Source organism: Brevundimonas sp. 374 (assembly GCF_900102995.1).
GTDB lineage: Bacteria > Pseudomonadota > Alphaproteobacteria > Caulobacterales > Caulobacteraceae > Brevundimonas > Brevundimonas vesicularis_C.
The window spans coordinates 1-115,343 of sequence record NZ_FNKT01000002.1 but is presented as its reverse complement, the minus strand read 5'-3'; the positions used below and the strand labels follow the sequence as shown (position 1 = coordinate 115,343).

The following is a 115,343-nucleotide window of genomic DNA, read 5'->3' as shown; positions in this document are numbered from 1 at the left end:
CAGAACGAGGAGGGGTCCATCGAGCGCGGCATAGGCCTCACGCATCTTCAAGCCGCCTAATGCGACGATCACGACGGCGGCGCCGAAGAAGGCGACGGCGACTGGAACCAGGCCAAGGCCGACGAGCGTCATGGCGCACGCAAGAACAACAGCCGGCATGAAGCGCCTGCGCACGCTCCCGAGTTGAACCTGACGCTCCGCCAGGGGGAGTAAATCCAGCGCCCTCAGCGCGACCGGCAGCGCCTGTTCGGCGCCTTGAAGCAGGATGATATCGCCGGGGGCCAGTTTCGCCGTCCGCAGATGCTGGGTCAGTTGAAAGCCGCTTCGCGACACGCCCAACAGATTGATCCCGTGCTGGCCGTATAGATCCGAGCTTCGAACAGACTGCCCTTGCAGCGGGGAGTTTCGGCCAATCACCGCCTCCACGATCGCAATCTCCTCGGATGCGGTCGCCATGGGAACCGGGCGATCATCGCGGATGAGATTCATCTGAGCCCGACTGACGAAGCCCTCCAGCGCCTGCTGCTCGCCCTCGATCAGCAGCGCGTCGCCCGCCTTGACGACGACATTGCCTCTGGGATTCAGCCGCCGTTTCCCCGACCGGATCAACGCCATGATCTTGACCTCGCCGTCGCCGAGGGCGCCGAGAGCGGACACGGTCATAGATCCCGGAGCCCAGCCTTCAGGCGCCCTGACTTCCGTGGCATAGGCGTTGGCGGCCAGGGCCGCGCTCATGGATGTGGCGCCCTGTCGATCGCGGGGCAACAGGCGATAGCCGAACGCCAAAAACGCCAGGGCGATCAGGGTGAGCGCCAGGCCCACGGGTGCGTAGTCGAACATGGCGAAGGGTTCGCCGACGATGCTCTGACGCACTTCGGCGACGATGATGTTCGGGGCGGTCCCGACCAGGGTGACCATGCCGCCCGCCATGGCGCCGAAAGCCATCGGCATCAGGAGCCGTGAGGGAGACGACTTCGTCTGGCGCGCCACCTGAAGCGCGACCGGCATCATGATCGCCAGTGCGCCGACATTCTTCGTCGCCATGGAAAGCAAGGTCACAGCGCTGGTCAGAACCGGGACTTGGGAGCGCTCAGTCTTTAGCAGCGGCATCACCCGCCGCATCGCGAGCTCGATGACCCCCGACCGGGCGAAGGCCGCCGAAACGATCAGCGCGCAGGCGATGATGACGGTGACATCGTTCTTGAAACCGTCAAACGCAGCCTCGGCGGGGATGATGCCGATCGCCAATCCTGCAACCAACGCGACGACCGCGACCAGGTCGTAACGAAACCGACCCCAGATGAAGGCGCCGATTGTCAGCCCGACAAGGCCAAAGGCCAGTCCCTGTTGAAACGTCACTCGCCTAGCGCCCTTGCCTGATCAGCACGCAGCGTAGGCTCAATGTTGATAAGCAGCCAACCCTCTGGAGTATCCAACGACAGAAGGACATCCGCTGTCAGTACGGACCTCATCCTGGCGGCAGGGCATGACGACCCAGCCGCCCCAGGATGGACGATGAAGTTTGAGGTCAAGCAGTAGATCAGGGTGAAAAATGCAGACCTGAGCAATTCTTCGGATCAGCTTCGCCGGCCCAGCCAGTGATCAAAACCAATCGGCCCGGCGCCGAACCTGATGATGTAGAGCAGCACCGTCGCCCAGAGCAGGTGGGTCGGCCAACCGAGGGGATAGACGAAAACCTCGATCACTACAGTCATGCCCAGAAGCGCGAGCGCGGCGAAGCGGGCGCCGAGGCCGAGCACCAGAAGGATCGGGAACAGATGTTCCGAATAGGTCGCCAGGTGGGCGGCGATATCGCTGGGGATCAGAGGCAGTCGGTATTCTTCGGCGAACAGAGCATAGGTGCTGTCGGTGACGGTCAGCAGGCCCTCCACCTTTGTCCGGCCGGAGAGGAAAAAGACCGCCGCGATCGATACACGCGCGATCAGGCTGAGCACCGGCAGGGGGATCGCAGCCTGGGCCAGGCGTGGGAGGACGGCCAAGGAGGGGCGCGGCGACGATACGGCGGTCAGTTCGGTCATTGTGGCGCTCCGGTTTCGATACGGGTGAAGGCGCCGCTCAGAAGCAGATCTCTGAACAGCTCGGACAGATTGGCTGCGGGATCGGCGGCGAGGGCGGCGAGGGCCGCCGCTCCGACAGTGCGGCCGTGACGACAGGCGTCAAGGAAGGCGAACTGGGGCCGGTCCAGCCGATGGGTCTGGACCTCCATTTCCGGACGCACGATCAACAGGCCCTCAGGGGACTGGTCCCACAGCATGTCGTCCGGAGGCGTAGCCAGGCGATTGGCCAGCCAGATCGATGGCGCGGTCCAGTCGAACCAAAAGACTTGCGCAGACGGATGCAGGACCGCGTAGCCGGCGTTGAGAGCAGCGTGCGACAGGGCGGCGAGCGTCCCAGGGGGCAGGGTCGGTGCGTCAGCGGCGCGGTGCGCGCGGCTCCATGCGCGATCAAGACGCGCGACAGGCGGAAGAAATTGAAGTTCAAACGCGGGCGGAAACGTCGCCAGCCACTCCGGGAAGCCCTCGCCATAGGCACCGAGAACCGGGGAGGAGGGAGGCGCGCTGTCGGCGTAGATCAGGGCCGCGTCGCGAAACCAGTCCGGACCGACCAACCGCTCGACAGTCGGATAGAGACCCGCCAGGGCGTCGGCCCGCCCCTTGGCCACCGTGTTTCGATAAACCGCCAGTCCGGGCGCATTGGGATCCGCCAGCCACGGTGCGAGCACGGAGCCGTGCCCCTGCAAGGCCAGGGAGAAGCTCGCATGAAATGACAGCATCTGATCGTCAGGCGGCGCACTGGACATGGCAGGCCTCCATTATGGCGACGGCTTGATCGCGTTCGGCGATCAACTCGGCGAAGTCGGGGATGTTGTCGTCGCGCTCGATCAGCGTGGGACGCGGCCCGATCCGCCTGAGTGTCTCGGCATAGAGGGACCAGACGGCGTCGCTGACCGGCGCGTCGTGGGTATCGATCAACAGCGCCTCTGCGTGGGCGGGATCGGGCGCAAAGCCGGCCAGATGGATCTCGCCGATAAGATCGGCCGGAACGGCCGCCAGATAGTCCGACGGGTCTGCGCCCAGATTGTTGGCGCTGATGTGCACATTGTTCAGATCGAGCAGCAGGCCACAGCCTGTCGCGGCGGCCAGTTCGACCAGGAAGTCAACCTCCCCCATCTCGTGGCCTTTCAGGTCAAGGTAGAGGGACGGATTCTCGATCAGCAGGCGTCGGTCCAGTGCGTCCTGCGCGCGCCCGACGTTGTCGCTGACCCGCTTCAACATCTGTCGGGTGCGCGGAAACGGGAGCAGATCAGGATGATAGACGCCGCCGCCCCGCGACCAGGCCAGATGCTCGGACATCAGAAACGGCTCGAACCGGTCAGCGAGCGTCTTGAGCCGCGCCAGATGCTCCGGGTCCGGCGCCTCGTCTCCGCCGAGCGACAAGCCGACACCGTGCAGCGACAGAGGCTTTTCTCGACGGATGGCCTCCAGCCATTTCAAGCGAGGGCCACCATCGACCATATAGTTCTCAGGATGGACCTCAAACCACAGACCGGCCGCCGCAGACGCCAGAGCCTCGTCGTAATGGCGGGCCTTGAGGCCCAGTCCCACAGTGGGGACAGGCGTCGTGGCGGTCGATCCATGGTTCATCAGTCCAGTTCCGATCAGCGCGAGACGGGCGTCAGCGAGCCGTTGCCGCGCGGGGTGCGGATGCTGGTGCAGGTGCCGGCGGGCGTGTGCTTCCAGGCGTTGCCCTGATAGTCGCGCACCGAGGTGCCGGCGCAGGTCGTGCCGGGGCCGGCGGCGCAGTCGTTCTTGCCGGCCAGAGCGATGCCGTAGCATTTTTCCATGGCGGCCGGTTTGGCCTCGGCGTTCCTGGTCGATTGGGCGTGCGCCATGCCGGCGCCGGCGGTCAGGGCGACAAGGGTTGCGGCGGCGATCTTGGTGCGGGTCATGCAAGAGGTCCTTCTCAAAAGGCACGGCCGTTCGTGGCCGCTGAATCCGCCTTTCGCCGACGACCCGCCGCGCGTTACATTTTCGAGCCAACTATTTTTCGTGCATCATTTTGCGAAGCGCCATGTAACCGTCGTGGTCTCCGCAGCGTAGGTCGCAGTCGCACGTGCTTGACCGGGAATCACAACTCAAAGCCTTGATGCTCAAAGGCCTGGACGGTGACGTGCAGGCTTGGCGCGTGCTGCTGTCGGACCTGGCCGCGCACCTGCGGCCCTTTTTCAAACGCCGTCTTTTCAACGGAGAAAGCGACGCGGAGGACCTCGTGCAAGAGACCTTGATCGCCATTCACGCCAAGCGCGCCACATGGGATCGCAACCAGTCGTTCACGGCCTGGGCCTTCACGATCGCTCGCCACAAGCTGATCGACCACCTGCGCCGCCAAGGCCGACGCCTCACCGAGCCGCTGGATGACGCAAGCGTGCTGCTGGCCGAGCACACGGTCGAGGACGGGGTCATGCGACGCGATTTGACCCGCGCCTTGTCGATCCTGCCGGCGCGACAGCGCGCCCTGATCCATGATGTGAAAGTCACCGGGCTGAGCGTGGCCGAGGCGGCCGAGCGTCACGGCTATTCCGTCGCCGCCGCCAAGGTCAGCATCCATCGCAGCTTCAAGGCTCTGACCGCGCGCTTCGCGGCTGGAGCAGCAGGGTCCAACGATGAAGACTGACGACCTGATCACCAGCCTGGCGCTGGACTTGCCGCCCACGTCTCAAAGCGACGTGGACCGTCGTGTCCTGCTGTTCATGCTGCCGGCGGCGGGCGTCGCCCTTTCCGGTGTTGTGTGGTGGCTGGGACTGAGGCCGGATTTGATGTCGGCCGTCGCCGGACCGACCTTTTGGGCCAAGGCGGCCTATACGGCCGCCCTGTGCGGCGCCGGCTTCTGGCTCCTGGATCGACTGGGGCGGCCGGGGGCTTCGACGCGCCGTCCCACAATCCTGCTAGCAGCCATTTTGGCCGTCGCTGCGGGATGGGCTGTTATGGAGTTGCTGGGCGCTGCGCCTGACGCGCGGATGGACATGGTCATGGGTCGATCCGCCAGGGTCTGTCCGACCAACATCCTGTCGCTCGGCGCTCTGGCGGCGCCGTTCATCTTCTTCGCTGCGAGACGATTCGCCCCTGTGAAACCCGCTTTCGCCGGCGCCGCCGCCGGTCTTCTGACCGCAGGACTGGCCGCGACCGTCTACGGCCTGCATTGCCCCGAGCACACGGCCGCCTTTGTGGCGGTCTGGTACACCTTGGGCGTCGGCCTCGTCGCGGTTTTGGGCGCTGCTCTGGGTCGTTTCACCTTCCGCTGGTGAGTGTGTTTTCCGCGATACTGCGGTGACGCGGTCTTGAGCCGTTTTCGGGTGGTCCCGACAATTTGGTAGGCCCGGAGGGACTCGAACCCCCAACCAGACCGTTATGAGCGGTCGGCTCTAACCATTGAGCTACAGGCCCCCAAGGCGCGCCTCGGCGGTAAGGGTTTCGCCTAGCAGGCGCGGGCGCGGCTTGCCAAGCGGGGGCGGGCAAGAAGGCGATCTTTCGGCGATTTCACGAAGATGAACGGAAACTGCCACGGCGCACGGGCGTTGGTTCAGGCGAGAACGGCCAAGGTCGTTGCAACGGATCGGCGAACGCGCCGGTCCCGGATCGCTCACGGAGAAGACTGCATGACCCGCACCCTGGCCGCCGCCCCCCTGAAGACCCTGTCGTTGAAGACCGTCGCCCTGGGCGGCGCCGTCGCCGCCGCCGCCTTCCTGGCCGCCGCTACGCCGCGCGCCATGGCTCAGACGGCCGAACCCATGGGAGCCATGCACATGATGCAACCCGCGCCGTCGCTGAACCTGTCGGCCTATGGCGAGGTCAAGGCCGCGCCGGACATGGCCACCATCACGTTCGGCGTTCAGACCGAGGCCGTCACGGCTCAGCAAGCCATGCGCGATAACGCTGCGCAAATGACGCGCGTCGTCGCCGCCCTGCGTCGCGCGGGCATTGCTGAACGCGATATCCAGACCTCCGGTCTGAACCTGTCGGCGCAATACGACTATGTCCAGAACGAACCACCCAAGCTGCGCGGCTATCAGGCGGTCAACCGCGTGACGGTGGTCATCAATGACCTAGGCAAGGTCGGCACGACGGCCGACGCCGTGGTCGCCGCCGGCGTCAACCAGATCGACGGCATCAGCTTCGGCCTGAAGGATCCGACCGCCGCCGAAAACCAGGCGCGCCAGCTGGCCGTGCGCAACCTGCAGGCCAAGGCCCAGCTGTACGCCCAGTCGCTGAACGTCCAGCTGTCGGGCATCCGCAATCTGACTGAGGGCGGCGGCTATACGCCCCAGCCGCCGATGCCGATGTTCGCCGCCCGCGCCGTGTCGATGGATCGGGCCGAAAGCACCCCGGTTTCCGCCGGCGAACTGACCGTGCGGATCGACATCACGGGCGTCTACGACATCGCCCGCTGATCGCATCGACCGGATGAAGAAAAGGCCCGCCGTCGCCGGCGGGCCTTTTTGCATTCTAAGAGGGGAAACGCCTCAGCCGGCGGTCTTGATCGCGTTCGCGTCGTCCAGCAGGACCACGTTCGGGTTCCACTGGCGCGCCTCTTCCTGGGGCAGCTGGCCATAGGTGACCACGATCACCTTGTCGTTCTTCTGCACCAGACGGGCGGCGGCGCCGTTGACGCCGATGACCTTGGAGCCGCGCGGCGCCTCGATCGCATAGGTAGTGAAGCGCGCGCCGTTTGTGATGTTCAGCACATCGACCTGCTCATGCGGATAGATGCCGGCGGCGTCCAGCAGGTCCATGTCGATGGCGATCGATCCCTCATAATCGAGATCGGCCTGGGTCACCGTGGCGCGGTGCAGCTTGGACTTCATCAGGGTGACCAGCATCGTGCGGTCTCCAGCAAGAAAAACGCGGGGCGCAGGCCCTCGCTCACAGGCGGCTCATATAGGGATTTCCGGCCCGCGCATCAATCCGCACGCTGCGCCGCAGCAATCGGGTGCGTCTGCGAACGCCAGGTTCACCGACGGATTGCACGCACGTCATTTGACGACGGCCCGCGTCCCCCTATGCTGGCGACGCCATTTCCGGCCTGCGAGCGCGCGTTTTCCCTCCGATGAAGCAATTCTTCCTGACGGTCCTTGGTGTCTTCACCGGGCTGATCCTGTTCGTCGTCGTCATCCCCGTGGTGCTGCTGACGGTCGCCGTCGCCTCGTCGTCCAAGCCGACGACGCCGGCGACCACCGTGCTGGAGCTGGACCTGCGCGGCGGCGTCAGCGACCAGCCGTCGTCCAATCCGTTCGCGGCCTTCGGCAGTTCCGGCCTGGCCCTGACGGACGTGGTCGACGGCCTTCATCAGGCCCAGAGCGACAGCAGCGTCAAGGCTCTGCTGATCCGCCTGCCGGAAAGCGGCATGACGCCCGCCACCGCCGACGAACTGCGCCAGGCCATCCACCGCTTCCGCAACGCAGGCAAGCCGGTCATCGCCCACAGCCAGGGCTTCGCCCCGTCGGGCGCGGTGATGTCCACCTATATGGTCGGGGCGTCGGCGTCAGAGTTGTGGATGCAGAACACCGCCGGCTTCCAGGCCACGGGCTTCTCGGCCGACAGCCTGTTCCTGGGCCGCGCCTTCCAGAAGTACGGCGTCAAACCCGAGTTCGAACAGCGCTACGAATACAAGAACGCCGTCAACGAATACACCCAGAGCGACTATACCGGCCCGCACCGCGAGGCGATGACGGCCTGGATGACGTCGATCTACGACACCGCCCTGGCCAACGCGGCCAAGGACCGCAAGACGACGGCCCCGGCGCTGAAAACGGTGATCGAGGCCGGCCCCTATTCGGCCGAACAGGCGCTCAGCAACCGGCTGATCGACAAGGTGGGCCAGGTCGAAGAGGCCGAGATCGCCATCAAGACCCGCGCCGGCAAGGGCGCCGAGATCGTCGAGTTCGGCAAATACGCCAGCCAGAAGGGCGAGCGCACGGGGTCGGGCAAGAACGCCATCGCCATCGTCGGCGGGGAGGGGGCCATCGTCACCGGGCGCGGCAGCGGCGCCAGCTTCGGCGGCGGCTCGTCCATCCATTCCGACGACACGGCCGAGGCCATCTACGACGCGATCGAGGACAAGAGCGTCAAGGCGATCGTCTTCCGCGTCTCATCGCCGGGCGGTTCGCCTGAAGCGTCCGAGCAGATCCTGGCCGCCGTGCGCGCGGCGCGGGCGGCGGGCAAGCCGGTGGTGGTGTCCATGGGCGCCTATGCCGCCTCGGGCGGTTACTGGATCAGTTCCGAGGCCGACTGGATCGTGGCCCAGCCGACGACCCTGACCGGCTCGATCGGCGTGTTCGGCGGCAAGTTCGTGCTGGCCGATGCGCTGGGCCGGTTCGGCGTCGACATGCGTGAGCTGACGGTGGGCGGGGAATACGCCGACGCCTTCTCGCCGACGCAGGAGTTCACGCCCCAGCAGCGCGCGGCCTTTGCCGGTTCGATGGACCGGATATACGACGACTTCATCACCCGTGTGGCGACGGGCCGCAAACTGTCGCCGGACCGGGTGCGCGAAATCGCCAAGGGGCGCGTCTGGACCGGCGCCCAGGCCCTGCCGCTGGGCCTCGTCGACCAGCTGGGCGGCGTGACCGAGGCGGTGAACAAGGCCCGCCAACTGGCCAAGATTCCCGACAACGAGCCCGTCCGCTTCAAGCATTTCCCCAAGCAGCAGTCGCCGTTCGAGGCCCTGTCCGAAATGTTCGGCGTCCAGACCGAGGCCGCCAAGGCCCTGGTCATGCTGGGCGGCGTCATGGCCGATCCCCAGGCCCAGGCCGTGATGCGCCGGATCGACAGCGACCGGATGCGCAGCCAGGGCGCGGTGGTTCTGGCCGACCAGCCGATCTTCTGACGGGCGCGGCGCACGCGACCGTGCGTCGCGGTCCATTGACCGCAGGCCCCGATGGACCGACATTGCGTATCAGGCGTTCCCCGGATCGCCTGAAAGGATGATCCATGTTCCAGCCTGAACGTCTCGCCGCCATCGGCCATGCCGCCCGCCGCCGTCCCAACGGCCTGGTGGCGTCCGTCATGTGGGTCGCCGGAATGATCGCCGCCGTCTGCGCCATGGCGGTCGGCGCTGTCCTTGCCGTCTTCACCGCCGCGGCTGTGGCGGTCATCGCCCTGTTCGCTGGCGTTCTGGTCTTTCTGGTTGGTCTGGTCATGCGCACCCGCCGCAACATCGCGCCGCGTCGCCGCAACAGCGATCCCGACCTGATCGAGGCCCACAAGGTGGACGGCGCCTGGGTCGCCTATGGCTGGGAGCGCAACGGCCGCTGAGCCGACGCCGCCCATGACGTCCTACATCGACGCGCCTTCGCCCAACTTCGACGCGCGCCGTGCGCCGCCGGACATGCTTGTGCTGCACTACACCGGCATGCAGACCGGCGAGGCCGCTCTAGCTCGTCTGCGCGACCCCGAGGCCAAGGTCTCTGCCCATTATCTGGTCGAGGAAGACGGCCGCGTCTTCCAACTGGTGCCCGAGGAGCGCCGCGCCTGGCACGCCGGTCGCGGCGTCTGGCAGGGCGAGGACGACTGCAACGCCGCCTCCATCGGCATCGAGATCGTCAATCCGGGCCATGAGTTCGGCTACCGCGCCTTCCCCGAAGCGCAGATCGCGGCCGTCATCGCCCTGATCTCCGACATTCGCAGTCGCTGGACCATCGCAGACAACCGCATCATCGCCCATTCCGACCTGGCGCCGGATCGCAAGGAAGATCCGGGCGAGCTCTTCCCCTGGAAGCGTCTGGCCGAGGCCGGGCACGGCCTGTGGTTCGAACCGGCGGCCGACCGGGTGCAAGCCTTGGGCGGCCTGTTGCAGAAGGGCGATCAGGGCATCGGCCCTATGGTGCTCAGCGCCGGGCTGCATCGGTTGGGCTACGGCCTGAAAGCCGGCGGCGACTACGACGCCGCCGTGGAAACCGCCGTCCGCGCCTTCCAGCGTCATTGGCGCCCGGCCCGCGTCGACGGCGTCGCCGACGGCGAAACCCGCGCCCGCCTGGTCGGCCTGCTCCAGCTGGCCAGCGCCGAGAGTGTCACGGGCGTATTGAATTGACGTTCGCGCCGCTAACGCGCATCTAGCGCGCGCCAGACGGCTGGGCGGTCGCGGCGGACTTCGCGTCCGTCGAGGAAAGTCCGGGCTCCACGGTGAAAAGGCGGCGGATAACTTCCGCCCGGGGTGACCCGAGGGATAGCGCCACAGAAAGCAAACCTCCGGCCTTGCGAGGCCGGTAAGGGTGAAAGGGTGGGGTAAGAGCCCACCGCGGACCTGGCAACAGGGACGGCATGGCAAGCCCCGCCTGGAGCAAGACCAAATAGGGACATCGCGCGGGCTCGCTCGCGGGGCTCACCGCCTCAGATGTCCGGGTAGGTCGCGAGAACCGATCAGCAATGGTCGGTCCAGAGGAATGATCGTCGCCGATCCGGGCCTCGGCTTCGGAGCGGAACAAAACCCGGCTTACAGGCCGTCTGGCATTTTTCCTGGCCTACCGCGCTTCGCGCTGCTTGAGGCCGGCTTTTTTCTTGGGCCTATCGGCCTTTGGCCTTTGGCCTTTGGCCTACTAAGGCCCGTAGGGTTGGGCGTTGGCGCCCTCCCTAAGCGCGTCGCCTAATCCGAGTTCGGATTATCCCCGCATTTCAGCGTTCTGGCGGCGGCCCCGCGCTTTTGCAGGCGTTAACCTATTGTCTGGCAATGGAAGGTTAGAACGCCTCACAGCCTGTGAATACTTCGTTTGTTCCGTGTATGTTCCAGCTGTTCGAGCGTGCTTAAGTCGTCACACGTCAGAACATGGTTAAATCTTGGTCTCGATCCCATTGAGGCCCATTTCATCCCATGCTATCCCAGCTTCATGATTTGGGGCTGAGAGGCGGGCGCGGCGGGCGTTCGTCAGGGCATCTAGGGACGGGCCGAAGGGCTCGATTGGACAGGGCGTGTTTCTCTCGACCTATGAGAAGCAGCTGGACGGCAAGCGCCGTCTCCTCATCCCCAACGATTTCCGCACGACCGAAAACGGCGCCGCCGGCGGCGTCTTCATTTTCCCTTCGATCGAGGCCGACTGCCTGGAGGCGGGCGGCGACCGCCTGTTCGCCGTCTATGCCGAAATGATCGAAGCCCTGCCGTTCGGCTCCGAGGAGCGTTCGGCACTGGAGTGGCAGGTGATGGGCGAGCAGGTGCGTCTCGCCTACGACTCCGGCGGTCGGATCACCTTGCCTGAGGCGCTGTGCGCTGAGGCGGGTCTGGGCGACACCGTCGTCATCGTCGGCCTGAACGACCGTTTCCAGATCTGGTCGCGCGAGAAATGGGCGGCGCGCCGCGCCGAGCAGCGCGCTCTGGCCAAGGCCGGCATGGCCCAGATCGGCGCCCTGAAGCTGGCGGCCCAGATGAAGCTGGCGGGAGGCGGATCGTGACTGACGCTTCCCCCAATTCTCCCCACGCCCCCGTCCTGCTGGCCGAGGTGATTGAGGCCTTGGCGCCCGCGCCCGGCGATGTCGTGATCGACGCCACCTTCGGCGCCGGCGGCTATACCCGCGCCATCCTGAAAACGGGCGCCCAGGTCGTCGCCCTGGATCGCGACCCGACGGTCCAGCCGCATGCCGACGCCGTCGCTGACGACTTCCCTGGCCAGTTCCAGCTGATCCGCACGCCCTTCTCGGGTCTGGCTCAGGCGTTCGCCGACAGCGGCAAGGCGAAGCTGGACGGCGCCGTCTTCGACATCGGCGTCTCGTCGATGCAGCTGGATCAGGCCGAGCGCGGCTTCTCCTTCATGCGCGACGGTCCGCTGGACATGCGCATGTCCGATGAAGGCGCGACCGCCGCCGACATCGTCAATACCTGGGACCACGGTCCCTTGGCTCACATCTTCAAACTGTATGGCGAAGAGCGCCAGTCGGGCCGCGTCGCCACCGCCATCCTGCGTCGCCGCGCCGAACAGCCGTTCACCCGCACCCTGGATTTGGCCGAGGTGGTCGAAAAGGCTCTGGGCGGCCGTCGCGGCGCGCCCATCCACCCGGCGACGCGCGTCTTCCAGGCCCTGCGCATCGCGGTCAATGACGAACTGGGCGAACTGGAGCGCGGTCTGGAGGCGGCCGAGGCGACGCTCGCCCCCGGTGGCCGCCTCGCCGTCGTCACCTTCCATTCGCTGGAAGACCGCATCGTCAAGGCCTTCCTGACCGAGCGCACCGGCAACAGCCCCGCCGGTTCGCGTCATGCGCCGATGGCCGTCGATCCGCGCAAGCCCAGCTTCACGCTGCAGTTCAAAGGCGCGCGCGAGGCAGGCGACGAAGAGCGTTCCACCAACCCCCGCGCCCGCTCGGCCAAGCTACGCGCCGCCGTGCGCACCGACGCCCCGGCCTGGGGTCGGATCGATGGGAGAGCGGCGGCATGACCACGGCGCCCTTCTTCACCTATTCCCGCACCGCCCTTCAGCGCCTGTTCGACTGGAAGGTGCGCGGCGTGCGCTGGGTCGAGATCATCGGCGTGGCCCTGGTCGCGATCATGATCGTGTCGGTCTATGCCGCCAAGGCCGCCGCGGCGCGTGAAAGCAGCCGCATCGCCCAAATCGAACAGGACATCCGCGAGAACGGACAGCGCGTCCGCCTGCTGCGGGCCGAGGTCGCCCGACTGGAGCAGCCCGCGCGTCTGGAAAGCCTGTCTCGCCAGATCGGCATGGCTCCCGTCGCCGTCGCCCGTCAGGCCAAGGAAGGTCAGCTGACGGCCCTGAAGCCCGTCCCCGCTCAACCCGCCGCGCCCGCTCCCGCAGCCGCGCCGGCGCCCGCCGCCGTCGCCGATGACGCACCCGTCCCAACGCCTTCGCCCGAGCCGGCGCAATGAGCGTTCAGGATCATCGCTATCATCGCCCCGCGCCGGGCGCCGACTTCCAGGAACGGCTGCAAGGCCGCCTGTCGCCCTTCTGGCGCTGGCTGACCGAACTGGTCTGGCGGCTGGAGCACGGCTTCGAGCGCGCCCGCGCCGACGCCCGCCCGGAAGAGGACACGCGCGTCCGCATCTTCCTGATCCTGATCGTCTTCTCCTGCGTCTTCGGCGGCCTGGCCATCGGCGCGTCCTACAAGGCCCTGTTCGCCCCGGCCAACGGCCTGGGACGCGGCGTCAATCCGAACGCCCTGGTGCGCGGCGACCTGACGGACCGCAATGGCGAGCTGCTGGCCACCAACATCGTCCACTACGGCCTCTACATCGACCCGGCCGAGATCTGGGATCGCGACCTGGCCTATCGCCAGATCCGCCGCGCCCTGCCGCGCATCTCGGCTGAGCGTCTGAAGAAGGTGCTGGGCGGCGACCGTCGTCTGATCGCCCTGACCGGCCTGACGCCCCAGGAAAAGGCCGCCGTCCACGATCTGGCGCTGGGCGGCGTCACCTTCGAGCCCGAGGACCGTCGCGCCTATCCGTTGGGAACCTCGGCCGTCCATCTGATCGGCGACGCCGACACGGGCGGGCAGGGCGTCTCGGGCGCCGAGCTCGCCTTCAACGACGAGATCCGCGCGGCGGGTCAGCGCGGCGAGGCCTTCCCCCTGTCCATCGACCTGCGCGTGCAGGGCGTGCTGGAAAACGAACTCGCCGCCGCCGCGATCAAGAATCAGGCCAAGGGCGCCGTCGGCATCGTCACCGACGTCCAGACCGGCGAGGTGCTGGGCATGGCGTCCTGGCCGACCTTCAACTCGGCCGACCGCGGCGCGGCGCCCGACGGCGCGACGCTGAACCGCGCCGTCTCGGGCCACTACGAGATGGGCTCGGTGTTCAAGACCTTCACCGTCGCCGCCGGGCTCGACACCGGCCGGGCCGACATGAACACCCTCTTCGACGCCTCCCAGGCCTTCCAGATCGGCGATCGCAAGATCAAGGACTTCCACGCCCAGAACCGGGTGATGACGCTGGAAGAGGTCTATCTGCACTCCTCCAACATCGGCACGTCGCAACTGGCGGTGCAGATGGGCCCCAACACCATGCGCGACTATTTCCGCCGCCTGGGCCTGCTGGACGCCGCAAAGATTGAGCTGAAGGAATCGGCCAAGCCCGTCGTGCCGCGTCGCTGGGACAACTCGACCCTGGCGTCGCTGTCCTTCGGCTACGGCATCATGATCACCCCGGCCCAGATGGTTCAGGCCATGGGCGCCCTGACCAACGGCGGTCGGATGATCCCGCTGTCGCTGCGCAAGGGCGGCGCCCGCAACGTCCAGCCGCAACAGGTCGTCACCGAAGAGACCTCGCGCGCCATTCTCGACCTGCTGCGTCGCAACGTCGTCAAGGGTTCGGGCGGTTTCGCCGACGCGCCGGGCCTGCGGGTCGGCGGCAAGACGGGCTCGGCCAACAAACTGGTCGGGGGTCGCTACGACCCCAGCCACGCCCTGGGCTCCTTCGCGGCGGTCTTCCCCGTCGATGGCCCGCTGAACGGCAAACGCTACGCCATCCTGATCGTGATGGACGAGCCGGGGACCTATCCCAAGACCGGCGCCTATGTCGCTGCGCCGGCCGTGCACAATATCGCCGACCGCATCGCCGGCTTCCTGGGCGTCGAACGCCGCGACGACCGCTGGCGCACGGCCTCGGGCGAGAAGATTCCGCAATATCAGGACGTGGCGGGGGACGGGCTTTGAGCGCGCTTCACCTGTCCGACCTGCTGCGCCGCGACGTGTCCTCTGACCCCGTCATCACCGGCGTCACCGCCGACAGCCGCAAGGTCTCGCCCGGCGCCCTGTTCGTCGCCCTGCCGGGCACGGCCGCCGACGGCCGCGCCTTCATCCCCCAGGCCCTGGCGCAAGGGGCCGCTGCGGTTCTGGCGCCGACTGACACGCCGGATGGTGCGGCGCCCGTTCTGGTCACCTCGGGCGATGTGCGCCGGGCCTACGCCATCGCCGCGCGCGGCTTCTACGGCGCCCAGCCCAAGACCTGCGTCGCCGTCACCGGCACCAACGGCAAGACTTCGGTCGCCACCTTCTGCCGCCAGATCTGGGCCGGCGTCGGCCACAAGTCCGCCAGCATGGGCACGCTGGGCGTCATCGGCCAGAAGGGCGTTAAGACCTACGCCCTGACCGGCCCCGGCCTGACCAGCCCCGACGCCGCCGAGGCTGCGCGCCTGATGGCCGAACTGGCCGCCAAGGACGTGACCCACGTCGCGCTGGAGGCCTCCTCCCACGGCATCGACCAACGCCGCCTGGACGGGGTCGCCCTGAAGGCCGCCGCCTTCACCAACCTGACCCAGGACCACCTCGACTATCACGGCACCATGGCGGACTACCGCTCCGCCAAGATGCGCCTGTTCGAGACCCTGCTGCCGCGCGGCCGAACCGCCGTGCTGAACGCCGATTCCGACGCCTATTCGGTCTTCGCCTCGGCCTCGATCATGGCGGGCCTGGGCGTCATGGGCGTGGGCGAGCGCGGTCGCGACCTGACCCTGATCGGCCGTCGCGCGACGCCTGAGGGCCAGCGACTGAGCATCGACGTGCGCGGCGACATCCGCGAAATCCTGCTGCCCCTGGCCGGCGCGTTTCAGGCGTCCAACGCCCTGGTGGCGGCCGGTCTGTGCATCGCCGCCGGCGATCCCGCCGACGCCGTTATCGGCGCGCTGGAAGGCCTGACCGGGGCGCAAGGCCGCCTGCAGCGCATCGACAGCGGCCTAGAAGGCCGGGGCGAGGTCTATGTCGACTACGCCCACACGCCCGACGGGCTTGAGACGGTTCTGAACGCGCTGCGTCCCCACGCGACCGGTCGACTGATCGTCGTCTTCGGCGCCGGCGGCGACCGCGACCGTGGCAAGCGCCCCCTGATGGGCGAGATCGCCGGGCGTCTGGCCGACATCGCCATCATCACCGACGACAATCCGCGGTCCGAAGACGCCGCGGCCATCCGCGCCCAGGTCCGCGCCGGCTGCCCGGACGGGATCGAGATCGGCGACCGCCGCGCCGCCATCGAGGCCGCCGTCGAAATGATGCGTGACGGGGATGTGGTGGTCATCGCCGGAAAAGGGCATGAACAGGGTCAGATCGTCGCGGGCGTGACCCACCCCTTCGACGACGCCACTGTCGCGTCCGAGGCCCTGTCTCTCTATGCCTGAAAACTCCGCTCGTCCGCTCTGGTCGGCCGCCGAAGTCGCCGCCGCCACGGGGGGCGTGCTGCAGGGCGACGATCGCCCGATTACGGGCCTGACCTACAACAGCCGCGAGATCGTCCCCGGCGATCTGTTCCTGGCGCTGAAGGGCGAACGCGACGGGCATCAGTTCGCCAGCGGCGCCTTCGCATCGGGCGCTGCGGCCGCCCTGGTCGAACACCCGGTTGAAGGCGGCCCGTGCGTCGTCGTGCCCGACACCTTGCGCGGCCTCGAAGCCCTGGGCGTCGCCGCCCGCGAGCGCGCGCCCCATGTGAAGCGCGGCGCCGTCACCGGCAGCGTCGGCAAGACCAGCGTCACCCAGGCGATCAAGGCGGGCCTTGATCTGGCGGGTTCAGCGCATGGCTCGATCAAGAGCTACAACAACCACATCGGCGTGCCCCTGACGCTGGCCCGGATGCCGGCCGAGACCCAGCGCGCCGTGTTCGAGATCGGCATGAATGCGCCCGGCGAGATCGCGCCGCTGTCGCGCTTCGTCGCCCCCCACGCCGCCTGCGTCACCACGGTCGGTCCGGTCCATATCGAGGCCTTCGCGGACGGCGAGGCCGGGGTCGCGCGTGAAAAGGCGACTATCTTCCAGGGTCTGGTCCCGGGCGGTGCGGCGGTGGCGAACGGCGACGTCGCCTTCTCGGCCGTCCTGTGCGACGCGGCCAAGGCGGTCGGCGCGCGTCTGCTGACGTTCGGATCCGACGCCGGCCATGACGCCCGCCTGCTGGACTTCCGGCCTGACGCCGAGGGCGCGGCGGTCGCCGCCGAACTGTTCGGGCGACGCATTGACTATCGCCTGGCCCAGTCCGGCGCCCATTGGGGCCTGAACAGCCTGTGCGTTCTGCTTATGCTCGACGCCCTGGACGTGACGCTGGACACGGGTCTCGAAGCCCTCGCCGGGTTCCAGCCTCTGGCCGGACGCGGCCAGACCCGCACGGTCACGATGCCGCACGGCGCCTTCACCCTGATTGACGAGAGCTACAACGCCAATCCGCTGTCCATGGCCGCCGGGTTCAAGACCCTGGGCGCACGCTCGACCTCGGGCCGCCGCGTGGTGGTGCTGACCGACATGCTGGAGTTGGGCGAGCAGAGCCGCGACCTGCATGAAGGTCTCGCCGGCCCCATCGACGCCGCCGGTCTCGACCTTGTCCACGCCGCCGGTCCCGAAATGCGCTGGCTCTACGACGCGCTGCCGGTCTCGCGACGCGGCGTCTGGCGCGCGACGGCGGCGGAACTGGCGGCCGAGGCGGCCCGGCTGGTCGCGCCCGGCGACATCGTCATGGTCAAGGGTTCGAACGGCTCCAAGGCCTCGCTGGTGGCCCAAGCCTTGGCGAACCTGGCGCTCGCCGACCTCCAAGGCCGCGACACGCCGCCCGCGACGCGATAGAGGACCAAAATGTTCTATCTGCTCTATCTCTACTACGCCGACGTGGCGCACCAGTATCCGCTGCTGAACCTGGTTCAGTACCAGACGGTGCGCGTGGCCCTCGCCATGGCCACCGCCATGATCGTCGCCGTCGCCATGGGCAGCCGCTTCATCAACTGGATCCGCGCCAAACAGGGCCGGGGCCAGCCGATCCGCGACGACGGCCCGGTGTCCCACCTGTCCAAGGTCGGCACCCCGACCATGGGCGGTCTGATGATCCTGGCCGGCATCGGCGTGGCGGTGCTGCTCTGGGGCGACCTGACCAACCCCTACATCTGGATCGTCAGCTTCGTGACGGCGGCCTTCGGCGTGCTGGGCTTCATCGACGACTACGCCAAGGTGACCAAACAGACCTCGGCCGGCCTGACGTCGAAACAGAAGCTCCTGGCCCAGACCGTCGTCGCCGTCGTCGCCGGCGTCCTGACCGTGCTGTGGATGACCGTCTCGCCGACCTCGCCGGGGCTCGAGACCTCAATCGCCTTCCCCTTCTTCAAGGCCGTCCTGCTGAACATCGGCTGGTTCTATGTGGCGTTTGCGGCCTTCACCATCGTCGGCTTCTCCAATGCGGTGAATCTGACGGACGGTCTGGACGGACTGGCGACCGTGCCGGTGATGATGGCGGCGGGCGCGTTCGGCGTGATCAGCTACCTCGCCGGCAACTTCGTCTTCGCTCAGTATCTTCAGGTCCACCACGTGCCTGGCGCGGGCGAACTGGCCATCTTCTGCGCGGCCATGATCGGCGGCGGCGCGGGCTTCCTGTGGTACAACGCCCCCCCGGCCAAGATCTTCATGGGCGACACCGGTTCGCTGGCTCTGGGCGGCGCGCTGGGCGCCATCGCCGTCACCACCAAGCACGAACTGGTCCTGGGCATCGTCGGCGGCCTGTTTGTCATGGAGGCCGCCTCGGTCATGATCCAGGTCGGCTATTACAAGCTGACGAAGAAGCGCATCTTCCTGATGGCGCCGGTCCACCACCATTTCGAGAAGATGGGCTGGCCGGAATCCACGGTCGTCATCCGCTTCTGGATCATCGCCGGCGCCCTGGCCCTCCTGGGCCTGTCCACGCTGAAGCTGCGCTGATCCGATGGTCCCCGTTCCCGGCTTTGAAGGCAGGCGGGTCGCGGTCTTCGGCCTGGGACGGTCGGGGATTACGGCCGCGCGCGCCCTCCAGGCCGGGGGCGCGATCCCAATCCTGTGGGACGACGGCGAGGCCGGCCGGGCGCAGGCGAAAGACGAGGGCTTCACGGTCGAGGATCTGGCCGCCGCCGACTGGTCCGACTTCGCCGCCCTGGTCCTGTCGCCCGGCGCGCCGCTGACCCATCCCAGGCCGCACTGGAGCGTGGAACTGGCCCGCGCCGACGGCGTGCCCGTCCTCGGCGACATCGAACTGTTCGCCCGCGCCCTGGCCTCGTATTCGTCGTCATCCTCCGGCTTGACCGGGGGACCGCGCGTCGTCGCCATCACCGGCACCAACGGCAAGTCCACCACCACCGCCCTGATCGGTTGGGTGCTGAAGTCGGCGGGCCTGACGGTCCACGTCGGCGGCAATATCGGCGTCGGCGTTCTGGCCCTGCCCGAACCGACGCCCGACGCCGTCTATGTGATCGAGGTCTCCAGCTACCAGCTGGACCTGACCAAGACCTTCGCCCCCGATGTCGCCATCCTGACCAACATCTCGCCCGATCATCTGGATCGGCATGGCGGGATGGACGGCTATGTCGCGGCCAAGCGCCGAATATTCGCAGGGCAGGGCGCAGACGGCGTGGCTCTGGTGGGCGTGGACGACAGCTGGGGGCAGAGGATCGCATCTGAACTCTCCCAACGTGTGATCGCTATCTCGTCCAATCCTTCTCCCCCGAGGGGAGAAGGCTACGTGGCGGTGCCCGGTGCGATTCTCGAAAGCGACCAAGTCATCGCCGATCTCTCCACCGCCCGCTCGCTCCCCGGCCGCCACAACGCCCAGAACGCCGCCTTCGCCTATGCGACCGCCCGCGCGCTCGGCGTCTCGCACGACGCCGCCGTCGCCGGCCTGCTGTCCTTCCCCGGCCTGGCGCACCGTATGGAGGCGGTCGGCCGCCTCGGCTCCGTCCGCTTCATCAACGATTCCAAGGCCACCAACGCCGACGCCGCGCGCCAGGCCCTGGCCTCCTACCGTTCCGTCTTCTGGATCGCTGGCGGCGTGCCCAAGGCTGGCGGCATCGCGGACCTGGCCGACCTCTTCCCCCGCATCGCCAAGGCCTATCTGATCGGCGACGCGGCCTCGGCCTTTGCCGAAACACTTGCTGACACGCCCCACGTCATCGCCCACACCCTCGACGCCGCCGTGGCCGCCGCCGCCGCCGATGCAGCCTCGGCCGGCGGCGACCAGATCGTCCTCCTGTCCCCCGCCTGCGCCAGCTTCGATCAGTTCAAGGACTTCGAGGCGCGCGGCGAGGCCTTCCGCGCCGCCGTTCTGGCTCTGGGCGCCGTCCCGGAAACCGCGTCATGAGCGCTCCCTACACCCCCGCCTTTTCCCGCAACGATCAGAGCCATGTGGCCCAGTGGTTCTGGACCGTGGATCGCGGCCTGCTGGGCGCGGCGCTCGCGCTGATGGCCCTGGGCGTCGCGCTTAGCTTCGCCTCCAGCCCCGCCGCCATCCTGGCCGATGAATCGATCACCGACCCCTTCCACTATTCCTGGCGGATGATGGTCTTCTCGGGCGTGGGGCTCAGCATCATGCTGACAACCTCGCTGATGTCGCCGCGCGGCGTGCGGCGCATCGCGGTCCTGGCCCTGTTCGGCGCCATCGTCGTGATGATGGCTCTGCCCTTCATCGGCGACACGGTGAAGGGGGCCGCCCGCTGGGTGAACTTCGGCCCCTTCAGCCTGCAACCGTCCGAGTTCGCCAAGCCCGGCCTGATCGTCTTCGCCGCCTGGATGTTCGCCGAGGCGCAGAAGGGGCAGGGGGTGCCCGGCGTGACCATCGCGTTCGGTTTCTACGCCCTGACCGTCTCGCTGCTGCTGATCCAGCCCGACATCGGCCAGACTCTTCTGATCACCACCACCTTCATGGCCGTCTTCTTCATGGCCGGCGTGCCGTTCAAATGGATGGCGGTTCTGGCCAGCCTGGGCATGGCGGGGCTGGTGTCGCTGTATTTCGTCTTCGGACACATGCGCGACCGCCTCAGCCGCTTCTTCTCGCCCGAGACGACCGACACCCACCAGATCGACAGCGCGTCCGAGGCCATCCGCGCCGGCGGCCTGCTTGGACGCGGCATCGGTGAGGGCGTGATGAAGCGCCGCGTGCCCGACCTGCACACCGACTTCATCTATTCCGTCGGCGCCGAGGAGTTCGGCCTGATCCTCAGCCTGATCATGATCAGCCTCTACGCCTTCATCGTCATACGCGGCATGCGCCGGGCCATGAAGCTGACCGATCCGTTCGAGCAGACGGCGGCGGCGGGCCTGTTCATGCTGATCGGGCTTCAGGCCTGCATCAACGTCGCGGTGAACCTGAACTTGATCCCGACCAAGGGCATGACCCTGCCCTTCATCAGCTATGGCGGTTCCTCCATGCTGGCGATGGGCCTGACCATGGGCTTTGCCCTGGCTCTCACCCGCCGCCGCCCCGGCGCCTACGAACCCGGCGCCAGCCTGACCCTGGGCCGGCGGTTGCTTTGACGTCGTCATCCTCCGGCGCGAAGCGACCGGGGGACCCAGCGGCGCGCGCGAGCGCGAAGCTGTCGCGGACTCAGCGTGTCGAAGATGTAGTGGCGGACCCATCGCCTCCGGCGCCGCTGGGTCCCCCGATCTCGCTCCGCTCGTCAGAGGATGACGAAAGAAGATTAGCCAGCATTTTCCCGACTAGACGTCCCCGCAATATCAAACACCTAGAGTCGACCAGCGACCGTCTCCTGCCCACGCCGCAAAACCGTGCGATCCTGTCGCCGCCCCATCCCTCGCCGCACTATTCATCGCCGACATTAGACAGATTAGACGAATTAGACGGTGTTTTTGCCTGCCCACCGTCTGAACTTCAGACTATTCAGACCCTCTTTTTCGGAGCCTCGCCCATGACCAAGCTCTGCGTCGTCGCCGCCGGCGGCACCGGCGGCCATATGTTCCCGGCCGAGGCCCTGGCGCGCGAGATGGCGGCGCGCGGCTGGCGCGTGGTCCTGGCGACCGATCACCGGGGCGAACACTACGCCCACGCCTTTCCGGCCGAGGAACGGCTGGCGCTTGACGCCGCCACCGGCTCCGGCCCGCTGGGCCTAATCAAGGCGGGCGTCGCCATCTTCAAGGGCGTGGTCCAGGCGCGAACGGCCTTCGACCGGCTGGGCGCCGACATCGTCGTCGGCTTCGGCGGCTATCCGTCCGCCCCGGCCTTGGTCGCCGCCGTCACGTCCCAGCGACCGACGGTGATCCACGAACAGAACGCGGTCCTTGGCCGCACCAACCGCATCCTGGCCCCCTATGTCGGTCAGGTCGCCTCGTCCTTCCCGACACTCGAACGCGCGCCGGCCAAGGTCCAGGGCCGCTCGCACGTCGTCGGCTCGCCGGTGCGATCCGAGATCCGCGCCCTGTTCGACCGCCCCTATGTGGCCCCCGCCGCCGACGGTCCGATCCATCTGCTGGTCACCGGCGGCAGCCAGGGCGCCCGCATCCTGTCCGAGACCACGCCCCGCGCGCTGGCCGCCCTGCCGGAAGCCCTGCGCCGCCGCCTGAAGGTGCAGCAGCAGTCCCGCCCCGAGACGCTGGAGGCCGCGCGCCAGATCTATCTGGAAGCCGGGATCGAGGCCGAGGTCGCCCCCTTCTTCCGCGACATGGCTGACCGTCTGTCCAGGGCCCATCTGGTCGTCGGCCGTTCCGGCGCCTCGACCTGCGCCGAACTGGCGGTCGCGGCCCTGCCGTCCGTCCTGATCCCGCTGAAGATCGCCACCGACGACCACCAGCGCCTGAACGCCAAGGCCCTGACCGACGCGGGCGCGGCCGAGGTCATTCTGGAAGATGACCTGACCGTCGATCGCTTGGCCTCGACCCTGAACGGCGTCCTGTCCGACCCGGCGCGCCTGTCGGCCATGTCCGCCGCCGCCCGCAGCGTCGCCATCCCTGACGCCGCCCAACGCCTGGCCGACCTCGTCGAGGCGACGGCGGGACGTGCATAATGTCTCCTCCCCACGTGTGGGGAGGGGGACCGCGTAGCGGTGGAGGGGTTCTTCGCGCCGAAGGAACCCCTCCGTCACGGCGCGAAGGGTGCGCCGCGCCACCTCCCCATCGCTTCGCGACAGGGGGGAGACATCAACCCTCTCGGCCCTGACGCGTTAGGAAGCTCATGCCTCCCGAAATCATCGCCGTCACCCGCCAGATCCGCGCCCTGTGGCACCGGTTCGACTGGCTGCCCGAATGGGCGGTCATCGGCCTGGTCCTGCTGGTCTTCGTCGGCGGCGGCTGGCTGACGCACAAGATCGTCTTCGCCATCCTGCGTCGCGTCGTTCGGAACAAGGATCTCTTCTGGCGCGGCGTGGTCGAACGCGCCCGGGTCAAGCTGCGCGTCCTGATCATCATCATCGGCATCGGCATCGGCGTGACCGTCTCGCCGATGGATCCCGGCCCGTCCGAGGATATCCGCAGCGCCCTGCTGTTCCTCTTCATCCTGACCCTCGGCTGGATGGCCTCGGGCGTGCTCGACATGTGGTCGGTCATGCACCTCAAGCGGTACAATATCGCCGTCGAGGACAATCTGCTGGCCAGGAAGCACCTGACCCAGACCCGCATCCTGCAGCGGGTCGCCAAAGTCGTGCTTTTCATCGTCACCGTGGGCCTTGCCCTGATGACCATCGCCGGTTTCCGTCAGTGGGGCGTCAGCCTGCTGGCCTCGGCCGGCGTCGTCGGCATCATCGCCGGTCTGGCGCTTCAGCCGATCCTGACGAACATGGTCGCCGGCATCCAAATCGCCCTGACCCAGCCCATCCGCCTGGACGACGCCGTCATCGTCGAGAACGAGTGGGGCAATGTCGAGGAGATCACCTCGACCTATGTGGTGGTCAAGCTGTGGGACTGGCGCCGGATGGTGCTGCCCCTGTCCTACTTCATCACCAAGCCTTTCCAGAACTGGACGCGCGAGAACGCCCGTCTGATCGGCGTCGCTTTCTTCTACGTCGACTACGAAGCGCCCATCGACCGGCTGCGCACCGCCTTCGAGGGCATCGTCAAGGCGTCCAAACACTGGGACGGCGACGTGCAGGTGATGCAGGTCACCGACATCACCGAACGCGTGCTTCAGGTGCGCTGCCTGGCCAGCGCCCGCTCGGCCCCGGTCGCCTTCGACCTGCGCTGCGAGATCCGCGAGAAGCTGATGGCCTTCATGCGCGACGAGTGCCGCGAGGCCCTGCCGCGCGACCGCATCGAATGGCCGCAAGGGTCGGACAAGCCCGCCGAGGGGGCGGTCAGTCCGCCAGCGCCCTTTGTCCCTGGCTGATGGCCTGCTCCAGTGTCAGCGCCTGGGCCGGCCGTTCGGCCCCGCAGGCGATGGCCAGCAGCTCGGCTGCATCCCCGCCCGGCGCGGCGTCATAGGCGGGGGCGGCGTCCGGGGTCACCGGCCCTTCCGTCCCGTCCGCCTTCAAAGAGGAGAAGTCCAACCGATCCGCCGTCCTCGCCCGACAGTCGAACGCCCACCGCGACCAGCCCCCGACATAGATCACGTCTCCGACCTTGAACCCGGCCTCGGTCACCTGCAGCTCCCGCATCCGCGCCACGTCGCCGTCGCGTTCGATCGAGGCCGCGTCGGCATAGATGGCGAACCGTCCCACGCCGGTCGGGACCAGCTGAGGATCGGCGAGCGCGAGCAGCAGGGCGATCATCCGACCAGGGTCTCCGCCTGTTTCAGGTCCACGCTGACTAGCTGGCTCATGCCGCGTTCGGGCATGGTGACGCCGTACAGCCGGTCCATCCGGCTCATGGTGACGGGGTTGTGGGTGATGACGATGAAGCGGGTGTCGGTGCGGCTGCGCATCTCGTGCAGCATCCGGCAGAAGCGGTCGACGTTGGCGTCGTCCAGCGGCGCGTCCACCTCGTCCAGCACGCAGACCGGCGCGGGGTTGGCCAGGAAGACGCCGAAGATCAGGGCCGCCGCCGTCAGCGCCTGCTCGCCGCCGCTCATCAGGCTCATGACCGACAACCGTTTGCCGGGCGGGCAGGCATAGATCTCCAGCCCCGCCTCCAGCGGGTCGTCGCTCTCGACCAGTTTCAGCTCGGCTTGGCCCCCGCCGAACAGGGCTTCGAACAGAGCCTTGAAGTTGGCGTTGATCACGTCGAACGCCGCCACCAGCCGCTCACGGCCCTCGGCGTTCAGCTCGTCGATGCCGTCGCGCAGCTTGGCGATCGCCTGGGTCAGGTCGATACGTTCCGACTTCATGCTGTTCAGCCGCTCGCCGTATTCGACCGCCTCGTCCTCGGCGCGCAGGTTGACGGCGCCCAGAGCTTCGCGTTCGCGCTCCAGCCCATAGAGCAGGCTCTCGGCGCCGGCGGCGTCTGGCGGGCGGGCGATGGCGTCGTCCGTCAGCTTTTGACCCAGCTCCTGCGGCGACATCTGCGCCGTCTCGCGCAGGGTGGTCTCGGCCTCGGCCAGCTTCTCGGCGGCGGCCTCGGCGCGAGCGGACAGGCCGGCGCGGGCCTCGCGGGCCTGCGACGCGGCGGTCTCGGCGGCGCGCGATGCGCGGTCGGCCTCGGTCGCCTCGGTCTCGGCGACGGCCATGGCGTCCGACGCCGCCTGTTTCCTCTGTTCGGCGGCGACCAGCGTGTCCAGCAGCTTGCCACGCTGTTCGGCGAACCCCTGGGGCGCGACCTCGGCCTGTTTCAACAGGGCGGCCGTCCGGCCGGCGTCCTTGGCCAAGGCGGCGACGCGGCCGGCGCTGTCCCTGGACCGCGTGACCCAGCCTTCGCGCGCGCGGGTCAGGCTGCCCAGCCGCTGCTCGCGGCCCTGACGATCGCGGGCCTCGGCGTCGCGGTCCGAGCGGGCGGTCTGGGCGGTGGTGCGGGCGGCGTCAGCCGTGGCGCGGGCGGCGGTCAGCTCGTCACGCAAGCCGGCGATCGTCTCCGACGGGGCGTCGGTGGTCTGGGCGGCGTCCAGAGCGGCTTGCGCCTCGGCTGCGTCGGCCGCCAGCCGGGTCACGGTGTCGTCCAGCGCCTGGGCGCGGGCCTCGCGGCGGGCCTGCTCGCGGGCCAGGGTTTCCACGCGGTCGCGGGCGGTGGTCACGGCCTTGTCGGCGGCGAAGGGCTTCAGGCGTGCGGCCTTGACCGCCTCTTCCGCGGCGCGAAAGGCTTCCGTCGCCGATTTCTGGGCCGCCTGCGCCTGATCCAGCGCTGGTCTGCCCTTGTCGATCTCGGCTTCAAGCTCGGCCAGGCGCGTGCGCTGTGCCAGCCGCACGGCGGCCGGACGCGGCGCCTCGGCGCGGCTGACGAACCCGTCCCAGCGATAAAGGTCGCCCTCGACCGTCACGAGGCGCGCGCCGGGAGGCAGAAGTCCCGCCAGCCGGGCCGCGTCGGCCTTGGGCGCGACACCGCAAAGAGCGAGGCGCGCGGTCAGCTGTTCCGGCGCCTGAACATGGTCGGACAGGGGCGTGATCCCGGCGGGCCAGGACGGGGAGGGCGCGTTTGCCCCGGCCCAATAGGCGGCGGCGCGGGCGTCGAGCGCCGCGTCCAGATCGTCGCCCAAGGCGGCGGCCAGGGCGGCCTCGAACCCCTTGTCGGCCCGCACCTTGTCCAGGGCGGGGGGATGGTCGCGCTTGCCGGTGACCAGCAGTTGGGCCAGGCCGCGCGCCTCGGTCTGAAGCCGGCCCAGCCGGTCCTCTGCCGTGCGGGCTGCGGTGCGGGCCTCCTGTTCGGCGCGGGCCAGGTCGCCGCGCAGCGCCTCGGCGGCCTCGACGGCGTCGCGCGCAGCGCTAAGGTCGGCCTGCGCCGTTTCCAGCGCCTGGCGGGCAGTTTCCAGCTCGGGCGTTTCCAGCGGCCCCAGAGCTTCGCGTTCGCGTCGGGCCTGATCGTGCTGGGCGGTGACGCGGGCCAGTCGGGCCTCGGCGTCGCGCTTGCGGGCCGTCTCGGCGTTGGCGCGGGCCTCGACGGCGGCCAGCATGCCCGCCAGCCGTTCGACCTCGCCGTCGGCGGCCTTGCGGGCGTCCTCGGCGGCGGTCAGAGCCTTGTCCAGTTCGGGGCCGCGTTCGGGAGCGGCGGCGATCTCGGCCTTCAGCCGGCTCAGTTCGTTGTCGAGCCGATCCAGTTCGCGCTGGGCGTCGGCGGCCATGCCGTCTTCGCGAGCAGCGTCGGCGGCGATGCGGACGGCCTCGGCCTTGAGGCGATCCACTTCCGCGCGGGCCGCCTGTTCAGCCATGTCTAGTCGATCGCGCTCCAGGCTGGCGCGGTGCAGCAGCGCGGAGGCGACGGCGTCCTCCTCCCGCGCGGGCTTCAGAGCGTCCTGAGCGGACAGGGCGGCCGTCTGGGCGGCGGCGGCGGCGGTCGTGGTGTCCGCCACCGTCCGGTCGGCGTCGCGCAGTTCGGCGGCGGCGGCCTCTGCGGCCAGGCGCGCGTCGTTCCAACGCACATACAGCAGGGCGGCCTGCAGGGCGCGGATCTCCGCTGAGATCTTCTTGTATTTCTCGGCTTGGCGGGCTTCGCGCTTCAGCCGGTTCAGCGCCGTCTCCAGCTCGCGGCCGATGTCGTCCAGCCGGTCCAGGTTGGTCTCGGCGGCTTTGAGGCGCAGCTCGGCCTCGTGCCGACGGGTATGCAGACCGGCGACACCGCCCGCTTCTTCCAGAATGCGCCGGCGGTTCTGCGGCTTGGCGGCGATCAGCTCGCTGATCTGTCCCTGACGCACCAGGGCGGGGGAGTTGGCGCCGGTCGAGGCGTCGGCGAACAGCAGCTGCACATCGCGGGCGCGCACCTCCTTGCCGTTGATGCGGTAGGTCGAACCCTGGCCCCGGTCGATCCGACGCGACACCTCCAGCACGGGGCTGTCGGTGAAGGGCTGGGGCGCGCGGCGCTGCGCGTTGTCGATGGTCAGGCTGACTTCGGCGTGGCTGCGCGGAGGACGCCCGGCGGCCCCGGCGAAGATGACGTCGTCCATGCCCTGACCGCGCATGGCCTTGGCCGAGTTGGCCCCCATGACCCAGCGCAGGCTTTCAAGGACGTTGGACTTGCCGCAGCCGTTGGGGCCGACGACGCCGGTCAGGCCGGACTCGATGTGCACCTCCGCCGGATCGACGAACGACTTGAAGCCGACGAGCCGGAGGCGCTGGAACTGCATCGTCCCGACGAACTACCGAATCAGCGGATCGATGGCGGCCGACAGGGCCTCCAGCGAATGCTCCATCACCATCGTCCCGTTGACGAAGAAGGTGGGCGTGCCGGTGACGCCGGCGGCGCGCGCGCCTTCGATCTGGGCGTCGAGGGCCGCGCGGATGGTCGGGCCGTTCAGGCAGGCCTCGATCTGCTCGCGAGTCTTGCCGCTGGCGGCGATGCCGGCGGCGAACCAGGGCTGGGCGCCGGTGGTCTGCAGGTTGGCCTGATCGCGCATGAAGACGGCCGCCACGTCGAAATAGCGTTCGGGTGCGGCGCACATGGCGACCGCAGCCGCGGCGGCGGCGACATTGGCGGGCGCGGTCGGCAGGTTGCGGTGAACCAGCCGGACCTTGCCGGTGTCGATGTATTTGGCCTTGAAGGCCGGCAGCACGGTGTTGTGGAAGTCCGCACAGTGCGAGCAGGTGAAGGACGCGTATTCAATCACCGTGACCGGCGCATTCGCCCGACCCAGGATATGATCCTGGGCCGTGACGGGCGGGGGCGCATCGGCGGCGAGCGCCGGCGTCGCCAAACCGCCGGTCAGGGCGGCGAAGGCGAAACCGGCGGCGATGAAGGCGCGTCGCATCATCTGATTTGGCCTCGGTTACTTGGCCAGGGCCGCGTCGATGGCTGTGGACAGGTCGGCCAGGCTGGCGCCTTCGCCGCCGGGGGAGATGACCTGGGTTTCGTTGACGTAGAAGGCCGGGGTGCCGGTCACGCCTTGGGCGCGGGCGGCCTGAACGCGCTTCTCCATGGCGGCGACGGCGTCCTTGTCGGTGACGCAATCGTTGAACTGCTGCTCGGACAGGCCAGCGGCCTGGGCGGTGCGCAGCAGCCAGTCGCGCGGCGAGGATGTCAGCATCTCCTGCTGCGTCGCCATCAGCTGGTGAACCACGTCGAAATACTTGTCCGGGCCGGCGCAGCGCGCGACCAGGAAGCCGGCGGTGGCGGCGTCGACCGGCGGGGTCGGCAGTTCGCGGAAGACGTAGCGGACCTTGTTGGTGTCGACGTATTTGGCCTTGAACGCCGGCCAGGTGTTCTTCTGCCACAGGGCGCAGTGGGGGCAGGTGACCGAGGCGTATTCGACCACCGTGACCTTGGCGCCTTCGGGCGCGCCCAGACCCATGTCGCCCTCGGCCGCACCTTTGGCGCCGCCGCCGCAGGCCGCCAGAGCCATGGTCGCCAGTGCGGCGCCGGTGATGGCCGCACGACGGCTCATGCGGGCGAAGCGGGATTCAGTGTCGGCCATGAAGGTTCCTCGGATCGGATCGTTGGCGATGATCACGCGATTCCCCGGGAATGGCGCAACCCTGAACTAGTCTGGAACAGGTGCGGCGAAGTTTTGTCAACAGCGCCTTATCCGCGCGCCCAGGCCCGATCGATCGCCGGTGCGGGGATGAAACTTTGCGGCCTGTCCTGGCGGGGCGGCGGATCGCTTATGCCCTGCTGAATGAAGCGCATCGCCGACAGCAGGCCGGACCGTGAGAAGGGCTTTGGGATCACGCCGTGCGCGCCCAGAAAGTCCTCGGGGATCATCTTGGGGTTTGCCGTCAGAAAGACGACGGCTGTGGACGGCCAGCGATCCTTGATCAGGCGACACACGTCCAGACCGCTGGAGTTGTCCGCCAGCTGGATGTCGACAAAGGCGATGTCGGGCGGCGCGTCGAGCGACAGCGACTCGACCTCACTCAGGGACATGGCTTCTCCGACCAGCCGGTGGCCTTCGTCCTCAAGCATCGCCTCGAGGTCCATCACAAGCAGGGCCTCGTCCTCGACGACCAGGATGTCGAAGTGAGGCCCGGCGCCGCGCACCTAGCCGCTCACGGGGAAGTCGACGACCGCGCGCGTTCCGGGGTCGGCTGGCAGCCACAGCGTCTTGCCGCCGATCTGCTTTGAAAGACGACCGATCAAAGTCTTGCCCAATCCCTGATGCGCAGCGCCGGGAATGCCGGGGCCGTCGTCCTGAACAACGACCCGGCCGCCTTGTTCCGTTCTTTTGGCCGAGACGATCAATCGGCCGCCGCGATCCTCGGGGAAGCCGTGCTTGATCGCATTGGTCAGCAGTTCGTTGATGATCAGCCCGATCGACGAGGCATGGGTCGAGGGAATGAACATGGGCTCCACATCGACGGACACCTCGATATCGGTGCGTCCTGTCGAGCCAATCACATCGGCGACCAGGGTGTTGGTAAAGGCGCCGACGTCGAACTGGGTGACGTCTTCGGACTGATAGAGTTTGCGGTGAACGGTCGCTAAGGCGTCCACCCGCTCCAGCATGGAGTCGAGGGTGGCGGTCAGGGCCGGATCGGACAGCGAGCGCGATTGCAGCCGCAGCAACGAGCCGATCATGGTCAGGTTGTTCTTGACCCTGTGATCGACCTCGTGAAGCAGCAGGGTCTTGGCGGCGAGCGCCTCTTGCAGATCGGCGGTGCGGGCGGCGACTTCGCGTTCGACCAAAGCCTTTTGCTTTTCGACGTAGACCTGAGCCTCAATCCGCTCGGTCACATTCAGCTGCGAGGCGAAGAAATACTCGATCTCCCCCCGGGCGTTGCGCACCGGGCTGATGAACAGGGCGTTCCAGAAGGTGCTGCCGTCCTTGCGATAGTTCAGCAGATCGATGTGGATGTCGGCGCCGGCCTCAAGCGCTTCGCGGATCTTGGCGACGGCGGCCTTGTCGGATTTCGGCCCCTGAAGGAACCGACAGTTCTGGCCGATGATCTCGTCGCGCTCGTAGCCGGTCAGATCCTGGAAGGCCTTGTTGGCGAAGACGATCGGATTGTCGTCGCGACGCGGGTCGGTGATGACCATCGGCATGCGCGTGCCGCGTATGGCGGCGGCGAACGGATCTCCACGCCCGATTTCGTGTTCGACGACATCGGTAAGTCGCCAGTCGTCTTGCTGCTTCATCGGGACTCGGAATACAGGCGCGCGACCGGAAGCGCCGTGCGGATATTTGTCGCTTTACAACCTCTTCCTACAGCACCGGGGGGCGACTGCCAACCAAGGCGCGGCGCTCAGTCGGACTTGATGTCGGAGCGCGACAGGGCGACGCGGCCCAGCCGGGCCAGGGCGGCGCGCAGATCGTCGGGGGCTGAAGCGATCGATGCGGCCAGATCGGCCTCGGCCTCGGCGGGCAGGGGCGGCGGCGTGGCGCTGCGTTTGGGACGGGCGGCGGCTTCCTTCAAAGGGGCGACCGGACCCTGGGCGATGCGCAGTCTATCCACGGTCCCGGCGCCCAGGAACAGGTTGACGCGGGCCAGGATGTCCTCGGACTGGTGCTGGATCAGCAGGGCGGCGGCGCCGGCGACGCGCAACTCCAACACGCCGGGCTGACCGCCCTTGCCCTTGGTCAGTTTCTGAGGTCGGGTCACGCGCGCCAGGCGATCGCCGACGATCTCACGCCAACGGGGTTCCAACGCGCCTGCGCCGCGTCCGAACTGCTCGTCCAGCTTCTTGATCAGGGGCGTCAGCGCCTTGCCTGCGCGCGGCGCCGGTCGGGGGACCGGACGGGTGCGGCGACGAGACAGGATCTCGCGGACCTCGGCGTCTGTGGGCAGCGTGCGGCGCATGGGTCTATATAGCCCGACCGATGCCTGACGTCTCTCCCGACATAGACCTGATCCGCTCACGGCTGCTGGCCTGGTACGACGCGCATGCGCGCAGCCTGCCATGGCGTGCCGCCGTCGGCGCGCCGCGGACCGAGCCGTACCGCGTCTGGCTGTCAGAGGTCATGCTGCAGCAGACGACCGTGCCGCATGCGACGCCGTATTTCCACGCCTTCACGACGCGCTGGCCGACGGTCTCGGACTTGGCGGCGGCCGAGGATGCGGAGGTGATGGGGGCCTGGGCCGGGTTGGGCTACTATGCGCGTGCCCGCAATCTGCTGGCCTGTGCGCGGGCGGTGGCGGGCGAGCATGGCGGTGTGTTTCCGGACACCGAGGCGGCGCTGCTCGCCCTGCCGGGCGTGGGCGCCTATACCGCCGCAGCCGTCGCCTCCATCGCCTTCGACCGGGCGGCTAATGTCGTGGACGGCAATGTCGAGCGGGTCATGGCGCGTCTGTTCGCGGTCGAAACGCCGGTCCCCGCCGCCCGGCCCGAGCTGAGGCGGCTGGCGGGCCTGTTCGTCACGGACGAGCGGCCGGGCGATTGGGCGCAGGCGCTGATGGATCTTGGCGCGACGGTTTGCCGGCCCAAGTCACCGTCGTGCGGGACCTGTCCCGTGGCCAGCGAATGCCTGGGTCTGGCCACGGGCGACCCGGCCCGGTTTCCGATGAAGACGAAGAAGGCGGACCGACCGCATCGGCGGGGCGCGGCCTATGTTCTGATCGACGAACTGGGGCGGGTCGCAGTCGAGACGCGACCCGAAAAAGGGCTGCTGGGCGGAATGCTGGGCCTGCCGACCAGCGACTGGACGACGGGCGAGCCTGCTGCCGCAGCGCCTATCGCGGCCGACTGGCGCGAGGCGGGGGCGGTGGAGCACGTCTTCACCCACTTCAGCCTGACGCTGACGGTGATGACCGCGCGCGGCCAGGCGGACGGCCCCTATCGCTGGATGTCGCTCGAGGCGGCGCGCGCGGCCCTGCCGACGGTCTTCGCCAAGGCGCTGGATCGGGCGAGCGGGCCTGATCTGTTCGGCTGACCCCTATCGCAACGTGCGGATCGAAACCTTGCCCTGCTTGTGATGCGGGATGACCACGGCGCGACCGTCGGCGTGCTGGATATTCAGATCGACAACGGCGCCGCCGACTTCCAGACCTGTGATCTTCAGACGATCCAGACCGGCGGGCAGGACGGGATCAGAGAGATCGACCGTCTCGGTCCAGGCGTCGATCGACAGGCCCAGGGTCGCCTGAAGCATCAGGAAGACCGATCCCGCCGCCCAGGCCTGAGGCAGGCAGGCGACCGGATAGGCGATGGGCGGTTCGCCCGGCTCACGCGGGAAGCCGCAGAACAGTTCGGGCAGCCGCAGGTGGAAGTGGGCGGCCGCAGCGTAGATCTCGGCCAGGATTTCCGCGACCGCATCGCGCTCGCCGTAAGCCGCCATGCCGGCGGCGGCCATGGCGGTGTCGTGCGGCCAGACCGAGCCGTTATGATAACTCATCGGATTGAAACGGGCCTGTCCGACCTCCAGCGTGCGGATGCCCCAGCCGGTGCGGAACTCGGCGGTCAGCAGGCGCTTGGTGACACGCCGCGCGCGTTCCAGCGACGGCAGGCCGGTAAACAGCAGGTGCCCGGCGTTGGAGGCGATGGCGCGACATTGCTGCCCGTCGCCGTCGAGGGCCACGGCGTAGAAGCCCTCGTCCTCCATCCAGAACTTTTCCTCGACCAGAGAGCGGACCTGTTCGGCGCGCATACGCCATTCGGTCGTGCGGTCGTCGTGCAGACGCTCACCTAGATCACCCAGCGCTTTCCAGGCGGCGAAGGCGTAGCCCTGGACCTCCAGAAGCGCGATCGGACCTTTGGGAAAGCGACCATCGGCGTGGAAGATGGAATCCTCGGAATCCTTCCAGCCCTGGTTGGACAGGCCGGTGTCGGCACCGCGCTGGTAGTCGATCAGGCCGTCATTGTTGCTGTCGCCATAGTCGCGCATCCAGTCGGCGGCCGCGATCAGATTGGGCCAGAGCTTGCGGATCAGATCCAGATCGCCGGTGCGGTTGGCGTAGGCTCCGGCCAGGGCCACGAACAGACAGGTGGTGTCGACCCCGCCGTAATAGAGGCCGAACGGCACCTCATGCAGGGCGCTCATCTCGCCGCCGCGCGTCTCGTGCATGATCTTGCCAGGCTGGCTGTCCCGGTAGAGCGAGGTCTCGGTCGCCTGACGCGAGGCCAGATAGGTCAGCACGCCCTTGGCCAGCGACGGGTCCAGCCACAGCATTTGCCAGGCCGAGATGATGCCGTCGCGGCCGAACGGCGTCGAGAACCACGGCGTGCCGGCATAGGGATAGGGGCCGGTCGGCAGGTCGGTCGTCAACAGCGCCATGTCGGCGCGCGACTGGTCCAGCCAGTCGTTGAAGCGCGGGCTGCGCGGGCCGCGCACCGAGGCGCCGCGCCGGCGTTTGGCGCGCATGGCCAGGCGGGCCTGGATGGCGTTCTGGCGCCAGCGATCGGCGTCCGGCGTCTCGCAGGCGTCCACGCCGCACTCGATGAACAGGTCCAGCGAGCGGCCCTTGGGCAGGCTGAACATGAACTCGGCGCGTTGATGCGTCAGGCGCGCGGGCGGTTCGGAAAAGGCGATGCAGCTGGATCGGTCCACGTCGTCCAGACCGGTGTAGCGGAAGGTGACGCGGCGACCGTCGGTGGTCGGCGTGTGGATCGTCCCGCGCTTGGCTCGAGGCGTGCCGCGCACCTGGAAGATATCGAAGAAGTCCGCACCGAAATCGAATGCCAGCGGCAGCAGGATGTCCTCCACCCCATGGTTGACCATGCGGATACGCTCGAACATCCGCCGGTTCCAAAGGAAACGCCGGCGCTCGATATGCAGCACGCCAGCCGGAGCCGACCGGCCGCCCATCGGGGGCAGGGGACGGTTGGTGGTGTGGCAGGAGAAGAAGACGTTGTCCTGGCTGACGCCGGACGACAGGCGCGACGGCTTCAGCAGGCCGACGGTCATGGCCCAGCGCGACAGGACGCGGGTGTCGCCCGCGAACAGGCCGTCGGCGCCGCCCTTCATGTCGCCCCATCCGTCGGCGACCAGGAAGGTATCGCCTTCCTTCAGCGCCATCAGCTGTTCGAGACCCGTGGCCTCGACCGATTCACCGGCGGTCAGTTGAGTGGAATAGGCGTCGTCCATGCGGTCTCTTCCCCGTCGTTGTGAGGCCTTGGCCGAACGTGTCGCACCCGAATGCGGCGCTCAGGGGCCGCTTGCAGACTTTAATGGGCAAGTCGCCGACGGGTTCAGGCGAACCTGTGCTTTTTCATCACTCAGCGACCCGAGAGACTTACTTGATCAGCCGTACGACGCCGATGGACCGCGCGATCTCACGAAAGGCGGCCTCTAGGGCTGCGCTGTCCTCGGCCAGGAAGGCGTGGTCGGAATCGGTCGCGCAGATCCTGAGCAGATTGCGTCCGTTTTGCGTCGGAACGTTCAGGCCTACTGTGAAAACCTCGATCTTGTTGGACTTGGCGTAGGTGCAGATCGAACCGAAATCGGCATCCGTCGCCGCCAGCTCATTGGCTTTGACCGTGGCGACGTGGGCGCCGTCCGACGAGCGGTAGCGCAGGGTGTTCACACCGTCGGTCATAAGCACCAGTATTTTGCGCGGCGTGCGGTTGGGGGGATCGTAGGCCCCGGCTTCCTGGAACGGCGCGGTGGGCGACAGCAGATTGATGCCCCAGATCAGGCCGGATGGAATGTGCGTCTCGGGCTTGTAGCCGCCGACATTGATGACGAGGTTCTTGATTGCGTTCAGGACGCTGGACTTGCTCTTGGACAAGGGACTGACCGCATTCAGGCAGCTCTGGCCCGTCGTCAAGAAACCCTTATAGGGCGTGGCCGGCGACTGGTCGTTCAGCCGCGTCGCGCCGACGTTGCGGGAATAGACGCAGCCGAACCACTTGTAGCTGACGTTGCAAGCATATGGCGGGACCGTGACCGTCTTGACCACCTGATCCTTATAGCAGGTGCCGGTCTCGCTGACGCCGTCGCGCACGGTGGTGCACGGGTAGGGGGTGCCGCCGCTGTAGGTCGTCTTGGTCGTGCAGGTGCGCTCCTGAACATAGTCGTCGGGCACGGAAATCCACGGGGCCTTGCGATTGGCAATCCCGACGTTGACGTAGTCCGCATAAGGCACGACGCCGATCGAGACCTCGTCGCTTTCGGTCGCCATCAACTCGTTGACCAGCAGACTGGCCGAGGTCTTCAGCGCATCGATCCGCTTGATCGACCGGCTGTCCTTTTCGCTCATGGACCAGGTGTTATCGAGCACCAGGACGGTCTCGATCTTTTGCGCCACGCCGCGCGTCGCCTCGGACAGGGCGTTGATGTCGAACTGTTTGACGCCGGCCAGACCCGCGAAGATGGGCTTGACCCCGCCCTTGAAAGTCACCCTGACGATTTTGCCATCGACGTATTGAGTGCTGGTCTTCCAGCCATCGATCAGTTGGCCAGTCTTAAGATTGGCCTCTAGATAGGGACCGCTGACCGCTTCCAGTTCCTTGACGGTCTGGGCTCGGGACGCCGCAGCCCCCAATGCTGCTGCATCAAGCGCCTCCTGCACCTGGTTCCTGACCGAGACATAGCGATTGATGTCGATGGCCAGGCCGACCATCAGTGTCAGGCCCATGGCGGACAGGGCGAAGAAGGTCGCGATGTTGCCCGCGGTATTCCGGCGCAGATGCGCCAGCCGCCGCTTCATCGCTCTCCATTGCATAGTCGTCGCCCCGATTTGGGACGACAGTAATGGATAAGCTTAACTTTTGGGTGAACGCCGTTACTAACTTAAGATTGCAACGATGTTCCGACTGAGTTGGTTTCAGGCGATGGCGGCGAAGCTGCGGTCTTCACGCGGACGCAGCGGGGTGACCACATCGTCCAGCGCAGTCTCCGCAAACGGACGGCGCGCCAGCAGGTCGCCGTAAACGTCCAGATAGCGCCGCGCCATGGCGGTGGCGGAGAAGCGCAGGTCAAAGCGCGCGCGCACGGCCTCGCGGTCCAGCAGATGGACGCGTCCGGCCGCAGCGATCGCCTGCTCCATCGTGTCGACCAGGAAGCCTGTGGCGCCGTCTTCGATGACCTCGGGCGTCGAGCCGCAGCGGAAGGCGATCACCGGGGTGCCGCAGGCCATGGCCTCTATCATCACCAGACCGAACGGCTCCGGCCAGTCGATGGGGAAGAGCAGGGCTTCGGCACCGCCGAGGAAGGCGGACTTCTGATGGTCGCCGATCTCGCCGATGAACTCGATCAGCGGATTGCCCTCAACCAATGGGCGGATCGTTTCTTCCCAATAGCGTTTGTCGGCGGCGTCCACCTTGGCGGCCATCTTCAGACGCTTGCCCAGTTTGGTGGCGATCTCGATGGCACGGTCGGGGCGTTTCTCGGGCGAGATGCGACCCAGGAAGGCTAGATAGCCCTCGGATTTCGGGGAGAAGATGTACTGTTCGCCCGGCATGCCGTGATGGACGGTGGCTTTCCAGTTGGCGAAATGCAGCGGCTTACGCTGATCGTCGGAGATGGAGACCAGGCCGAATTCGCTCCAGCGCGCGTAGACGCCGGGCAGGTCCTTCATATCCAGACGGCCGTGCAGAGTCGTCAGGGTCTTGTCCGCATATTTCTGGAACAGCGGGAAGTGGACCATGTCGGTGTGGAAGTGGATGACGTCAAACTCGTCGGCGCGGTCCAGAACTTCGCCCAGCATCGACAGGTGGGCGGCGAGATCGGACTTCAACGGCGCCGGATCCAGGCGGATGGCCTGATCGCGTACGGGCACTAGCCGCGCCTTGGTCTGGGCGTCAGCGCTGGCGAACAGCGTCACGTCGTGGCCCAGATCGACCAGGGCGTCGGTCAGATGCGCCACCACACGTTCCGTGCCGCCGTACAGCTTGGGAGGCACGGCCTCATACAGCGGGGTGATCTGCGCGATTTTCATGGTGATGTGCTCCGACACCGCATCTTGGCGGGCCGTTGGCATCAATGGTCTCGCAACTGCGAAGTTCCGCCGCAGCTGACTAATTTTTGCATAGGTTTCGCGGGGTTACAGCGACGCTGACCTGTAATGAGTGTGCGAAATCGTACGTTTCAGCGACGCATTGTCGGCTAAGTGATTGATGTGGCTTACGCGACGCGCGGTCGCAGCGGGCTTACATCGCGGCGCGAACTTCCGAGCGGAGGGCGTCGATGGATTTCAGCCCCTGGTCGGTCTTGAACCGCCAGTAGGTCCAGCCGTTGCAGGCCGGTGCGTTTTCCAGCAGCGCGCCCAGCTTGTGGATCGAGCCGCTGAGCGAGCCGTGAACCAGCGAACCGTCCGCACGAACACGCGCCTCGCGCTCACCCTTTGGGCAGTACAGGCGGTCGCCGGGTTGCAGCAGGCCGGCCTCGACCAGAGCGCCGAACGGCACCTTCGGCTCGGCGCGCTTGGAGCCTGTGACCATCAGGTCTTCGGGGCGGGCAGGGATGACCGAGGCGATGCGGGTTTCGGCGACCTCTGCATAGGTCTCGTCACGCTCGATGCCGATGTAGTGGCGGCCGAGGCGTTTTGCTGCCGCGCCGGTGGTGCCGGTGCCGAAGAAGGGATCCAGGATGACGTCGCCGGGCCGTGTCGCCGACAGCAGGACGCGGTGCAGCAGGGCTTCGGGCTTCTGGGTTGGATGAGCCTTCTTGCCGTCGGCGTCCTTGATCCGCTCCTCGCCTGTGCACAGGGCGAAGGTCCAGTCGGAGCGCATCTGTGTGTCTTCGTTGAAGGCCTTCAGCGCATCATAGTTGAAGGTGTAGCGCTTCTGATCCCGCGACTTGGCGGCCCAGATCAGGGTTTCATGGGCGTTGGTGAACCGGGTGCCCTTGAAGTTCGGCATCGGGTTGGACTTGCGCCAGATGATGTCGTTCAAAACCCAGAAGCCCAGGTCCTGGATCGCGGACCCCAGGCGGAAAACGTTGTGATAGCTGCCGATCACCCAGATCGAGCCCTCGGGCTTCAGGACCCGGCGGCATTCCGCCAGCCAGGCACGGGTGAAGGCGTCATAGTCGGCGAAGCTGGCGAACTTGTCCCAGTCGTCATCGACCGCATCGACCTTGGAATTGTCGGGACGCAGCAGGTCGCCGCCCAGCTGCAGATTATACGGCGGATCGGCGAAGACCATGTCCACCGAGGCGTCGGGCAGGCTCTTCAGCACCTCGATGCAGTCGCCACGATAAATGACGTCCTTGGCGAGGACAGGGGTCTTCAGATCGGACATGGAAACGCGGCCCCGCAACAGTGAGACCACTATGGTGAATCCTTGTGGTTAAGTTGGATTAAACGGCAGGGTCAGCCGGACGATTTTGCGATCCGACCGCGCCATCCACAGCCTTCTTGGGTCAGCGTGTTCCGGATTTGTTCCGTATGTGCTCTAACTGTCTGCGGCGGTCGGCGGCGTGATGGAGGATCAGATGAACGACGGAATCCTGGCCCATATGATGGCCGAACTGGATGCGGAGCTGGCGCGGGCGGAGCCGTCCTTGCCCGCCCATCCCGAACATACGCGCCAGACGGAGATCATGCGCGCCCTGGCCTTGGGGCTGGGCAATTTCGAGCGGATGCGGGCGCACGACGTGCATCTGCTCGCCGCCAGCCTGTCGCCGCGATCGGCCTGATCCGGCGTCAGGGCTTGCGCTTGAAGGTGTCGCCGATCTCAGCGGCGTCCGGGCCGTCTGGTCCCGCGCTTTGGCGCTCGGCCTGACCGACCGCCTTTGTGGCCTTCTCAGAGGTCAGGGCGTCCGGTTTGCCGGCCGGGTCGGCGCCGTTCTCTTCACGACCCTTGGTCTGTTCGCGGTCCATGGTGCTCTCCGTAGCTGGGACAGTAGCGCGATGGAGAGCGGCGCGTTCCGTCAGCCAGCCGTATTCACCTTCGCCACCACCGACATGCCCGGCGCCAGACGCTCGGCGGCGGGCTGGTTCGGGTCGATGCGGATGCGGACCGGGATGCGCTGGGCCACCTTGGTGAAGTTGCCGGTGGCGTTGTCGGGACGGATGACGCTGAACTCCGATCCGGCGGCGGGGGCGATGCGTTCGACATGGCCGCGCAGGGTCTGGCCGCCCAGGGCGTCGACGGTGATCTCGACCGGCTGGCCGACGCGGATGTTCTTCATCTGCGTCTCCTTCATATTGGCCGTGACCCAGACCACGTCCGGCACCAGACCCATCAGCTGGGTTCCCGCCGTCACATACTGGCCCTGACGCACGCCGATCTCGCCCAGGCGACCGGCGCGGGGCGCCACAATGCGGGTGTTGGCCAGATCGATCTGAGCCAGGCGCACGGCGGCCTGGGCGTTCTCGACGGCGGCGGCCAGGCTGTCGCGGCCGACGACGGCGGAGGTGACGCCGGTCTGGGCGATGCCTTCGGCGGCGCGGGCCTGGGCGACCTGGGCCTGGGCGCTGCGCAGGGCGGCTTCGGCGACGTCCACATTGGCCTGGGCGACCCAGCCGCCGGCCTTCAGGGTGCGGGCGCGGTTGGCGTCGGCCTGGGCCCGCGTCAGCGTCGCTTCGGCGGCGGCGATGGAGGCGCGCTGCTGGGCCACCGATCCGCGCGCCGACGCCTGGGTCTGGGTCGAGTTGGACAGGGCCGCCTGGGCCGAATGCAGGCTGGCCTCGGCCTGCTCCAGCCGCTGGCGATAGATGCGGTCGTCCACCTGGGCTAGCAACTGTCCCTGCTCGACGGTCTGGAAGTCCTGGACCGGCACCTGGACGACATAGCCGTTCACCTGCGGGCTGATGATCGTCACCTGGCCGCGCACATATGCGTTGTCCGTGCGCTGTATCGCGCCCCGGAAGGGCGGCAACTGCCAGGCGTACAGCACCATCAGGACGCCCAGCAGGGCGACACCGGCGGCGATGACGGTCCACATGACGTTCTTCTTCGGCGCAGGCGCAGGTGGAGCAGCGGCGGGCGCTTGCGGGGCGGCGGGGGCGGATGAGGCGGGGGCGGGCGGGGCGGCGTCGGTCATTGTGGGTCTCGGTTCAGTCGGCGGCGGCGACGGCGGCGCTCTGAACCGCAGCGTCTGCATTGTTGTTGTTCTTGGCGTCGCGGCGCGCCTTCCAGCGCGGCCGCAGGTGGGTGACGGTCACCCAGGCGGAGCCCAGGGCCGCGATCACGGCGATGACCAGAAAGACGTCGTTGTAGGCCAGCACATTGGCCTGCTGCGTCACCTGTCGGCCCAGCAGAACGGCGCCTTCGGCGTTCGCCAGCGCGGGATCCGTTATCGTCGAGGCATAGGCGCCCGACAGCTGGCGCAGCCGCAAGGCGACCTGCGGGTCCAGCGCCGAAATCCCGGCCGCCAGCTGGTTGGAATGGTATTTCTCGCGGAGGATCTGAAGCGTCCCGGTCAGCGCCGAACCCGCCAGACCGCCGACGTTCTGAAGCACGCTGAACATGACGATGAAGCTGATCAGGTTCTGCTTGCCCTGGGTCAGCACCTTGACGATGCCGATCATCAGCGCCGGGCCGATGAACATGGCCGAGGCGAAGGCGATCAGGGCCTGGCTGAAATACAGCTGCGCTGGGCGCGTCAGGACCGTCGAATGGCTGTCGATCCAGGCGCCGACCGCGATCAGCGCCAGGGCGATGGCGATCGGCTTGTTCAGCTTTTCCATATTCAGGGTGAAGGCGCTGACCAGGGTGCCTGCGATCATCGAAAGCAGGATGACGACGAACAGGCCGTGAAGCTGATCCGGTCCCAGGCCGACGACGGTCAGGAAGCCCACCGCGCCGGATGTCTGTTCCGACAGCACGATGCGGATCAGCAGGATCGCCCCGAACAGGCGCAGCAGGTCCGGCCCGGTCAGCCAGCGGGTGTTGATCAGCGGGTTCTTGCGATTGTGCTCGACCAGGAAGGCGGCGGTCAGCAGGATGACGGACCCGATCAGGGCCCAGCCGATCCAGGCGGCTTGCGTCCACCAGACGATGCGCCCCAGACCCAGGGCCGCGCACAGCAGGGCCACGCCTGGCGCAAACAGGGCGAAGGTCAGGAAGTCCAGCCGGTCGAATACGCGTAGCCGCTCGGACGGCGGCAGCTTGACCACCTGCACCGCGCCCCAGGCGACCAGGCACAGGCCTAGCTCGAACATGTAGAAGGCGCGCCAGTCGCCCAGCTGGAGCAGGCCGGGCATGACCAGGCGCGAAATCGGCACGGCGAAACTGGCCAGGCCGATGCCGATGATCAGACCTTTGAGCCTATGCGCCGCCGGGAAGGCCTGGATGATATAAAGAAAGCCCAGGCTGCTCAGCCCCGCGCCCGCCATGCCGGCGATGGCCCGGACCAGCAGGGTCGATTGATAGTTGTCGACGAACAGGTGGGCCGCGCAGACCAGCACGAAGGCGCCCAGGAAGATCTGGGTGAACAGGCGCAGGCCGTACTGCATCCGGAACTTGACCAGGATCAGATTCATGCAGGCGTTGGTCATGACGAAGACGACCGGCAGCCAGGCGGCCTCGGTGATCGTGATCCCCAGCGAGCCTTGCAGGTTCTGGATGTTGGCGGTGACGGCGGCGTTGCCGAGCGATCCGACCATGGCGACCAGCAGGCCGGTCAGGGCGTACTGGATTCGCATCGGCCAGGAGTGATCGGGCGTGGCGGGCGAGCCGGGCATCATCGGCCGCTCGTGCGGCTTCAGCGTCTCGACATACTGTTCCCAGGGCAGGTGCCAGTTGTTGCGGGCCATCAGCGCGGCTCCCTGCGCGGTCTCAGCCCGTCGAGCACAAGCGCGCGGGTGCGCAACGACACGGCCTGGCGCTCGGCTTCGTCCGCGCCCTGAAAACCGGCGCCCAGCAGGGTGGCGATCAGACGGATGTCCATCGGCCGCAGATCCTCCCTCACCAGGCCGGCGGCCTGGGCCCGCTCCAGCGGTGCGGCCCCCGCCTCCATCAAGCTCTGCCGCAAGGGGGTAAGCGCATCTGGCGACCGCACGTTCCGCACGACGCCGGCCAGTCCCGCATTGCGCACCATGTCCTCGGCCAGCTGGTCCAGAAACCAGAAGAAGGCCTGCGGATCATCGCCCTGATCGGCGGTGCGCCGACCCAGGTCCGCGACGTCGGCCTCCAGCACCGCCAGAGCCAGTTCCGTGCGGTCTGAGAAGTGCCGATAAAGGGTGCCGCGCCCCACCCTAGCCCGCTCAGCGATCAGATCCAGGGGCGCATCCAGCCCCTGGTCGGCGAAGACCGCGCGCGCGGCCTCCAGCACCGCCGCCCGGTTCAGAGCGGCGTCCTTGCGGACAGGTTTTTCAGCAGGGCGCGTCATGGTGAGGCGCGTAAATGGACACGACTGTCCGTTTTACAAGGGGCGGCTAGAGCGTTTTTTCCAGCACCACGAAATCCAGCTCGGGCCGGGGCGGATCGACGGGGAAGGAGCGGGTTTCGCCGGTCGGGGCGTAACCGCGTCGTTCGTACCAGGCGATTAGTTCGGCCCGTCGGTGGATGACGGTCATCTCCATGCGACGGGCGCCGAAACGCGCGACCGCTTCGCTTTCGGCGGCCGCGAGCAGACGACGGCCGAGGCTGGACGCCTGCAAGGTCGGCTCGACCGTCAGCATGCCGAGATAGGCCAGGTCGTCGCCGGCGCGGGCGACCTGGACGCAGCCGATCAGCGTGCCGTCGCGATGGGCCAGCAGGATGACCCGGTCGGGATCGCCGATCAGCGACGCCAGTTCCGCCGCGCTGGTGCGATCATCGAACAGCATGTCCGCCTCGTGCGTCCAGCCGGCCTTGGCGGTGTCGCCGCGATAGGCCCGCTCGATCAGCGGATGCAGAGCAGCGACGTCGTCGGGCGTCGCCACGCGGACGGCGATCTCCGTCACCGGCTGACGCCCAGCTCCGCCAGCAGATGATCCATCCCATAGACGTCGCGCAGGGCCACGGTGACGGCCTGGGTGGTGACGATCACGCTGCGGTTGGTGTTGCGGTCGTAGCCATAGGCGTTGCGCTGGGTCAGGACGGTCGAATCGAAGTTGGCCCCGATGATCTCGCCTCGGGCGTTGACTGCTGGCGAGCCGGACGAACCGCCGATGGTGTCGGTCGAGACGGCCATGTCCATCACCGCGTTCGGATCGATCCGGTCCTTGGCGGCCATCAGCTTGGGCGCGACCTTAAACGGCTCGGCGCCGGTGGCGCGGTCCCACAGCCCGGCGAAGGTGGTGAAGGCAGAAAATCGCTGGCCCGGCACGTCTGAGCCTTCGACCTTGCCATAGGTCAGACGCAGGGTGCCGGTGGCGTCGGGATAGACGGCGTCGCCGTAGGCGGCGAAGCGGGCGGCCGCCAGCTGTTCCGACGCGCGGTCGGTCGGCGCCTTGACCTTATTCTCCCATTCCGTGCGGACGGCGCGGGCGTCCGCGTCTATCGACAGCACATACTGGATCATCGGATCGTCCGACGCCTGAACCGCCGCCAGACCGCCGGTCCACAGGGCGCGACGCACGGCCGGATCGGCCAGTCTGGTCCCGGCGACGAGGCGGGCCGACAGACCCTCAGGGCTTTCCTTGCCCAGCAGGGTGCGGACATGGGGGCTGTCGACCGTCAGCCATTCGCGCGTCTTGGACAGCCACCATTCCAGCCGGATTTGCTCCAGCTCGGGATAGGTCGGCCGCTCGGCGAACAGGGCGGATTCGACGCCCGGCAGGCGGCTGTCAGCGAACTCGGCCAGACGCTGGTCCGACGGCTTGGCCCGCTCCTGCGCGCCGCGCATGATGGCCTTGGCCCACTGGAACAGCTGCGATCCGCCGGCAACGGAGGTGGTGCCCAGACCCGTGCCGCCTTCCAGCAGGGCGGTCGGCGCATAGAGTTCGCGCGCAATGGGCTGGACCGCTTCCAGCGCACCCCACGGATCGGGACCATTGCCGTTGGCGGCGGCGTAGCGTTGCATGAAGTCGACCTCGGCCGCCGCCTTGGCCTGGATGAACTGGGCGTCGGTCAGGGCGCGCATCCGGCCCAGGCCGCGCTTGTAGGTGTTCTCCACGCCCACGATCGGGTCCATGGCGATGAAGGCCTGGTCCTCGCCCTCTTCAGAATAGCGGATCAGACGGCCGCGCAGCTCCGAGGCGATCAGCTGATCCAGCGGCAGGACCACGTCGCGGATCGTGGCCAGCTGGTCCATCGTGAGAAGGCGCTGGGTCGCGCCGGGATTGCCGGTGATGAAGACGGCCTCGCCCTCGGTCGGCTTGTCGGCGTTCCAGGCGAAGTGGATCGGCGTCTCGACCGGCTTGCCGTCTTCGTACAGGCGGATGAAGGCGGCATCGATGGCGAAGCGGGGGAAGGAGAAGTTGTCCAGGTCGCCGCCGAAGGTCGCGGCGCGGTCTTCCGGCGCCCAGGCCAGGCGCACATCGCTGTATTTGCGGTATTTGTAGAGTTTGAACTGACCGCCCCGGTACAGGCTGACGACCTGGCAGCGGATCTTGGAATCGTTTCCGCAGGCTTCGGTCTCGATCCGCCCGGCCTCGGCCTCGCGCGCCTGGGTGAAGGCCTGGCCCTCAAGCCCTTCGCCGGCCTTGTGCATCCGCTCGGTGACGTCGGAGATGTCGGTCAGGATCTCGGCCGTGGCGCCGGGGCATTTGCGTTCTTCCTCGCGTGTCTTGGGCGTAAAGCCCGTCTCGCCGTACTGCTGCTGCGGCGTGGACAGGTTGGCCACGCAGGTGGCGACGCAGTGGTTGTTGGTCATGACCAGGCCCTGGCCCGACACCACGCCCGCCGAACAGCCGCCGAACTTCACCGACGACAGCCGCACCCGATCCAGGAAGGCCTGATCGATATTCGTGCCCAGCGTCTGGTTGGCGCGGGCGATGGGGAAATTGTCGTAAGTCCACATGCCTTCCTCGGCGCTGGCCGAGGTGGCGGCGGCGAACGCGAGAACGGCGGCGGAGGCGAGGAGAAGAGGGCGCATGTGCGGTGTCCTTTAAGTCTCCTCCCCGCATTGCGGGGAGGTGGCGCGGCGCTTCTTCAGCGTCGTGACGGAGGGGCTCTTGCTTTACAGGCGATCGTGCGGTGGTGAAGAGCCCCTCCACCGCTTCGCGGTCCGCCTCCCCGCGCGGCGGGGAGGAGACTTCTTCGTTGTCTTCTAGCGACGCACGCCCAGTTCGCGCAGCAGGCGCGGCTGGTTGTAGACGTTGCGCAGGGCCTCGGTGATGGCGGCGGTCGAGACCGTCACCGTGCGGTTCAGCTCGGGGTCGTAACCGAAGCTGCCGCCCAGCGAGTGGATGTTGCCGTCGAAGGCGGCGCCGATGACTTCGCCCTTGGCGTTGATCACGGGCGAGCCCGAGTTGCCGCCGATGATGTCGTTGGTCGAGACGAAGTCATAGACGGTCGACTTGTTGACCTTGCCCTCGGCCGCCAGCCAGTCCTCGGCCGCGTTGAAGGGTTCGGCGCCGGTGTTGCGCTCATAAAGGCCGCCGATCTGGGTGAAGGGTTCGACCGTCACGCCGCGATAGGTCCAGCCCTTCACCTGGCCATAGGACAGGCGCAGGCTGAAGGTCGCGTCGGGGTAAAGGTTGGTCCCGTAAACCGCGAACCGGGCCTGGGCGATCTTTTCGCCGGCGCGGCTGGTCGGACCGGACACGGCCGATTCCCACTGGGTGCGGACGGCTTGAGCCGCATCGTCATTGGCCAGGACGAACTGGATCAGCGGGTCGCCCGAGGCGGCCAGTTGTTCCGGCGTCATGGCCAGGGCCTGGGCGCGGAAGGCGGGATCGGCCAGGCGCGTGCCGTCGACCAGACGCTCCGCGATCTGCTCGGGGCTTTCCTTGCCCAGCAGCGCCTTCACGTTCGCGTTGTCGACCGTCAGATATTCGCGGGTCTTGGACAGCCAGAAATCGAGATAGATCTTCTCCAGGTCGTTCGAGATCGGCGTCTCGGTCGCCAGGCGACGGCCCAGCGAGGCGATGTCGGCGTCCGAATAGCCGGCGCGGCGTTCAGCGACGGGCTTGGCGCGTTCCTTGGAGGCGCGGACGATGGCCTTGGCGTAGCTGTACAGCGACGAGCGCTGACCGGCCGCCGATTCCAGCTGGCGATAGGGCAGATACAGGTCGCGCTGGGCGGTCGAGGCGCGCTCCAGATCGGCCCACGGATCGCCGATGCGTTGAGCCAGGGCCGGGTCGGCGGCGACGCGCTGGCGCAGCTCCTGCTCTTCACGGCGCTTGGTGGCCATGAAGGCCGGATCGGTCAGGGCGCCCTGCTGGCCGTAGTTGACCTTGAAACCGTTCTCAAGGCCGAAGATCGGATCGACCGAGACGCGCTTGGCCTCTTCGCCGGTGGTCGAATATTCCAGCAGGCGACCGCGCAGTTCCGAGGTCTGGATCAGGCTGATGGGCAGTTGCTGGTCACGCAGGGTTTCCAGCTGGGCCACGGTCAGCAGGCGCTGGGTCGAGCCGGGGTTGCCGGCGACGAAGGTGACATCGCCTTCCTTGGGCGCATTGGCGTTCCAGGTCAGGTGGTTGGGCGTCGCGACCGGCTTGCCGTCCTCGTAGATGCGCAGGAAGCCGGCATCCAGGGCGTAGCGCGGGAAGTTGAAGTTGTCCGGGTCGCCGCCGAAGAAGGCCGCCTGGAACTCGGGCGCGAAGACCAGGCGCACGTCGTCATACTTGCGGAACTTGTAGAGCTTGTACTGGCCGCCGCGGTAGAAGCTGATGACCTGGCAGGTCAGCTTCTGATCGTCGCCGCAGGTCTCCTTCTGGATCTTGTCGATCTCGGCGGCGCGGGCTTGAACGAAGGCGGCGCCCTCAAGACCGGCGCCGGCGCCGGTCACGCGGTCGGTGACGTCGACGATGTCGGTCAGGATCTCGGCCGTTTGGCCGGGGCACTTCTTCTCTTCCTCGCGGGTGGCGGGCATCCAGCCGTTCTTGACGTAGTCGTTCTGGGCCGTGGACAGGTCTTGAACGCACGACACGACGCAGTGGTGGTTGGTCAGCACCAGGCCTTCGTTCGACACCAGCGAGGCCGAGCAGCCCTGCAGGCGGACGGCGGCGTTGCGCACGCGGTCAAGCCACGCCTGATCGATGTTGGTGTCGTACTTCTCGTTCACCGTGGCGATGGGGAAGTTGTCGAAGGTCCACATGCCTTCGTCGGCGCGCGCGGAGGTCGCGGGCGCGGACAGGACGGCGGTGGCGGCGCCGAGCGCGGCCAGCGAGGCGGTGAGACGAAGCGAGGGCAAGGACATGAAGGCGTGGTTCCCAGAGCGTGGGACGGCCTGTCCCATCTGTTATGTTGTAACTAGCGCCGACGAAGGGTGGGCGCCAAGAGGCTGTAACGCCCTTAATCCCCTGATTTCGAACCCGCAATGACAAGGGTTCACAAGCCTTACCCCGATTTAACTTGGCGGTGAGGGGGCGCACGGTCAGATAGGCGCAAGTACCGGGGGTTTATCGACGACAATGTCGCTTGCGCTATCAACACTGCTGTTCGAGTGGCGTCGCTATATGGCGGCGGTCATGGCCCTGGCCCTGTCGGGGCTTCTGGTCCTGGCGATGACCGGCGTCTTCATCGGCATCGGCAAGGGATTCACCGCGACGATCGAACGGTCGAACGCCGACATCTTCATCATGCAGCCCGGCGCCAAGAGCCTGATCGGCGGACCGTCGGGCGTGCCGCGCCGGTTCATTCCGCTGGCCTACAATCACCCCGAGGTAGTCGAGGTCATGCCGCTGGACGGCGCCGGCGGGACCTTCCAGAACATCAAGAACGTCGATCCGACCAAGAGCCAGGCGGACAATGCGTCGCAGGGCGCGCCGCGTCAGAAGTTCGTCCAGGCCAGCATCATCGACACCCGTCCTGGCTCGGTGACCATCCCGACCGACTATTCTCAGGAACTGGTCGATGCGTTGCGCCAACCCTACACCGTGGCGGTCGATGAGACGGCCCTGACGACCCTGGGCGTGAAGCTGGGCGACAAGGCTCTGTACAACGGCCAGACCGTCACCGTCGTCGGCGTGACGCGCGGCTATCCCAACATGATGCAGCCGGGCGTGGTCATGTCGCGCGACACCCTGCGGATGCTGGGCCAGGCCGACACGGGTCCGCGCGTCGGTCCGTTGATGGTCAAGCTGCGTGATCCGGCCCGCGCGCCCATCGTGGTGGCCCAGCTGAACGCCATGGGCGCCGGTCAGTGGAAGGCGTGGACCAAGCAGCAACTGGCCGACGCCAACGCCGGCGCCATGTTCGAGGAAGGCATCCTGGTCATCATCATCGGCGGCTGCGTCGTGCTGGGGATCATCATCGGCGTGGCCATCACCTGGCAGACCCTGCGCGGCGCCATCATGGCCAACATCAAGGAGTTCGCCTCTCTGCGGGCCCTGGGCGTCAGCATGGGGTCGTTGCGTCGGATCGTGGTCGAGCTGAGCTTCTGGGTCGGCGTCGTAGGCGTCATCGCGGCCATTGTCCTGACCTGGCTGGTGTCGCTGCTGGCGATGATGGGGGCGGTGATCATCGCCCTGCCGTTGTCGCTACTGATCATCGTCGGCATCGGCCTGATCGCCATCGCCATGGTGTCCGGCCTGCTGTCGCTGGGCATCCTCAAGAACAGCCAACCGGCGGACCTGCTGCGATGAACGTTCATACAAAGGTTCACGGCAAGCACGGCGACTTCGCCATCGAGGCCAAAAGCCTGGTCAAGCGGTTCAAGTCCGGCAAGGCCTGGGTGGATGTGCTGAAAGGCGTCGATTTCGATGCGCGGCATGGCGACCTGACCATGGTCATGGGCCCCTCCGGCTCGGGCAAGTCCACCCTGATCGCAGCCCTGTCGGGTCTGCTGAAGCCCGAAGAGGGCCGGGTGGACGCGTTGGACGTCGACGATCTGTGGAAGCTGTCCTCGGGCCGCATCGACAAGTTCCGCCTGGATAACTGCGGCTTCATCTTCCAGGGCTTCAACCTGTTTCCCGCGCTGACGGCGCTTCAGCAGGTCGAGACGGTGCTGAAGTTTCAGGGGCTGACTGCGGGCCAGGCCAAGAAGCGAGCCACCATCGCCCTTGAAGAGGTGGGCCTTGGCCACCGTCTGCACCAGCGGCCGGCGGCTTTGTCGGGCGGTGAAAAGCAGCGCGTCGCCATCGCCCGCGCCCTGGCCAAGGACCCGAAGATCCTGTTCGCCGACGAACCGACCTCGGCCCTGGATGGCGAAAACGGCCAAGTGGTCATCAAGCTGCTGCGCCGCGCCGCCACCGAACACGGCGCCGCCGTCATCTGCGTGACCCACGATCCACGCCTGGAGGCCTGGGCCGACCGGGTCATCCACATCGAGGACGGCAAGATCCTGGACGACCAGCGCCGCATCCCCGATCCGAACGCCATCCTGGCGTCCCACTAACTGACACGACGATTTCCCTTAGGACGACACGCCAATGCCCGGCTTTCTGAAGAAAAAACGCACCTGGATCGGCCTGCTGCTGGTGATCGTGCTGGCGGTCGGCTTCATGCTGTTCCAGTCCGCCGCCAAGACCAAGAAGGCCGAGCAGGAGAAGGCGGCGGCGACCAAGGTCGACAGCCCCTATGCGGCTATCGCCAACGGCAAGGTCGACGTCGAGGGCGGCATCATCCAGATCGCGGCCCGTCGCGGCGGCATCGTGCGTGACGTTCTGGTTCAGGAAGGCGATCGCGTCGTCGCCGGTCAGATCCTGGCCCGTCAGGAAGACGACGAGGCGCGTCTGGCGGTGCAGGCTGCGGCCGCCGCCGTCAGCCAGGCCGAAAGCCAACTGGCCCAGATCCGCGTGGACATCCGCACCGCCCAGCGCGAGCAGGAGCGCCTGCAACGCTTGGTCGCCACCAACTTCGTCGCCGCCCAGCGCATGGACCAGGCCCAGGACGCCATCGCCACCGCCCAGGCGCGTCTGGGGTCGCAGGTCGCCGCCGTCCAGACCGCGCGCGCCCAGCTGGATCAGGCCCGCTACAATCAGGAACTGACGGTCATCCGCGCGCCGACCAACGGCCGGATCGTGCGCCGCTACGCCAACCCCGGCGCCGGCGCCTCGACCTTGAACGTCTCCAACATGTTCGATCTGGAACCCGACGCGCCGCGCATCGTCCGCGCCGAGGTGGTCGAGAGCGACCTGCCGAACCTGACCGACGGCCAGGCCGTCGAGATCAGCCCCGAGGGCGACGCCAGCAAGGTCTATATCGGCGCGGTCATGCGTCGGGCCGCCGTGTTCGGCGCGCGCAAACTGGCTTCTGACGACCCCTCGCAGCGCAGCGACGAGCGGGTGGTGGAAGTGGTCGCCTCGGCCGGCGATGCGCCCCTGCTGATCGGACAGCGGGTGCTGGTCAAGTTCATGAAGCCGGGCGAGACCGCCGGGGCCAAACGCGCGGTCGCCGCCGGCGTCGGGCCCAGCGAGGCGATGAAGACGAAATAAGACGTCGGATCAGCGGCCGGTGAAATCGCCGGGCCGCTTTTCCAGCACGGCGGCGACGCCTTCCTGATGGTCCTCGGTTAGGTGGGCCAGCGCCTGCATCGCCGCCGACATCTCCAGCATCTGGTCGAAGGTCGTGTCGCGGCCCTGGCGCAGCAGGGTCTTGGCCATACGCAGGGCCTGGGGCGGCTGGGCCGCAACCTGGGCGGCCGCAGCCAGGGCTTCGTCCATCAGGCTGTCGTGCGCGACCACGCGATTGACCAGCCCCCATTCGGCCGCCGTCGCGGCGTCGATGGAGCGGGCCGTGAACAGCAGTTCAGCGGCGCGGGCGTAGCCGATGTTGCGTGGCAGCAGCCAGGAGCCGCCGTCGCCGGGAATGATGCCCAGCTTCAGAAAGGGCACGCCGAAGCTGGCGCGCTCAGACGCGATGCGGATGTCCCCGAGCCCCGCGATGTCGCAGCCCAGGCCCATCGCCGGCCCGTTGACGGCGGCGATCAGCGGAACCTCGAGCCCATACAGGGACCGCACGATCCGGTGGACGACGCGGCGATAGCGTTCGCGGATGGCGGCGCCTGAGCCCTCGAACAGGTCGCGCCCGTCCCGCATCGCCGTCAGATCGCCGCCGGCCGAGAACGCCCGCCCGGCGCCGGTCAGGACCACGCAGCGGATCGAGGGATCAGCATTGACCCGCTCGCACGCCGCCGCGACCTCGTCGCCGTCGCCCAGATCGGGCAGGGCGTTCAGCCGCGCCTCGCGATCCAGCATCCAGATCAGGATCGCGCCCCGCTTCTCTTCGGTGATCAGGCCCATGCATCGTCTCCGTCTTCGCGCCCGTCATCGACCGCGAACGCCGCGTCAGGCAAGCCCGGAATTGCAAAAGCCCCGGCGAGACCGGGGCTTCTTCAGGCTGAGGGCCGAGCGGGCTGTCAGCGTTTCTTGATCGTATAGGGTACGAAGTTGGACGGATGGCTGACCACCCGGCCCGAGTTCGACGGCATATGCCGACTGTTGACCAGCATCCCGCCCCAAAGGGCGAAGGACATCATGGCGTGTTGGAGGTTACGCTCCTTATCGTTCATCTTGGCGTCTCCTTTCGCAGAACGATGAAAAGAGACGCGTCGTACCAATGGGATTCCACCGTCAGTCGTTTCGCGTCATCAGCCGATATAAGACAGTTTCGTGAATTTGCAACTTTATTCGTCAGGAGTCGGAGTGATTTTCGCCGCTGTGTCACAATGAGCGCGACGACCCCGAGCCGGCCCGGACCGCCCAAGGCCATCGCTACGCCGTGCGTCATGGTGTGCGCGGTCGATGGCGAGAGCGGCCTTTGCCTCGGCTGTTTTCGCACCCTGAAGGAAATCGCCGGCTGGCGGGCGCTGAGCGACGCCGAGCGCGCGGCGATCATGGCCGACCTGCCGTCGCGCCGTAGTCAGGTCGATCCGGCCAAGCTGGGCTAGCGCGGTTCGCGGCTTAAGCTTTCGTCAGCCACGTCGTTTCACCCCATCAAAACGCCGCGCCTTTAAGACAGAGGCATGGTTCGCATCGATACCCAGTCTGTCGTGGTCCTCGGCTTCGCGCTCATGGCGTCGTTCGGCACGGCGCTGACGATCCGCCATCTGGAAGGCGACGGCATGGCCCAGGCGGCGACGCCCGCGGTCGAGACGGCGGTGGGCGCCTCCGGAACCGACGCCCAGGTGGTCAAGGGCGCGGACGGCCACTACTGGGCCGAGGCCAATATCGACGGCAAGGCGGTGCGGGTGTTGGTGGATACGGGCGCCAGCGTGGTCGCTCTGACGCGCGCCGACGCCCTGAGGCTGGGCGTCGAACCCGAACCCGAAGCCTTCACAGGCAAGGTTCAGACCGCATCAGGCGTCGTGCGCGCCGCGCCGGTTCAGCTGAAGACGATCTCGGTCGCGGGCGCGCGTGTGGACCGGGTCGAGGCCCTGGTGGTGGAGCAGGGGCTGGAATACTCCCTGCTGGGCATGAGCTATCTCGGCCGGCTTTCCGCCTTTTCCGCCACGCCGGCCGGGCTGACGCTGCGACCTTAAAGATCGCGCATCTGACGACGGGCTTCGCTGAAATACTGCCAGCCGGTCCACAGGGTGATGATGGCGGCGAACCAGATCAGGAAGATGGCGAAGGATTCGAACGCCGGCTGCCAGGCCAGCGGCGATCCGTCGTCGTTCTGCAGGCCCAGGGCGCCCCACAGCAAGGTCAGCTGAAGCGCAGCGAGCGCCACCATTTGCACCGTGGTCTTCCACTTGGCGGCCAGAGTGACCGGCAGTTCGATGCGGCCGGCCATCGTCTCGCGCAGGGCGGAGACGGCGAACTCGCGGAACAGGATCAGGCCGCAGGGCAGGGCGATGCCGGGCAGGGATCCCGAGGCCAGGACGCCCAGGATGGCCCCGGTCACCAACACCTTGTCGGCGATGGGATCCAGAATGGCGCCCCAGCGCGTGGTCGCGTTCCAGCGGCGAGCGAGGTAGCCGTCGACCCAGTCGGTCGAGGCGGCGATGACGAAGATCCAGAAGGCCCAAACGCTGAACCGCCCTTGGGTCTCCGGCGACAGCCAGGCCTCTAGCGCGCCCGGCGCCGCCCCGGCCATCATGGCAAACATCACCACCCCGGCCGCCAGGCGCAGTCCGGTCAGGATGTTGGGGATGGGGTTGGCGCGGTGGGCGGAGGTCATCGTCATGTCCGTTGCAACGCGCGGGGTGTGGCACGGTTCGCCGCTCAATCCAACGGTTCGAACCGGGGCTTGTCGGTCAGGGCCGTCAGCGCGCCCTCGGCGATGCCGAAGTGCAGGCCGCTGAGCTGAAGTTCGCCCTTGGCTTCGCGCTCGGCGATCCAGGGGAAGGTGCGCAGGTTCCGGATCGACAGCCGCACGATGGCTTCTTCGGCCGCGCGCTCCAGTTGGTCGGGGGCGACGGTCTCGGCGACGTGCTGGACGACGGGCGCGCCTTGGGCGATCCAAGGGGCGACGAAGTCGGCGACGATTTCAGGGGCGCCGTTGATCATGGCGTTGACCCCGCCGCAGTGGGCGTGGCCCATGACCACGATCCGCTTGACGCCCAGCACCTTGACCCCAAACTCCAGCGCCGCCGACACGCCGTGCAGCTTGCCGTCCGGCTCATAGGGCGGGACCAGATTGGCGACGTTACGCACGACGAACAGTTCGCCCGGCTTGGCGTCGAAGATCAGGGCCGGATCGGCGCGACTGTCGGAACAGGCCACGATCAGGGTGTGCGGCTTCTGGCCCTTGGTCGCCAGGGTCTCGTATTCGGCGCGGGCCGTCGGCCAGTGCTCGGCGCGGAAGCGGCGATAGCCTGCGGTCAGTTCGTCTTCGATGTCGCTCATGGTCGGTGTCTTAGCTCCGGCTCAGCTTTTACGGAAGAAGGCGTGGATGCGTACGGCTAGGGGCTGGTTGATGCCGTCGACCTTGACCAAATCGGCCAGGGAGGCGCGGCTGACGCCCTTGGCCGAGCCGAAGGCGTGCAGCAGGGCCTTCTTGCGGCCGGGGCCGACGCCTTCGATCTCGTCCAGCGGGTTCTTCTTGATGTCCATCGAGCGGCGCTTGGCGTGGGCGCCGTTGGCGAAGCGGTGGGCCTCGTCGCGCAGCCGCTGCAGGTAGTAGAGGGCCGGCGACTTCAGCGGCAGCATGAAGGGCGCCTTGCCGGGCATGAAGAACTTCTCCATGCCCGCGTCGCGATCGGGCCCCTTGGCCACGCCGACGACGGTGATGTCATCCAGCCCGCCCAGGTCGGCCATGACCGCCAGCACCTCGGCCAACTGTCCCGCACCGCCGTCGATCAGCAGCAGGTCGGGGCGGACGACGTCTTCGCCCTCTTCCTCATCCTTGACTAGGCGGGCGAAGCGGCGGCGCATCACCTCGCGCATCATGCCGTAGTCGTCGCCGGGCGTCAGATCCTCGCCCCGGATGTTGAACTTGCGATACTGGGATTTCTGGAAGCCTTCGGGGCCGGCGACGACCATGCCGCCGACCGCGTTCGTCCCTTGAATGTGGGCGTTGTCATAGATCTCGATACGCTCGGGCCGGCTCTCCAGTCCGAAGGCCTCACACACCTCGTCAAGGATCTTGCCCTGCGCCGAGCTTTCGGCCAGGCGGCGGCCCAGAGCCTCGCGCGCATTGGTCAGGGCGTGGTCGACCAGCGCCAGCTTCTCGCCGCGCATCGGGCGGACGATCTCGACCTTGCGATCCGCCTTCATCGAAAAGGCCTCTTCCAGCAGCTCCAGCTCGTGCGGGCGCACGTTGGACAGGATCAGGCGCGGGATCGGCTTGTCCTCGTAGAACTGGCCCAGGAAGGCGGCCAAAATCTCAGGATCGGTGTCGGTCTTGTCCACGCGCGGGAAATAGGCGCGGCCGCCCCAGTTCTGGCCGGCGCGATAGAAGAAGACCTGGACGCAGGCCTGGCCGCCGTCGGAATGCAGGGCGAAGACGTCGCCTTCGGCCACGCTATCGGCGCTGACCGAGTTCTCCATGGCAATGGCCGACAGGGCGCGGATGCGGTCGCGGACGCGGGCGGCCTGTTCGAAGTCCATCTCGTCCGACGCCGCCTGCATCTCCTTGGACAGGCGGCCGATGACGGCGCGGGACTTGCCGCGCAGGAACTGTTCGGCCTCGGTGACCAGTTCGCCGTAGTCCTCGAGGCTGATCAGGCCGGTGCAGGGGGCCGAGCAACGCTTGATCTGGTGCAGCATGCAGGGGCGGGTGCGGGTCTCATAGACGCTGTCGGAACAGGAGCGCAGCAGGAAGGCCTTCTGCAGGGTGTTCAGCGTGCGATTGACTGCCCAGGTCGAGGCGAAGGGACCGAAATAGTCGCCGGGCGTGGTGTGGGCCCCGCGATGCTTCCTGACTTGGGGCGCGCGGTGGTCGCGGCGGATCATCAGTTCGGCGAAGGACTTGTCGTCGCGCAGCACCACGTTGAAGCGGGGCTTCAGCTTCTTGATGAAGTTGGATTCCAGCAGCAGGGCTTCGGTCTCGGTGGCGGTGACCACCAACTGCATCGACCGGGTCTGCGACACCATCAGGCCGATGCGCTGGGTGTGAAAACGCCCCTGCGCATACTGGATGATGCGCTTCTTCAGCGACTTGGCCTTGCCGACGTACAGGCACGAGCCGTCCTCGCCGTACATGCGATAGACGCCCGGCTTGTCCGGCGCCCGGCGCGCCTCGTCGGCGATCAGGGCGGCGGCTTTCAGTTGGGAATCAGGCGTCTCCTCGGTCATCGCGCCCGATATAGGGTCAAGAGCGCCGGACCAGAAGGACGCCGGCCAGAACAAGCCCTACCCCGGCGATGCGGCCGATGTTCAGCGGCTGGCGCGGCACCCCCAGCGCCCCGAAATGATCCAGCGCCAGGCTGAGCAACAGCTGGCCGCCGACCATCAGGGTGATGGTCATGGCCACGCCCAGGCGCGGCACGCCCCAGGCGGCGGCGACCACGAAACAGGCGCCGTAGGCCCCGCCCAGCCAAGCGTACCAGGGCAGGGCGCGCGTCGCGGCCATGTCCGGCCGGGTGTGCAGGATCGCCGCCAATATCCCCAGGACCGTCGTGCCGACCGCGAAGGAGATGAAGGCGGCGTTGACCGGCGAGGCCACGGAGGTCGCCAGCTTGGCGTTGGTCGGGGCCTGAAGCGCGGTGGCGCCGCCGGCCAGGATGACGACGAGGATGGCGAGCAGGGACGGGTTCATGGCCCTTGGCTAGCATGGCGCTCGCCGATTGTTACCCCCGGATGAAGCGGGCGGCGCGTTCCCCTTCCGGATCGCCGGCGACCCCGAAGTCGCGCTTGATGGTCATGTGGCTGTCGTCCGGCGCGGCGATGACCTCGGCGCGTCCCCCGACCTGGATCAGGGCCTCAGCCAGGCCGCGGCTCTGGGCTGTCGAATCCTGGCGGCGGGCGACGTGGAAGATGAGGAAGGGCGGATAGGCCACGCCGGCGCGGATAAGCAGAGTAGGCGACAAGGCGGCGGCCTGATCCCCGAACGCCTGATCGTAGGTCCGGCCTAGCCACTGATCGACCGGGCCGGTCCCGCGCGCGGCTGTGGCGTCATAGCCGGCCCCGTCCAGCAGGATCACCCCCGCCAGATCCGAGGGCTTCGCCCCAACTGCGTCGAGGTATTCGGGATCGATTCCGACCAGCGCGGCCAGATGGGCCCCGGCCGAATGGCCCAGCAGATAGACCGGCCGTCCGGGCAGGCGGCGCTTCAGATCAGCGACAGCGGCAGCAACATCCAGAGCCGACTCGCGCGCGCTGACGGCGGGAGCCAGCCGATAGCTGGTCGAGGCCAGAGTAAAGCCGTGGCGCTGAGCATAATCAGGCAGGGCGGCGACATTGGTCCGTTCGCCCCGTGACCAGCCGCCGCCGTGGACGAACATCAGGATCGGTCCCGCCCCTCTGTCCGCATAGAGATCATAGGCCTGAAGCGGGTCGGGACCGAAGGTGAAGGTATGGGCGGGCGCGACAACCGGGCCGGTGGGCGCCTGTCGACGATCGCTGCGGGTCTGGGCGAGGGCGTGAGCGGGGAGGGTGGCGCTGACGGCCAGGCCGATAAGGGCCAGGCGACGCGAGAGAGGCATGGTGCGATCCTTCCGAACAGGCTTGACCGTTCTGCAACGGAGCGAGGGGCGATTTCCGTCTCACCAGTCCGGCTCGGGCGGGGCGCCGTCGAAGATCTCGGCCAGACGCGCGCGACAGCCCCGATTCACGTCGTCCGGGAGGGCGGGGGGCGAGAACCAGCCGATCTCGGCGATCTCGCCGTGGCTGGTGCGCTGGCCGACATCGAAGGCGTCGATGCGGAAGACGGCGACGTGATCGCCGGGAAAGAACCGCTCGTTGGAATGGATCGAGATCAGGCGCGGCGCCCCGCGCGCGACCAGACCGGCCTCTTCGCGCAGTTCGCGCACCACGGCGGCGTGCGTCGTCTCGCCCCGATCCACCCCGCCGCCCGGCAGCCACCAGCCCTTGAGATAGGTGTGCCGCACCATCAGCACCCGCCCCTGCGCATCCACCGCCACCGCCCGCACGCCCAGCGTCTTGCCCCGCGTCAGCCGCGACCAGGCGAAAAACAGTGGGCGGGTGAAAGGTTCGACGTGGATGCGCCAGGTCATGGGTGAGCCAACTCTAAGGAAACTTGGCGTGTTTGAGCACTAGCGTATCCATTTAGGGGCGCAAACTGCAGTGGAAAATCGATCTGTTATAACGTCGCAATCCAAAGTATGGCTTATACGTGGCAATATTGGCACGGCGTGACGCTGTTTTATGACGGTCGTGTAATAATCGTGGCGAATGCGGCGCGTCTGCTTAGGCTCCCTTTCACCACACCCGCCCTGGGTGTGCGCCGGGGGCCATCGGCATGGGGATGTCGATCGGTCGTCGGGCTCTTTTCAAGGAGGGGTTCGTTTTGAATAGTCGCAGTATCCGTCAACGCCTTTTGGCCAGCACCGTCGTAGGCGGCGCCTTGCTGGCCGCGATTCCCGTCATGTCGCTGGTCGCCCTTCCAAGCGTGGCGCACGCGCAGTCTCAGACGGGCGCGCTTCGCATTTCCATCCAGGCGGGTGGTCAGCCCGTGGCTGGCGCAACGGTGACCGTTAATTCTTCCGTCAGTTTGGTGACGCGAAGCGGAGTGACGGACTCTGCCGGTTTCGTGCGCCTTTCGGGCCTGGATCCTGCAATCAACTACTCCGTCAATGTCGTCGCGCCGGGCTATGATGCCTTCACTGCGAACAACGTCGCCGTTGTCAGCGGTCAAGAGCGCTCTCTCGGTTATGTCCTTAAAGGGGGCGACGTCTCGACCCTGGGCGATATCGTCGTGACCGGCACGTCGCTGGCCTCGGTGGACGTCACCTCTGCGACGGTTGGAACGACGTTGACCCTCGGCGTGGTCGAGTCGCTGCCGACGGGGCGCAGCTATCAAAGCTATCTGCAACTGGTTCCCGGCGTTAAGCCCTCAAGCGGCGGCAACCCGTCCTCGCGCTCCGGCATCAACTATTCGGACATCGGCGGTGCGACCGGCACTTCGACCGATAACGTCTACTATCTGGACGGCGTCGACGTGACCGACCCGTCGACCGGGACGTTCGGAACCAACTTCAACTCGGAAATCATTCAGGAACAACAGGTCATCGTCAGCGGCGTGCCCGCCGAATATGCTGGTGGGTCCGGTCTGATCTCGCGCGTCGTCACCAAGTCCGGCGGCAACGAGTTCCACGGTTCGCTAAACTACTACTTCCAGAACGATGGATTGGTGGCCAAGGACGAGCATACCACTTCGGGCGGTTTCTCTACCTATGACACAGCCGCGACCCTGGGCGGGCCGATCATCCGCGATCGTCTGTGGTTCTATGGTTCGTACCAGAAGAAGCACCGTGAAGATGAGGTTCTGGACGTCAACAGCGGCAATGTGCTGCGCACCGTCACCAATGACGGCGAATACACCTTCGGCAAGCTGACCTGGCAGATCACGGACGACGACCGTCTGACGGCCAGCTATTTCGATGATCCGACCAGCATCAGCGGCTCCAACTCGTCCGCCACCCTGAATAACCGGGATCGGGCACAGGAGCAGGGCGGCAAGAACTATAAGGTAGAATACGGCCGGACGTGGGGCGACCTACAACTGGGCGCCTACTGGTTCCGTCACGAAGGCGAGGTTACGACGACAGCAGCGGACCAGTCCGTCGCCGACACGGTCACCTTCCGGAACGCGGCCGGATCGACCTTGGCTCAGCGCCAGCTTGGCGGCGTGGGGCAGAACGTGGAGACGCATCGCAACCGCGACGAGTTCGGCCTGAACTTCGAATACTATCTCGACACCGCTTTTGGCAGCCACACCTTCAAAGGCGGCTATATCAACACCGAGAACGTGTATGAGGAAGACAGTACCGTCCCAGGCGGCGTGACCTATCAGTCGCTGGCCCCGATCTATTCTGGCACGACCTATCTCGATTACACGACAGCCAGCGGCGCGAACGCATGGACTGGTCGTGCGATCGTGCAGGCCGACAATGCGCGAGTTCTGGCCGCGATCCAAGGTAACGCCACGGCGCGTGCGGCGGTCGACACCAACCTGGACGGCACTGTCTCTCAGGCTGAGTTGAACGCCTATCGCTTCACCAACACGGCCGGCGCGCCCTACGGCAACGTCAACGTGTATCGCGCCCTGCGCACGATCAGCGCGCCTTACGAGGTCAAGAGCGAAGGCCAGAGCCTGTATCTGCAGGACACCTGGACTCTCAACCAACTGACCGTCAACGCTGGCGTGCGGGCCGAGAAGTGGGAGCATTTCGCCTCTGACGGCTCCAAGACGGCGACCTTCGATTGGGAATATGCGCCGCGTTTGAGCGTCGTCTATGACGTGCTCGGAGACGGTCGTTCGAAGGTGTTCGGTTTCGCGGGCCGCTATTACGACCCCATCCGCAACAACATGTCGGACTTCGCGGGCGCCCTGACCGGTCCGGTCGATGAAGAGCAAATCAACATCAACGGGACCTGGGTCACCTTCCGGACCCGCGGCGGCGCAACCACGCCGGACGCCTTGTTCTCGCCAGCGACCAAGACGCCTTACACCGATGAGTTCATGCTGGGCGCATCGACCACCTTGGGCTCGAGCGTTGGCCTGACCGCGACGGTCACGCGTCGTGAGACGCGCGACATTCTGGAAGACTTCGATCTGACGCTGTATTCCGACCCGACGCTGACGGCCGCCACGGCGCCCTTCGGTTACGCCTATCCGGGATCGTTCTACTATCTGCCGTATTCGTACTTCGGCTACGCATCCAAGCCGAACTCGAACTACGTCATCGGCACGCTGCCGGGCGGAGAGCGCAACTACACCGGCTTCGAAGTCACGGTCACCAAGTTCAAGACCGACAACTGGCAGGGGCAGGCGTCCTACACGTACAACAAGGCCGAAGGGAACTCGAACTCCGACTCCAACGCCGACTTCCAGGGCGACTGGATCGCGCTCGACCCCCGCGCGCCCAATATGTACGGACCGCAACCCGGCAACATCGAACACCAGTTCAAGGCGTATGCCTCGTACGACTTTAACTTCGGTCTTCAGGTGTCGGGCGTCTTCAACTGGAACAGCGGCGCGCTCTATACGCCGGCGCAGTTGATCAGCGGTCGCTATCTGCCGCTGATGGACAACGGCTCGACGTCGGGCGGTGTGCAGGACACCTTCGTGCTGCCGAACAACGTCGGTTCGGCGACGGGTCCGTCGTATTACACCTTCGATATGCGCTTCCGCTATCAGCGGCCGCTGCCGATCGGAAACGCCGAACTGTTCCTGGACATCTTCAATATCCTGGACAACCAGGCCGCCACCGCCGAGCAGAAGCTGGTCGCGGGCAGCGGTCAGTACGCCTTCGGTGAAGCCAATGCGTGGGTTCAACCGCGTCGTGCCTATCTGGGTGTTCGCTACACCTTCTGATGAAAATCAGGCTGGGCGTCGCGGCTTGCCGTCTGCGCCCGGCTTGTCTTCAAACCTCAGCTGCGGCGGCCGGAAAACTTCCGGCCGCCGTTTCTTTTGCGTTGCGCAGGGGGACGAAGACCGGGACCATCTGTCGTTCGGCTTGAACCCCGCCCCGTCCCGCTCTAAGCCAGGACCGACAACAGGAGCATTCCATGCTGGCTCTCGGCATCATCTTCGGCTTCATCGCCGTTCTGGCGGCGTTCAACGTGTTCGAGTTCGGTCGGGTTGACTGAGGCGGCTGCTCGCTCTGAGCGGGGCGTCGCCCTGGTCACGGGCGCGGCACGGCGGATCGGGCGGGCCATCTGTCTGAAGCTGGCCCAGGCCGGTTTCGACGTGGCGATCCATCATCATGCGTCGGGCGACGACGCCCGGACCCTGGCCGAAGAGATCGCCGGCTTGGGTCGGCGCGCGTGCCTGTTGCAAGCGGACCTGACGGACGAGGCCAGGGTGCGGGCGCTGATCCCCGCGGCGGTCGAGGCGCTGGGGCCGGTCAGCGTGCTGGTGAACAACGCCTCGGTGTTCGAGGACGACCGGATCGGCGGGCTGACGCGCGACAGCTGGGACCTGCATCTCGACACCAATCTGAGGGCGCCGATCGTGCTGGCCGAGGCGTTCGCGGCGCAAGCGGTCGAGGGGGCCGTCGTCAATCTGCTGGACCAGAAGGTGCTGAAGCCGGATCCGCGCTTCTTCTCCTACAGCCTGTCGCGCAACGGCCTGTGGTGGGCGACCCAGACCCTGGCCCAGGCGCTGGCGCCGGGCATCCGGGTCAACGGGGTGGGGCCGGGGCCGACCCTGCCGTCCATCCATCAGACTCCCGAAGAGTTCGCCGCCGAGGCGCGCGCCACCTTGCTGGAAACGCCCGGCAGCCCCGAAGCGGTGGCCGAGGCGGTGCTGTGGCTGATTGACGCCCGGATGGTCACGGGCCAGATGATCGCCGTCGACGGGGGCCAGCATCTGGCCTGGCGCACGCCCGACATCCAGGAGTAGCGCGTGGTTTCCTCTCCTCTGGCGACGCCGGCTCCGGCGGACGACCCGCTGCGTTTCGGGCCGCTGCGTTTCGAGCGGCTGAGCGTGTTCGTGCGCGGGCTGGAGGTCGAGGCCGGGATCGGGGTCTATGACCACGAGCAGGGGCGGCTGCAGCGGCTGGTGATCGATGTGACGCTGGAGCTGGAGCCGCGTCCGATCGAACGGCTGGGCGACACCATCAACTATGAGACCGTGGCCGACGCCGCGCGCGCCATCGCCGCCGAGGGGCATGTGGGGCTGGTGGAGACCTTCGCCGAACGGCTGGCGCGGGCGTGCCTGGAGGACAAGCGCGTGCAGCGGGCCACGGTGCGGATCGAAAAGCCGGGCGCCTTGGCGGCGGTGGCGGCGCCGGGCTGCGAGATCGTGCTGGGGCGGTAAGGGCGGTTGCTTCGCGCCGCGCCGACCGCCATTGTCGTCGGCAGATTCCAGCCGGGCGTCCGGCGTGACAGAAGCGTTGTTCATGGCCGAACCCGGCGATCCGAAAGACCCAGCAGCGCCCCGCGATCACGACCACGATCATGACGCCGAGGTCGGCTTCGTCTCGCCCGCGTCGCTGGCGGGCCGTGCGCGCGAGCGCCAGCCGGAGCCGTTTACCGCCGAGGAGCGCGAACCAGACCTGTTCGACCCGCCCGAGCCGGGGCCTTTCGACCGATCTGGTCCGACGACCCGGCCGACGGCGCCGTTTCCGCCCCGGTCCGAGCCGACGCCCGTTGATGCCGAGCCGGCGCCGGCCGTGCGCGCGGTCCGCCAGCGTCTGACGGCCGAGGCTGCGCCGCGCCGTGAAGGACCGGTCGTGCCGATGCGACTTTATGCGGTCTATGTGCTGATCCTGCTGGCCGTGCCGACGCTGGGCGTGTCGTGCCTGGTGGCGCTGCTGGCGGTGATGCGGCGCGACGGGGCGACGGATCCGCTGGAGCACAGCCACGCCGTCTATCAGCAGCGCACCATTCTGGGAGCCGTCGGGGCGGCGGTCGTCGGGGCCCTTTTGATCGTGGTCAATATCGGCGTGCTGGTGCTGTTCGCCCTGGCGATCTGGGTCCTGGCGCGCGGCGCGTTCGGGGTGCTGAAACTGAAGAGCGGGCAGGCCGTTCCCCACCCCCGCAGCCTGTTGTTCTGAAGGACCGCCGATGACGAACGAACCCAATTTCATCGCCGGGCAGCCGTCCGAGGGCAAGGTCGGGGCGCTGATCGCCTGGGCCCTGTTCATCCTGTCGATCCCCAGCGCAAACCTGCTGGTGCTGGTCGGGCTGGTCGTCGCCTATGTCACGCGAGGCACGGCGACGGGCGTGGCGCGCCAGCATATCGAGGCGCAAATCCGGCTGTTCTGGTCCGTGTTCTGGTGGACCATCGCGGCTTGGGTCGGGGTGTTCGTCAGCGCCCTGGCGTCGGTCGTGCTGATCGGCATTCCGTTCCTGCTGCTGTTCCTGCTGGTCTGGTTCCTGCTGAGCGTCTGGTTCACGGTCAAGAGCGTGATCGGCCTCCTGAACCTGTTGAACGACAAGCCGATCTAAGGGCCGATCTGAAGCTCGCGGAACGTCCCGGCGGCCTTGGCGGTTGATCCGCCAAAGGAGAACCCGATGGGACAGTTCAAGGACGTCGAAGGCGACAACCGGTTCGAACAGGCGTTCGACGACGACAAGGGCGCGGGTCTGGTCTGGGCCGACTATGCCGTAAAGGGCGATGCCCGCATCATCCTGCATGTCGAGGCCGAGCCGTCGCTGCGCGGATCGGGCGCAGCCGGGCGGTTCATGCAGTCGCTGGCCGATCATGCGCGCCAGACTGGACTGAAGCTGTTTCCCCGTTGCAGCTACGCCGTCGCCTGGCACAAGCGGCACCCAGATTACGACGATGTGCTGGCCTGAGAAAAAACCGCCGCCCCGCGATCGCAGGGCGGCGGTTTCGGTTCAACCGCCGACGTAGCCGCCGATGATCGGAAGGATCTCGCCGGTGATGAAGCTGGACATCTGCGGCGAGGCCAAGAAAACGTAGGCGGGCGCGATCTCTTCGGGTTGGGCCGGGCGTTTCATCACCGTGTCGGCGCCGAACTTCGAGGTCGCGTCCGCGTCCTTGTCGGCGGGGTTCAGCGGGGTCCAGACCGGGCCCGGCGCGACGACGTTCACGCGGATGCCGCGCGGCGCCAGATGCGTGCCCAGCGAACGGGCGTAGGCGTGGATGCCGCCCTTTGTCAGCGAATAGTCCAGCAGATCCTTGTTGCCCATCAGACCGGTGACCGAGCCGGTCATGACAATAGCGCCGCCGGCCTTCATGTGCGGGACCGCCGCCTTGGTCATGTTGAAATAGCCGTAGAGGTTGGTCTTCAGCGTGCGGTCGAAATGCTCGTAGGTCAGGTCCTCGAAGGCGGGGACGTGTTCCTGGAAGGCGGCGTTGGGCACCAGGACGTCCAGGCGGCCGAAGGCGTCGAGCGTGGCCTTGACCGCCATCTCGGCGAAAGCGGGGTCCGAAACATCGCCCTTCAGCACCACGGCGCGGCGACCCTCGGCCTCGACGGCGGCCTTGGTGGTTTCGGCGTCGGCGTCTTCGTCCAGATGGCAGATGACGACGTCGCAGCCCTCGCGCGCGAACAGGACGGCGACCGAGCGGCCGATGCCGGAATCGGCGCCGGTGATCAGGGCGGCGAACCCGTCCAGCTTGCCCGACCCCTTCCAGAAGGGCGCGTCGTAAAGGGGCGCGGGATCCAGCGCGGCCTCGTCGCCCGGCTTGGTCTGATGCTGTTTGGGGAAGGGCGGTTCGGGGTAGGGGCGGGCGCCGGCCTGCATCGCGCCGGAGGGTTTGTCATCGCCCGACGCCTTATCCCTGGCGTCGATGTCGCGCTGGATGGCGCGTTCCTGATCGGCGATGTCTTCGGCGCGCGTGTGGGTCCGGTCGTCCATGAATGTCGTCTCCTGAAGAGGGGGTCTTCAGGAAAGCGGACGGGCGGGCGTGTCGTTCCGAACGCCCAGCTTCGGTTTTCAGCCGACGCGGTGGACGATGGTCTTGATGGTCTCGGCCTTCGTCGGCAGATCGGCGGCGAGGCGCGAGGCGATCTCACGCGCGCCGACCGGATAGGCGTCGCCGCCGTCCGCTATGGCCTTGGCCTTGGCGGCCGCTTCGAGCAACAGCTTTTCCAGACCTTCGATCTCTTCCAAAGCCAGGGCGTGGGCTTCGAGCTGAAGGCGTTTAACGCGATCGGCGGTGGTTTCAGGCGCTTTCATCAGGTCGTAGATCTCGGCCTCGGCCGCGACGAGCCGCAGGTCAGGCTTGGCGTCGGAACCGGTGGATTTGGCCATGGAATCACGTCTCCCCGCAAAGGTCAGGGAGATAGAGTGCGGCCGATTGGCGTTTTCGTCGAGCGCCGCCGTAGCGGTTGTGGCGGCACTGTGGCCGCCACGCATCGGTGGATTACCGCTCGGGCGCGCGGGCCGGGACCATCGCAGGCGCAGCGACGGGGGCCAAGACGCCGCCGGCGACCGCACGCAGCGGCGAGCGCGGCGTGTGCAGGACGGCCGGGGAGACGCTGACGCCGTCCTGAACCGGGGTGACCAGATAGCCCTTGGCCGCCAGCTTGTCGCCCGAGCGGACGCGCGAGGTCCAGACGGTGATCGGCGCGGCCAGCAGCAGCGGCAGGACGATCGGAGCGAACCATGTGGCCAGGTCGGGACGGACGGCCAGCGGGATCAGGAAGCCGACGCCGGCGATCATCTGCCAGCGCATGGCGCGGAAGGCGTCCGACCAGGCCAGGCCGTCGGCCTCGCGCTGTTGCGTCGACCACCCGGTGTCGTGGCCCGAGACGATCTGGATGAAGGCCTTGGTGTTGGCGACCATCAGGATGGGGGCCAGGATGGCCGACAGGGCGATCTCGGCCGCCATGCCCTTGGCGATGGCGCGACGGCCGCCGAAGGCGCGCAGCTCGGCCGGACGGCTGAGGACCAGGGCGGCGCCCATGAACTTGGGCCCGATCAGCAGCATGCCGGACAGGAAGGAGGCCAGCATGAAGGGCGTGAACTGGGGGTTCAGGATGTAGAAGAAGCTGGTCCAGTCGACCGGATAGAACATCTGGATGAACAGGCCGACCATCAGCGAGGCCAGCCACAGGGGCGACGAGAGATAGGCCATGCAGCCCATCAGCAGCTGCAGGCGGCTCATCGGCGACAGGCCCTTGGCCGTGATCAGGCCCAGGTGCTGCAGATTGCCCTGGAACCAGCGGTGGTCGCGGCGGATGAAGTCGGTGATCGACGGCGGGGTCTCTTCCCACGATCCGTCCAGCGAGGCGGTGACGTGGACGGCCCAGCCGGCGCGGCGCATCAGGGCGGCCTCGACGACGTCATGGCTCATGATGTGACCGCCGAAGGGCTTGCGCCCCTTCAGGTGCGGCAGGCCGCAGCAGGCGGCGAAGGCGCGCGTGCGGATGATGGCGTTGTGGCCCCAGTAGCTGGATTCCGAACCGGTCCAGTAGGCCAGGCCGGCGGCGGCGACGCGGCCGTACAGGCGCACCGAATACTGCGACACGCGCGCGAAGATGGTGCGGGCCTTGATGATGACCGGGGCGGTCTGGATAAGGCCGACGCCGGGATTGCGTTCCATGGCGTCGACCATGCGCAGCAGGGTCTCGCCGGCCATGGTGCTGTCGGCGTCCAGGACGATCATGTTCTCATAGGCGCCGCCGAAACGACGGACCCATTCGGCCAGGTTGCCGGCCTTGCGTTCGGCGTTGTCGGTGCGGCGACGGTAGAAGGCCTTGGAGTTGGCGGCCGTGCGGAACGCCTGGAAGACCGAACGCTCTGCGGCGGCGGCGTCTTCCTTGGTCGAGTCGCTGAGCACGAAGATGTCGAAGGCCGATGAGGCGCCCAGACGCGCCAGGCAGGAATCGATCTGGGACAGGCGCGCGAAGGACGAACGGGCGTCCTCGTTGTACAGCGGCATCAGCAGGGCCGTGCGGGTGCGCGGCATCGGCGGATGCGGCGAGAAGGCGAGGTCCGCCTGATCCTTGCCGCGCAGCATGACGAACAGGCCCATCAGGCCGCTGACGAACCAGCAGGAGATGGCGGTGATCAGGACCATGAACAGGCTGAAGGCCAGGATCTCGGTGCCGTCCCAACCCTTGCGGGCATAGAGGTAGAAGGGGGTGATGGCGGAAAGGCCGGTCAGGACGATGGTGCCGGCCAACAGGGCCAGGCGGCGCGTCGCGACCGTGCGCGGCGAGGTCGCGGGCGTTACGTCGGCGACGGCGTCGGGCGCTGACAGGGACTGGACCGGCATGGCCAGTGGCGCCTCGTCGGGCAGCCACGACCAGCTAGGCGTTTGCGCGCCGTGGATCGTCGTCTCGATTTCAGCCTGTTCGACAGGCCGGATCGCCAGCTTGTTCATGCCGCTCTGGACGCCCCCGAGTGAACCGGATGTCGTCCCGAGGGCTGGGGACGACGCGGAGTGCTGCACTGCAACACGACCTGCATAATCGATCACATTCGCGCGATTTTCAATCACGCAATGTTGATGAAACCAAAAAATGTGAGGGTGAAGTCAGGTCGGAACCTCGAACGAGGCGGGAGCCGGGCGGCCGTGCGGCGACTCCGTGGCGACCGAAAGCAGTTTACGGTCCAGGACCCAGGCTGCAACCCCCACCCAGCAGACCAGGACGATGGCGTAGAGCCGCTCCCACCAGCCGACGTTGGCGTCATTGACCGTGCCGGGGAAGACGAGGTGCTTGGTCAGGACCGTCAGGATCGCCATGACGACGAAGGTGACGACGAGGAAGAGCTTCAGGCGCGGCAAGTCGCGGCGTTTGGCCAAGCCCCACAGCAGCAGCATCGGCGCCAGCTGGATGCCCAGGGCCAGATTGATGATCATGTGGCGCGGATCGGGCCAGGGCCACAGGGTCGAAGCCGACATGCCGCCGCCAGCCAGGATGAAGACGATGGCGATGACCCAGGCCGCGACCCGCGCGCCGGTCAGGGCGTAGATGGCCAGGCCGAAGCCGATCCCCGCCAGCCCGGCCATGACGCCGGCGACGAAGACCCCGCCGTTGAAGATGATCGGCGCCTTGGCCGTCGCCCCGCCCAGTTCGCTCAGATACTGGGTGGCATTGTTGAAGCCGGGGTAGGCCAGGATGGCCACGGCGACCACCGTCAGGGCCAGAAGCGGGGCTGCGACGCCCACGCCCAGCAGACGACGACGGCGGTGATAGCGAAGCTGCGGCTTCAGCAGGGCCTGAAGGTCCAACGGCCAGGGCCGGCCGTTCAGCGGCTTCAGCCCCCACAACGGGCGAATGGCCGGGATGCGACGCACGACCTCATAGATCGCCAGGCTGCCGACGAAGGTGACGGCGATCAGGGACAGCAGTTCGACCGGCGCGGGAAGGTTCGCCGGGCGGATGATCCAGACGGCCGCGACCAGCACCGTCTGGTGCGCCAGATAAAGGGGGAAGGTGGCCTGGGTCAGATAGTTGAGTGCAGGGCCGCCCCGGTCGCGCAGATGGCGATAGCCGAAGCCCAGGATGGCGACGATCACCGCCCATTGGTCGACGCCGTACACGGCGGCCTTGGGTACGCCCCAGAAGGCCCGCGCGCCGGGATGCCAGACCTGGACCATCATGATCGGCAGGGCGACGGCCGCCAGGGCCAGGGCGATCCAGCGATACCGCTCCATCGTGCGCCACAGGCTCTCGCGCCCCACGATGCTGAAGCCGAACAGGAAGGCGACCAGCGACAGGGCGTGGTTGTACCAGTCGTTGTGCAGGGTGTTGGTCAGGCCGAACCAGGGAAAGAGCAGCCACCGGATGGCGAACAGATAGAGGATCGGCAGGATCAGCAGACGCGGGCCGGTCAGCGCCTTTTCCAGCCCATTGCCCAGCCGGTCGATCAGGCCGGGCTGGCGCCACAGAACCACGGCGACCAGGCTGTAGACGGCGATATAGACGATGAACCACAGATGGTTGACCGGCACGCCGTCGGCGAGACCGCTCCAGCCGAACTCATGGCCCAGCCAGGCGACGAAGCCGGCGACGCCGCCGGGCCAGCCGCCCTTGTCCATCGACTCGATCCAGGACTGGATCGGCACCAGAACCAGAGCGCCGAAGATCAGGGGCGGGACCAGCCGCTCGAACCGGGCGCGAGCGACCTCGCGCGGGGTGCGCCGGAACGTCATGAACCGCAGGGCGGCGCCGGACACCAGAAACAGCAGGGTCAGCCGCCAGGGATTGGTGACCAGGATCGCCTCGCGCATCCACTCGAAGGTGTGGGCGCTGTGGATGTGCCAGTCATAGACCCCGTAGACCAGGCCCACATGATACAGGATCAGCAGGCCGAAGGCGCCGACCCGGATCCAGTCGAGATCGTAACGGCGCTGGGTCGGGGAAGCGGACGGGTTCACGGCCGCGTCTATGATCCGCGTCTGCGCATCAGGCAAGACGCCGGATGGACGCGGGGCGCCGCCAGCCCCGCATTCGATTGAACGGACTAGACCGTCTCCGTCAGGCCCAAGGCCTTCAGCGTCGCTGCGATCGAGGCGTCCTGTTCGGCGCGGTACAGGGCCATCTCGTCTTGGACGGGGCGACCCAGCGCCTGTTCGAAATCGGCCTTGGCGGGATCGACGGCATAGGCGGTTTCGCGGGCCTCCGAGCCCAGGTTGGACTGGAAGATGCCTGCGGCGCTGACCGGCAGGAAGTCTTCGTAGGTGATGGGCTCGGCGACCACGTGGCCCGCCGCGATCAGGGCGTCCAGATCGGCGGTTCCCGCCCGGCCGGTCAGCCCCTCAGGCGTCGCGCGATAACGGAACCAGGCGAGGTCTGCGCGGCGCAGGGCGTCCCAGTCGTCGGGCAGGGCGGAGAAATCCTTCTTCGCCAGGGCCTCGTCATACAGGGCGCGACCGGCGGGGGTCAGGGCGCAGCCGCGCTGTTCGATCTCGCCGAAGCGGGCGGTGTGGGCGCCCGCCGTGGGGCCGTCGGCGCCGGGGAAGGTGATCGCCTCTTGCAACGCCTTGAAGCTGGTCTGGCGCAGCAGGATCGGACAGGCGCGGGCGGGCGGACCCTCGATGGTTTCCTTAGGCGAAATGCCGCGTTCGGGCATCGCCGCCTGGGCCGCGTCGATATCCAGCGTGCGTGGCGTCAGGTGGTTGATGTGCGGCCCTTTGAAGCTGACCACATCGGCGATCAGTCGGTGGGCGGCGACCAGCCGTTCGTAGGTCTCGGCGCTGACGGTCGCCTGGGCGTGCCAGCGGAAGGTCTCCAGCAGTTCGGACACGAAACGATCGGCCTGAGCCTCGTCCAGACCGCCAGCGGCCTGCGCCGTCTCGATCAGCTCACGCGCACCGGGGGTGAAGATGTCGCGGCGGGCCAGGGTCTCGGCCGCCTCCGCACGCAAGGCTTCGTCCTCGATCAACTCCAGCCGCAGCAGCGAGGTGAAGACCCGGAACGGATTGCTCGCCAGGGCCGCCGGATCGACAGGGCGGAAGGCGGTCGAATGGACCGGCACTCCGGCGGGGGCCAGGTTGTAATAGCTGACCGGCTCCATCCCCATCACCGCAAAGGCGCGCGCGATCGTGGCCAGTTCATCGGCCGTGCCGACGCGGATGGCGCCGTGGCGTTCCTCTGACAGACGCGCCAGTTCGCCGGACGCCGCCAGCCGGTCTGCACCGCCGGCATCGGCTTTCAACGTCTGCGCATTGATGTCCGCCACCAGCGTCAGCAGGTCGCCGTATTGCGGCACCTCGGCCCGATACATGGCGGAAAGGGCGGCCGAAAACCGGCTGCGGATCTCGTCAGGATGGACGAAGGCGGACATAAGCGCTCCCATTTTTTCGCCGATCCATAGGCCGACTGGCCGCCGGTTGAAACCCGGCGGCCGTCGCAGGGGTCAGGCGTCGATGCCGACCCCGATGGGGCAGACCACCCCGGTCCCGCCGATGCCGCAGTATCCGGCCGGGTTCTTGGCCAGATAGCCCTGGTGATAACCCTCGGCGTAGAAATAGTCGCCCGCCGGCTCGATCTCGGTGGTGATCGTCCCGCGCCCGGCCTGGATCAGGGCGGCCTGATAGGCGTCGCGCGAGGCTTCCGCCTCCGCCTGCTGCTCGGCGTTCAGCGTGTAGATGGCCGAGCGATAGGTGGTGCCGATGTCGTTGCCCTGGCGCATGCCTTGGGTCGGGTCGTGGTTCTCCCAGAAGGTCTTCAGCAGTTCGGCGTAGGTGATGACGCTCGGGTCGAACACGACCTTGACCACCTCGGTATGACCTGTGCGACCGGTACAGGTTTCCTCATAGGTCGGGTTGGGCGTGATGCCGCCGGAATAGCCGGCCGAGGTCACCCACACGCCCGGCAACTGCCAGAAGATGCGCTCGACACCCCAGAAACAACCCATGCCGAAGATGGCGGTCTGGAAACCGTCGGGATAGGGCCCTTTCAGCGGATGGCCGCTGACATAGTGGTTCACATCGGTGTCCAGCGGTTCGGCGCGGCCGGGCAGGGCGGTCTCGGGCGTGGGCATTTCGGCGGTCTTCTTGAACAGCATTTGCGGCTCCCTCATCGGAAAATGGCGTTGAAGTCCATATGGGGATGCGAGAGGCGCTTGCCGAGGGGGCGAGGGTGTTCTATCAGGCCCGCCTCCCGCCGGATCGACCTCCGGCGGCGCGCAAGACGCAGCGTGAAACGGACAGGTGGCGGAGTGGTCGATCGCGCACGCTTGGAAAGCGTGTGTAGGTGAAAGCCTACCGAGGGTTCGAATCCCTCTCTGTCCGCCACGCTGTTACAAGCTCTTGATCTTGAAGAGTTTGTTGCGAAATCAGTCACTTAAAATGGTCATGGGCCGAATGTCTGCTACACTCGATACGGAGAAAGCAGACGTGTTGACGGGGCTTATCAGACGCGAGGGCGGGCGGTATTCGACCCGCCGCATCATCCCCTTGGAACTTCGCCCCGCCTACGGCGGCAAGCGTGAAATCGTCAGGGCGTTGGGGACGGCGGACCCTGCTGAGGCGAAGCGATTACACGCCGCTTTGTGGGCTGCTCAGGACCGGGAGTTTGCTGAGGCGCGGGCCGCTATGGCTGCAGCCAAGAAGGCCCCAGCTGTCGAAACCAAGGAGACCGCCAAGCCCATAGACATAGATGCCTATGCGGCGCGGGCGCTCGTCGGCCTGCGGAAGAAGCGGGCGGAATACCTCGCGGCCGGGCGGTTGGAGGCCTTCAACCTCGAAGCCCGCGAAGGGCTGGAAACCTATCAGGCTATCCTCGGCGGCGGCGATGACCTTGGGCTTTCATTGCCTGAGGCTGAGGGGATGCGGGTGGCGACGCTGGCGATCCTTACAGGCGAAGGTGCGGCGGCCCTTGCTGCGGCTCCTGCCGTCAAGCCCACAGTATCCGGCGGCCCCCGCGTCCCGCTCGTTGATGTGCTGGACAAATGGAACGCCGAGGGGACGCCGAAGCCAAGAACGGTGCGGGACCTGACGCGGACGGTTAAGCGGTTCGAGGCCGTCGTGGGCAAGATCGCAGTCCAAAACGTGACCAAGCAGCACGTCATCGCGTTCAAAGACGCGCTGTTGTCCGAGGGTAAAACGCCGGGAAATATCAACGTCATCATCCCCTTCTTGGGGACGCTGTATAATTAAGCTGTGGACAATGACCTGATCCCTACGAACCCCGCTAAGGGGATCAAGGTTGCCGACAAGAGAAGGGCCAAAGATAAGCGGCGCGAATTCAACAAGGAAGAACTCAAGGCCCTATTCAGCGGCCCAGTTCACACAGATGAAGCCCGCCCGGTCGGAGGCGGTGGCGAAGCCGCCTATTGGCTCCCCCTATTGGCGCTTTACACAGGCGCTCGCCAAACAGAGTTAGGTCAATTTTGGACCGACGATGTATATGAAGAAAGCTACCTAGACGAAGAAGACAACGAGCATTCAGCTTGGGTTATGCGGTTCGTGGATAACGAAGAACGGGGCCAAAATGTAAAGACTGATGGAAGCGAGCGCCGTGTCCCATTTTTTGTGTTTTGGCCAAGTGGTGCGCCGCCGTCGCACTGCGCTGGGACTCAGCCAAGAGGAGTTGGCCGACCGAGGGGGGCTGCATCGGAACTACATCGAACGCGGGGAGCGAAACGTTGGGATCAAGGCGGTGTTTGCGTTGGCCGCCGGCCTGCAATGTTCAGCAGCCGACCTTTTTCCATGAGTGGGGCTATAGCCATATTTCGCTCACGCGACGACAGTCGTGTGCCAGTGCGGATAATGTCGCCGAACTAAGATTAGAGTCTCTTCCTGACTCATGGCGGAAGTTCGCAATGTCCGCTCTAAGAATGTCCGCTCTAAGAATGTACACTGCACAATCGCTCAGCCTGAGTTCGGCTGAGTCTTCTCTCGGTCAGCCACACCGCACGGAGCATATAGGCACCCGCGTGCACATACCATGATCGTGAGGGTGAGGGTCGGGCGGATTTCTGGGACAGGAGTACAACTGGGCGGCCAGCGCCGCACGCCGCACCGGCATGCCGTGCGTGGCTTTGGTTTCGCCGCAGTCGCCAATGCTGTCAGCGCCATCCTCACCACGTCAGGCACTGCGCATATTTATCTCTTCAGCGTGCACCATCTGCCGAATGCCGCGTTTTGACGGAAACGCCGCCGCCGCGCATCGTGACCCATGGGGGAACTGAAATTGGCTCAAGGCGGTGGAAAATCGGAACGAGAGCGCGTTCGCTGGTTGGGGCATGAAATCTTGCCCCACGAGCAGGATGTTCGCGCTTGGCTTCGGCGATCGCTTGTGACCTCCAACGATGTCGATGATGTCATTCAGGAATCGTATTGCCGATTGGCCAACCTGAAGGCGGTGGAGCAGATCGAGAGCCCTCGCGCCTATTTCTTCCAGACCGCGCGGTCCGTCGTGCTTGAGCAGATGCGCCGCGCCCGGATTGTCCGGATCGACGCCGTGACGGAAATCGACGCCCTGCGCATCGAGTGGGACGAACCGTCGCCAGAGCGTATCGCCGGGGGACGCAAGGAACTCGAACGCGTAATGAAGATCGTCGCCACATTGCCCGAACGCAGCCGACGCATCTTCGAGATGCGCCGCGTGATGGGGTTGTCGCAAAAGGAGATCGCGCGCCAGCTGAGCGTGTCGGAGAACGTGGTCGAAAACGAAGCGGCGCGCGGGTTGAAAGCCGTCCTCGCAGGCTTGGCCAAGGCTGACGCCAATCTCGCCCCATCATCGACCGAGGGGCGGCGCGCATGAGCCGTGAAGCCTCCACAGAGATCGACGCGGCGGCGGCCAAATGGGCCGCTCGACTGGACGCAAACGTGATGAGCGCGTCCGACCAGGCGGCCTTGGACGACTGGCTGGCTGGTGACAGCCGTCGTGAGGGCGCTTTGTGGCGGGCGCGGGCGGTCATGGCCTTGATGGTCGAGCCCATGCCTCTGACCCAAACGCACCGGGCGCCGGCGAGGCCCGACCGCCGCGTGCTTCTCGGGGGGATGGGATTGGCGGCCGCTGTCGCGGCCGGGGTCGTTCTGACGCCGATCTTGTCGCGTCAGCGCTACCGGACCTTGGTGGGCGAGATTCGCCGCGTGCCCTTGGCCGACGGGTCGATGGCGGCGATAAACACCGACACGACATTGGACATCCGCTTTCAGAAGGCCGAACGCGCCGTGATCCTTGATCAGGGAGAGGCGTGGTTTCAGGTCGCAAAAGATCGAGCGCGGCCTTTCGTCGTGGCGGCGGGCGATGTCCGCGTCCAAGCGGTCGGCACTGCCTTCTCAGTTCGCCGCAAGTCCGGCGGGGCCGAAGTTCGCGTGACGGAAGGCGTCGTGGAGGTCTGGAGCGACAAGGGCGCTGGAAAAATGCGCCGCCGCGTCGCCGCCGGTGAACAGGTGTTCGTCAGCGACCAGGCCGGCGCGTCCAGCCCGGTGAAGCGTCCGCTGGAAATGGACCGAGCGCTGTCTTGGCGAGAAGGGCAGATTGTTCTGGATGGCGACACGATCGGCGCGGCGGCAGCTGAGTTCAACCGCTACAACAACCGCAAGATTGTGATCGTCGATCCGGATCTGGAAGGCCGTACCGTGGTCGGATGGTTCCGCACCAACGAACCGGAAAGCTTCGCCCAGGCTGTGGGCGTCGCCCATGACGCGAGCGTGAAGGTGGGCGCAGATGTCATCATGCTGGGTGGCGCCGGATAAATCTTTTTCGTCCGGCGACGGAAAGTCGATCGTCGAACATCGAGACTCTAGGAACCCTCGAAGAAGGGTCCGGGAACCAGGAAACAGAAAAAGGGAGGGCCGACGCATGGCCATGTCGCGAAACCAAGGCGCGAAGGCGTCGCTGATGATCGCCGTCAGCATGATGGCGCTGGCCGGCGCCGGCGCCGTTCAGGCTCAGGCCAGACAGTTCAATATCCCGGCGCAGCCTGCCTCGACCGGCGTGCCCGCCTTCGCACGCCAAGCGGATCTTCAAATCCTGGCGTCGACCGACGCGGTCGCAGGACAACGGACCGCCGCTGTGCAAGGCGTCTATTCGGTTGATCAGGGGCTGGGCCGGCTCCTGCAGGGCAGCAACCTGGTGGTGGCGTCCAACAACGGCCGGACGGCAGTGCTCGCCGGCGCGAGCGTCGCGCCCCAGACCGTCGCTCAGGGAAGCGAGGTCGAAGACCAGGCGGACGAAGTTGAAACTATCGTGGTAACCGGTTTCCGTGCGTCACTGGGCAGCGCGCTGACGGCCAAGCGACGAGCCAATGGCGTCGTCGATGTGATCAAGGCCGAGGATATGGCCGATTTTCCGGACGCCAACCTTGCGGAGTCCATTCAACGGGTGCCTGGCGTCTCCATCGCACGCGACGCTGGCGAAGGCCGTCAGATCACGGTGCGAGGGCTGGGGCCGCAATTCACGCGCGTGCGCATCAACGGCGTCGAGGGACAGAGCACCGCGTCGGGCACGGACAGCTCAGGCGGCGCCAACCGCAACCGAGCCTTCGACTTCAACGTCTTCGCGTCCGAGCTTTTCAACAGCATCACGGTCCGCAAGACCGCCTCGGCCGAAACGGAAGAGGGGTCGTTGGGCGCTACCGTCGATCTGCAGACCGGTCGTCCGTTCGACTACGCCGGCGCCAACCTCGTTGTGTCGGGCCAATACGGCTACAATGATCTGTCCCGGGAATGGGACCCGCGATTTGCGGCCCTCGCCAGCAATACCTGGATGGATGGGCGTCTCGGAGCCCTCGTCTCGGTGGCCTATACCAAGCGTCGGCTTTTGGAGGAAGGACATGGTTCCGGCGGCTGGCTCAACGGGACCGAGGCTGGCGGCTATAACCCCGCATCACCCTTTGCCGATGCGAGGCGAGCCGATGTCTATACGCCTCGTTTTCCGCGCTACGGACGCCTGACACACGATCAGGAGCGCTTAGGCCTGACGGGATCCGTGCAGTTCCGCCCGCAGGAACAGACGTTGATCAATCTCGATCTGCTCTACTCTGACTTCAAAGCCACGCGTCAGGAAAACTGGCTGGAAGCCCTGTCCTTCGCCCGCAACGCGTCGCAGGGCGGCCGACCAGAAATCATCGTGCGCGACGGCGTCATCGATGCCAACGGCGACATGGTCTACGGCTTGTTCGATGACGTCGATGTGGAGACGGAAACTCGCTACGACGAACTCGACACCAAATATACGCAAGGGACACTGAGCCTCGAGCACGCGTTCAGCGACCGATTCAGGATCAAGGGCCTGGTGGGCTATTCCACGTCTGATTTTGACAATCCGATCCAGACGACGGTCATTCTGAACCGTGAAAATTCGGACAACTACTCATACGACTATCGCGAAAACCGCAACGCGCCATTGATCCGGTTCGGCTATGACGTGACCGACCCGCTGGCCTACAACTTCGGGGCGGCGCGCTCGGAAATCCGCCTGCGCCCGCAGGGCGTCACCAACACGATCAAGACTGCGCAACTTGACGGCGGCTACGATCTGACGCCGTCGCTGACGCTTAAGGCCGGGGTGAACTACAAAGAATATGAGTTCGACTCCTGGGCTCTGGCGCGGGTCAACGAGGGCGTGGTGCCGCAACTGCCTGCTGGCGTGACCCTGGCCAGCCTGACCGAGTTGGTCAGCGGGTTTGGTCGCAATCTTGGCGCACCGAACGGCACCGTCACCAACTGGATCGCGCCGAACCTCAACGCCTTTGCCGACCTGTTTAACATTTACAGCGGCACGGGACTGTTCGAACTCAGCGGCGCCTCCAACGCCAATGCCCGTGGCAACATCCGCAATGTGACCGAGAAGGACTCGGCCGCCTATCTGCAGCTCGACTTTGACACCGAACTTGGAGGCGTTCCGGTACGCGGCGACATCGGTGTGCGCTACGTCAAGACGAAACAGAGCTCGACCGGCTATCAACTGGTCGCGGGCGCCGCGCAGCAGACGACAGTCGATCGCGACTATGACGACGTTTTGCCGGCGCTGAATCTGACGGCCGAAGTCAGGCCGGACTTCCTGGTGCGGTTCGGCGCCGCCAAGGTCATGACCCGTCCAAACCTGGGCAGTGTGACGCCGGGCGGCAGCCTCAGCACGGTCGGCGTGTTCAGCGTCAGCTCGGGCAATCCGTATTTGGATCCCATCCGCGCCACGACCTACGATTTGTCGGCGGAATGGTATTTCGCGCCTGACGCCCTGCTGTCAGTCGGCCTGTTCTACAAGGACATCGAAAGCTACATTCAAACCTCTCGAACCTCCCAGCCTTTCAATCAATCCGGCTTGCCGCTGGAGTTGCTGAACGGCCTGGGTGTTTCGCCCAGCGACGTCTTCCTGTTCAGCCAGCCCGTGAACACCGAAGGCGGCCCGCTGAAGGGGGTCGAGGTTAGCTATCAGCAGCCCTTCACCTTCCTGCCGGGACCGTTCGACAATCTCGGCGCCATCTTCAACGTCACGCTGGTGGACTCCAAGATCAGCTATATTTCCTCGCGATCGCCGACGGGCTTCGTTGAAAATGATCTGCTCGGCCTTTCGAAGACCGCCTACAACGCCACCCTCTATTACGAAGACGATCGGTTCAGCGCCCGCGTCTCGGCCGCCTATCGCGATCGCTATCTGACCGCGGTCCCTAGCGGCACCAGCACCAATGACATCGATGGCGTGCGTGACATCGTGACGGTGGACGCCTCGGCCTCCTATGCTTTGACGGACCGCATCAAGCTGACGTTCGAAGGCTTGAACCTGACCGACGCCTTCAATGAGCAGTACACAGACAGTCGCCGCGACAGTATCTACGTCTATTCGCACACCGGAAGGCAGTACAACTTCGGCGTCCGCTACACCTTCTAAGACACTCCCAACTCCTCCGGGAGACTGGGCGCTGGCCGACCTGTCGGCCGGCGCCTTCTTTTTCATTAGGGGCTCTCATGCGTCTGTCATTCTCGCGCCGTCAGGCGCTTGTCGCCGCAGCAGCTTTGCCGATGATGGCGCCGCCGTCTTCCTGGGCCGCTGTGGCGCCCTACGATGCTGTGCTGGGGACAAGCGACTCCGGTCGTCGGGTCGGCGCGCCTTCCTATCCCACCCTTTCCGCCGCCATCGCCGCCGCACCGGCGGACGGGCGAAAGCCGTTCCGCATCCTGATCACGCGCGGCATCTGGACCGAGCAAGTTGTGGTCGATAAGCCCTTCGTTCATCTGATCGGCGAGGATCGGTCAGGCTCGGTGATCAATCACCTGGCGGCATCGGGATTGGCGGCGCCGGATGGGCGGATGTGGGGCACGTTCCGCACCCCGACCCTGTTCGTTCGCGCGCCCGATTTTCGCGCCGAGAACCTGACGATCAATAATGCCTTCGACGGTCTGGCGGAAATGACCAAGCCGAACGGCCTGCACTCTCACAATGGCGCAGGGCCCCAGGCCGTGGCTCTGATGATGGACAAGGGGTCAGACCGCGCGGTCGTCCGCAACTGCGATATTCTCAGCTATCAGGACACCTTGTTCCCCGACGCGGGCGCGACCCTGTTTGAAAACTGCCTCATCACTGGCAGCTATGACTTCATCTTCGGTGGTGGGCGTGTTTGGTTCGAACGTTGCGAAATCCGATCGCGACTGCGTCCCGCCGATCCGGTCGAAGGCTATATCGTCGCCCCAAGCACGCCGATCGAGCAGGACTACGGCTTTGTCTTCCACGATTGCCGTCTGACGAGGGACGCCGGTGTTATGCGGGGTTCCGTCTTCTTGGGGCGCCCCTGGCGACCGTCCAGCACCTTCCCTGATGGTCGGTACGGCGATCCGAAGTTTGTCGGCGCAGCGACCTTCCTAGACTGCTGGATGGACGATCATATCGCGCCGGCGGGCTGGACCGAGATGTGGTACACCGGCCGCGACGGCAATCCCCGCACAATGCTCCAGCCCGAGGACGCCCGCTTCGCCAGTTTCGGATCGCGCGGTCCCGGTCGCGCGGACTTTTCGCGTGGGAAGCGCCTGACGATCGAGCAGGCGAGGCGGATCGATATAGCTGCCGTCATAGGACGACGCTAGCCGCTATGCAGCGTGCTTAATTTTCCGAACCGGCATCCAGGCGAACTGGACGTTACCATTCCGATCAATCCGACCGAAGAACCGGCGCCGGGCGACGCGACAGGGCGTGCAGGGCCGCCACACCGCCGCCCAGAGCAGCGACGCCCGTGGCGCTGGTGAGAAGAAGAACGACGCCGGTCCAGTCCACGCTCCAGGTCGCCTTGAACGCGAGGGTCACGACAGGCCAGGCGCCGGCGGCGCCGAGAAGGAGGCCGGCCAGACCGGCGATGGCGCCGACCAGGCTGTACTCCACAAGGTAGGCGCTCAGGATCTGGGCGTGGGAGCCGCCCAGCACCTTGAGCACGGCGGCCTCGCGCGCCCGCTCGCGCACGCCCGCCGCAATGGCCCCGACCAGAACGAGCAGACCGGCCAAGCCGGCGACGGCCGCAGCCCCGCGAATGGCCAGGGCGAGGCGGTCGAACAGGGTGGCGGCGGCCTCGAGCTGCTCGCGGACGCTGATGATGTTCACCTCTCGGAAGTCTGCGCCAAGCGCCTGCGTCAGGGCGCGTTCTTCGGCGGGCGAGGCGCGAGCGATGGCGACGCTGCGCGGATTGGCCCCTTCGATGGCGGCGGCGTTGAGGACGAGCAGGAAGTTGGTCCCGAACCCGCCCGGCTCGGTCCGACGAAGGGCGGCGATGCGCACATCCATCTCGCGGCCCAGCAGTTGCAGGGTCAGGCTGTCGCCCACCTTGAGATTGGCGGCCTTGGCCAGATCCCGAGAGAGCGCGATCTGAGGCGGACCGGCATAGTCGGCGGCCCACCATTTGCCGGACACGACATTCGCATCGTCCGGCGCGCCGGCCAGGGCGGACAGGAGAATATCCTGATCGAAGGCCCAGCGTTCGCCTTGAGGCAGGGCGTCCACATCGACCGGCGCGCCCTTCAACCGCACGATCCGCCCGGTCAGCAGGGGAAGGCGCCGATAGCGATCCGGTCCGGGCGTCGCCATCACCTTCGCCACCGCCGCATCGAACGCCGCGCCGCGATCAGCGGGGATTTCCGTGAAGACGACGGATGGGGCCGATCGTGGTGCGACCTCGGTGATCTGACCCAGCAGGCTGGATTGGATCAGGACGACCATGGCCAGAAGCGCGACGCCCAGGCCGATGGCGGGGGAGGCGGTGCGCGCCGCCGAGCGCGGCCCGGCGAGATTGGCAAGTCCCAGCCGCACCGCCCCGCCGGCGTGTCGTCTCAAACGCCCGGCCAGGAAGGCCGCCGTACGGCCGAGCGCCCACAGAAGGGCGAAGGCGACGACCGTGCCGCCGATCAACGCCGCCGCTGCAAGCTTGGACGGCGCGGTCCAAAGGGCCAGACCCGCCAATCCCATAGCGGCCAGGACAGCGAAGACCAGTTCGACGCCGAGAACCGGTCGGTCGGTAAGCTGGCGACGGAACAAGGCGGAAGGCGGTGTGGCGCGGGCGCGGGCCAGGGGTGCGAGCGCGAAGGCGCCGGCCGCCAGAAGGCCGAATGCTCCGGCCTTGACCAGTGGCGCCGGATAGACCGCGAAGAGGGCGGGGATGGGCAGGCTGTCCTTCGCCAGCACGCCGATGACCAGCGGTGCGACGGCCCCGATCAACAGCCCGATAGCGACCCCGACGGCGGCCAGCACGCCGATCTGGATCAGATAGATGTCGCGGATCAGCCCGCCCTCGGCGCCGAGCGCCTTCAGCGTCGCGATGGACGGTTTACGCCCCTCGAGATAGGCCGAAACGGCGCCCCCGACGCCGAGTCCGCCGGCCACCAGGGAGGACAGACCGATGAAGCCCAAGAAATACTCCAGCTGATCGATCAGCCGTCCGGCGCCGGCGGCGGCCTCCGACCGATCCCGGGCTTCGAGCCGGCTCTGCGGAAACCGTTTTTCGACGCCAGCGATGGCGGCCTTGGGGTCGACGTCGCCGGGAAGGGCGATGCGCACAGCCTCGCCGAACAGGCCGCCGGGCGCAAGCAGGCCGGCCTGTTCGACGGCGGGGACCGTCGTCACCACGCGTGGCCCGAGCGCAAAGCCCCGGCCAAGTCGGTCAGGTTCGGCCAGCAGGACGGCGCGGGCGACGTACCGCGCGCCGCCGACGGTGAAGGTGTCGCCGAGCTTGAGATTCAATCGTTCCAGCAGGCCCTGTTCGACGACGGCCCCCGCTATGCCGTTCTCGACGCGCAAGGCCGTGGCCAGATCAGGGGCGCCCGACAATTCGACCGCGCCGACCAAGGGGTAGGCGGCGTCGACCCCGCGCATATCGACCAGACGACGCTGACCAGTTCCGGTCTCGGCCATGCCGTTGGCGCGTACCGAATAGGCCACGGGGCCCAAGGCGGCGAAGGCGGCGCGTTGGTCAGGGCTGAACCGGCCCTGGTCGAGGCTGAACACGACGTCCCCGCCGAGGATCTCCCTCGCCTGGCTGGCCAGTCCCTGGCGGAAGGCCTCTGCAGTCGACCCCGAGGCGGCGATCGCCGCCACGCCCAGCGCCAGACAGGCCAGAAAGATTCGAAAGCCTGCTATTCCGGAACGGAGTTCGCGGCGGGCGAAGCTGACGGCGAGTCTCATGCAGAGGCCAAGGCCGGGGCGACGACCCGGCCGTCGCGCATCGTCACAATCCGGTCCGCGCGCGCGGCGAGACGGTCGTCATGGGTCACTATGACCAGGGCGGCGCTGCTGTCGCGCACGAGGTCGAACAGCAAGTCGGCGACCAAGGCGCCGTTGGTCCCGTCCAGATTTCCGGTCGGTTCGTCAGCGAACAGCAGTTCGGGCCCGACCGCCAAGGCGCGGGCCAGGGCGACACGCTGCTGCTCGCCGCCGGACATCTGGTGCGGATAGTGCGACCGTCGGGCACCCAAGCCGACCCGCTCCAGCCAGCTACGCGCCAAGGCCACAGCCCCCGGCCTGTAGGCCAACTCCAGCGGCGCGGACACATTCTCCTCGGCCGTCATATTGGGCAGGAGGTGGAAGCTTTGAAAAACCAGAGCGGCGCGCCCCCGGCGCAGGCGGGCACGGCCGTCCTCGCCCAACGCGGCCATATCCTGACCGAACAGCATGGCTTGGCCCCGGGTTGGGGTTTCCAGCCCTGCAGCGATGGAGATCAACGAGGATTTGCCTGATCCAGAGGGGCCGACGATGGAGACCGTCTCGCCGGGCGCAACGGCCAGGTCCAAGCCGCGAAGGATTTTCACGGGTCCTGCCGCCGAAGGCAGGGTGAGGACGACGCCATCGAGGACGAGCGGAGCGGCTGAAGCCATCGATAAGTCGCCTGCTGCATTGGGAGGAGGAAAGCTGGTCCCTATATGGGGGTGCAGATCATGACTCCAAAGCCCCCTTCGCCCATGCCGCCCATTCCACGCCGCACGCTCCTGACCGGAGGGGTAGGGCTCGTCCTTGCCGGATGCAGCGCCTCGAAAGAAGAGACGTCAGAGGCGCCGGCTGAGGCCTCGGTGTCGCCTTCACCCAAGGCTGCACCTTCGGACGGGCCGGAAAAGATCGTGACGCTGCTGGGCGATTCCATCACCGCCGGCTTCGGCCTGCCTTCGGCCGAGGCTCTGCCTGTACGCCTGGAAGAGGCGTTGAGGGCGAAGGGGATCAGGGTGAGGGTTCGCGGCGCCGGGGTTTCGGGCGACACGACAGGCGGCGGCCTGGCCCGAGTCAGCTATAGCGTGCAGGACGACACCGACCTGTGCATCGTGGCCCTGGGGGGCAATGACATGCTTCAGGGCGTGGATCCCAAAACGGTCCGATCCAATCTGGAGGCCATCATAACGTCGCTGAAGGCGCGCGATATTCCCGTCCTGCTGGCGGGGATGAAGGCGCCGCCTCAATATGGCGCCTATGCCGCCGAGTTCGATCGCATCTTCGCGGACCTGGCGCGCAAGGAAGATGTCCCAGCGTATCCTTTCCTGCTGGAAGGGGTGGCCCTGGATCGCCGCTACAATCAGCCAGACGGCATACACCCCAACGCCGAAGGTGTACGCGTCATCGCCGACGGATTGGCGCCGGTCGTCGCAAAAGCGCTGTCTGTGTAGTCAAGGACGCGGCGAAGTTATGAGATCGCACCGAGCCCCCGGTTGCTCGTCGCCTTGTGCGACAGAGCTGACTGTTGTTTGAAAAGAATTCCTGTCTGAGCGTCCTATGCCGAAATCCAACGACACCGTGCATCTTCGCTTCACGCTAAAGGGCGAAAGCGGTCCATTCTGGCAGACCAATGCAACAGTGGCCCTGGTCGCCAATGGCACCGCCATGCTCGACGGCCTGGATCGCCAGATCGCCGCCCGGATTGCCGATTTTCGTCCGGCTGGAAAAGGGCGCTGGACGCTCGACTTCGAAGTGCGGTCTAGGCTTTGATCGGATCGCTATTCAAATTCTGCCGCCTGATATGCCCAGATGCCGATGACGTCAGGATTGCTGCTGGCCGACAGCTGCGGGCGATCGTTCTGCTTTCCATCCGCTCTGAAGGCGCATCGAAGTGTCTGTAACTTGCGCGCTAAGGAATCAGCGTGAGGCCGCCGGATAACGGGTATCTCCACGATCGTGGCGAACGTTCCTCGCTCACGCGTAGCTGATATGAGTGCTGTCAGGTTAATGGATGAGCATGGCAGCTGGCCCAACCCGACGAAAACTCAGGCGACAGCTACGGCCCATGCCGCATTCGCCCCGGCGCGGAAACGGCGGGTGATTAGATGTCGTTGAGTGTAAAAGGTGTTGTAGATCGCGGCATGAGTGGTGAGAAATCGTTGGGCTGACGCTTGGGATTTAAACAACTGCTGCTGCCGCTCTCGCCGCCGGATTGGCAGATGCGAGTTCTCCGCTCGATTGTTTTCTCGCAGTCGGCCAGGGGAATGTAGGTGCCGGAGACCAAGTTGGCCCAATGCTGCTTGGTATGATGCGAGCCCATCGGTGACGATCTTCTCGGGCTCGACACGCTGTTTCCGCAGCAGACGCCGGAGCAGCTTCAAGGCCGCATCGGTATCCCGCCGTCGCTGGACGACAACGTCCAGCACCTCGCCTTCGGCATCTACGGCGCGCCATAGGAACATTCGCTTCCCACCGACCGAGCAAACGACCTCGTCGAGATGCCAGCGGGGAGAAGGGGAGGGGCGAAGCTTCTTCAGCCGCCGCGCAATCTGTGGCCCGAACTTGATCGTCCAGCAGCGGATTGTCTCATAGCTGACATCGATTCCGCGCGCGGCCATAAGCTCTTCAACGTCACGAAGGCTGAGGCTGAAGCGAAAGTACAGCCACACAGCCTGGCGGATCACCGCCGCTGGGAAGCGATGGCGCTTAAACGATAGCGGCTTCACGAAATGCGATCTCCGATCAGACCATTAGGCGGCCTCAAGTGGAGACAAGTTAGCGTTAGACTGACAGCACCATCACGCGAGCGACCTCCGCGCACATCGACCCTCGTCACGGTGCGATGACCGGTCGCGGCGATGCTTTGATAGGCGACATGCTTCGGACGCCCGCCCCGTTCAAGTATTTCGCGAAGCTCCCGTGCGGCCTGAAGATTCGGGGCCGAAAGCTTAAGCGAGGCTGACAGGGTCGGATCGTAGATGTCGGCGGCGACCTTGTTACGACCGGTCCAGGACCAGGCGCTCACGACGCCCTCGTCGGGCAGCAGTTGGTAAAGGGATGGGAACGCCGGCTCGGCGGACAGCCGCTAGGTGTCCGTCCCCGAAAAACCGACGGTCGCTTCCAATCCCAACGCGCGCCCAAGCGCGACCGGTGCCCCCCGGTGCGGCGTCGCCGCAGTCAGAAGCCCCTTCACCGCCGTCCAGCCCGGGCGGTCATCATAATCGCCGCATTCGAGATAGCAGCGGGTCACCAGCCCGCCCATCGAGTGGGCTACGATCCGGACTTCGCTCGCACCGTTCCCGAGGAGATCGTCCAGGTGATCCGCGAGGGCGGCCGCAGCCTCGCGCAGATCCTTGCGCCAGTCATAGTGAAACGGTGCGAACAGTCCGCGGGCGACGCCCGCTCTTCCAGAGGCGATAAAGGACAAGTCGCCCAGAATACGTTCGTTAACTGGCTTGCAGGATACCCGCTCGATCACCCCGCTAGGGGCGGCGTCGGGATCGGCGAGCGCGTCGATCCGTCGGTAGCCGAGCAATGCCTCACGGATGGTCGGGGGCCAGATTTCGTTTCCGTTGAGCGCTAGCCGGCTCCCCATGATGCCCGGAACGAACACGATGCCCAGCATGTCGGTGATCCCCCGCCCTAGTCCGCCTCCATCTGCGCGAAAGCGGGGCCGTAAATCAACCACTGATGGATCCAACCCTTTACCAGTCACGGCCAGTCATGCTTCAGAAATTAGAGCCGCGCGCGTTCCTCAACGAGTGAGTAACTGGTGCTCCGCCCCCCCCCGGCATCCCGTTCTAGTAACCCCCGCTGCACCAGATCGCTAATATCGCGCAGCGCGGTGTCAGATGAAGTCTTCGCCAATGCGGCCCATTTGGCGTTGGTGAGCTTGCCCTCAAAGCCGTCGAGGAGCCGGTTGAGCACCTTTCTCTGGCGTTCGTTCATCGGCTGATCTGCCAGGGCCTCCCAGAAGCGGGCCTTGCGCATGACGCTGGCAAGGATCGTCTCGGCGCCGTCGAATGCGCGGTCGAGGCAGGCGATGAACCAGAGCAACCAGGCGGTGATGTTCAGGTCGCCCTTCTGGGTCGCTTCCAGCATTTCGTAATAGGCCTTCCGCTCCGCGCGGATTTGGGCGGACATGCTGTAGAACCGCTGAGCGGTGCCTTCAGCCCGGGCAAGAGCGAGGTCCGCGATGGCGCGGGCGATGCGGCCGTTGCCGTCGTCGAAAGGGTGGTTGGTGACGAACCACAGGTGTGCGACGCCGGCCTTCAGCACCGGGTCGGGCGTGGCGGTCTCGGACCATTGCAGGAAGGCCGCCATTTCGGCGTCGAGGCGGACGGCGGACGGGGCTTCGTAGTGGATGCGTTCGCGACCGACCGGGCCCGAGACGACCTGCATCGGGTCGCCGTCCGGCGTGCGCCAGCCCCCAACGGTGATGCGGCTCATGCCGCTGCGGCCGGTCGGGAAGAGGGCGGCGTGCCAGGCGAACAGGCGGTCGGCGGTAAGCGGCTGGGCGTAGTTCTGGGTGGCGTCGAGCATCATCTCGACAACGCCCTCGACGTCGCGGTCCGCCGGGACCATGCCGACGACGTCCATGCCCAGGCGGCGGGCGATGGATGAACGGACCTGTTCGCGGTCGAGGACTTCGCCCTCGATCTCGCTGGACTTCAACACGTCCTCGGTCAGGGTGCGGAGGACGGCCTCCTCGCGAAGCGCAAAACCCAAGGCCTCCATCCGCCCGATCAGCCGGCCTTGGCGATGGCGCGCTGCGGCAAGCGGCTGGGCAAGGGTGCTATCGTCCCAAATCAGATTTGGCCAACCGGCCCGCTTATGGATATAAATCATATTTGCCGCACTTTCTGCGGGGAATGTGGATGCTATTCGCCGCAAGAACAAGACTCAATCAGCGCAAAATTTGCGGTGAATATCGCAGACATTCGCCGCAAGCTCCGATCAGGCCGCAAGGCGTGTGGCTTTGCAGCGCAGAGCGATGGACACGCCTCTCTCAGCAAGCGGACGACCGACAAGGTCTTTCAGCCGACCGAATGCGGTAGGACTGGAGCAGACGATGCGTTGGCCATCGGGCTCCCATCTGGCGCGATCCAGATAGCTCACCGTCGCAGCTTCCCCCACGATCTGCACGACCGCCTGCCGGATGTCGGCCTGCGCAAACGAGACAACCTGCGCCGGCGTACCGACCACGTCCCGCTGCTGGCTTTCGGCGGCGCGAAATCTTCTAATGGAGTCATAAGGGAATTGTCGGACGTCCATGTCCGGTTTTCGTGACTTGGGTGTCCGGTTTTTTGGCGGTTGAGTGGACGCGGGTGTCCGCTTTTCTCCTATTTGATCGGTCATGGATGTCCGCTTTTCAGATGCCTCTGCGGCGTCGCCGGGTAGTGTGGCGCGGTAAATATTGGTTCGGCTACGGCCCTTGCGAACTTCGATTTGAAGATAAGCAGCGGCTTCGAGTTGTTTGAGCAGACGCCCCAGTTGCCTGTCGCTCAAGCCAAGGCTGGCGGCCATGCTGTCCTAGCCCCTCCAGGCACCCCCTACGCAGGGGTTCAGGTCGTGGACGAGTAGGCTGACGACAGATTTGGCGGACCGTGAGACGGCGGGGTCTCGCATGATCCGTCTATGCCAAGCGAGTTTTTCTGCGCAGAAGTTTTCAGGATCGAGACGGCGGCTCATGGCAGAGCCTCCGGCGTTGCAGCCGAGTCTGGCAGTGGGTAGGATGCCTGCGGCCTTGAGTGTTGTGCCAAGCCCATTCGAACCCCGCCGAGCGCTGCAACGCTGGCGGGGTTTTTCCTGGCCGCGATGTCTCCCGAGGGGTTAGCCAAACGGGAAAAAAGGGCTTGGATCTACGAGGAAAAACGACTTCCTCTCTAGCCGCCACGGTGCTAAAAGCTCTTGATCTAGAAGAGTTTGTAGAGAAATCAGTCACATAAAATGGTCGCTGGCCGAATGTCTGCTATACCCGATACGGAGAGGCAAACGTGTTGACTGGGCTAATCAGACGCGAGGGGGCGGTATTCCACGCGCCGCATCATCTCCTTCGAACTTCGTGCTGCATACGGCGGCAAGCGTAAAATCGTCAGGGCGTTAGGGACGGCGGACCCGGCTGAGGTGAAACACTTACAGGTCGCTTTGTGGGCTGCTCAAGACCGGGAGTCCGCTGAGGCGATGGCCGGCTATGGCCGCCAGTGGATCCGCCCCTGCCGCTAAGGCCAAGGCGGCTCTGCCAATCGATATAGATGTTTACGCCACGCGGGCGCTGGTCGCCCTGCGGAAGAAACGTGCGGACTACATTGCGGCCGGGAGCTTGGAGGATTTCAACCTTGAAGCCGGGGAAGGGCTGGAAGCCTATCAACCGATCCTCGACGGCGGCGATGCTCTGGACCTGTCATTGTCCAAGGCTGAAGGACTGCGCGTGGCGAGGCTGGCGATCCTGACCGGCGAAGGCGAGGCGGCCCTCGAGGAAGCCCATCAAGAAGGAAAAGGCCAATGAGACTGACCATGGAAACAACGGGTGAAGGTCAATGTCGCCCTCGCCACCATCCACGCCCACGGCCTCGATCCCTTCTCGGTCCATCCACGCGCAGTCGCCCTGCGCCAAATCCATGAACCGCGGCGGGCCGTTGAAATCGCCATCAATGGGTTCGCCGACCAACACACCGACGTTGGCGTCATTGTCGGCAACATCGCCTGCATCATGGAAGCCGCCCTAGCCAACGACGTGGCTTGCTATGACTATGCGCTCAACGTTTATCGGGACGCCGCTATCGACGCCATCGCTGAGAGCGTCCTCGCCGCAGAGATCGAAGGCCGAGAAGTTGTCGGCAGCGGACGCTTAAGCCGGAAAGATGGACGCCGCCCGCGATCTGGCAGAGCGCGGCGCGCTCTTGTCGGATAGAGCGAAGCCGCCCTGAACCGGGAGAGCTTTGACTTCCCAGAGGCTCAGGCCGCAGCGCAGCAAGACCCGCCCACGACGATGCGCCCGGAGGACCTATAGCCAGCCGGACCTGCAGCCCCGGCTTCCTTGTGACAGGCATCATCGCGCCCGGCACTCAGGCCTGCATCGACCACGACAGGGCTTTGGACTATTCCGCGCAGGGTCGGCGCGGCAGCGGCGCGCAACCCAAACCGCAGGCAATCGGTTTCGCGTCCGCAGGCCCGGCCGCCGCCATCTGAGAAACACGCACTAAGGGGCCTCGCCGTCCCTGACGAACAAATCAACCCGGCCGAAACCCATCTGCCGTCCCCGCGCACAGCTTTCCGGTCTTCCCGGCTATCTCAGGGAAGCTGGCGAGGGCGGCAGAGCGAAGCCTGGCACCCGATAGCGCGGCCTGCCCTAGACCAGCGGCGCCAGGAGTTATTCCAGACCGGCGTATTGATCAGCCACGTCCCCGCCTTCGTGCCCGTAATCTCGTTGGACACCTAGGCTTAGGCGTTCTTCGCACGAGCGTAGTGCTTGAAGCTATGGCGGAACGAGTGGAACACCACCCGATCATCAACGACGCCGCAGACCCTGCGGAGATAACGGCTGAACCATTTGGACCGGTTGCCCATAAGTTCACCCTCAGCCGTCACCTTGATCTGACGGAAAATGCGAGCGTGGCGGTTTGCATTTCTCATCAGGACCACTGCACTACAAATCCGGCCGCCTGACGGGCGACCTGTTCAGCTGACTGCCCTGGCTGAAAAACGGCCGAGCCGATGCCGAAGCCGGAGGCGCCGGCGATCCGCCAGGCGGCCATGCTGTCGGGATCGACGCCGCCGACGGGGTAGATGCGGGTTTCGGCGGGCAGGACGGCGCGGACGGCTTTCAGACCCTTGGGACCGGCGATCTCGGCGGGGAAGAGCTTCAGCGCGTCGGCGCCAGCGTCCAGGGCGGCGAAAGCCTCGGACGGGGTGAAGAAGCCGGGCAGGGACAGCAAGCTCAGGGTCTTGGTCTCGGCGATCACCTCGACGTTCGTATTGGGCGAGATGATCAGCTGGCCGCCGGCCTCTGCGACTTCGCGCGCTGCTGCGACGTTCAGCACAGTGCCGGCGCCGACCAAGGCGCGGCCGTCCAAGGCCTGGCGCAGGCGGCGGATGCTTTCCAGCGGCTCGGGCGAATTCAGCGGCACTTCCAGGCAGCGGAAACCGGCGGCGACGATGGCCTCGCCGATGTCGACCGCCTCGTCCGGTTTCAGGCCGCGCAGGATGGCGATCAGCGGCAGGGCGTCCAGGCTTTCAATGGAAACAGGGATCATCGGTGTGCGGCCTCGTGAATGCGCCACAGACCCTTGGCCGTGGCGGCGGCGCCGTCCGCGATACGGACGTCTTGGAAACCGCCCTGCGCCAAGGCGGCGGCGTAGCGGCGGCTCAGGGCCTCGGCGCCGAGCAGGATGACAGGGCGGTGGTTGGCGTCGGCCTGGGCCGCGACCTCGGCCCCGATCAGCAGGCCGGATAGATAGTCGGCCGAGGATGCCGCTGAAAGGCGTCCGGCCAAACCTTCAACCCGCACTGAGAACAGGGCGGCGGTTAGGGCTGGGTCGCGCAATGATCGCTCGACACCAGCGGCGAAGGCGTCGTCGTCCATGCCGGGATCACCCATGCCGGCGCCAAGGATTGTGCTCTTGCGGATTGCGGCGAACAGTTCGCCGGTCATGAAGGTGCGGAAATCCGTGACCCGGCCGCCAGCGGTGCGGATCCATTTGCTGTGGGTGCCGGGGCCGACGATGACGGCGTCGTCGGGCGCCTCCAGGCCGAAGACCTGAGTCTCCTCGCCGCGGATCACGTCCTGAAGGCGGCCGTCCTCGAATACGGCGACCCCGGGCACGATGGAGACGTAGGGCGCATCGTCAGGGCTGGCGACAGCTATGGCCAGTTCGGCGACGCCGGCGGGGCAGGGCAGATAGGCCATTTCACGCCACCGGCCCCGCGCCCCGGCCATGCCGCTGACCAGCACCGGCAAGCCGTCGTTCAGCCAGTCGCCCGCGACCGCGTTCAGCACGTCGTGGAACTGGTTCGGCGCAAGGCCGCCGGCGCCGCGCGGGTCGGAGCGGCTGTCCAGCACCGCGCCGCCCTCGGCGATCCGCATGACGCGCAGATTGCTGGTGCCCCAATCGACCCCAATCAGTCCGTTCGCTGAACTCACCTCACCACCAGATCGTATAGACTAGGATCAGGAAGGCGATCACGCCGACCGCCGCCAGGTTGAAGCCCAGCGAGGTCTTGTAGCTGATCTGGTCCAGCTTGATCTTCATGGCGTCGGGCTTGGCCGGGACCAGCAGGGACACGATCACCGCCGCGATCAGCGAGACGACGAAGACGACGCCGACCCGGTTCATGAAGGGGAAGATGAACTGGCCGGTTTCCTGCAACCACCAGAAGATGGCCGACAGCACGACCGAGCCGATGGCGGCTGTCAGGGCGCCGGCTTCGGACGCCCGCTTCCAGAACAGGCCCAGCATGAAGATGACCACGATGCCGGGGGTGAAGAAGCCGGTGAACTCCTGAATGAACTGGAACGCCTGATCGAAGCCGCCCAGCAGCGGGCGGGCGGTCAGCATGCCGATGACGACGGCGGCGACGGCGGCGATGCGGCCGACCGTGACCAGCTGATGCTCGGGCGTGTCCTTCCTGATCTTCGCGTAGAGGTCCAGGGTGAAGATGGTCGAGATCGAGTTCACCTTGGACGCCAGCGAGGCGATGATGGCGGCGATCAGGGCGGCGAAGACCAGACCTTTCAGACCTACCGGCAGCAGGTTCATCATCGTCGGATAGGCCTGGTCCGGCGTTGACAGGTTCGGGGCCAGGATCAGCGCCGCCATGCCCGGCAGCACTACGATCACCGGCATCAGCAGTTTCAAATAGGCGGCGAAGGCGATACCCTTCTGGGCTTCCGGCAGCGACTTGGCGGCCAGGGCGCGCTGGATGATGTACTGGTTGAAACCCCAATAGCTGATGTTCATGACCCACAGGCCGCCCAGCAGGACGGCGATGCCCGGCAGCTCCTGATAGTGAGGATTGTCCTTGGACAGGATCATGTCGAACTTGTCCGGGAACTGGGTGATCAGGGTGTGGAAGCCCGCCGCCGCTCCGCCCGCGCCGCCGATCGTCGACAGGGCGATGAAGCCGATGATCAGCCCGCCACAGACCAGCAGGGCCACCTGCACGATGTCGGTCAGGGCCACGGCCTTCAACCCGCCCCACAGCTGATAGGCCAGGGCGAAGACGCCGATGGCGACGATGGCGTAGTCCTGGTTGAAGCCGGTGACGGTGTGGACGGCGATCGCGCCCAGCCACAGGATCGAGGTCACGTTCACGAAGATGTAGAGCAGCAGCCAGAAGACGGCCATCACATTGCGGATCGTCGGCCCGTACCGCTGCTGCAGGAACTGCGGCATGGTCACGATCTCGTTGCGCAGGAAGATCGGCAGGAAGAACTTGCCCACGATCAACAAGGTCAGCGCCGCCATCCATTCGTAGGAGGCGATCCCCAGGCCGATCACATAGCCCGATCCGCTCATGCCGATGATCTGTTCGGCCGAGATGTTGGCCGCGATCAGCGACGCGCCGATGGCCCACCAGGGCAGGCTCTTGGATGCCATGAAATAGTCGGTGGAGGTCTTCTGTTCGCCGGCCTTACTGCGTGAGACCCACTGGGCCAGGCCGAAGATGAAGATGGCGTAGATCGCCAGAATCGCCAGATCGATGCCTGCGAGCGACATGGTGCACTTCCCCCGATGCGCCCGTGTTCGGGCTTAAGTCGAAGCCTAGGTTAGCCCCCGGTCAGCCGCAATGGACTTTTTATATGCGCTTGTGTATTTTACCTGCGGTAATGTAGCTTTCTTGTTCCAAGCCTCGGCTTCCTCCGCGACGATGGCGAGGGCAACGTAGGGCCCAAGCGACAGGAATCCCATGACCGATCAAGACGCCGCCGACGATCGCAAATATCGCGCGCCCGCCTTGGAGAAGGGCCTCGACGTTCTTGAACTGCTGTCTGCACAAGGCGAGCCGATGACGCCGTCGCAGATGTCCGTCACCTTGGGACGTTCCGTCAGCGAACTGTTCCGCATGATCCAGGTGCTGGAGTTCCGCGGCTATATCGAACAGTCCTCGGACGGCTATCGTCTGACCAACCGCCTGTTCACGCTGGGCATGACCCAGGCGCCGATCAAGTCGCTGGTCGATGTCGCCATGCCGGCCATGCGCGATCTGGCGTCGGCGACGATGCAGTCGTGCCACCTTGTTGTGCCGTCCGGCGATCAGATCGTCGTCATCGCGCGGATCGAGAGCCCCGGCGACCTCGGCTATTCGGTGCGGATCGGGTACAGGCGCAGCATCCTACACGCCACCTCGGGCTTGATGTTCTATTCGCGGGCCAATGAACGGGCGCGGGCGCATCTCAAGGAGACATTGGTCGGCCTGTTCGGAGTAAAGGCGGTGAACGAGTTCGCCGCCCGCTCGGAAGCGATGACCCAAGGCGACTATGTGGAGCGGGCCAGCGACTTCGTGAAAGGCGTCACCGATCTGGTGGCGCCCATCATGGGGGCGGACGGCGTGATCGCCACCTTGATTACCCCTTTCATCGAACAGGCGCCGATGATCTGCACGAAGGATGAGGCGGCGGCGCTGCTGGTGCGGGCCGCAGAGGTGATTTCGGATCAGATGGGCGCCGTTTCCCAAGCTTGACGCCGACGCCGCCCATTTTTTGTTGACGGCAACAAGTTTCATTTGTGAAAAGGGCCTTGGGCCGCGCAGACGACCCTCCGGCCTGGGGAGGCCCGCATCCATGGCTGCCATCTACTCCGACCTGAAGGGCAAGACCGTCGTCGTCACCGGCGGCGCCGGCGGCATTGGCGAGGGCATCGTTCGGGCCTTCCACGCCCAGGGCGCACAGGTTGGCTTTCTGGATATCGACGCCGAACGCGGGACCAAGCTACAGGCCGACCTGGGGCAGGACGCGTTGTTCGTCCCCTGCGACCTTACCGATATCCCGACGCTGAAGGCCGCCATCGGGACGGTGCGTGACGCCTTCGGCCCCATCGATATTCTGGTCAACAACGCCGCCCATGACGAACGTCACGCCACGCTGGAGGTGACCGAAGACTATTGGGACGGCCGAATGGCCGTGAACCTGAAGCACCAGTTCTTCGCCGCCCAGGCCGTGCTGCCTGACATGAAGGCGACGGGCAAGGGCGCGATCGTCAATCTGGGGTCGACCTCCTGGGTCATCGGCCAAGGCGGCATGGCCGCCTATACGGCCTGCAAATCGGCGGTGATCGGCCTGACGCGCTCGCTGGCCCGAGACTTCGGCCAGTTCGGCGTTCGGGTGAACGCCGTCGCGCCCGGCTGGATCATGACCGAGCGGCAACTCGAGCTCTGGGTCACGCCGGAAACCGAAAAAGACATCTACGCCAACCAGTGCCTCAAGCGCCGTCTCGTGCCGGACGACATCGCCCGCGTCGTCGTCTTCATGTGCTCGGATGAGGCGGGGGCGATCACCAATCAACACTATGTCGTCGATGGCGGCTGGACCTGAAATGACCGACAATTCCAAGACCGCAAAGCCGCTCCGCAGCCGCGCCTGGTTCGACAATCCCGAGAACCCGGACATGACGGCGCTCTATCTGGAGCGCTATCTGAACTACGGCCTGACGCGAAAAGAGCTTCAGTCGAACAAGCCGATCATCGGCATCGCCCAGACCGGCTCGGACCTGTCGCCCTGCAACCGTCACCATCTGGTCCTGGCCGAGCGGGTGCGCGAAGGCATCCGCGAGGCGGGCGGCATCGCCATGGAGTTCCCGGTCCATCCGATCCAGGAAACCGGCAAGCGCCCGACCGCCGGTCTGGATCGCAACCTGGCCTATCTGGGTCTGGTCGAGAGCCTCTACGGCTATCCGCTGGACGGCGTCGTCCTGACCATCGGCTGCGACAAGACCACGCCCGCCTGTCTGATGGCCGCCGCCACCGTGGACATTCCCGCCATCGCCCTGTCGGTCGGCCCGATGCTGAACGGCTGGCACAAGGGCGAGCGCACCGGGTCCGGCACCATCATCTGGAAGGCGCGTCAGATGATGGCGGCCGGCGAGATCGACTACGACGGCTTCATCGAACTGGTAGCCTCGTCGGCCCCGTCGGTCGGCTATTGCAACACCATGGGCACGGCGACGACGATGAACTCGCTGGCCGAGGCGCTGGGGATGTCGCTGCCCGGCTCGGCCGCCATTCCGGCGCCGTACCGCGAGCGCGCCCAGGTCGCTTACGAGACGGGCCTGCGCATTGTGGAGATGGTGCGTGAGGATCTGAAGCCGTCGGATATCCTGACCAAGGAAGCCTTCCACAACGCCATCGTCGTCAACTCGGCCATCGGCGGCTCGACCAACGCCCCGATCCACCTGACCGCCCTGGCCCGCCACGCCCATGTCGATGTGCGGTTGCAGGATTGGCAGACCGAAGGCCTGCACGTGCCGCTGCTGGTCAACCTCCAGCCCGCCGGCGAATACCTGGGCGAGGACTATTTCCATGCCGGCGGCGTCCCCGCCGTCGTCTCCGAACTGATGAAACAGGGGCTGATCAACGAGCACGCCCTGACGGTCACCGGCAAGTCCATCGGCGAGAACTGCAAGAGCGCCGAGATCCAACTGCCCGATGTCATCAAGAGCTTCGACGCCCCGATGAAGACCGACGCTGGCTTCGTGGTCTTCACCGGCAATCTGTTCAACTCGGCCATCATGAAGCTGAGCGTGATCTCGGACGAGTTCCGCGAACGCTATCTGTCCAACCCCGACGATCTGAATGCCTTTGAAGGCCCGGCCGTCGTGTTCGACGGGCCCGAGGATTATCACCACCGCATCGACGACGAGAGCCTGGGCATCACCGAGCAGACCCTGCTGTTCATGCGCGGCGCCGGCCCCATCGGCTATCCGGGCGCGGCCGAGGTCGTGAATATGCGCCCGCCGGCATACCTCATAAAAAGGGGCGTCAGTGCCCTGGCCTGCATCGGCGACGGGCGCCAGTCCGGCACCTCCGGCTCGCCCTCGATCCTGAACGCCTCGCCCGAGGCGGCGGCGGGTGGAAACATCGCCCTGCTGAAGACCGGCGACCGGGTCCGCATCGATCTGAACACCGGCCGCGCCGACATCCTGATTTCGGACGCGGAACTGTCCGAGCGTCGCCAGGCGTTCGAGGCGGCAGGCGGCTACAAATACCCCGCCTCCCAGACCCCTTGGCAGGAAATGCAGCGCGACGTGGTCGGCCAGCTGGAAACCGGCGCCGTGCTGGAGCCCGCCGTCAAATACCACCGCATCGTCGATACCATCGGCCTGCCGCGCGACAACCACTGACGGGGCTAGAGCGTGATCGGTCGAGGTGGGATCGCTTCGCGATTCCGCTGACGCCGGGATCAGGCTCCACGATTTCGCTCCAGGCGTCACCGTCTTATCGCAGCGGCGGCGCTTTGCAGTTGGCGGTGATGAAGGCATCGTGCGTCGGCATCCGCGCCACGCCCTGCTGGATCATCGCCTTCATCTTCTGCAACCATTGCTGGACCTGCTCCAGAGGAATGGTCTCCGTGATCGGATCGTGTCGCTCGGGGATGACGCCCTGGCCGAGCAGCACGGCGATCCAGCTCGTCTCCTGAAACAGCTCGTCCTCGTATCGGAAGATGCGGCCCCGGCTGCGGAACTGGTCCATCTTCTGCTTCAGCGTCTCGGGAATCGGCATGGCCCGCACATGGCGCCACAGAGGCGAGTCGTCGCGCGCTGTGGCATGATAGTGCAGGATGATGAAGTCGCGGATCCGCTCGGTCTCCAGCCGCATCATGCGGTTATAGTTGTCGATATCGGCTTGGGCGAAGCCGGTGTCGGGGAAGTGCAGCAGCAGTTTGGATATGCCCGACTGCACCAGATGGATGCTGGTCGATTCCAGCGGTTCCAGGAAGCCCGACGCCAGGCCCAGGGCTAGGCAGTTCTTGTTCCAGGTCTTCTTGCGGCGACCGGTGGTGAACCGCAGGAAGTTGGGTTCGGCCATCGCCTCGCCGTCCAGGGAGGCGCGCAGCCTGGCCTGGGCCTCGTCGTCCGAGATGAAGGGGCTGCAATAGACATAGCCGTTTCCGGTGCGGTGCTGCAGCGGAATGCGCCAGCGCCATCCCGCTTCAAGGGCCGTCGATTGGGTATAGGGCGTCGGATCGCCGACCCGGGTGCAGGGCATGGCCACAGCACGGTCCGCCGGCAGCCAGTGGGTCCAGTCCTCGTACCCCGTCTTCAGCGCCCCTTCGATCAGCAGGCCGCGGAAGCCCGAACAGTCGATGAAGAAGTCCGCCTCCAGCTCGCGTCCGTCATCCAGTCGCACCGACTGGATAAAGCCGTCGCCGTCGCGCAGGCGCACGTCGGCGATCTTGCCCTCATGACGCACGACGCCTTGCGACTCGGCGCGCCGGCGCAGGAAGCGCGCATACAGGCCGGCGTCGAAATGGAAGGCGTAGGTCATCTGCGAGCCGGCGCCGCGCGGGTCGGCGTCAGGCCGGGTGAAACGGCTCATGCGCGCCGCCATCGTCGTGACGGAATAGGCGTCCAGGTCATCGTCCAGCCCCGCCTTGTTCAGCCTTAGCCAATATTGGTGGAAGGAGGCGGCGTCGATGCGCGTGCCATAGGTTCCGAACGGATGGAAATAGCTCCGGCCCTTCTGGAACCAGTCGTTGAACTGAATACCCAGCTTGTAGGTGGCTTGGGTGGCGCGGACGAATTCGTTCTCGTCGATGCCCAGCAACTGGTTGAACAGCAGGATCGGCGGAATGGTGGCCTCGCCGACGCCGACCGTGCCGATAACCTCGGACTCGACCAACTCGACCTTCACCGTGCCGCGCGTGACGTGCGCTAGTGCGGCGGCGGCCATCCAGCCGGCCGTGCCGCCCCCGACGATCAGAATACGCTTCAGTGGGGCAGGGATCATCGTGCGTAACCGGTGAAGGTGGTGGAATGGTCGGGCAGGGCGGCCGCCGCCCGCGCAATCAGTTGCGCGAACTGCCGGGCCTGTCGATCCACGGTCTCCAGATCATCGATACAGACCAGCGGAGACGGCTGTTTGGGCCAAGTGCCCAGGCCGGTGAACACCGCAGCCCAACTGTCTTCGCGGAAAGATTCGTCCTCCAGCAGGCCGACCTCCCCGCGCGCGTGGAACAGTTCGATCTTTTCCATCAGCGTATCGGGCGGCGCCGTTTCGCGGCATCGGTCCCACATCGCGCCGGCGCGACCGGCCAGATGATAGTGCAGGATGATGAAGTCGCGGATGCGCTCGAACTCCTGGGCCGAGCGTCGATTGTATTCGCGGATCAGGGCCGGATCGAAGCTGCGGTCGGGGAACATCTCCAGCAACCGCCCGATGCCGGTCTGGATCAGGTTGATGCTGGTAGACTCCAGCGGTTCGACGAAGCCGGACGCCAGACCCAGCGACACCACATTGCCCTTCCAGGCCTCGCGTCGCCGCCCGGTGACGAACCTCAACCGATTGGGCTCAGCCAACGGCTCCGATTCGATCTGGTCCAGCAGGTCGTCCAGCGCCGTCTGATCGTCCACATGGTCGCTGGAATAGACATAGCCGTTGCCGACCCGGTGCTGCAGGGGAATGCGCCACTGCCAGCCGGCCTCTCGCGCACGCGCCGTGGTGATGGGCTCGGGGGCCAGAGTCGAACTGCACGGCACGGCGACCGCGCGGTTGCACGGCAGCCAGTGCGTCCATTCCTCATATCCCGCCCGCATCGTCTGTTCGATCAACAGGCCTCGGAAACCCGAGCAGTCGATGAACAGGTCTGCCTCGACCTCGCCGCCGTCTTCCAGCGTCACGGCTCGCACCAGACCGGTCTCGCCGTTACGATCCACACCCGTGATCCGCCCTTCGCGCCGGACGACGCCCATCGTCTCCGCCAACGTCCTCAGCCGCCGTGCAAACAAGCCGGCGTCGAACTGATAGGCGTATGAATAGTGGGACAGCACCGAACGGCTGTCCTCGACCGGCGGGGCGAACTTGCCGGCGCGGGCCATGGCCGTCGGCATGGACCAGGGATCAAGGCTGTCGATCCGACCGGCGGCCTTCAGGCGAAACAGATATTGCCGCCAGGCCTGTCCAGCGACGATGGGGCCATAGTCGCCGAAGCCGTGGAAATACTCCGAGCCCGGCGCAGTCCAGTCCTTGAAGGCGATGCCCAGTTTGGCGGTCGCGGCCGTCGAGCGGATGAAATCCTCCTCGGACAGCCCGATCGTCTGGACGCACTGTCGGATGGGCGGGATCGTGGCCTCGCCCACGCCCACCGTGCCGATGGATTCCGATTCGAGCAGGGTGATCATTAAGGCCAGACCCTGGGCGCGGGTGAACGCTCGGCCCAATGCGGCGGCGGCCATCCAACCCGCCGTGCCGCCGCCCACGATGGCGATGTGGCGCACCGGTTCTGGCTGTTCGCTCATGCTTCTTCCCCGTCGCCCGCTTGGCGCGGATCCTGTGTCGGCATCTAATAGCCGAGGATCGTCGCGGGGCTATTGTGGTAGCGCTAACAGAAAGTGCTTTTCAGCTCATGAAAACTTGTGCATCCTTGAAAGGTGATCATGCCATCGAAGGGTGGGTGAGTTCACGTCGGGAGGGATGTCGCCCTACGTCGTCAATAAGCGACGGGCGCGACCAGCAGGAAGGTTCTGAGACCGATGTCTCGTCAAAATCACGTTCGTCGCGTCGCTCTGCTTTGCGGAGCATCCTTGCTTACGGTCGCGGCGACGCTGCCGACCGCCGTGTTGGCCCAACAGGCCCCGGCCCAGTCGGGTGATGCGACGACGGTCGATGAGGTTGTGGTCACCGGCATCCGCGCCCAGCTCCGCTCGGCCCAGGCCATCAAGAAGAACTCAGAGGTCATCGTCGATTCGGTGACCGCGGTGGATATCGGCGCCCTGCCGGACCGCTCGGTGTCGGAGGCCTTGCAGCGCATTCCCGGCGTCACCCTTCAGCGCACGAACGCCGCACGCGACCCGGCCCGTCTGGCGGCAGAGGGCGGCGGCGTCTTCATCCGCGGCCTGTCGTGGGTGCGTTCCGAAACCAACGGCCGCGACATCTTCTCGGCCTCGAACGGTCGCGGGCTCAGCTTCGAGGACGTGTCGGCCGACCTGCTCGCCGGCGTGGACGTCTATAAGAATGTCGCCGCCAACATGATCGAGGGCGGCATCGCCGGCACGACCAATCTGCGGACCCGCGTTCCCTTCGACAACAGCGACCCGCTGTTGGCGATCAACGCCGACTACAACTACGGCGACCTGTCCGAAAAAGGCTTCTGGTCGGGCAGCATCTTGGCGACCGATCGTTGGCAGACCGGCATCGGCGAGATTGGCCTGCTGGCCAACGTCAGCGTGTCCAACGTCGGCAACCGCACCGATTCGATTTCGGTCGACCGCTATGATCCCGTGACCCTCAACGCAGGCAACGCCAGCACCGACGGTTCGGGAACGGCCGGCGAGACTGTGTTCGTGCCCAAATATCTGGGCTGGCGTACGATCGACTGGGAGCAGAAGCGCACCGCTGTCGCCTTGGCCGCCCAATGGCGCCCGAACGATCAGTGGCTGTTCACCCTGCAGGGTCTGGCTTCGCAGGCAGACGCCTACAACGTCGAATATGCGCTGGGCACCGACAGCATCGTCTCACCCAACTCCAGCTATCGCTATGACGACCAGAACGTCTTCGTGAGCGGTAATATCCCGGCCGCGACCTGGAACACCGACACCCGCGTCGGCGACGACACCAAGAAGACCAGCGATGTTGCGCTGAACTTCCAGTACACGCCCGGCGGCGCCTGGTCGTTCTCAGGCGATCTGCAATATGTGAAGTCCTCGGCCGAAATCTATTCGATGACGGCCTTCACCCAGCTTCAGAACCGTCCGGACCTGTCGATCACCATCGACGGCGATCTGCCGACCGTGACCTCCACCGGCGGCACGCCGGAAGACAAATCCGCCTACTGGTGGGCGGCGGCGATGGATCACATCGAGGACAACGAAGCCGACGAACTGGCGGGTCGTCTGGACGCCCGTTACGACTTCGACGAGAACTCGTCCTTCTTCAAGTCCGTCGCCTTCGGCGTTCGCGGCACAGAGAAGAACTACACCAACCGCCAGACCGGCTATAATTGGGGCCTGTTGTCCAATCAGTATTGGGGCAACGGCGGCGGCGCGGTCGTCTATCTGGACGACACGGGCTATCCGGGCGGCACGCAGGATCCGCGCCTGCCCAACTCATCGACCCTCTATCGTTTCGACAACTTCTTCCGGGGCGACGCGCCGGTGCCCGGCGTAGCGTGGTTCCCGGCTGAAAGCCTGCTGAACCAGGGCACCGCCTACGCCTACGATATCTTGCGCAACACCGAGAGTTCCGGCTGGGGCTGGACGCCGCTCAGCGACGACTATGAAAGCTATCGCCTGGGCGGCGGCAACGGCGGCATCACGGAGCTGACCGAAAAGACGCAGGCCGCCTACGTCTATGCCCGCTTCGGCAATGACACCGGCTTCTTCGGCCGCGCCTTCGACGGCAACATCGGCCTGCGCGCGGTGGACACCAAGACCGCCTCCAACACGGTGACCACCCTGCCGTCCATCCAGGGCGCCTGTCCGCCGGCCAACGCGCCCGGCGCCAACTGCGCGGCCTTCAATCAGGCGGTTCAGTTCGTAAACGGCGGATCCCTGGACGGACAGCCGGTCGAAAGCAGCTACACAAACTGGCTGCCCAGCCTGAACCTGCGTGGGTTCCTCAGCGACACCCTGCAGGCTCGCTTTGCGATCTCGCGCGCCATGGTGCGGCCCGAGATGTATCAACTCCAGCCGTTCACCAACCTGTCGATCAACTTCCAGCCCGACGGCTACACCCTGAACCCGACCACGCCCTTCACCGGCGTGGGCGGCAATCCAGCGCTGCGTCCGATCACGGCGACGAACTACGACGCCAGCCTGGAGTGGTATTTCGCGCCCACCGGAAGCCTGACGTTCGCGGCCTTCCATAAGGACATCAAGGACTACATCTTCACCGGCACGGAAACGCAGTCGATCACCAACGGCGGCGTCACCTACGACTTCCTGATCACGCGCTACACCAACGGCGCCGAGGGCACGGTGGACGGGTTCGAGCTGGCCTATTCGCAGTTCTTCGACTTCCTGCCGGGCGCCTTCAGCGGCCTCGGCTTCCAGGGCAACTTCACCTACATTAGCTCGGACGGCGGCAAGAACACCAGCCAGAACATCCTGGACACGACCCAGAACGGCGCCGCCGCAGACAGCACCCTGCCGCTCGAGGGCATGTCTCGCACCAGCTACAACGCCGCCATCCTCTATGAGAAGTACGGCATCTCCGCGCGCCTGGCCTACAACTGGCGCGAGGAATATCTGCTGACGACTTCGGCGGCGAACGTGAATGCGCCGGTATGGGCCAGCGACTACGGCCAACTAGATGGTTCGATCTTTTATAACCTGACCAAGGACATCAAGATCGGCGTCCAGTCGACCAATATTCTGAACGAGCGGACGGTCCTGAAGGTGGGCAGCGAGACCCGCAAACCGCCTTACAACTGGGTCGATACCGACCGCCGGATCGCGGTGGTGCTGCGCGCCGCCTTCTGATCGGGCTTTGACAACGGGGCGCCGGCGGTCGTCGGCGCCCCGATCTTTTTCTTGTCGACGTTGGGAGGCGGCGATGGGCTATTTCACACGCGGGTTCGCCGCAGCCTTATCGGCCGCGACCCTGGTCGCCGCCACAGCTTCGTCGGTTCTCGCCCAGTCGCCCATTCCGCAACTGGTTGAACAGAATGGCCGTCACGCCCTGATGGTGGACGGCGCGCCCTTCACCATCCTGGGCGGACAGGTCAACAACTCGTCCAACTATCCGGCGCCCCTGGCCCAGGCCTGGCCGGCGCTCCGTTATATCGGCGCCAATACGGTCCAGATCCCGCTGGGTTGGGAACAGATCGAGCCGGAGGAGGGGCGTTTCGACTTCTCCTTCGTCGATCACGCCATCGAACAGGCCCGCGCCAACGACATGCGCGTCGTCTTCCTGTGGTTCGCCACCTGGAAGAACACGGCCCCGGCCTATGCGCCCGCCTGGATCAAGCTGAACCCCGAGCGGTTCCCGCATCTGATCGAGAAGAGCGGCAAGGAAAGCTACGCCCTGTCGCCCTATGGCGCCGAGACCCTGGCCGCCGACGCCCGCGCCTTCGCCGCCCTGATGCGCCACATCCGCCAGGTGGATGAGCGCGAACGCACCGTCATCATGGTCCAGCCCGAAAACGAGGTCGGCACCTACGGCCCCGTGCGCGACTATTCCCCCGCCGCCCGCGCCGCCTTCGACGGCCCTGTGCCCCAGGCGCTGCTGGACCGCACCGGCAAGGCGCCCGGAACCTGGGCCGCCGTCTTCGGCAAGGACGCGGACGAGTTCTTCCACGCCTGGTCCATCGGCCATTACGTCGGTCAGGTCGCCGCCGCCGGCAAGGCCGAATATCCGCTGCCGATGTACGTCAACGCCGCCCTGCGCGACCCGACGAACGATCAGGATCCCGCCACCTACGCCTCGGGCGGCCCGACCTGGAACGTGATCGAGGTCTGGCAGGCCGCGGCCCCGTCCATCGATTTCCTGTCACCCGACATCTACACGCGCAAGTCCGGGGAATACGAAGCCCACCTGGATCGCTATGCCCGGCCCGACAACGCCCTGTTCGTCGCCGAGACCGGCAGCGACACCCAGTACGCCCGCTATCTGATGGAGACGCTGGGTCGGGGCGGCATCGGCTTTTCGCCCTTCGGCATCGATTACACCGGCTATTCCAACTATCCGCTGGGCACCAAGGAGATCACCGAGAAGACGCTGGAACCGTTCCGCGACCTCTATCGCCTGATCGGACCGTGGCAGCGCACCTGGGCGCGTCTGGCCTTCGAGGGCAAGGTCTGGGGCGCAGCCGAACCCGACGACCGCAAGCCCGAGGTCATCGACCTGGGCGACTGGACCGCCACCACCGGCTATCAGCGCTGGCAGTTCGGACCAAGCAGCCAGCCCATCGATCCCAATGACGTGCCTGCCGCCTCGGCCCAGCCGAACGGGGCCATCGCCATCGCCGAGATCGAGCCGGGTCAATTCATCCTGGCCGGTCACCGCATCCGCATCGACTTCGCCGCCAAGCCTTCGACCGATGGCAAGCGCCGCATGGTCCTGCGCGTCGAGGAAGGCCATTTCGACGACGCTGGCAAATGGGTGTTCGAACGCATCTGGAACGGCGACCAGGTCGATTACGGCCTGAACTTCTCCACCGATCGACCGCAGCTGCTGCGCGTCGTCACGGCCACCTACTGAACCCTGCAAGAGTAACGCGAGCGCCCGCCATGATCCCGACCCTCGCCCGCCGCCTGTTCCTGGCCGCCCTGATGACCGCCCCCCTGGCCGCCTGCGCAGGGCAGGGGCTGATGAACGGCGCCTCCGCCGGCGCCATCCAGCAGGCGGCGTTCGAACGCACCGCCAGCGGCATTGTCGTCACCCCGGCCGAGGGCGCCGCCCGCCGCGTCCGGCTTGAGGTCTATGGTCCCGAGACGATCCGAGTCACCGCGACCGAGAACGCGAACTTCGACCTGCCGGCCAGCCTGATGGTCACGGCCCAGCCCTCGACCACGACGCCGTTCCAGGTCGAGACTCGCGGCGACCTGGTCGTGCTGAAGACCGCCGAAGCGACGGCGGAAGTCTCGCGCGAGACCGGCGCCGTTCGCTTCCTCGACGAAAACGGCCAGGAGGTGCTGAAGGAGCGGCCCGGCAGCCGCGAACTCAGCCCCGTCACGGTCGAGGACCAGCAGGGCGATCACCGCTTCCTGGCCACGCGTCAGGTGTGGGAAAGCCCCGACGACGAGGCCTTCTACGGCCTGGGTCAGCACCAGCAGGGCGTGATGAACTACAAGGGTCACGACGTTCAGTTGGCCCAGCACAACATCGACGTCGGCATTCCTTTGGTCGTATCCAGCCGCAACTACGGCGTCCTGTGGGACAACAACTCGATCACCCGTTTCGGCGACCCGCGCCCCTACGGCATGATCGCGGACCAGCTCATCGTCCGCGACGCCACCGGGCGGTTCGGCGGCCTGACCGCCAGCTACTATCAGAACGACCAGCTCAAGGTTCAGCGTCAGGAGACCGAGGTGAACTATGAGTTCATCCGCGAATGGTCGCGCTGGCCCGAGGGCTTCAAGTCGCAGCCCGGCCAGCCGGTCCAGACCGGCGACATGGGCAAGCCGGGCCAGGCGGGCGTCAAGGTGGTCTGGGAAGGCACGCTGGAAACCGCGACCGCCGGCCTGCACAAGTTCCGCCTCTATTCCTCGGGCTATGCCAAGGTCTGGATCGACGGGCGGATGGTCGAGGACAACTGGCGCCAGAACTGGAACCCGTTCGATCACGACTTCCAAGTCCAGATGGCTGCCAATACGCGCGTGCCGATCAAGATCGAATGGATCCCCGAAGACGGCTATATCTCGCTGCGTCACCAGGATCCGCTGCCCGCCGTCGATCAAGGCGCGCTCAGCCTGGCGTCAGAGGTTGGGACCGCCATCGACTACTACTACATCGGCGGCGCTGATCTGGACGGGGTGATCTCGAACTATCGCGGTCTGACCGGCAAGTCGGTGATGCTGCCCCGCTGGGCCTACGGCTTCTGGCAGAGCCGCCAGCGCTACAACACCCAGACCGAGGTGGTGGACACGGTGCGTCGATACCGCGAGCTGGGTCTGCCGATCGACAACATCGTTCAGGACTGGTTCTACTGGCCTGAAAACGCTTGGGGCTCGCATCAGTTCGACCCCGCGCGCTTCCCGAACCCGACCCAGATGGTCAAGGACGTTCACGACATGAACGCCAACATCATCATTTCGGTCTGGCCGAAGTTCTATCCGACGACCGAGCATTACAAGCAGCTGGACGCGATCGGCGGCATGTATACCCGCAACGTCGATGTCGGCGCGCGCGACTGGGTGGGACCCGGCTACGCCAACAGCTTCTACGACCCCTATCTGCCCGCCGCCCGCGACCTGTACTGGAAGCAGATGTCCGACAGCTTCAAGGGCATGAACTTCGACGGCTGGTGGCTGGATTCGGTCGAGCCGGACATGCACTCCAATCTGGACATTCCCGAGCGGACCCTGCGCATGGGGCCGACCGCCATCGGTCCCGGCGCCTATGTCTTCAACTCCTATCCGCTGGTCAACGCCGAGAACGTCTACAACAACTTCCGGCGCGAGAAGGGCGACGAGCGGACCTATATCCTGACCCGCTCTGCCTGGGGCGGCCTGCAACGCACCGGCTCGACCCTGTGGTCGGGCGACGTGGTGGCGCGCTGGGACAATCTGAAGGACCAGATCTCGGCGGGCGTGAACACCGGCCTGTCGGGCCTGGCCAACTGGACCCACGACATCGGCGGCTTCGCGGTCGAGACGCGCTACTCCAATCCCGCCGGCATGAAGCCCGAGGACAAGGCCGAATGGGACGAGCTAAACCTGCGCTGGTTCCAGTTTGGCGCCTGGTCGCCGATCTTCCGTTCGCACGGCGAGTTCCCGCTGCGCGAGGTCTACAACTTGGCTCAGCCCGGCACGCCGCTCTACGACGCCTATGCCGCCCAGCTGCGGACCCGCTACCGGCTGATGCCCTACATCTACAGCCTGGCCGGCGACGTCTATCAGCGTGACGCCACCATCATGCGCGGCCTGGTCATGGACTTCCCGTCCGACCTCAAGGCGCGCGACATCAACGACCAGTATCTGTTTGGCCATGCCCTGCTGGTTGCCCCGGTCACGGAATACAAGGCGCGCAGCCGCTCGGTCTATTTCCCGCAAGGCGCCGACTGGTACGACATGCTGACGGGCCAGAAGTTCGCGGGCGGTCGTTCCGTCACGGTCCAGGCGCCCGAGGACAAGATCCCGGTCTTCGTCCGCGCCGGCTCCATCCTGCCCACCGGCCCGGCGATCCAGTACACGGCCGAGAAACTGGACGGCCCGCTGACGCTTATCGTCTATACCGGCGCCAACGGTTCGTTCTCGCTGTATGAGGATCAGGGCACGACCTACGCCTACGAGCGCGGCGAGTTCTCGAATATCCCCATGACCTGGAACGACGCGACCGGCGTCCTGACCATCGGTGCGCGGACGGGTTCGTATCCGACCATGCCGGCGAACCGCACCATCAATGTGCGCTTCGTCAGCGGGCCGGGCGCCGATGTCGGCAACTTCGACGCCGCCCCGGCCAAGACGATCCAGTACGACGGACAGGCTGTGGAGGTTCGGCGCTAGATCGAGACAGAGCATCGACATCGGACACGATGTCGATGCTCAACCTGTTGTCTTGACGAGACTTTGAAGAAAGATCGGGGCGCTTCCCATACAGGGTGTCCAGCGGCCTTATGATCGGGACCTGATCTTTGACATCCTCGCCCCCCGATCCCGACGGCGGCGAAGAATTCACTCGGCCTTCCGGCTGATGGTCGGACGGCCGGAAATTGCACTGTCTTGCACTTTGCACGCCATTTCGGGGTGCAGTGCAATTTCGAACCTTCCGCTGCGGCGGACAGACAGGAGGCGCGGATGCGCTCGTTCTTGCTTGCCGCCGCGGCTGTCGCCGCGCTCACAGGGGCTTCGCCCGTCCAGGCGCAGGTCCAGCCCCAGACGGTCGTCACGCCCGCTCTTTTCGACGCCATGTTCCAGGACCACGCCGTCCTGCAACGCGGCCGTCCGATCAAGGTGTGGGGCAGGGCCGCGCCCGGCGCCGCCGTCTCGGTCAGCCTGGGTCAAGCGCAGATCCAGGCGACGGCCGGCGCCGACGGCGTCTGGCGTGCGACTCTTCCGACCCTGACCGCCGGCGGCCCCTATGTCCTGACGGCCCGGTCGGCCGGCGCGAGCCAGAGCGTCTCCGACATCATGATTGGGGATGTCTGGCTGTGTTCGGGCCAGTCGAACATGGAGTTCGCCGTCCGCCAGGCCACGAATGCAGAGAGCGAGATCGGCGCCGCGAACGACGCCAAGATCCGCCTCTTCCTGGTCGGTCGTTCCAGCCTGCCGGCGCCGTCCGCCGCTCCGCGCGCCGTCGGCCAGTGGCGCGTCACCAGCCCGCAAAGCGTGCGCGACTTCTCGGCCGCCTGCTACTTCATGGGCCGCGACCTGCGTCGTACCGAAGACGTGCCGGTCGGCCTGATCGCCGCCTCCTGGGGCGGGTCGATCATCGAGGACTGGCTGAGCCGCGACGCCGTCGAAAAGCTGGGCGGGCATCAGGAGGCGTTGAAGGCGTTGGACGCCTACGCCCGTGATCCGGGCCAAGGCGACGCGATCTGGCGTCGTGTGACCCAGGACTGGTGGCGGACCAACGATCCCGGCACGAAACAGGGCTGGCACTTGGCGCGCACGAACGACGCCGACTGGGCGCCGATCCTGGCCGAGGGTTTTTGGGAGTCCACCGTGCCGGGGCTGGCCACCTTCGACGGCATCGTCTGGCTGCGCAAGGAGGTAGAACTGACCGCCGCCCAGGCCCGTCAGGCCGCGACGCTGGAGCTGGGGCCCGTGGACGACGCCGACGTCACCTGGATCAACGGCCAATACATTGGCGGCCAGCAGGGCTGGGATACGCCGCGCACCTACGCCGTACCTGCCGGCACGCTGAAGGCCGGCCGTAACCTGATCGCGGTCGGCGTGCTGGACACGAACGGCGGAGGCGGCGCCTGGGGACCGGCGGCGAACAAGCGCCTGGTGCTCGCAGACGGCACGACCGTCAGCCTGTCGTCGGGCTGGCGTCACCGGGTCGCCGCCCCGCTGGGCGACCTGCCCAATCCCCCGCGCACGCCCTGGATCGGTGGCAGCGGGACGACGACCTTGTACAACGGTATGATCGAACCCCTGGGCGCCTATGGCCTGAAGGGCATGGCCTGGTACCAGGGCGAGTCGAACATCGGCGACTATGTCGGCTACCGCCGTCTGCTGCCCGCCCTGCTCGCCGACTGGCGCGCCCGGTTCGAAAACCCCGAGATGCGGATGCTGGTCGTGCAACTGGCGAACTTCGGCCCGATGGCCAGCCAGCCGACCAACTCCTATTGGGCGGCCCTGCGCGAAAGCCAGCGCACGGTCGTCAACGCCGATCCTAAGGCGGGCCTCGCCGTCGCTATCGACATCGGCGACCGCTACGACATCCATCCCACCAACAAGCTGGAAGTGGGGCGACGTCTGGCGCTGGAGGCCCGTCGTCTGGACGGCGAGACGCAGCCCGTCTCGCCGCAGCCGGTGTCTTTGACCCGCGCCGCCGATGGCGTCCACGTCCGCTACGCCGCCTCGGCTCAGCTGATCGCCTATGGCTCCAACCGCCCCCTCGGGTTCGAGCTGTGCGGGGCCGACAACGCCTGTCGCTTCGTCGATGCGACGCTTTCAGGGGACGAGGTCGTCTTGTCGTCCGTGATGGCGAGCGACCTCAGGGTTCGCTTCTGCTGGGCCGACAGCCCAATCTGCAACCTCTACGGCCCCGCCGGTCTCCCGGCGGTCCCGTTCGAGGCGGAGATCCGCTAAGCGGTCAGACTAGCCCCGCGCCCCTCAGCCGCATGGCGGGCGCTGTGGCGACGGGCCGTTGGGCCGGCAGGTCGATGGTCAAACCCTCGGCCGTCTGACGGAAGGGCAGGGCGCCGCCGCCCAGCAGTTCGACCGCCTCGACACGCCCCACCTGCGGGGTCAGCGCCCGCACGACCATCTTCCGGTCCTGCGGCCAGTCCAGCGCGAAGGCGTAGAGGACCTCGCCCTTGGTGGTGAAGCGGATGTCCTCGCCGGTCCATGGCCGCGCCGCGCCCTCGCCATGCATACCTCCCACGACCGCCGTCGGCCCCTCGCCATAGATGCGCCAGGGCCGGGTGTCGAAGATGGCCTCGCCGTTGACGGTCATCCAGGCGGCGATCTCCGTCAGGATCTGCCGCTCGTCGCTGTCGATCGATCCGTCGCCGCGCTGGGGGATGTTCAGCATCAGGTTGCCGTTCTTGGAGACGACATCCACCAGCCGCTGCACCACGCTGTGGGCCGGGACATAGTAGTGGCCGGTGAAGCGGGCGCGGTTGTAGTGCCAGTCGCCGATGCAGGTGTCGGTCTGCCACGGCTCGGGCTTCAGGCTGTCGGAGAAGCCGCGCTCGACCGTCTCCACGATGCCCTTGCGCTGCCGGTCGTCCAGCCGCTTGCCGTTCACAACGGGCAGTTCGCCGCGCCAGGCGATGGAGGCGTTGTAGAACTCGGCCGTCGCCTCCAACCCGTACCGCCCCAGCGGCAGGCCGTAGTTGTCGAAATAGACCATGTCCGGCTTGTATTTGGTGATCAGGTCCCGCTGACGCGCCACCCAGGACCGCACGAAGGCCGGGTTGTTCGCCGGCGGCGTCTCGATCCACTGACCGTCGCGCGCATCGTGCCAGGCGTTCATCTCGGGGATGGAGCTGATCCCCTCAGGCGGGGCGAAGGTCGGGCCGGTGTAGAGCTCCTGCGGGTCCAGCCCGTCCCACCATTTGCCGGCGCCGTCGGCCTTGGTCAGGCGCGCCGCGTCATAACGCACGCCCTTCAGCGGCCCCTCGGCGTCATAGCCGTAGGCCGTCTGCCACCAGTGCCAGGCGTGGGCCGCATGGTTCGATACGGCGAACCGGAGGCCCCGCGCCCGCACCGCCTTCTCCCAGGTGCCGACGATGTCGCGCTTGGGCCCCACCCGCATTACGTTCCATTCGTGATGGGCGCTGTCGAACAGGTCCAGATTGTCGTGGTGGTTGGCCATCGACATGATGTAGCGGGCGCCCGCCGCCTGATAGAGGTCCAGCAGGCCTTCGGGATCCCACTGGTCGCCTTTGAACTGGTCGATCAACTCCATGAAGCCGAACCGGCTGGGGTGGCCGTAGGTAGCGACGTGGTGCTCGTAGAAGGGATTGCCCTGGATATACATCTGGCGGCCGTACCAGTCGCCGAACTCCGGCACGCACTGCGGCCCCCAGTGCGACCAGATGCCGAACTTTGCGTCCCTGAACCACTCCGGCGTCTTGTAGCCCGCCGCCAGACTGTCCCACGTCGGCTTGAACGGCCCGGCCGTCGTCGCGCCCGGCATGGTGGCGCACGCCCCCAGCATGGAAGCGGACGCGCCGGCGCCCAGAAGTCCGCGTCGAGACAGGGTCATGCGGGTTCTCCATAGACGACGCCGCGTCCGTCGGTGGCGACATAGACCCGGCCGAAGATGCGCGGATCGCCGGCCACGGCCCTGAAGCGGCGCCCATATTCATGGCGGTCGTCGTTGACGCGCATCCACGTCCGTCCCTTGTCGTCGGAACGCAACACGCCCCGCACCGGACCCTGCGTGCCAATGGCGAACAGGGCAGGGTAGGTCGAACCGGCGGGCGGCTTGCCGAAGTCCATCATCTCGACGCTCAGCCCCCCATCGACATGGTCAAACCGCTGACCGCCGTCGCGGCTGTTATAAAGCCCGCTGCGCGATACCAACCACAGATCGCCCTCGTGATCGGGCGTCGCCTTCAGCGGGAAGGCGGTCTCGCGCCAGGTCGGGCGATCGTCGGCGGTGTTCGCAGGCAGGCCGCGCGACGGCACGGCGGCGAAGCTCTCGGCGCCGTCCACGCTGACGAACCAGGCGCCAGTGCGGAAATCCAAGGCGTAGAACAGCATCGGATCCTTGCGGTCGGCCACCGGCCGCAGCAGAGGCGGCAGGCCCGCCGTGGGCTTCCACGTCCGTCCCCGATCCCGCGACCAGACGACCTGGGGTGTCGCCAGCACGAACGTCGATCCGTCCGACGACACCGTGATCGGGGCGTCGCGATACAGGTCCATGCGCGGATTGTCGGCGACGACCGCCGTCTCGCCCGAAGCCGGCCGGGGACGACCCAGCGGCTTCCAGGTCAGCCCAGCATCGTCCGACCAGGCCAGGGTCGAGCCATCATGCCCCTCCGAGGCGACGCCCTCGTGCGGCGTGCCGCTGCGCACCACGATGTCGGGCGCGGCGCCCGCATAGTCGATCTGATTGGTGTTGGCGAAGACGGGGGTGGTGAACTGGCGCTGGGGCGAGCGGTTCAGGTCTTCATGGGCGAAGCCGGATATGTCGCCGAAGCCGGTCAGCAGTTGCGGTCCCTTCGGCGGACTGACCAGGGTGATGACGGCCGTCTGTTCGATCCCCTCGACCCATGGGGTCCAGTCTGTCGGCTGTTCGCGGTCGGCGGCAGACAGGTTGCGCGTCTCATAGACGGTGGCCCCGGTCGCATAGACCAGACGATCGCCGTTGAACGGGTCCAGCGCCAGGGCGGCGATCCACCAGCCGAAGTCCGGTCGCGCGTTGCCCCAGTTCAGATAGGGGGTCGCGCTGACGTCGTGGCGGGCCGCCTCTCGCAGACTTATCCAGCTTCGGCCATCGTCGGTGCTGCGCCAGATGGTGTCGCCCGGCCGCCAACGATTGAGCGTCGAGACCATGACCACGCCCGGCCGCTTGCGGTTCAGCGCGATCCCCATGAAGCCGCCGGACGACCGGGGCGGGCTGATGTCGGTCCAGGCGCCGGTGTTGGTATCCAGCCTCCAGACTGCGCCGTCCGCTACGCCGTTTGGCCCGATGCCCAAGGTGCAGGTGACATAGAGGACGCCGCGGTCGTCCAACTCCGCCTTGACCGCCGACAGTTCGGCGCGCGGCCCGCCCGCCACGGCCTGCCAGGTCCGACCGGCGTCGTCGGAGCGATAAAGCGCGTGTTCGTGCGGATCGGCGACGCCGACGAGTAGGGTCTTCGACTGCTGGCCGCGCGTCCCGCTGCGCGGATCGAAGACGACGAAGCTCAGCCCGCCGTGGGTGGCGCGGTCGCTGGGCATTCCTAGGCCCTTGAGCGGAAACCCGTCCACCTTGCGCCAACTGGCACCGCCGTCGGTGGAACGCTGCAGGCCGTCGTGGCGCGATCCGAAATAGAGGATGCGGTTGTCGTTCGGATCGATCGCCAGCCGTTCGCCCAGACCCCGGCCGTCTTCATTTCCGCCCATGCGGAAGGGCACTTCGGTTCGCCGCCATGTCTCGCCACGATCGGTCGAGCGCAGCATCACGCCGGGGTCGTCCCTGTGAACGCCCGCTGCTGCGTGGACGATGTCGGGATCGACCGGATCGGCGGCGATGCTCTCAATCCCGAAATCGCCGGACAGCGGACTGGAGTCCATCAGCGGCGACCAGCGACCGTCGGCCGCATCGAACCGATAGGCTCCGCCCATGTCCGACCGCGCATAGGCCAGGCCTCGCTCGATCGGACTGAATACGATGCCGGGAATGAAGCCGCCTGCGCCCACGACGACATTGCGCCATACATAGGGCGCAGGTTCGCTCGCCAGCACCTGACCAGCTGTCGCCATGGCCCCGGCGGCAAACGCCATCAGGCCGGCTGTGCGTCGTGTCACGCTTGTCGTCATGCCGCCGTTCCTCCCTCACCGGCGACGTTGCTTCATCGCTCAATGTTAGCGCTAACTTCGGCAGTTGACATCATTGTCATAGGTGCATCAAGTTGCGTCTGTAAAAATCAGGGCGTCGGTCAACGACGTGTCGGGAGCGAACCTCGGGTTCAAACGGATTTCGCCGCTTTCGGCGCGCAGGGCGACGCCTGGATTTTTTCACACCCTGAGCGAACTTCCGGTGCGGCCTGAATGGTCGCGCCGGGTTTTTCGTCACATAGTTTCGCCGACAGCCCGACGGACCCGACATGACCCTCCGTATCCCGAATGCGCGCCGCAGCGCTGTTTCCGCCCTCGCACTGGGCGTCGCGCTCGCAACCGGCGCCTGCGCCGCAACCGGAGCGACCCGCACGGCACCGGTTCAGGCCGTCACGCCCCAGGCCTCCATCGTAACCGACGCCACGCGCGCCCATCCGGCGCTTTGGCCCCGCGCGGCCTCGCCGGCGGCGATGACGGATGCGGCGACGGAAGCCTTCGTCACCGAACTGATGAGCCGGATGACGCTGGAGGAGAAGGTCGGCCAGACGATCCAGGCCGATATCGGCTCGATCAAGCCTGAGGACCTGCTGACCTATCCGCTGGGCTCGATCCTGGCGGGCGGCAACTCGTCGCCTGGCGGGGACGAGCGCGCCTCGGCCCAGAAATGGGTCGAACTGGCTCAGGCCTTCCGCGCAGCGGCGGCCCAGCGTCCGGGCGCCAAGGTGCCGCTGATCTACGGCATCGACGCGGTGCACGGGCACAACAACATCGTCGGCGCCACCATCTTTCCGCACAACATCGGCCTGGGCGCTGCGCGCGATCCCGACCTGATCCGCCGCATCGGCGAAGCGACGGCGCTGGAAGTCGCTGTGACAGGCGCCGACTGGACCTTCGGCCCGACCCTGGCCGTGCCTCAGGACGACCGCTGGGGCCGGACGTATGAAGGCTATGCCGAGAACCCCGAGGTCGCCAAAAGCTACGCCGGCCCCATGACCCTGGGCCTTCAAGGTTCGCTCTCGGCCGATCATCCGTTGACCCCCGGCCATATCGCCGGCTCGGCCAAACACTTCCTGGCCGACGGCGGCACCACGGGCGGCAAGGACCAGGGCGACTTCGCCGGGTCCGAACAGGAGATGATCCGCACCCATCTGTCCGGCTATCCCCAGGCCATCGACGCCGGGGTGCTGTCGATCATGGCCAGCTTCTCCAGCTGGAACGGCGTCAAACACTCGGGCAACGAGACCATTCTGACCGACGTGCTGCGCGGCCCGCTGGGCTTCGACGGCTTCGTGGTGTCGGACTGGAACGCTCAGGGCCAGCTGCCGGGCTGTTCGAACGAAAGCTGCGCCCTGGCCTTCAACGCCGGCATCGACATGTTCATGGCGCCGGACAGCTGGAAGC

General features: G+C 66.4%; 100 protein-coding genes, 2 tRNA genes and 1 other RNA gene (1 of these 103 running past the window's edge). 50 read left to right on the top strand and 53 right to left on the bottom strand.

Features of this window, described 5'->3' with window-relative positions; all coding sequences use genetic code 11:
• From BLR19_RS07960 to BLR19_RS07940, 5 genes are all read right to left on the bottom strand, one after another.
• Positions 1-1,359 carry the 5' portion of an SLC13 family permease gene (locus tag BLR19_RS07960; RefSeq protein WP_091749441.1) on the bottom strand. The gene continues 417 nt to the left of window position 1, outside the view, so the window shows 1,359 of its 1,776 coding nt (coding positions 1-1,359); its start codon is at positions 1,357-1,359; its stop codon lies off the left edge, out of view.
• A 218-nt stretch (positions 1,360-1,577) separates the two neighbouring features.
• Entirely contained in the window at positions 1,578-2,039 is a 462-nt protein-coding gene (locus BLR19_RS07955) for a DoxX family protein (protein ID WP_055805883.1), read from the bottom strand.
• Positions 2,036-2,821, bottom strand: a complete 786-nt coding sequence (locus tag BLR19_RS07950) for an HvfC/BufC N-terminal domain-containing protein (RefSeq protein ID WP_091749437.1) — start codon at positions 2,819-2,821, stop codon at positions 2,036-2,038. Before BLR19_RS07950 ends, BLR19_RS07955 begins: the two co-directional genes overlap by 4 nt.
• Positions 2,802-3,665 carry an MNIO family bufferin maturase gene (locus BLR19_RS07945; RefSeq protein ID WP_091749434.1) on the bottom strand — a complete coding sequence of 288 codons (864 nt, stop codon included), beginning with the start codon at positions 3,663-3,665 and terminating at the stop codon, positions 2,802-2,804. Before BLR19_RS07945 ends, BLR19_RS07950 begins: the two co-directional genes overlap by 20 nt.
• A gap of 14 nt (positions 3,666-3,679) precedes the next feature.
• A complete protein-coding gene (locus BLR19_RS07940) occupies positions 3,680-3,970 on the bottom strand; it encodes a BufA1 family periplasmic bufferin-type metallophore (RefSeq protein WP_066623386.1) in 291 nt (96 codons plus the stop codon).
• A gap of 197 nt (positions 3,971-4,167) precedes the next feature.
• Between BLR19_RS07940 and BLR19_RS07935 the strand changes: the two genes are divergently transcribed.
• Together BLR19_RS07935 and BLR19_RS07930 are read left to right on the top strand one after the other, a co-directional pair.
• Positions 4,168-4,695 (top strand): sigma-70 family RNA polymerase sigma factor, encoded by a 528-nt coding sequence (locus BLR19_RS07935; RefSeq protein ID WP_369818847.1) that lies wholly within the window; start codon positions 4,168-4,170, stop codon positions 4,693-4,695.
• Positions 4,685-5,326 (top strand): NrsF family protein, encoded by a 642-nt coding sequence (locus BLR19_RS07930; protein ID WP_091749429.1) that lies wholly within the window; start codon positions 4,685-4,687, stop codon positions 5,324-5,326. Before BLR19_RS07935 ends, BLR19_RS07930 begins: the two co-directional genes overlap by 11 nt.
• Positions 5,327-5,389: 63 nt before the next feature.
• Here BLR19_RS07930 and BLR19_RS07925 read toward each other — a convergent pair.
• A tRNA-Ile gene (locus BLR19_RS07925) sits at positions 5,390-5,465 on the bottom strand.
• A gap of 212 nt (positions 5,466-5,677) precedes the next feature.
• Between BLR19_RS07925 and BLR19_RS07920 the strand changes: the two genes are divergently transcribed.
• Entirely contained in the window at positions 5,678-6,469 is a 792-nt protein-coding gene (locus BLR19_RS07920) for an SIMPL domain-containing protein (RefSeq protein ID WP_091749426.1), read from the top strand.
• A 72-nt stretch (positions 6,470-6,541) separates the two neighbouring features.
• Here the strand turns inward: BLR19_RS07920 and panD are convergent, their stop codons facing one another.
• Positions 6,542-6,898: an aspartate 1-decarboxylase gene (panD, locus tag BLR19_RS07915; RefSeq protein WP_039246844.1), complete on the bottom strand. Its 357-nt coding sequence runs from the start codon at positions 6,896-6,898 to the stop codon at positions 6,542-6,544.
• 227 nt (positions 6,899-7,125) lie between these two features.
• Between panD and sppA the strand changes: the two genes are divergently transcribed.
• The 4 genes from sppA to rnpB all read left to right on the top strand — a co-directional run bounded on the left by sppA (position 7,126) and on the right by rnpB (position 10,528).
• On the top strand, positions 7,126-8,904 hold the full coding sequence (gene sppA, locus BLR19_RS07910; protein ID WP_091749423.1) for a signal peptide peptidase SppA: 1,779 nt from the start codon (positions 7,126-7,128) through the stop codon (positions 8,902-8,904).
• Between the two features lie 104 nt (positions 8,905-9,008).
• Positions 9,009-9,332: a hypothetical protein gene (locus BLR19_RS07905; RefSeq protein ID WP_017504540.1), complete on the top strand. Its 324-nt coding sequence runs from the start codon at positions 9,009-9,011 to the stop codon at positions 9,330-9,332.
• 13 nt (positions 9,333-9,345) lie between these two features.
• Complete coding sequence (locus BLR19_RS07900; protein WP_091750380.1) at positions 9,346-10,107, top strand: N-acetylmuramoyl-L-alanine amidase; 762 nt, start codon at positions 9,346-9,348, stop codon at positions 10,105-10,107.
• A 32-nt stretch (positions 10,108-10,139) separates the two neighbouring features.
• An RNA gene (gene rnpB / locus BLR19_RS07895) (RNase P RNA component class A) lies at positions 10,140-10,528 on the top strand.
• A gap of 615 nt (positions 10,529-11,143) precedes the next feature.
• Here rnpB and BLR19_RS15070 read toward each other — a convergent pair.
• Complete coding sequence (locus BLR19_RS15070; RefSeq protein ID WP_350224835.1) at positions 11,144-11,212, bottom strand: hypothetical protein; 69 nt, start codon at positions 11,210-11,212, stop codon at positions 11,144-11,146.
• Between BLR19_RS15070 and BLR19_RS15065 the strand changes: the two genes are divergently transcribed.
• From BLR19_RS15065 to BLR19_RS07840, 11 genes are all read left to right on the top strand, one after another.
• The gene (locus BLR19_RS15065; RefSeq protein ID WP_350224834.1) at positions 11,211-11,459 is read left to right on the top strand and encodes an MraZ C-terminal domain-containing protein; all 249 of its coding nucleotides are present in this window, start codon (positions 11,211-11,213) and stop codon (positions 11,457-11,459) included. The two genes, BLR19_RS15070 and BLR19_RS15065, sit on opposite strands and share 2 nt — an antisense overlap.
• Entirely contained in the window at positions 11,456-12,436 is a 981-nt protein-coding gene (gene rsmH / locus BLR19_RS07885) for a 16S rRNA (cytosine(1402)-N(4))-methyltransferase RsmH (protein WP_091749420.1), read from the top strand. Before BLR19_RS15065 ends, rsmH begins: the two co-directional genes overlap by 4 nt.
• The gene (locus BLR19_RS07880) at positions 12,433-12,882 is read left to right on the top strand and encodes a cell division protein FtsL (RefSeq protein WP_091749418.1); all 450 of its coding nucleotides are present in this window, start codon (positions 12,433-12,435) and stop codon (positions 12,880-12,882) included. Before rsmH ends, BLR19_RS07880 begins: the two co-directional genes overlap by 4 nt.
• On the top strand, positions 12,879-14,663 hold the full coding sequence (locus BLR19_RS07875) for a peptidoglycan D,D-transpeptidase FtsI family protein (protein WP_017504535.1): 1,785 nt from the start codon (positions 12,879-12,881) through the stop codon (positions 14,661-14,663). The genes BLR19_RS07880 and BLR19_RS07875 overlap by 4 nt, the downstream gene beginning before the upstream one ends.
• Positions 14,660-16,120, top strand: a complete 1,461-nt coding sequence (locus BLR19_RS07870) for a UDP-N-acetylmuramoyl-L-alanyl-D-glutamate--2,6-diaminopimelate ligase (RefSeq protein ID WP_091749415.1) — start codon at positions 14,660-14,662, stop codon at positions 16,118-16,120. Before BLR19_RS07875 ends, BLR19_RS07870 begins: the two co-directional genes overlap by 4 nt.
• The gene (murF, locus tag BLR19_RS07865; protein ID WP_091749412.1) at positions 16,113-17,546 is read left to right on the top strand and encodes a UDP-N-acetylmuramoyl-tripeptide--D-alanyl-D-alanine ligase; all 1,434 of its coding nucleotides are present in this window, start codon (positions 16,113-16,115) and stop codon (positions 17,544-17,546) included. Before BLR19_RS07870 ends, murF begins: the two co-directional genes overlap by 8 nt.
• 9 nt (positions 17,547-17,555) lie before the next feature.
• The gene (gene mraY, locus BLR19_RS07860) at positions 17,556-18,665 is read left to right on the top strand and encodes a phospho-N-acetylmuramoyl-pentapeptide-transferase (RefSeq protein WP_017504532.1); all 1,110 of its coding nucleotides are present in this window, start codon (positions 17,556-17,558) and stop codon (positions 18,663-18,665) included.
• 4 nt (positions 18,666-18,669) lie between these two features.
• A complete protein-coding gene (gene murD / locus BLR19_RS07855; RefSeq protein WP_091749409.1) occupies positions 18,670-20,073 on the top strand; it encodes a UDP-N-acetylmuramoyl-L-alanine--D-glutamate ligase in 1,404 nt (467 codons plus the stop codon).
• Entirely contained in the window at positions 20,070-21,245 is a 1,176-nt protein-coding gene (locus tag BLR19_RS07850; protein ID WP_039246861.1) for a peptidoglycan glycosyltransferase FtsW, read from the top strand. The genes murD and BLR19_RS07850 overlap by 4 nt, the downstream gene beginning before the upstream one ends.
• 392 nt (positions 21,246-21,637) lie before the next feature.
• Positions 21,638-22,729: an undecaprenyldiphospho-muramoylpentapeptide beta-N-acetylglucosaminyltransferase gene (gene murG / locus BLR19_RS07845; RefSeq protein ID WP_091749406.1), complete on the top strand. Its 1,092-nt coding sequence runs from the start codon at positions 21,638-21,640 to the stop codon at positions 22,727-22,729.
• Positions 22,730-22,896: 167 nt separating this feature from the next.
• Entirely contained in the window at positions 22,897-24,042 is a 1,146-nt protein-coding gene (locus BLR19_RS07840; RefSeq protein ID WP_091749403.1) for a mechanosensitive ion channel family protein, read from the top strand.
• Here BLR19_RS07840 and BLR19_RS07835 read toward each other — a convergent pair.
• The 7 genes from BLR19_RS07835 to BLR19_RS07805 all read right to left on the bottom strand — a co-directional run bounded on the left by BLR19_RS07835 (position 24,011) and on the right by BLR19_RS07805 (position 31,462).
• Positions 24,011-24,424 carry a surface-adhesin E family protein gene (locus BLR19_RS07835; protein WP_091749400.1) on the bottom strand — a complete coding sequence of 138 codons (414 nt, stop codon included), beginning with the start codon at positions 24,422-24,424 and terminating at the stop codon, positions 24,011-24,013. The genes BLR19_RS07840 and BLR19_RS07835 overlap by 32 nt on opposite strands.
• The gene (gene smc, locus BLR19_RS07830; protein WP_091749397.1) at positions 24,421-27,858 is read right to left on the bottom strand and encodes a chromosome segregation protein SMC; all 3,438 of its coding nucleotides are present in this window, start codon (positions 27,856-27,858) and stop codon (positions 24,421-24,423) included. Before smc ends, BLR19_RS07835 begins: the two co-directional genes overlap by 4 nt.
• Before the next feature lie 12 nt (positions 27,859-27,870).
• Entirely contained in the window at positions 27,871-28,482 is a 612-nt protein-coding gene (locus BLR19_RS07825; protein WP_091749392.1) for a thioredoxin domain-containing protein, read from the bottom strand.
• A 15-nt stretch (positions 28,483-28,497) separates the two neighbouring features.
• Positions 28,498-29,142 (bottom strand): DsbA family protein, encoded by a 645-nt coding sequence (locus BLR19_RS07820; protein ID WP_039246870.1) that lies wholly within the window; start codon positions 29,140-29,142, stop codon positions 28,498-28,500.
• A gap of 107 nt (positions 29,143-29,249) precedes the next feature.
• On the bottom strand, positions 29,250-29,705 hold the full coding sequence (locus tag BLR19_RS07815) for a response regulator (protein WP_084375344.1): 456 nt from the start codon (positions 29,703-29,705) through the stop codon (positions 29,250-29,252).
• A complete protein-coding gene (locus BLR19_RS07810) occupies positions 29,706-30,800 on the bottom strand; it encodes a PAS domain-containing protein (RefSeq protein ID WP_091749389.1) in 1,095 nt (364 codons plus the stop codon).
• A gap of 107 nt (positions 30,801-30,907) precedes the next feature.
• Positions 30,908-31,462 carry a DUF721 domain-containing protein gene (locus BLR19_RS07805; RefSeq protein WP_091749386.1) on the bottom strand — a complete coding sequence of 185 codons (555 nt, stop codon included), beginning with the start codon at positions 31,460-31,462 and terminating at the stop codon, positions 30,908-30,910.
• A gap of 20 nt (positions 31,463-31,482) precedes the next feature.
• On the opposite strand from BLR19_RS07805, the gene mutY reads away from it, so the two are divergent.
• A complete protein-coding gene (gene mutY, locus BLR19_RS07800; RefSeq protein WP_091749383.1) occupies positions 31,483-32,532 on the top strand; it encodes an A/G-specific adenine glycosylase in 1,050 nt (349 codons plus the stop codon).
• Positions 32,533-32,535: 3 nt separating this feature from the next.
• Here mutY and BLR19_RS07795 read toward each other — a convergent pair whose 3' ends face one another.
• The 4 genes from BLR19_RS07795 to BLR19_RS07780 form a co-directional block, all read right to left on the bottom strand.
• Positions 32,536-34,683, bottom strand: coding sequence for an amylo-alpha-1,6-glucosidase (locus BLR19_RS07795; RefSeq protein ID WP_091749380.1), 2,148 nt, complete (start codon positions 34,681-34,683; stop codon positions 32,536-32,538).
• Between the two features lie 148 nt (positions 34,684-34,831).
• Positions 34,832-36,247 carry a VWA domain-containing protein gene (locus tag BLR19_RS07790; RefSeq protein WP_176758306.1) on the bottom strand — a complete coding sequence of 472 codons (1,416 nt, stop codon included), beginning with the start codon at positions 36,245-36,247 and terminating at the stop codon, positions 34,832-34,834.
• A 117-nt stretch (positions 36,248-36,364) separates the two neighbouring features.
• Entirely contained in the window at positions 36,365-37,477 is a 1,113-nt protein-coding gene (locus BLR19_RS07785) for a glycosyltransferase family 4 protein (RefSeq protein ID WP_091750376.1), read from the bottom strand.
• A 211-nt stretch (positions 37,478-37,688) separates the two neighbouring features.
• Complete coding sequence (locus BLR19_RS07780) at positions 37,689-38,780, bottom strand: site-specific DNA-methyltransferase (RefSeq protein ID WP_091749373.1); 1,092 nt, start codon at positions 38,778-38,780, stop codon at positions 37,689-37,691.
• A 193-nt stretch (positions 38,781-38,973) separates the two neighbouring features.
• On the opposite strand from BLR19_RS07780, the gene BLR19_RS07775 reads away from it, so the two are divergent.
• The gene (locus BLR19_RS07775; RefSeq protein WP_228763748.1) at positions 38,974-39,177 is read left to right on the top strand and encodes a hypothetical protein; all 204 of its coding nucleotides are present in this window, start codon (positions 38,974-38,976) and stop codon (positions 39,175-39,177) included.
• A gap of 7 nt (positions 39,178-39,184) precedes the next feature.
• On the opposite strand, the gene BLR19_RS14820 is transcribed toward BLR19_RS07775, so the two are convergent.
• From BLR19_RS14820 to BLR19_RS07745, 7 genes are all read right to left on the bottom strand, one after another.
• Entirely contained in the window at positions 39,185-39,361 is a 177-nt protein-coding gene (locus BLR19_RS14820) for a hypothetical protein (protein WP_174085204.1), read from the bottom strand.
• Between the two features lie 50 nt (positions 39,362-39,411).
• Positions 39,412-40,527, bottom strand: a complete 1,116-nt coding sequence (locus tag BLR19_RS07770) for an HlyD family secretion protein (protein ID WP_091749370.1) — start codon at positions 40,525-40,527, stop codon at positions 39,412-39,414.
• Positions 40,528-40,540: 13 nt separating this feature from the next.
• Positions 40,541-42,241 (bottom strand): MFS transporter, encoded by a 1,701-nt coding sequence (locus BLR19_RS07765; RefSeq protein WP_055805792.1) that lies wholly within the window; start codon positions 42,239-42,241, stop codon positions 40,541-40,543.
• Positions 42,241-42,816 (bottom strand): TetR/AcrR family transcriptional regulator, encoded by a 576-nt coding sequence (locus tag BLR19_RS07760; RefSeq protein WP_091749367.1) that lies wholly within the window; start codon positions 42,814-42,816, stop codon positions 42,241-42,243. The genes BLR19_RS07765 and BLR19_RS07760 overlap by 1 nt, the downstream gene beginning before the upstream one ends.
• Before the next feature lie 46 nt (positions 42,817-42,862).
• The gene (locus tag BLR19_RS07755; protein ID WP_091749364.1) at positions 42,863-43,372 is read right to left on the bottom strand and encodes a GNAT family N-acetyltransferase; all 510 of its coding nucleotides are present in this window, start codon (positions 43,370-43,372) and stop codon (positions 42,863-42,865) included.
• A complete protein-coding gene (locus BLR19_RS07750; protein WP_091749361.1) occupies positions 43,369-45,447 on the bottom strand; it encodes a S46 family peptidase in 2,079 nt (692 codons plus the stop codon). Before BLR19_RS07750 ends, BLR19_RS07755 begins: the two co-directional genes overlap by 4 nt.
• Before the next feature lie 174 nt (positions 45,448-45,621).
• Positions 45,622-47,715: a S46 family peptidase gene (locus BLR19_RS07745; protein ID WP_091750373.1), complete on the bottom strand. Its 2,094-nt coding sequence runs from the start codon at positions 47,713-47,715 to the stop codon at positions 45,622-45,624.
• 214 nt (positions 47,716-47,929) lie between these two features.
• On the opposite strand from BLR19_RS07745, the gene BLR19_RS07740 reads away from it, so the two are divergent.
• From BLR19_RS07740 to BLR19_RS07730, 3 genes are read left to right on the top strand one after another with little or no spacing between them, the layout of a single operon-like run.
• Positions 47,930-49,102, top strand: coding sequence for an ABC transporter permease (locus tag BLR19_RS07740; RefSeq protein WP_055805778.1), 1,173 nt, complete (start codon positions 47,930-47,932; stop codon positions 49,100-49,102).
• Positions 49,099-49,854 (top strand): ABC transporter ATP-binding protein, encoded by a 756-nt coding sequence (locus BLR19_RS07735; protein WP_055805773.1) that lies wholly within the window; start codon positions 49,099-49,101, stop codon positions 49,852-49,854. Before BLR19_RS07740 ends, BLR19_RS07735 begins: the two co-directional genes overlap by 4 nt.
• 34 nt (positions 49,855-49,888) lie before the next feature.
• Entirely contained in the window at positions 49,889-50,893 is a 1,005-nt protein-coding gene (locus tag BLR19_RS07730) for an HlyD family secretion protein (RefSeq protein WP_039248126.1), read from the top strand.
• Between the two features lie 9 nt (positions 50,894-50,902).
• Here the strand turns inward: BLR19_RS07730 and BLR19_RS07725 are convergent, their stop codons facing one another.
• Both BLR19_RS07725 and BLR19_RS14815 read right to left on the bottom strand, forming a co-directional pair.
• On the bottom strand, positions 50,903-51,700 hold the full coding sequence (locus BLR19_RS07725; protein ID WP_091749358.1) for a crotonase/enoyl-CoA hydratase family protein: 798 nt from the start codon (positions 51,698-51,700) through the stop codon (positions 50,903-50,905).
• 116 nt (positions 51,701-51,816) lie between these two features.
• A complete protein-coding gene (locus BLR19_RS14815; protein WP_017505113.1) occupies positions 51,817-51,969 on the bottom strand; it encodes a hypothetical protein in 153 nt (50 codons plus the stop codon).
• Positions 51,970-52,125: 156 nt separating this feature from the next.
• On the opposite strand from BLR19_RS14815, the gene BLR19_RS07720 reads away from it, so the two are divergent.
• A complete protein-coding gene (locus BLR19_RS07720; protein WP_091749355.1) occupies positions 52,126-52,347 on the top strand; it encodes a DUF1289 domain-containing protein in 222 nt (73 codons plus the stop codon).
• 75 nt (positions 52,348-52,422) lie between these two features.
• The gene (locus tag BLR19_RS07715; protein ID WP_091749352.1) at positions 52,423-52,938 is read left to right on the top strand and encodes a retropepsin-like aspartic protease family protein; all 516 of its coding nucleotides are present in this window, start codon (positions 52,423-52,425) and stop codon (positions 52,936-52,938) included.
• Here BLR19_RS07715 and pgsA read toward each other — a convergent pair.
• From pgsA to BLR19_RS07685, 6 genes are read right to left on the bottom strand one after another with little or no spacing between them, the layout of a single operon-like run.
• Positions 52,935-53,579: a CDP-diacylglycerol--glycerol-3-phosphate 3-phosphatidyltransferase gene (gene pgsA / locus BLR19_RS07710; RefSeq protein ID WP_026108402.1), complete on the bottom strand. Its 645-nt coding sequence runs from the start codon at positions 53,577-53,579 to the stop codon at positions 52,935-52,937. The genes BLR19_RS07715 and pgsA overlap by 4 nt on opposite strands.
• Before the next feature lie 44 nt (positions 53,580-53,623).
• A complete protein-coding gene (locus BLR19_RS07705; RefSeq protein ID WP_055753092.1) occupies positions 53,624-54,247 on the bottom strand; it encodes a carbonic anhydrase in 624 nt (207 codons plus the stop codon).
• Between the two features lie 21 nt (positions 54,248-54,268).
• Positions 54,269-56,137 carry an excinuclease ABC subunit UvrC gene (uvrC, locus tag BLR19_RS07700; protein WP_091749349.1) on the bottom strand — a complete coding sequence of 623 codons (1,869 nt, stop codon included), beginning with the start codon at positions 56,135-56,137 and terminating at the stop codon, positions 54,269-54,271.
• Positions 56,138-56,153: 16 nt separating this feature from the next.
• Positions 56,154-56,600, bottom strand: coding sequence for a DMT family transporter (locus BLR19_RS07695; RefSeq protein ID WP_091749346.1), 447 nt, complete (start codon positions 56,598-56,600; stop codon positions 56,154-56,156).
• A 31-nt stretch (positions 56,601-56,631) separates the two neighbouring features.
• The gene (locus BLR19_RS07690) at positions 56,632-57,486 is read right to left on the bottom strand and encodes an alpha/beta hydrolase (RefSeq protein ID WP_091749343.1); all 855 of its coding nucleotides are present in this window, start codon (positions 57,484-57,486) and stop codon (positions 56,632-56,634) included.
• Positions 57,487-57,546: 60 nt separating this feature from the next.
• Entirely contained in the window at positions 57,547-58,017 is a 471-nt protein-coding gene (locus BLR19_RS07685; RefSeq protein ID WP_091749340.1) for an NUDIX domain-containing protein, read from the bottom strand.
• A gap of 245 nt (positions 58,018-58,262) precedes the next feature.
• Here BLR19_RS07685 and BLR19_RS07680 point away from each other — a divergent pair, with 245 nt between their 5' ends.
• The 6 genes from BLR19_RS07680 to BLR19_RS07655 all read left to right on the top strand — a co-directional run bounded on the left by BLR19_RS07680 (position 58,263) and on the right by BLR19_RS07655 (position 64,270).
• Positions 58,263-61,340, top strand: a complete 3,078-nt coding sequence (locus tag BLR19_RS07680) for a TonB-dependent receptor (RefSeq protein ID WP_367118050.1) — start codon at positions 58,263-58,265, stop codon at positions 61,338-61,340.
• A gap of 267 nt (positions 61,341-61,607) precedes the next feature.
• Positions 61,608-62,369 carry an SDR family oxidoreductase gene (locus BLR19_RS07675; RefSeq protein ID WP_091749337.1) on the top strand — a complete coding sequence of 254 codons (762 nt, stop codon included), beginning with the start codon at positions 61,608-61,610 and terminating at the stop codon, positions 62,367-62,369.
• A gap of 3 nt (positions 62,370-62,372) precedes the next feature.
• Positions 62,373-62,786, top strand: a complete 414-nt coding sequence (gene folB, locus BLR19_RS07670) for a dihydroneopterin aldolase (RefSeq protein WP_176758305.1) — start codon at positions 62,373-62,375, stop codon at positions 62,784-62,786.
• A gap of 82 nt (positions 62,787-62,868) precedes the next feature.
• The gene (locus BLR19_RS07665; protein ID WP_218119371.1) at positions 62,869-63,525 is read left to right on the top strand and encodes a hypothetical protein; all 657 of its coding nucleotides are present in this window, start codon (positions 62,869-62,871) and stop codon (positions 63,523-63,525) included.
• A 10-nt stretch (positions 63,526-63,535) separates the two neighbouring features.
• Entirely contained in the window at positions 63,536-63,919 is a 384-nt protein-coding gene (locus BLR19_RS07660; RefSeq protein WP_091749331.1) for a hypothetical protein, read from the top strand.
• Positions 63,920-63,985: 66 nt separating this feature from the next.
• Positions 63,986-64,270 (top strand): GNAT family N-acetyltransferase, encoded by a 285-nt coding sequence (locus tag BLR19_RS07655; protein ID WP_052689639.1) that lies wholly within the window; start codon positions 63,986-63,988, stop codon positions 64,268-64,270.
• 42 nt (positions 64,271-64,312) lie between these two features.
• Here BLR19_RS07655 and BLR19_RS07650 read toward each other — a convergent pair whose 3' ends face one another.
• The 6 genes from BLR19_RS07650 to msrA form a co-directional block, all read right to left on the bottom strand.
• On the bottom strand, positions 64,313-65,299 hold the full coding sequence (locus BLR19_RS07650) for an SDR family oxidoreductase (RefSeq protein WP_091749328.1): 987 nt from the start codon (positions 65,297-65,299) through the stop codon (positions 64,313-64,315).
• Between the two features lie 78 nt (positions 65,300-65,377).
• Entirely contained in the window at positions 65,378-65,695 is a 318-nt protein-coding gene (locus tag BLR19_RS07645) for a hypothetical protein (RefSeq protein ID WP_039248149.1), read from the bottom strand.
• A 112-nt stretch (positions 65,696-65,807) separates the two neighbouring features.
• Complete coding sequence (gene mdoH / locus BLR19_RS07640; RefSeq protein WP_091749325.1) at positions 65,808-67,772, bottom strand: glucans biosynthesis glucosyltransferase MdoH; 1,965 nt, start codon at positions 67,770-67,772, stop codon at positions 65,808-65,810.
• Positions 67,773-67,925: 153 nt separating this feature from the next.
• Positions 67,926-69,773 carry an acyltransferase family protein gene (locus BLR19_RS07635; RefSeq protein WP_255366517.1) on the bottom strand — a complete coding sequence of 616 codons (1,848 nt, stop codon included), beginning with the start codon at positions 69,771-69,773 and terminating at the stop codon, positions 67,926-67,928.
• Between the two features lie 86 nt (positions 69,774-69,859).
• Positions 69,860-71,182, bottom strand: a complete 1,323-nt coding sequence (locus BLR19_RS07630; protein WP_091749319.1) for a VOC family protein — start codon at positions 71,180-71,182, stop codon at positions 69,860-69,862.
• Between the two features lie 72 nt (positions 71,183-71,254).
• Positions 71,255-71,905 (bottom strand): peptide-methionine (S)-S-oxide reductase MsrA, encoded by a 651-nt coding sequence (msrA, locus tag BLR19_RS07625; RefSeq protein ID WP_091749316.1) that lies wholly within the window; start codon positions 71,903-71,905, stop codon positions 71,255-71,257.
• Positions 71,906-72,044: 139 nt separating this feature from the next.
• On the opposite strand from msrA, the gene BLR19_RS07620 reads away from it, so the two are divergent.
• From BLR19_RS07620 to BLR19_RS07590, 7 genes are all read left to right on the top strand, one after another.
• Positions 72,045-72,134: transfer RNA gene (locus BLR19_RS07620), tRNA-Ser, on the top strand.
• Positions 72,135-72,203: 69 nt separating this feature from the next.
• Complete coding sequence (locus BLR19_RS07615; protein ID WP_143007348.1) at positions 72,204-72,998, top strand: DUF6538 domain-containing protein; 795 nt, start codon at positions 72,204-72,206, stop codon at positions 72,996-72,998.
• A 346-nt stretch (positions 72,999-73,344) separates the two neighbouring features.
• Positions 73,345-73,554: a helix-turn-helix domain-containing protein gene (locus tag BLR19_RS07610; protein ID WP_091749310.1), complete on the top strand. Its 210-nt coding sequence runs from the start codon at positions 73,345-73,347 to the stop codon at positions 73,552-73,554.
• 465 nt (positions 73,555-74,019) lie between these two features.
• Complete coding sequence (locus BLR19_RS07605) at positions 74,020-74,607, top strand: RNA polymerase sigma factor (protein WP_091749307.1); 588 nt, start codon at positions 74,020-74,022, stop codon at positions 74,605-74,607.
• Positions 74,604-75,548, top strand: coding sequence for a FecR family protein (locus tag BLR19_RS07600; RefSeq protein WP_091749305.1), 945 nt, complete (start codon positions 74,604-74,606; stop codon positions 75,546-75,548). The genes BLR19_RS07605 and BLR19_RS07600 overlap by 4 nt, the downstream gene beginning before the upstream one ends.
• Positions 75,535-78,684, top strand: coding sequence for a TonB-dependent receptor (locus tag BLR19_RS07595; protein ID WP_255366515.1), 3,150 nt, complete (start codon positions 75,535-75,537; stop codon positions 78,682-78,684). Before BLR19_RS07600 ends, BLR19_RS07595 begins: the two co-directional genes overlap by 14 nt.
• A 77-nt stretch (positions 78,685-78,761) precedes the next feature.
• Positions 78,762-79,874, top strand: coding sequence for a pectinesterase family protein (locus BLR19_RS07590; protein WP_091749299.1), 1,113 nt, complete (start codon positions 78,762-78,764; stop codon positions 79,872-79,874).
• Between the two features lie 64 nt (positions 79,875-79,938).
• Here the strand turns inward: BLR19_RS07590 and BLR19_RS07585 are convergent, their stop codons facing one another.
• Positions 79,939-82,452: an ABC transporter permease gene (locus BLR19_RS07585; RefSeq protein ID WP_091749296.1), complete on the bottom strand. Its 2,514-nt coding sequence runs from the start codon at positions 82,450-82,452 to the stop codon at positions 79,939-79,941.
• A complete protein-coding gene (locus BLR19_RS07580) occupies positions 82,449-83,141 on the bottom strand; it encodes an ABC transporter ATP-binding protein (protein WP_091749293.1) in 693 nt (230 codons plus the stop codon). The genes BLR19_RS07585 and BLR19_RS07580 overlap by 4 nt, the downstream gene beginning before the upstream one ends.
• A 192-nt stretch (positions 83,142-83,333) precedes the next feature.
• Between BLR19_RS07580 and BLR19_RS07575 the strand changes: the two genes are divergently transcribed.
• Both BLR19_RS07575 and BLR19_RS07570 read left to right on the top strand, forming a co-directional pair.
• Complete coding sequence (locus BLR19_RS07575; protein WP_255366514.1) at positions 83,334-83,918, top strand: arylesterase; 585 nt, start codon at positions 83,334-83,336, stop codon at positions 83,916-83,918.
• Positions 83,919-84,024: 106 nt separating this feature from the next.
• A complete protein-coding gene (locus tag BLR19_RS07570) occupies positions 84,025-84,237 on the top strand; it encodes a hypothetical protein (protein WP_091749287.1) in 213 nt (70 codons plus the stop codon).
• A gap of 275 nt (positions 84,238-84,512) precedes the next feature.
• Here BLR19_RS07570 and BLR19_RS07565 read toward each other — a convergent pair whose 3' ends face one another.
• The 4 genes from BLR19_RS07565 to BLR19_RS14615 all read right to left on the bottom strand — a co-directional run bounded on the left by BLR19_RS07565 (position 84,513) and on the right by BLR19_RS14615 (position 87,993).
• Positions 84,513-85,193 carry an IS6 family transposase gene (locus BLR19_RS07565; RefSeq protein ID WP_091749284.1) on the bottom strand — a complete coding sequence of 227 codons (681 nt, stop codon included), beginning with the start codon at positions 85,191-85,193 and terminating at the stop codon, positions 84,513-84,515.
• A 359-nt stretch (positions 85,194-85,552) separates the two neighbouring features.
• On the bottom strand, positions 85,553-86,092 hold the full coding sequence (locus BLR19_RS07560; protein WP_091749281.1) for an esterase/lipase family protein: 540 nt from the start codon (positions 86,090-86,092) through the stop codon (positions 85,553-85,555).
• Positions 86,093-86,202: 110 nt separating this feature from the next.
• Positions 86,203-87,360: a Fic family protein gene (locus tag BLR19_RS07555; protein ID WP_255366513.1), complete on the bottom strand. Its 1,158-nt coding sequence runs from the start codon at positions 87,358-87,360 to the stop codon at positions 86,203-86,205.
• Positions 87,361-87,423: 63 nt separating this feature from the next.
• Positions 87,424-87,993 carry a hypothetical protein gene (locus tag BLR19_RS14615; RefSeq protein ID WP_143007347.1) on the bottom strand — a complete coding sequence of 190 codons (570 nt, stop codon included), beginning with the start codon at positions 87,991-87,993 and terminating at the stop codon, positions 87,424-87,426.
• 667 nt (positions 87,994-88,660) lie between these two features.
• On the opposite strand from BLR19_RS14615, the gene BLR19_RS07545 reads away from it, so the two are divergent.
• Both BLR19_RS07545 and BLR19_RS07540 read left to right on the top strand, forming a co-directional pair.
• Positions 88,661-88,975 (top strand): hypothetical protein, encoded by a 315-nt coding sequence (locus tag BLR19_RS07545; protein WP_091749273.1) that lies wholly within the window; start codon positions 88,661-88,663, stop codon positions 88,973-88,975.
• A 21-nt stretch (positions 88,976-88,996) separates the two neighbouring features.
• A complete protein-coding gene (locus BLR19_RS07540; protein ID WP_091749271.1) occupies positions 88,997-89,380 on the top strand; it encodes a hypothetical protein in 384 nt (127 codons plus the stop codon).
• A 721-nt stretch (positions 89,381-90,101) separates the two neighbouring features.
• Here the strand turns inward: BLR19_RS07540 and BLR19_RS07530 are convergent.
• From BLR19_RS07530 to BLR19_RS07520, 3 genes are read right to left on the bottom strand one after another with little or no spacing between them, the layout of a single operon-like run.
• A complete protein-coding gene (locus BLR19_RS07530; RefSeq protein ID WP_091749265.1) occupies positions 90,102-90,722 on the bottom strand; it encodes a 2-dehydro-3-deoxy-6-phosphogalactonate aldolase in 621 nt (206 codons plus the stop codon).
• Positions 90,719-91,609 (bottom strand): 2-dehydro-3-deoxygalactonokinase, encoded by an 891-nt coding sequence (locus tag BLR19_RS07525; RefSeq protein ID WP_091749262.1) that lies wholly within the window; start codon positions 91,607-91,609, stop codon positions 90,719-90,721. The genes BLR19_RS07530 and BLR19_RS07525 overlap by 4 nt, the downstream gene beginning before the upstream one ends.
• 1 nt (position 91,610) lies before the next feature.
• The gene (locus tag BLR19_RS07520; RefSeq protein ID WP_091749259.1) at positions 91,611-93,185 is read right to left on the bottom strand and encodes a sodium/sugar symporter; all 1,575 of its coding nucleotides are present in this window, start codon (positions 93,183-93,185) and stop codon (positions 91,611-91,613) included.
• Between the two features lie 190 nt (positions 93,186-93,375).
• On the opposite strand from BLR19_RS07520, the gene BLR19_RS07515 reads away from it, so the two are divergent.
• The 3 genes from BLR19_RS07515 to BLR19_RS07505 all read left to right on the top strand — a co-directional run bounded on the left by BLR19_RS07515 (position 93,376) and on the right by BLR19_RS07505 (position 96,803).
• Positions 93,376-94,149: an IclR family transcriptional regulator gene (locus tag BLR19_RS07515; RefSeq protein ID WP_091749256.1), complete on the top strand. Its 774-nt coding sequence runs from the start codon at positions 93,376-93,378 to the stop codon at positions 94,147-94,149.
• Between the two features lie 100 nt (positions 94,150-94,249).
• Positions 94,250-94,999 (top strand): SDR family NAD(P)-dependent oxidoreductase, encoded by a 750-nt coding sequence (locus BLR19_RS07510; protein WP_091749253.1) that lies wholly within the window; start codon positions 94,250-94,252, stop codon positions 94,997-94,999.
• A gap of 1 nt (position 95,000) precedes the next feature.
• A complete protein-coding gene (locus BLR19_RS07505) occupies positions 95,001-96,803 on the top strand; it encodes an IlvD/Edd family dehydratase (RefSeq protein WP_091749250.1) in 1,803 nt (600 codons plus the stop codon).
• A 94-nt stretch (positions 96,804-96,897) separates the two neighbouring features.
• Here the strand turns inward: BLR19_RS07505 and BLR19_RS07500 are convergent, their stop codons facing one another.
• Together BLR19_RS07500 and BLR19_RS07495 are read right to left on the bottom strand one after the other, a co-directional pair.
• Positions 96,898-98,409, bottom strand: a complete 1,512-nt coding sequence (locus tag BLR19_RS07500) for a tryptophan halogenase family protein (protein WP_091749247.1) — start codon at positions 98,407-98,409, stop codon at positions 96,898-96,900.
• On the bottom strand, positions 98,406-99,917 hold the full coding sequence (locus BLR19_RS07495; protein WP_091749244.1) for a tryptophan halogenase family protein: 1,512 nt from the start codon (positions 99,915-99,917) through the stop codon (positions 98,406-98,408). The genes BLR19_RS07500 and BLR19_RS07495 overlap by 4 nt, the downstream gene beginning before the upstream one ends.
• Before the next feature lie 285 nt (positions 99,918-100,202).
• Here BLR19_RS07495 and BLR19_RS07490 point away from each other — a divergent pair, with 285 nt between their 5' ends.
• The 4 genes from BLR19_RS07490 to BLR19_RS07475 all read left to right on the top strand — a co-directional run bounded on the left by BLR19_RS07490 (position 100,203) and on the right by BLR19_RS07475 (position 110,036).
• Positions 100,203-103,097 (top strand): TonB-dependent receptor, encoded by a 2,895-nt coding sequence (locus BLR19_RS07490; RefSeq protein WP_255366512.1) that lies wholly within the window; start codon positions 100,203-100,205, stop codon positions 103,095-103,097.
• Between the two features lie 73 nt (positions 103,098-103,170).
• On the top strand, positions 103,171-104,817 hold the full coding sequence (locus BLR19_RS07485; protein ID WP_091749237.1) for a DUF5597 domain-containing protein: 1,647 nt from the start codon (positions 103,171-103,173) through the stop codon (positions 104,815-104,817).
• A 29-nt stretch (positions 104,818-104,846) separates the two neighbouring features.
• Positions 104,847-107,783 carry a TIM-barrel domain-containing protein gene (locus tag BLR19_RS07480; protein WP_091749234.1) on the top strand — a complete coding sequence of 979 codons (2,937 nt, stop codon included), beginning with the start codon at positions 104,847-104,849 and terminating at the stop codon, positions 107,781-107,783.
• 291 nt (positions 107,784-108,074) lie between these two features.
• Entirely contained in the window at positions 108,075-110,036 is a 1,962-nt protein-coding gene (locus tag BLR19_RS07475; protein ID WP_091749231.1) for a sialate O-acetylesterase, read from the top strand.
• A 4-nt stretch (positions 110,037-110,040) separates the two neighbouring features.
• Here BLR19_RS07475 and BLR19_RS07470 read toward each other — a convergent pair whose 3' ends face one another.
• Entirely contained in the window at positions 110,041-111,660 is a 1,620-nt protein-coding gene (locus tag BLR19_RS07470) for an alpha-L-fucosidase (protein ID WP_091749228.1), read from the bottom strand.
• A complete protein-coding gene (locus BLR19_RS07465; protein ID WP_218119369.1) occupies positions 111,657-113,912 on the bottom strand; it encodes a beta propeller repeat protein in 2,256 nt (751 codons plus the stop codon). Before BLR19_RS07465 ends, BLR19_RS07470 begins: the two co-directional genes overlap by 4 nt.
• 299 nt (positions 113,913-114,211) lie before the next feature.
• Between BLR19_RS07465 and BLR19_RS07460 the strand changes: the two genes are divergently transcribed.
• Positions 114,212-115,343, top strand: a 1,132-nt coding sequence (locus BLR19_RS07460; protein WP_369818846.1) for a glycoside hydrolase family 3 protein, incomplete at its 3' end; no start/stop codon positions are given.

Coding starts and splice junctions, on each gene's coding strand:
- BLR19_RS07730 (WP_039248126.1), top strand. CDS start 49,889: ATGCCCGGCTTTCTGAAGAAAAAACGCACCTGGATCGGCCTGCTGCTG.
- BLR19_RS07545 (WP_091749273.1), top strand. CDS start 88,661: ATGGCCGCCAGTGGATCCGCCCCTGCCGCTAAGGCCAAGGCGGCTCTG.
- BLR19_RS07750 (WP_091749361.1), bottom strand. CDS start 45,447: ATGCGCCCTCTTCTCCTCGCCTCCGCCGCCGTTCTCGCGTTCGCCGCC.
- BLR19_RS14815 (WP_017505113.1), bottom strand. CDS start 51,969: ATGAACGATAAGGAGCGTAACCTCCAACACGCCATGATGTCCTTCGCC.
- BLR19_RS14615 (WP_143007347.1), bottom strand. CDS start 87,993: ATGGCCGCCAGCCTTGGCTTGAGCGACAGGCAACTGGGGCGTCTGCTC.
- BLR19_RS07590 (WP_091749299.1), top strand. CDS start 78,762: ATGCGTCTGTCATTCTCGCGCCGTCAGGCGCTTGTCGCCGCAGCAGCT.
- BLR19_RS07630 (WP_091749319.1), bottom strand. CDS start 71,182: ATGTCCGCCTTCGTCCATCCTGACGAGATCCGCAGCCGGTTTTCGGCC.
- BLR19_RS07650 (WP_091749328.1), bottom strand. CDS start 65,299: ATGGACGACCGGACCCACACGCGCGCCGAAGACATCGCCGATCAGGAA.
- BLR19_RS07955 (WP_055805883.1), bottom strand. CDS start 2,039: ATGACCGAACTGACCGCCGTATCGTCGCCGCGCCCCTCCTTGGCCGTC.
- BLR19_RS14820 (WP_174085204.1), bottom strand. CDS start 39,361: ATGGACCGCGAACAGACCAAGGGTCGTGAAGAGAACGGCGCCGACCCG.
- BLR19_RS07740 (WP_055805778.1), top strand. CDS start 47,930: ATGTCGCTTGCGCTATCAACACTGCTGTTCGAGTGGCGTCGCTATATG.
- BLR19_RS07615 (WP_143007348.1), top strand. CDS start 72,204: ATGTCTGCTACACTCGATACGGAGAAAGCAGACGTGTTGACGGGGCTT.
- uvrC (WP_091749349.1), bottom strand. CDS start 56,137: ATGACCGAGGAGACGCCTGATTCCCAACTGAAAGCCGCCGCCCTGATC.
- BLR19_RS07810 (WP_091749389.1), bottom strand. CDS start 30,800: ATGAAGCAGCAAGACGACTGGCGACTTACCGATGTCGTCGAACACGAA.
- BLR19_RS07715 (WP_091749352.1), top strand. CDS start 52,423: ATGGTTCGCATCGATACCCAGTCTGTCGTGGTCCTCGGCTTCGCGCTC.
- BLR19_RS07665 (WP_218119371.1), top strand. CDS start 62,869: ATGGCCGAACCCGGCGATCCGAAAGACCCAGCAGCGCCCCGCGATCAC.
- BLR19_RS07920 (WP_091749426.1), top strand. CDS start 5,678: ATGACCCGCACCCTGGCCGCCGCCCCCCTGAAGACCCTGTCGTTGAAG.
- BLR19_RS07745 (WP_091750373.1), bottom strand. CDS start 47,715: ATGTCCTTGCCCTCGCTTCGTCTCACCGCCTCGCTGGCCGCGCTCGGC.
- BLR19_RS07685 (WP_091749340.1), bottom strand. CDS start 58,017: ATGACCTGGCGCATCCACGTCGAACCTTTCACCCGCCCACTGTTTTTC.
- mdoH (WP_091749325.1), bottom strand. CDS start 67,772: ATGAACAAGCTGGCGATCCGGCCTGTCGAACAGGCTGAAATCGAGACG.
- BLR19_RS07610 (WP_091749310.1), top strand. CDS start 73,345: ATGGAAGCGAGCGCCGTGTCCCATTTTTTGTGTTTTGGCCAAGTGGTG.
- BLR19_RS07840 (WP_091749403.1), top strand. CDS start 22,897: ATGCCTCCCGAAATCATCGCCGTCACCCGCCAGATCCGCGCCCTGTGG.
- BLR19_RS07570 (WP_091749287.1), top strand. CDS start 84,025: ATGCCGAAATCCAACGACACCGTGCATCTTCGCTTCACGCTAAAGGGC.
- BLR19_RS07835 (WP_091749400.1), bottom strand. CDS start 24,424: ATGATCGCCCTGCTGCTCGCGCTCGCCGATCCTCAGCTGGTCCCGACC.
- murF (WP_091749412.1), top strand. CDS start 16,113: ATGCCTGAAAACTCCGCTCGTCCGCTCTGGTCGGCCGCCGAAGTCGCC.
- BLR19_RS07660 (WP_091749331.1), top strand. CDS start 63,536: ATGACGAACGAACCCAATTTCATCGCCGGGCAGCCGTCCGAGGGCAAG.
- BLR19_RS07790 (WP_176758306.1), bottom strand. CDS start 36,247: ATGAAGCGGCGGCTGGCGCATCTGCGCCGGAATACCGCGGGCAACATC.
- BLR19_RS07805 (WP_091749386.1), bottom strand. CDS start 31,462: ATGCGCCGCACGCTGCCCACAGACGCCGAGGTCCGCGAGATCCTGTCT.
- BLR19_RS07875 (WP_017504535.1), top strand. CDS start 12,879: ATGAGCGTTCAGGATCATCGCTATCATCGCCCCGCGCCGGGCGCCGAC.
- BLR19_RS07690 (WP_091749343.1), bottom strand. CDS start 57,486: ATGCCTCTCTCGCGTCGCCTGGCCCTTATCGGCCTGGCCGTCAGCGCC.
- mraY (WP_017504532.1), top strand. CDS start 17,556: ATGTTCTATCTGCTCTATCTCTACTACGCCGACGTGGCGCACCAGTAT.
- BLR19_RS07655 (WP_052689639.1), top strand. CDS start 63,986: ATGGGACAGTTCAAGGACGTCGAAGGCGACAACCGGTTCGAACAGGCG.
- BLR19_RS07795 (WP_091749380.1), bottom strand. CDS start 34,683: ATGGACGACGCCTATTCCACTCAACTGACCGCCGGTGAATCGGTCGAG.
- BLR19_RS07495 (WP_091749244.1), bottom strand. CDS start 99,917: ATGAGCGAACAGCCAGAACCGGTGCGCCACATCGCCATCGTGGGCGGC.
- BLR19_RS07770 (WP_091749370.1), bottom strand. CDS start 40,527: ATGACCGACGCCGCCCCGCCCGCCCCCGCCTCATCCGCCCCCGCCGCC.
- BLR19_RS07470 (WP_091749228.1), bottom strand. CDS start 111,660: ATGACCCTGTCTCGACGCGGACTTCTGGGCGCCGGCGCGTCCGCTTCC.
- BLR19_RS07930 (WP_091749429.1), top strand. CDS start 4,685: ATGAAGACTGACGACCTGATCACCAGCCTGGCGCTGGACTTGCCGCCC.
- BLR19_RS07585 (WP_091749296.1), bottom strand. CDS start 82,452: ATGAGACTCGCCGTCAGCTTCGCCCGCCGCGAACTCCGTTCCGGAATA.
- BLR19_RS07705 (WP_055753092.1), bottom strand. CDS start 54,247: ATGAGCGACATCGAAGACGAACTGACCGCAGGCTATCGCCGCTTCCGC.
- BLR19_RS07940 (WP_066623386.1), bottom strand. CDS start 3,970: ATGACCCGCACCAAGATCGCCGCCGCAACCCTTGTCGCCCTGACCGCC.
- BLR19_RS07720 (WP_091749355.1), top strand. CDS start 52,126: ATGAGCGCGACGACCCCGAGCCGGCCCGGACCGCCCAAGGCCATCGCT.
- panD (WP_039246844.1), bottom strand. CDS start 6,898: ATGCTGGTCACCCTGATGAAGTCCAAGCTGCACCGCGCCACGGTGACC.
- BLR19_RS07505 (WP_091749250.1), top strand. CDS start 95,001: ATGACCGACAATTCCAAGACCGCAAAGCCGCTCCGCAGCCGCGCCTGG.
- BLR19_RS15065 (WP_350224834.1), top strand. CDS start 11,211: ATGGGCGAGCAGGTGCGTCTCGCCTACGACTCCGGCGGTCGGATCACC.
- murG (WP_091749406.1), top strand. CDS start 21,638: ATGACCAAGCTCTGCGTCGTCGCCGCCGGCGGCACCGGCGGCCATATG.
- BLR19_RS07785 (WP_091750376.1), bottom strand. CDS start 37,477: ATGAAAATCGCGCAGATCACCCCGCTGTATGAGGCCGTGCCTCCCAAG.
- BLR19_RS07605 (WP_091749307.1), top strand. CDS start 74,020: ATGGGGGAACTGAAATTGGCTCAAGGCGGTGGAAAATCGGAACGAGAG.
- BLR19_RS07850 (WP_039246861.1), top strand. CDS start 20,070: ATGAGCGCTCCCTACACCCCCGCCTTTTCCCGCAACGATCAGAGCCAT.
- BLR19_RS07775 (WP_228763748.1), top strand. CDS start 38,974: ATGAACGACGGAATCCTGGCCCATATGATGGCCGAACTGGATGCGGAG.
- BLR19_RS07945 (WP_091749434.1), bottom strand. CDS start 3,665: ATGAACCATGGATCGACCGCCACGACGCCTGTCCCCACTGTGGGACTG.
- BLR19_RS07905 (WP_017504540.1), top strand. CDS start 9,009: ATGTTCCAGCCTGAACGTCTCGCCGCCATCGGCCATGCCGCCCGCCGC.
- BLR19_RS07480 (WP_091749234.1), top strand. CDS start 104,847: ATGATCCCGACCCTCGCCCGCCGCCTGTTCCTGGCCGCCCTGATGACC.
- mutY (WP_091749383.1), top strand. CDS start 31,483: ATGCCTGACGTCTCTCCCGACATAGACCTGATCCGCTCACGGCTGCTG.
- BLR19_RS07780 (WP_091749373.1), bottom strand. CDS start 38,780: ATGTCCGATCTGAAGACCCCTGTCCTCGCCAAGGACGTCATTTATCGT.
- BLR19_RS07935 (WP_369818847.1), top strand. CDS start 4,168: ATGCTCAAAGGCCTGGACGGTGACGTGCAGGCTTGGCGCGTGCTGCTG.
- BLR19_RS07820 (WP_039246870.1), bottom strand. CDS start 29,142: ATGGCCGACACTGAATCCCGCTTCGCCCGCATGAGCCGTCGTGCGGCC.
- BLR19_RS07880 (WP_091749418.1), top strand. CDS start 12,433: ATGACCACGGCGCCCTTCTTCACCTATTCCCGCACCGCCCTTCAGCGC.
- BLR19_RS07725 (WP_091749358.1), bottom strand. CDS start 51,700: ATGGGCCTGATCACCGAAGAGAAGCGGGGCGCGATCCTGATCTGGATG.
- smc (WP_091749397.1), bottom strand. CDS start 27,858: ATGCAGTTCCAGCGCCTCCGGCTCGTCGGCTTCAAGTCGTTCGTCGAT.
- BLR19_RS07515 (WP_091749256.1), top strand. CDS start 93,376: ATGACCGATCAAGACGCCGCCGACGATCGCAAATATCGCGCGCCCGCC.
- BLR19_RS07680 (WP_367118050.1), top strand. CDS start 58,263: ATGGGGATGTCGATCGGTCGTCGGGCTCTTTTCAAGGAGGGGTTCGTT.
- BLR19_RS07560 (WP_091749281.1), bottom strand. CDS start 86,092: ATGCTGGGCATCGTGTTCGTTCCGGGCATCATGGGGAGCCGGCTAGCG.
- BLR19_RS07510 (WP_091749253.1), top strand. CDS start 94,250: ATGGCTGCCATCTACTCCGACCTGAAGGGCAAGACCGTCGTCGTCACC.
- BLR19_RS07500 (WP_091749247.1), bottom strand. CDS start 98,409: ATGATCCCTGCCCCACTGAAGCGTATTCTGATCGTCGGGGGCGGCACG.
- BLR19_RS07580 (WP_091749293.1), bottom strand. CDS start 83,141: ATGGCTTCAGCCGCTCCGCTCGTCCTCGATGGCGTCGTCCTCACCCTG.
- BLR19_RS07825 (WP_091749392.1), bottom strand. CDS start 28,482: ATGATGCGACGCGCCTTCATCGCCGCCGGTTTCGCCTTCGCCGCCCTG.
- msrA (WP_091749316.1), bottom strand. CDS start 71,905: ATGCTGTTCAAGAAGACCGCCGAAATGCCCACGCCCGAGACCGCCCTG.
- sppA (WP_091749423.1), top strand. CDS start 7,126: ATGAAGCAATTCTTCCTGACGGTCCTTGGTGTCTTCACCGGGCTGATC.
- BLR19_RS07760 (WP_091749367.1), bottom strand. CDS start 42,816: ATGACGCGCCCTGCTGAAAAACCTGTCCGCAAGGACGCCGCTCTGAAC.
- BLR19_RS07520 (WP_091749259.1), bottom strand. CDS start 93,185: ATGTCGCTCGCAGGCATCGATCTGGCGATTCTGGCGATCTACGCCATC.
- BLR19_RS07950 (WP_091749437.1), bottom strand. CDS start 2,821: ATGTCCAGTGCGCCGCCTGACGATCAGATGCTGTCATTTCATGCGAGC.
- BLR19_RS07765 (WP_055805792.1), bottom strand. CDS start 42,241: ATGGCCCGCAACAACTGGCACCTGCCCTGGGAACAGTATGTCGAGACG.
- BLR19_RS07900 (WP_091750380.1), top strand. CDS start 9,346: ATGACGTCCTACATCGACGCGCCTTCGCCCAACTTCGACGCGCGCCGT.
- BLR19_RS07735 (WP_055805773.1), top strand. CDS start 49,099: ATGAACGTTCATACAAAGGTTCACGGCAAGCACGGCGACTTCGCCATC.
- BLR19_RS07530 (WP_091749265.1), bottom strand. CDS start 90,722: ATGATCCCTGTTTCCATTGAAAGCCTGGACGCCCTGCCGCTGATCGCC.
- pgsA (WP_026108402.1), bottom strand. CDS start 53,579: ATGACCTCCGCCCACCGCGCCAACCCCATCCCCAACATCCTGACCGGA.
- BLR19_RS07695 (WP_091749346.1), bottom strand. CDS start 56,600: ATGAACCCGTCCCTGCTCGCCATCCTCGTCGTCATCCTGGCCGGCGGC.
- murD (WP_091749409.1), top strand. CDS start 18,670: ATGGTCCCCGTTCCCGGCTTTGAAGGCAGGCGGGTCGCGGTCTTCGGC.
- BLR19_RS07645 (WP_039248149.1), bottom strand. CDS start 65,695: ATGGCCAAATCCACCGGTTCCGACGCCAAGCCTGACCTGCGGCTCGTC.
- BLR19_RS07485 (WP_091749237.1), top strand. CDS start 103,171: ATGGGCTATTTCACACGCGGGTTCGCCGCAGCCTTATCGGCCGCGACC.
- BLR19_RS07475 (WP_091749231.1), top strand. CDS start 108,075: ATGCGCTCGTTCTTGCTTGCCGCCGCGGCTGTCGCCGCGCTCACAGGG.
- BLR19_RS07600 (WP_091749305.1), top strand. CDS start 74,604: ATGAGCCGTGAAGCCTCCACAGAGATCGACGCGGCGGCGGCCAAATGG.